Annotated in this window: 110 protein-coding genes and 1 pseudogene (2 of these 111 cut by a window edge); 70 read left to right on the top strand and 41 right to left on the bottom strand. The window is 66.7% G+C overall.

The window, feature by feature from the left end; translation table 11 throughout:
* Positions 1-166: the end of a DNA primase gene (dnaG, locus tag BLW48_RS19610; protein WP_093051854.1), read on the top strand. It extends 1,865 nt beyond the left edge of the window; only the last 166 of its 2,031 coding nucleotides appear in the window; its start codon lies beyond the left edge, outside the window; its stop codon occupies positions 164-166.
* Positions 167-289: 123 nt separating this feature from the next.
* Here the strand turns inward: dnaG and BLW48_RS35840 are convergent, their stop codons facing one another.
* Positions 290-622, bottom strand: coding sequence for a hypothetical protein (locus BLW48_RS35840; protein WP_256216812.1), 333 nt, complete (start codon positions 620-622; stop codon positions 290-292).
* Here BLW48_RS35840 and rpoD point away from each other — a divergent pair.
* The 3 genes from rpoD (at position 615) to BLW48_RS19595 (ending at position 5,276) form a co-directional block, all read left to right on the top strand.
* Positions 615-2,801: an RNA polymerase sigma factor RpoD gene (gene rpoD / locus BLW48_RS19605; protein WP_256216814.1), complete on the top strand. Its 2,187-nt coding sequence runs from the start codon at positions 615-617 to the stop codon at positions 2,799-2,801. The genes BLW48_RS35840 and rpoD overlap by 8 nt on opposite strands.
* 89 nt (positions 2,802-2,890) lie before the next feature.
* Complete coding sequence (locus tag BLW48_RS19600) at positions 2,891-4,126, top strand: multidrug effflux MFS transporter (RefSeq protein WP_093051261.1); 1,236 nt, start codon at positions 2,891-2,893, stop codon at positions 4,124-4,126.
* Positions 4,127-4,145: 19 nt separating this feature from the next.
* Positions 4,146-5,276, top strand: coding sequence for an HPP family protein (locus BLW48_RS19595; protein ID WP_093177031.1), 1,131 nt, complete (start codon positions 4,146-4,148; stop codon positions 5,274-5,276).
* Positions 5,277-5,286: 10 nt separating this feature from the next.
* Here the strand turns inward: BLW48_RS19595 and BLW48_RS19590 are convergent, their stop codons facing one another.
* From BLW48_RS19590 to BLW48_RS19580, 3 genes are read right to left on the bottom strand one after another with little or no spacing between them, the layout of a single operon-like run.
* On the bottom strand, positions 5,287-6,273 hold the full coding sequence (locus BLW48_RS19590) for a tripartite tricarboxylate transporter substrate binding protein (protein ID WP_093077731.1): 987 nt from the start codon (positions 6,271-6,273) through the stop codon (positions 5,287-5,289).
* 39 nt (positions 6,274-6,312) lie between these two features.
* Complete coding sequence (locus BLW48_RS19585) at positions 6,313-7,521, bottom strand: CaiB/BaiF CoA transferase family protein (RefSeq protein WP_093077733.1); 1,209 nt, start codon at positions 7,519-7,521, stop codon at positions 6,313-6,315.
* Positions 7,518-8,465, bottom strand: coding sequence for a hydroxymethylglutaryl-CoA lyase (locus tag BLW48_RS19580; RefSeq protein ID WP_093077735.1), 948 nt, complete (start codon positions 8,463-8,465; stop codon positions 7,518-7,520). The genes BLW48_RS19585 and BLW48_RS19580 overlap by 4 nt, the downstream gene beginning before the upstream one ends.
* 100 nt (positions 8,466-8,565) lie before the next feature.
* On the opposite strand from BLW48_RS19580, the gene BLW48_RS19575 reads away from it, so the two are divergent.
* From BLW48_RS19575 to BLW48_RS19565, 3 genes and pseudogenes are all read left to right on the top strand, one after another.
* The gene (locus BLW48_RS19575) at positions 8,566-9,468 is read left to right on the top strand and encodes a LysR family transcriptional regulator (RefSeq protein ID WP_093177029.1); all 903 of its coding nucleotides are present in this window, start codon (positions 8,566-8,568) and stop codon (positions 9,466-9,468) included.
* 135 nt (positions 9,469-9,603) lie between these two features.
* A pseudogene (locus tag BLW48_RS19570) lies at positions 9,604-10,497 on the top strand (MBL fold metallo-hydrolase); the annotation flags it as partial.
* Positions 10,498-10,499: 2 nt separating this feature from the next.
* On the top strand, positions 10,500-11,159 hold the full coding sequence (locus BLW48_RS19565; protein ID WP_177142366.1) for a DsbA family protein: 660 nt from the start codon (positions 10,500-10,502) through the stop codon (positions 11,157-11,159).
* Here the strand turns inward: BLW48_RS19565 and BLW48_RS19560 are convergent.
* From BLW48_RS19560 to BLW48_RS19525, 8 genes are all read right to left on the bottom strand, one after another.
* Complete coding sequence (locus tag BLW48_RS19560; RefSeq protein ID WP_093177025.1) at positions 11,156-11,860, bottom strand: ABC transporter ATP-binding protein; 705 nt, start codon at positions 11,858-11,860, stop codon at positions 11,156-11,158. The genes BLW48_RS19565 and BLW48_RS19560 overlap by 4 nt on opposite strands.
* A complete protein-coding gene (locus BLW48_RS19555; protein ID WP_093051289.1) occupies positions 11,853-12,614 on the bottom strand; it encodes an ABC transporter ATP-binding protein in 762 nt (253 codons plus the stop codon). The genes BLW48_RS19560 and BLW48_RS19555 overlap by 8 nt, the downstream gene beginning before the upstream one ends.
* Positions 12,611-13,609 carry a branched-chain amino acid ABC transporter permease gene (locus BLW48_RS19550; RefSeq protein ID WP_093177023.1) on the bottom strand — a complete coding sequence of 333 codons (999 nt, stop codon included), beginning with the start codon at positions 13,607-13,609 and terminating at the stop codon, positions 12,611-12,613. Before BLW48_RS19550 ends, BLW48_RS19555 begins: the two co-directional genes overlap by 4 nt.
* Positions 13,609-14,481, bottom strand: coding sequence for a branched-chain amino acid ABC transporter permease (locus BLW48_RS19545; RefSeq protein ID WP_093051297.1), 873 nt, complete (start codon positions 14,479-14,481; stop codon positions 13,609-13,611). Before BLW48_RS19545 ends, BLW48_RS19550 begins: the two co-directional genes overlap by 1 nt.
* A 216-nt stretch (positions 14,482-14,697) precedes the next feature.
* Positions 14,698-15,873, bottom strand: coding sequence for an ABC transporter substrate-binding protein (locus BLW48_RS19540; protein WP_093051300.1), 1,176 nt, complete (start codon positions 15,871-15,873; stop codon positions 14,698-14,700).
* Positions 15,874-16,039: 166 nt separating this feature from the next.
* Positions 16,040-17,026 (bottom strand): PDR/VanB family oxidoreductase, encoded by a 987-nt coding sequence (locus BLW48_RS19535; protein WP_093077745.1) that lies wholly within the window; start codon positions 17,024-17,026, stop codon positions 16,040-16,042.
* Positions 17,027-17,067: 41 nt separating this feature from the next.
* On the bottom strand, positions 17,068-17,844 hold the full coding sequence (locus tag BLW48_RS19530; protein ID WP_093051306.1) for a GntR family transcriptional regulator: 777 nt from the start codon (positions 17,842-17,844) through the stop codon (positions 17,068-17,070).
* Positions 17,841-18,947 carry an aromatic ring-hydroxylating dioxygenase subunit alpha gene (locus BLW48_RS19525; protein ID WP_093177022.1) on the bottom strand — a complete coding sequence of 369 codons (1,107 nt, stop codon included), beginning with the start codon at positions 18,945-18,947 and terminating at the stop codon, positions 17,841-17,843. Before BLW48_RS19525 ends, BLW48_RS19530 begins: the two co-directional genes overlap by 4 nt.
* Before the next feature lie 146 nt (positions 18,948-19,093).
* Between BLW48_RS19525 and BLW48_RS19520 the strand changes: the two genes are divergently transcribed.
* The 3 genes from BLW48_RS19520 to BLW48_RS19510 are packed head-to-tail and all read left to right on the top strand — an operon-like array spanning position 19,094 to position 22,333.
* On the top strand, positions 19,094-20,215 hold the full coding sequence (locus BLW48_RS19520; RefSeq protein ID WP_093177020.1) for a 5-methyltetrahydropteroyltriglutamate--homocysteine S-methyltransferase: 1,122 nt from the start codon (positions 19,094-19,096) through the stop codon (positions 20,213-20,215).
* 26 nt (positions 20,216-20,241) lie between these two features.
* A complete protein-coding gene (locus BLW48_RS19515; protein WP_093177019.1) occupies positions 20,242-20,907 on the top strand; it encodes a glutathione S-transferase family protein in 666 nt (221 codons plus the stop codon).
* 46 nt (positions 20,908-20,953) lie between these two features.
* Complete coding sequence (locus BLW48_RS19510) at positions 20,954-22,333, top strand: phospholipase D-like domain-containing protein (RefSeq protein ID WP_093177017.1); 1,380 nt, start codon at positions 20,954-20,956, stop codon at positions 22,331-22,333.
* Here the strand turns inward: BLW48_RS19510 and BLW48_RS19505 are convergent.
* On the bottom strand, positions 22,311-23,000 hold the full coding sequence (locus BLW48_RS19505) for a TetR/AcrR family transcriptional regulator (protein WP_093177015.1): 690 nt from the start codon (positions 22,998-23,000) through the stop codon (positions 22,311-22,313). The two genes, BLW48_RS19510 and BLW48_RS19505, sit on opposite strands and share 23 nt — an antisense overlap.
* A 102-nt stretch (positions 23,001-23,102) precedes the next feature.
* Between BLW48_RS19505 and BLW48_RS19500 the strand changes: the two genes are divergently transcribed.
* The 6 genes from BLW48_RS19500 to BLW48_RS19475 all read left to right on the top strand — a co-directional run bounded on the left by BLW48_RS19500 (position 23,103) and on the right by BLW48_RS19475 (position 31,671).
* A complete protein-coding gene (locus BLW48_RS19500; protein WP_093177014.1) occupies positions 23,103-24,116 on the top strand; it encodes an HlyD family secretion protein in 1,014 nt (337 codons plus the stop codon).
* Complete coding sequence (locus BLW48_RS19495; RefSeq protein ID WP_093177012.1) at positions 24,116-25,906, top strand: ATP-binding cassette domain-containing protein; 1,791 nt, start codon at positions 24,116-24,118, stop codon at positions 25,904-25,906. Before BLW48_RS19500 ends, BLW48_RS19495 begins: the two co-directional genes overlap by 1 nt.
* Positions 25,903-27,039, top strand: coding sequence for an ABC transporter permease (locus tag BLW48_RS19490; protein ID WP_093177011.1), 1,137 nt, complete (start codon positions 25,903-25,905; stop codon positions 27,037-27,039). Before BLW48_RS19495 ends, BLW48_RS19490 begins: the two co-directional genes overlap by 4 nt.
* Before the next feature lie 11 nt (positions 27,040-27,050).
* Positions 27,051-28,178: an ABC transporter permease gene (locus BLW48_RS19485; RefSeq protein ID WP_093051333.1), complete on the top strand. Its 1,128-nt coding sequence runs from the start codon at positions 27,051-27,053 to the stop codon at positions 28,176-28,178.
* 15 nt (positions 28,179-28,193) lie between these two features.
* Positions 28,194-29,723 (top strand): efflux transporter outer membrane subunit, encoded by a 1,530-nt coding sequence (locus BLW48_RS19480; protein ID WP_093177009.1) that lies wholly within the window; start codon positions 28,194-28,196, stop codon positions 29,721-29,723.
* A 301-nt stretch (positions 29,724-30,024) separates the two neighbouring features.
* Complete coding sequence (locus BLW48_RS19475) at positions 30,025-31,671, top strand: Ig-like domain-containing protein (RefSeq protein WP_256330832.1); 1,647 nt, start codon at positions 30,025-30,027, stop codon at positions 31,669-31,671.
* 12 nt (positions 31,672-31,683) lie between these two features.
* Here the strand turns inward: BLW48_RS19475 and BLW48_RS19470 are convergent, their stop codons facing one another.
* Complete coding sequence (locus tag BLW48_RS19470) at positions 31,684-32,754, bottom strand: ROK family protein (protein ID WP_371127557.1); 1,071 nt, start codon at positions 32,752-32,754, stop codon at positions 31,684-31,686.
* A gap of 105 nt (positions 32,755-32,859) precedes the next feature.
* Here BLW48_RS19470 and BLW48_RS19465 point away from each other — a divergent pair, with 105 nt between their 5' ends.
* Positions 32,860-34,413 (top strand): ABC transporter permease/substrate-binding protein, encoded by a 1,554-nt coding sequence (locus BLW48_RS19465; RefSeq protein ID WP_093177005.1) that lies wholly within the window; start codon positions 32,860-32,862, stop codon positions 34,411-34,413.
* Positions 34,414-34,420: 7 nt separating this feature from the next.
* On the opposite strand, the gene BLW48_RS19460 is transcribed toward BLW48_RS19465, so the two are convergent.
* The 7 genes from BLW48_RS19460 to BLW48_RS19430 form a co-directional block, all read right to left on the bottom strand.
* Complete coding sequence (locus tag BLW48_RS19460; RefSeq protein WP_093177004.1) at positions 34,421-35,857, bottom strand: aldehyde dehydrogenase family protein; 1,437 nt, start codon at positions 35,855-35,857, stop codon at positions 34,421-34,423.
* 13 nt (positions 35,858-35,870) lie between these two features.
* Positions 35,871-37,232: a glucarate dehydratase gene (gene gudD, locus BLW48_RS19455; protein ID WP_093051348.1), complete on the bottom strand. Its 1,362-nt coding sequence runs from the start codon at positions 37,230-37,232 to the stop codon at positions 35,871-35,873.
* A 16-nt stretch (positions 37,233-37,248) separates the two neighbouring features.
* Positions 37,249-38,235 carry a Bug family tripartite tricarboxylate transporter substrate binding protein gene (locus BLW48_RS19450; protein WP_093177003.1) on the bottom strand — a complete coding sequence of 329 codons (987 nt, stop codon included), beginning with the start codon at positions 38,233-38,235 and terminating at the stop codon, positions 37,249-37,251.
* A 5-nt stretch (positions 38,236-38,240) separates the two neighbouring features.
* The gene (locus BLW48_RS19445) at positions 38,241-38,690 is read right to left on the bottom strand and encodes a nuclear transport factor 2 family protein (RefSeq protein ID WP_093051355.1); all 450 of its coding nucleotides are present in this window, start codon (positions 38,688-38,690) and stop codon (positions 38,241-38,243) included.
* A gap of 45 nt (positions 38,691-38,735) precedes the next feature.
* Entirely contained in the window at positions 38,736-39,647 is a 912-nt protein-coding gene (gene kdgD / locus BLW48_RS19440; protein WP_093051358.1) for a 5-dehydro-4-deoxyglucarate dehydratase, read from the bottom strand.
* Positions 39,648-39,699: 52 nt separating this feature from the next.
* Entirely contained in the window at positions 39,700-40,698 is a 999-nt protein-coding gene (locus BLW48_RS19435; protein WP_093051361.1) for a Bug family tripartite tricarboxylate transporter substrate binding protein, read from the bottom strand.
* Between the two features lie 112 nt (positions 40,699-40,810).
* Positions 40,811-41,677, bottom strand: a complete 867-nt coding sequence (locus tag BLW48_RS19430) for a FadR/GntR family transcriptional regulator (protein WP_093177002.1) — start codon at positions 41,675-41,677, stop codon at positions 40,811-40,813.
* Positions 41,678-41,901: 224 nt separating this feature from the next.
* Here BLW48_RS19430 and BLW48_RS19425 point away from each other — a divergent pair, with 224 nt between their 5' ends.
* The 19 genes from BLW48_RS19425 (at position 41,902) to BLW48_RS19335 (ending at position 63,587) form a co-directional block, all read left to right on the top strand.
* Entirely contained in the window at positions 41,902-42,717 is an 816-nt protein-coding gene (locus tag BLW48_RS19425) for an NAD-dependent epimerase/dehydratase family protein (RefSeq protein WP_093177001.1), read from the top strand.
* Entirely contained in the window at positions 42,707-43,603 is an 897-nt protein-coding gene (locus BLW48_RS19420) for an SMP-30/gluconolactonase/LRE family protein (protein WP_093177000.1), read from the top strand. The genes BLW48_RS19425 and BLW48_RS19420 overlap by 11 nt, the downstream gene beginning before the upstream one ends.
* A gap of 40 nt (positions 43,604-43,643) precedes the next feature.
* Positions 43,644-44,621, top strand: a complete 978-nt coding sequence (locus BLW48_RS19415) for a TRAP transporter substrate-binding protein (RefSeq protein ID WP_093051373.1) — start codon at positions 43,644-43,646, stop codon at positions 44,619-44,621.
* 64 nt (positions 44,622-44,685) lie between these two features.
* Entirely contained in the window at positions 44,686-45,174 is a 489-nt protein-coding gene (locus tag BLW48_RS19410) for a TRAP transporter small permease (RefSeq protein WP_093051376.1), read from the top strand.
* Between the two features lie 6 nt (positions 45,175-45,180).
* Positions 45,181-46,476, top strand: coding sequence for a TRAP transporter large permease (locus BLW48_RS19405; protein ID WP_093176999.1), 1,296 nt, complete (start codon positions 45,181-45,183; stop codon positions 46,474-46,476).
* A 14-nt stretch (positions 46,477-46,490) separates the two neighbouring features.
* Positions 46,491-48,074 carry a galactarate dehydratase gene (gene garD, locus BLW48_RS19400; RefSeq protein ID WP_093176998.1) on the top strand — a complete coding sequence of 528 codons (1,584 nt, stop codon included), beginning with the start codon at positions 46,491-46,493 and terminating at the stop codon, positions 48,072-48,074.
* Between the two features lie 34 nt (positions 48,075-48,108).
* Entirely contained in the window at positions 48,109-48,870 is a 762-nt protein-coding gene (locus tag BLW48_RS19395; RefSeq protein WP_093077767.1) for an SDR family NAD(P)-dependent oxidoreductase, read from the top strand.
* 81 nt (positions 48,871-48,951) lie between these two features.
* Positions 48,952-49,929 (top strand): tripartite tricarboxylate transporter substrate binding protein, encoded by a 978-nt coding sequence (locus BLW48_RS19390; RefSeq protein ID WP_093077768.1) that lies wholly within the window; start codon positions 48,952-48,954, stop codon positions 49,927-49,929.
* An 11-nt stretch (positions 49,930-49,940) separates the two neighbouring features.
* The gene (locus BLW48_RS19385; RefSeq protein WP_093176997.1) at positions 49,941-51,008 is read left to right on the top strand and encodes a lactonase family protein; all 1,068 of its coding nucleotides are present in this window, start codon (positions 49,941-49,943) and stop codon (positions 51,006-51,008) included.
* A 36-nt stretch (positions 51,009-51,044) separates the two neighbouring features.
* On the top strand, positions 51,045-52,040 hold the full coding sequence (locus BLW48_RS19380; protein WP_093077771.1) for a Bug family tripartite tricarboxylate transporter substrate binding protein: 996 nt from the start codon (positions 51,045-51,047) through the stop codon (positions 52,038-52,040).
* 104 nt (positions 52,041-52,144) lie between these two features.
* Complete coding sequence (gene asd, locus BLW48_RS19375) at positions 52,145-52,996, top strand: archaetidylserine decarboxylase (protein WP_093051397.1); 852 nt, start codon at positions 52,145-52,147, stop codon at positions 52,994-52,996.
* Positions 52,997-53,132: 136 nt separating this feature from the next.
* The gene (locus BLW48_RS19370; protein WP_093077949.1) at positions 53,133-53,564 is read left to right on the top strand and encodes a winged helix-turn-helix transcriptional regulator; all 432 of its coding nucleotides are present in this window, start codon (positions 53,133-53,135) and stop codon (positions 53,562-53,564) included.
* An 84-nt stretch (positions 53,565-53,648) separates the two neighbouring features.
* Positions 53,649-53,999: an FKBP-type peptidyl-prolyl cis-trans isomerase gene (locus BLW48_RS19365; protein WP_093176996.1), complete on the top strand. Its 351-nt coding sequence runs from the start codon at positions 53,649-53,651 to the stop codon at positions 53,997-53,999.
* Between the two features lie 151 nt (positions 54,000-54,150).
* The gene (grpE, locus tag BLW48_RS19360; RefSeq protein WP_093051400.1) at positions 54,151-54,723 is read left to right on the top strand and encodes a nucleotide exchange factor GrpE; all 573 of its coding nucleotides are present in this window, start codon (positions 54,151-54,153) and stop codon (positions 54,721-54,723) included.
* A gap of 120 nt (positions 54,724-54,843) precedes the next feature.
* Positions 54,844-56,781, top strand: a complete 1,938-nt coding sequence (gene dnaK / locus BLW48_RS19355; RefSeq protein WP_093051403.1) for a molecular chaperone DnaK — start codon at positions 54,844-54,846, stop codon at positions 56,779-56,781.
* Between the two features lie 108 nt (positions 56,782-56,889).
* Positions 56,890-58,029, top strand: a complete 1,140-nt coding sequence (gene dnaJ, locus BLW48_RS19350) for a molecular chaperone DnaJ (protein WP_093051406.1) — start codon at positions 56,890-56,892, stop codon at positions 58,027-58,029.
* A gap of 763 nt (positions 58,030-58,792) precedes the next feature.
* Positions 58,793-60,715: a PrkA family serine protein kinase gene (locus BLW48_RS19345; protein WP_093051862.1), complete on the top strand. Its 1,923-nt coding sequence runs from the start codon at positions 58,793-58,795 to the stop codon at positions 60,713-60,715.
* A 50-nt stretch (positions 60,716-60,765) separates the two neighbouring features.
* Positions 60,766-62,058 carry a YeaH/YhbH family protein gene (locus tag BLW48_RS19340; RefSeq protein ID WP_093051409.1) on the top strand — a complete coding sequence of 431 codons (1,293 nt, stop codon included), beginning with the start codon at positions 60,766-60,768 and terminating at the stop codon, positions 62,056-62,058.
* Positions 62,055-63,587 (top strand): SpoVR family protein, encoded by a 1,533-nt coding sequence (locus tag BLW48_RS19335; protein ID WP_093051412.1) that lies wholly within the window; start codon positions 62,055-62,057, stop codon positions 63,585-63,587. The genes BLW48_RS19340 and BLW48_RS19335 overlap by 4 nt, the downstream gene beginning before the upstream one ends.
* Positions 63,588-63,598: 11 nt before the next feature.
* On the opposite strand, the gene aroQ is transcribed toward BLW48_RS19335, so the two are convergent.
* Both aroQ and BLW48_RS19325 read right to left on the bottom strand, forming a co-directional pair.
* Positions 63,599-64,039 carry a type II 3-dehydroquinate dehydratase gene (gene aroQ / locus BLW48_RS19330; RefSeq protein ID WP_093176994.1) on the bottom strand — a complete coding sequence of 147 codons (441 nt, stop codon included), beginning with the start codon at positions 64,037-64,039 and terminating at the stop codon, positions 63,599-63,601.
* 27 nt (positions 64,040-64,066) lie between these two features.
* Positions 64,067-65,035: a LysR family transcriptional regulator gene (locus BLW48_RS19325; protein ID WP_093176993.1), complete on the bottom strand. Its 969-nt coding sequence runs from the start codon at positions 65,033-65,035 to the stop codon at positions 64,067-64,069.
* A 108-nt stretch (positions 65,036-65,143) separates the two neighbouring features.
* Here BLW48_RS19325 and BLW48_RS19320 point away from each other — a divergent pair, with 108 nt between their 5' ends.
* Genes BLW48_RS19320 through BLW48_RS19275 form a run of 10 tightly spaced genes read left to right on the top strand, consistent with a single transcriptional unit; the run spans position 65,144 to position 72,260 of the window.
* Positions 65,144-65,821 carry a Rieske (2Fe-2S) protein gene (locus BLW48_RS19320; RefSeq protein WP_093176991.1) on the top strand — a complete coding sequence of 226 codons (678 nt, stop codon included), beginning with the start codon at positions 65,144-65,146 and terminating at the stop codon, positions 65,819-65,821.
* Positions 65,822-65,829: 8 nt separating this feature from the next.
* Complete coding sequence (locus BLW48_RS19315) at positions 65,830-66,672, top strand: aromatic ring-hydroxylating oxygenase subunit alpha (protein ID WP_093176990.1); 843 nt, start codon at positions 65,830-65,832, stop codon at positions 66,670-66,672.
* Complete coding sequence (locus BLW48_RS19310; RefSeq protein WP_093176988.1) at positions 66,669-67,313, top strand: glutathione S-transferase family protein; 645 nt, start codon at positions 66,669-66,671, stop codon at positions 67,311-67,313. The genes BLW48_RS19315 and BLW48_RS19310 overlap by 4 nt, the downstream gene beginning before the upstream one ends.
* Positions 67,314-67,365: 52 nt before the next feature.
* Positions 67,366-68,472, top strand: coding sequence for an S-(hydroxymethyl)glutathione dehydrogenase/class III alcohol dehydrogenase (locus BLW48_RS19305; RefSeq protein WP_093051428.1), 1,107 nt, complete (start codon positions 67,366-67,368; stop codon positions 68,470-68,472).
* 19 nt (positions 68,473-68,491) lie between these two features.
* Entirely contained in the window at positions 68,492-69,415 is a 924-nt protein-coding gene (locus BLW48_RS19300; protein ID WP_093176987.1) for an alpha/beta fold hydrolase, read from the top strand.
* On the top strand, positions 69,412-70,290 hold the full coding sequence (gene fghA / locus BLW48_RS19295; RefSeq protein WP_093176985.1) for an S-formylglutathione hydrolase: 879 nt from the start codon (positions 69,412-69,414) through the stop codon (positions 70,288-70,290). Before BLW48_RS19300 ends, fghA begins: the two co-directional genes overlap by 4 nt.
* Before the next feature lie 48 nt (positions 70,291-70,338).
* Positions 70,339-70,833 carry a GNAT family N-acetyltransferase gene (locus BLW48_RS19290; RefSeq protein WP_256216816.1) on the top strand — a complete coding sequence of 165 codons (495 nt, stop codon included), beginning with the start codon at positions 70,339-70,341 and terminating at the stop codon, positions 70,831-70,833.
* Positions 70,834-70,855: 22 nt separating this feature from the next.
* Positions 70,856-71,245, top strand: a complete 390-nt coding sequence (locus BLW48_RS19285) for a VOC family protein (protein WP_093051439.1) — start codon at positions 70,856-70,858, stop codon at positions 71,243-71,245.
* Entirely contained in the window at positions 71,242-71,652 is a 411-nt protein-coding gene (locus tag BLW48_RS19280; protein WP_093176984.1) for a TfoX/Sxy family protein, read from the top strand. Before BLW48_RS19285 ends, BLW48_RS19280 begins: the two co-directional genes overlap by 4 nt.
* Positions 71,649-72,260, top strand: a complete 612-nt coding sequence (locus BLW48_RS19275; protein WP_093077783.1) for a 3'-5' exonuclease — start codon at positions 71,649-71,651, stop codon at positions 72,258-72,260. Before BLW48_RS19280 ends, BLW48_RS19275 begins: the two co-directional genes overlap by 4 nt.
* Positions 72,261-72,275: 15 nt before the next feature.
* Here the strand turns inward: BLW48_RS19275 and BLW48_RS19270 are convergent, their stop codons facing one another.
* Positions 72,276-73,004: an alpha/beta fold hydrolase gene (locus BLW48_RS19270; protein WP_093051448.1), complete on the bottom strand. Its 729-nt coding sequence runs from the start codon at positions 73,002-73,004 to the stop codon at positions 72,276-72,278.
* A 143-nt stretch (positions 73,005-73,147) separates the two neighbouring features.
* Between BLW48_RS19270 and BLW48_RS19265 the strand changes: the two genes are divergently transcribed.
* From BLW48_RS19265 to arsH, 4 genes are read left to right on the top strand one after another with little or no spacing between them, the layout of a single operon-like run.
* On the top strand, positions 73,148-73,465 hold the full coding sequence (locus BLW48_RS19265; protein ID WP_093176982.1) for an ArsR/SmtB family transcription factor: 318 nt from the start codon (positions 73,148-73,150) through the stop codon (positions 73,463-73,465).
* A complete protein-coding gene (locus tag BLW48_RS19260) occupies positions 73,459-74,742 on the top strand; it encodes an arsenic transporter (protein ID WP_093177203.1) in 1,284 nt (427 codons plus the stop codon). Before BLW48_RS19265 ends, BLW48_RS19260 begins: the two co-directional genes overlap by 7 nt.
* A 19-nt stretch (positions 74,743-74,761) precedes the next feature.
* On the top strand, positions 74,762-75,193 hold the full coding sequence (arsC, locus tag BLW48_RS19255) for an arsenate reductase (glutaredoxin) (protein WP_093176981.1): 432 nt from the start codon (positions 74,762-74,764) through the stop codon (positions 75,191-75,193).
* Positions 75,177-75,896, top strand: a complete 720-nt coding sequence (gene arsH, locus BLW48_RS19250; protein WP_093176979.1) for an arsenical resistance protein ArsH — start codon at positions 75,177-75,179, stop codon at positions 75,894-75,896. Before arsC ends, arsH begins: the two co-directional genes overlap by 17 nt.
* Positions 75,897-75,904: 8 nt before the next feature.
* Here arsH and BLW48_RS19245 read toward each other — a convergent pair whose 3' ends face one another.
* The gene (locus BLW48_RS19245) at positions 75,905-76,864 is read right to left on the bottom strand and encodes an AraC-like ligand-binding domain-containing protein (protein WP_093176978.1); all 960 of its coding nucleotides are present in this window, start codon (positions 76,862-76,864) and stop codon (positions 75,905-75,907) included.
* Between the two features lie 219 nt (positions 76,865-77,083).
* Between BLW48_RS19245 and gnd the strand changes: the two genes are divergently transcribed.
* A complete protein-coding gene (gene gnd, locus BLW48_RS19240; RefSeq protein WP_093176976.1) occupies positions 77,084-78,511 on the top strand; it encodes a decarboxylating NADP(+)-dependent phosphogluconate dehydrogenase in 1,428 nt (475 codons plus the stop codon).
* Positions 78,512-78,528: 17 nt separating this feature from the next.
* Entirely contained in the window at positions 78,529-79,086 is a 558-nt protein-coding gene (locus BLW48_RS19235; RefSeq protein ID WP_093176974.1) for a GNAT family N-acetyltransferase, read from the top strand.
* A gap of 3 nt (positions 79,087-79,089) precedes the next feature.
* On the opposite strand, the gene BLW48_RS19230 is transcribed toward BLW48_RS19235, so the two are convergent.
* Positions 79,090-79,617, bottom strand: coding sequence for a thioesterase family protein (locus BLW48_RS19230; RefSeq protein WP_093176973.1), 528 nt, complete (start codon positions 79,615-79,617; stop codon positions 79,090-79,092).
* 57 nt (positions 79,618-79,674) lie between these two features.
* On the opposite strand from BLW48_RS19230, the gene BLW48_RS19225 reads away from it, so the two are divergent.
* Positions 79,675-80,169 (top strand): MarR family winged helix-turn-helix transcriptional regulator, encoded by a 495-nt coding sequence (locus tag BLW48_RS19225; RefSeq protein WP_093176972.1) that lies wholly within the window; start codon positions 79,675-79,677, stop codon positions 80,167-80,169.
* On the opposite strand, the gene BLW48_RS19220 is transcribed toward BLW48_RS19225, so the two are convergent.
* Positions 80,159-80,665: a gluconokinase gene (locus tag BLW48_RS19220; RefSeq protein WP_256330831.1), complete on the bottom strand. Its 507-nt coding sequence runs from the start codon at positions 80,663-80,665 to the stop codon at positions 80,159-80,161. The genes BLW48_RS19225 and BLW48_RS19220 overlap by 11 nt on opposite strands.
* Before the next feature lie 109 nt (positions 80,666-80,774).
* Between BLW48_RS19220 and BLW48_RS19215 the strand changes: the two genes are divergently transcribed.
* The 3 genes from BLW48_RS19215 to BLW48_RS19205 all read left to right on the top strand — a co-directional run bounded on the left by BLW48_RS19215 (position 80,775) and on the right by BLW48_RS19205 (position 86,845).
* Entirely contained in the window at positions 80,775-83,999 is a 3,225-nt protein-coding gene (locus BLW48_RS19215) for an efflux RND transporter permease subunit (RefSeq protein WP_093176970.1), read from the top strand.
* 93 nt (positions 84,000-84,092) lie between these two features.
* Positions 84,093-85,358 carry an efflux RND transporter periplasmic adaptor subunit gene (locus tag BLW48_RS19210; RefSeq protein ID WP_093176969.1) on the top strand — a complete coding sequence of 422 codons (1,266 nt, stop codon included), beginning with the start codon at positions 84,093-84,095 and terminating at the stop codon, positions 85,356-85,358.
* The gene (locus BLW48_RS19205) at positions 85,355-86,845 is read left to right on the top strand and encodes an efflux transporter outer membrane subunit (protein ID WP_256330830.1); all 1,491 of its coding nucleotides are present in this window, start codon (positions 85,355-85,357) and stop codon (positions 86,843-86,845) included. The genes BLW48_RS19210 and BLW48_RS19205 overlap by 4 nt, the downstream gene beginning before the upstream one ends.
* A gap of 24 nt (positions 86,846-86,869) precedes the next feature.
* Here BLW48_RS19205 and BLW48_RS19200 read toward each other — a convergent pair whose 3' ends face one another.
* The 6 genes from BLW48_RS19200 to BLW48_RS19175 all read right to left on the bottom strand — a co-directional run bounded on the left by BLW48_RS19200 (position 86,870) and on the right by BLW48_RS19175 (position 91,197).
* Positions 86,870-87,793 (bottom strand): LysR family transcriptional regulator, encoded by a 924-nt coding sequence (locus BLW48_RS19200; RefSeq protein WP_093176966.1) that lies wholly within the window; start codon positions 87,791-87,793, stop codon positions 86,870-86,872.
* A 28-nt stretch (positions 87,794-87,821) separates the two neighbouring features.
* On the bottom strand, positions 87,822-88,181 hold the full coding sequence (locus tag BLW48_RS19195; RefSeq protein ID WP_093051487.1) for a hypothetical protein: 360 nt from the start codon (positions 88,179-88,181) through the stop codon (positions 87,822-87,824).
* A gap of 48 nt (positions 88,182-88,229) precedes the next feature.
* The gene (locus tag BLW48_RS19190; RefSeq protein ID WP_093051489.1) at positions 88,230-88,625 is read right to left on the bottom strand and encodes a roadblock/LC7 domain-containing protein; all 396 of its coding nucleotides are present in this window, start codon (positions 88,623-88,625) and stop codon (positions 88,230-88,232) included.
* Complete coding sequence (locus BLW48_RS19185) at positions 88,622-89,164, bottom strand: GTP-binding protein (RefSeq protein ID WP_093077800.1); 543 nt, start codon at positions 89,162-89,164, stop codon at positions 88,622-88,624. The genes BLW48_RS19190 and BLW48_RS19185 overlap by 4 nt, the downstream gene beginning before the upstream one ends.
* The gene (locus BLW48_RS19180) at positions 89,161-89,835 is read right to left on the bottom strand and encodes a hypothetical protein (protein ID WP_093177200.1); all 675 of its coding nucleotides are present in this window, start codon (positions 89,833-89,835) and stop codon (positions 89,161-89,163) included. Before BLW48_RS19180 ends, BLW48_RS19185 begins: the two co-directional genes overlap by 4 nt.
* 429 nt (positions 89,836-90,264) lie before the next feature.
* Complete coding sequence (locus BLW48_RS19175; protein ID WP_093176964.1) at positions 90,265-91,197, bottom strand: LysR family transcriptional regulator; 933 nt, start codon at positions 91,195-91,197, stop codon at positions 90,265-90,267.
* A gap of 311 nt (positions 91,198-91,508) precedes the next feature.
* Between BLW48_RS19175 and BLW48_RS19170 the strand changes: the two genes are divergently transcribed.
* On the top strand, positions 91,509-92,063 hold the full coding sequence (locus BLW48_RS19170) for a MarR family winged helix-turn-helix transcriptional regulator (RefSeq protein WP_093051513.1): 555 nt from the start codon (positions 91,509-91,511) through the stop codon (positions 92,061-92,063).
* On the opposite strand, the gene BLW48_RS19165 is transcribed toward BLW48_RS19170, so the two are convergent.
* Positions 92,060-93,154 (bottom strand): PA0069 family radical SAM protein, encoded by a 1,095-nt coding sequence (locus BLW48_RS19165; RefSeq protein ID WP_093051516.1) that lies wholly within the window; start codon positions 93,152-93,154, stop codon positions 92,060-92,062. The two genes, BLW48_RS19170 and BLW48_RS19165, sit on opposite strands and share 4 nt — an antisense overlap.
* Before the next feature lie 120 nt (positions 93,155-93,274).
* Here BLW48_RS19165 and BLW48_RS19160 point away from each other — a divergent pair, with 120 nt between their 5' ends.
* Genes BLW48_RS19160 through BLW48_RS19135 form a run of 6 tightly spaced genes read left to right on the top strand, consistent with a single transcriptional unit; the run spans position 93,275 to position 97,402 of the window.
* Positions 93,275-93,868 (top strand): GbsR/MarR family transcriptional regulator, encoded by a 594-nt coding sequence (locus tag BLW48_RS19160; protein WP_093176963.1) that lies wholly within the window; start codon positions 93,275-93,277, stop codon positions 93,866-93,868.
* Between the two features lie 60 nt (positions 93,869-93,928).
* Entirely contained in the window at positions 93,929-94,351 is a 423-nt protein-coding gene (locus tag BLW48_RS19155; protein ID WP_093176961.1) for a thiol-disulfide oxidoreductase DCC family protein, read from the top strand.
* Between the two features lie 35 nt (positions 94,352-94,386).
* Positions 94,387-95,343 (top strand): SAM-dependent methyltransferase, encoded by a 957-nt coding sequence (locus BLW48_RS19150; protein ID WP_093176960.1) that lies wholly within the window; start codon positions 94,387-94,389, stop codon positions 95,341-95,343.
* A 43-nt stretch (positions 95,344-95,386) separates the two neighbouring features.
* Positions 95,387-96,421, top strand: a complete 1,035-nt coding sequence (locus tag BLW48_RS19145; RefSeq protein WP_093176958.1) for an SRPBCC family protein — start codon at positions 95,387-95,389, stop codon at positions 96,419-96,421.
* Positions 96,418-97,047, top strand: coding sequence for a DUF4166 domain-containing protein (locus BLW48_RS19140; protein WP_093176957.1), 630 nt, complete (start codon positions 96,418-96,420; stop codon positions 97,045-97,047). The genes BLW48_RS19145 and BLW48_RS19140 overlap by 4 nt, the downstream gene beginning before the upstream one ends.
* 7 nt (positions 97,048-97,054) lie before the next feature.
* The gene (locus tag BLW48_RS19135) at positions 97,055-97,402 is read left to right on the top strand and encodes a DOPA 4,5-dioxygenase family protein (RefSeq protein ID WP_093176955.1); all 348 of its coding nucleotides are present in this window, start codon (positions 97,055-97,057) and stop codon (positions 97,400-97,402) included.
* Here BLW48_RS19135 and BLW48_RS19130 read toward each other — a convergent pair.
* Together BLW48_RS19130 and BLW48_RS19125 are read right to left on the bottom strand one after the other, a co-directional pair.
* Positions 97,399-98,715, bottom strand: a complete 1,317-nt coding sequence (locus BLW48_RS19130) for an aromatic ring-hydroxylating oxygenase subunit alpha (protein WP_093176954.1) — start codon at positions 98,713-98,715, stop codon at positions 97,399-97,401. The two genes, BLW48_RS19135 and BLW48_RS19130, sit on opposite strands and share 4 nt — an antisense overlap.
* An 18-nt stretch (positions 98,716-98,733) precedes the next feature.
* Positions 98,734-99,720 (bottom strand): tripartite tricarboxylate transporter substrate binding protein, encoded by a 987-nt coding sequence (locus tag BLW48_RS19125; protein ID WP_093176952.1) that lies wholly within the window; start codon positions 99,718-99,720, stop codon positions 98,734-98,736.
* 110 nt (positions 99,721-99,830) lie between these two features.
* On the opposite strand from BLW48_RS19125, the gene BLW48_RS19120 reads away from it, so the two are divergent.
* The gene (locus tag BLW48_RS19120) at positions 99,831-100,658 is read left to right on the top strand and encodes a helix-turn-helix domain-containing protein (protein WP_093176951.1); all 828 of its coding nucleotides are present in this window, start codon (positions 99,831-99,833) and stop codon (positions 100,656-100,658) included.
* A 10-nt stretch (positions 100,659-100,668) separates the two neighbouring features.
* Here BLW48_RS19120 and BLW48_RS19115 read toward each other — a convergent pair whose 3' ends face one another.
* Positions 100,669-101,325, bottom strand: a complete 657-nt coding sequence (locus BLW48_RS19115; RefSeq protein ID WP_093051545.1) for a glutathione S-transferase — start codon at positions 101,323-101,325, stop codon at positions 100,669-100,671.
* 81 nt (positions 101,326-101,406) lie between these two features.
* Here BLW48_RS19115 and BLW48_RS19110 point away from each other — a divergent pair, with 81 nt between their 5' ends.
* Positions 101,407-102,627, top strand: a complete 1,221-nt coding sequence (locus BLW48_RS19110) for a polyhydroxyalkanoate depolymerase (RefSeq protein WP_093051548.1) — start codon at positions 101,407-101,409, stop codon at positions 102,625-102,627.
* Here BLW48_RS19110 and BLW48_RS19105 read toward each other — a convergent pair.
* Positions 102,624-103,586, bottom strand: coding sequence for a LysR family transcriptional regulator (locus BLW48_RS19105; protein WP_093176949.1), 963 nt, complete (start codon positions 103,584-103,586; stop codon positions 102,624-102,626). The two genes, BLW48_RS19110 and BLW48_RS19105, sit on opposite strands and share 4 nt — an antisense overlap.
* An 88-nt stretch (positions 103,587-103,674) precedes the next feature.
* Between BLW48_RS19105 and BLW48_RS19100 the strand changes: the two genes are divergently transcribed.
* From BLW48_RS19100 to BLW48_RS19090, 3 genes are read left to right on the top strand one after another with little or no spacing between them, the layout of a single operon-like run.
* Positions 103,675-104,775 carry an adenosine deaminase family protein gene (locus tag BLW48_RS19100; protein ID WP_177142361.1) on the top strand — a complete coding sequence of 367 codons (1,101 nt, stop codon included), beginning with the start codon at positions 103,675-103,677 and terminating at the stop codon, positions 104,773-104,775.
* 8 nt (positions 104,776-104,783) lie between these two features.
* Positions 104,784-105,761: a Bug family tripartite tricarboxylate transporter substrate binding protein gene (locus BLW48_RS19095; protein ID WP_256330829.1), complete on the top strand. Its 978-nt coding sequence runs from the start codon at positions 104,784-104,786 to the stop codon at positions 105,759-105,761.
* 19 nt (positions 105,762-105,780) lie between these two features.
* Positions 105,781-106,857 (top strand): nucleoside hydrolase, encoded by a 1,077-nt coding sequence (locus tag BLW48_RS19090; RefSeq protein WP_177142364.1) that lies wholly within the window; start codon positions 105,781-105,783, stop codon positions 106,855-106,857.
* Between the two features lie 15 nt (positions 106,858-106,872).
* Here BLW48_RS19090 and BLW48_RS19085 read toward each other — a convergent pair whose 3' ends face one another.
* The gene (locus tag BLW48_RS19085; RefSeq protein WP_093051560.1) at positions 106,873-107,325 is read right to left on the bottom strand and encodes a CBS domain-containing protein; all 453 of its coding nucleotides are present in this window, start codon (positions 107,323-107,325) and stop codon (positions 106,873-106,875) included.
* A gap of 164 nt (positions 107,326-107,489) precedes the next feature.
* On the opposite strand from BLW48_RS19085, the gene BLW48_RS19080 reads away from it, so the two are divergent.
* Both BLW48_RS19080 and BLW48_RS19075 read left to right on the top strand, forming a co-directional pair.
* Positions 107,490-108,800: an O-acetylhomoserine aminocarboxypropyltransferase gene (locus BLW48_RS19080; RefSeq protein ID WP_093051563.1), complete on the top strand. Its 1,311-nt coding sequence runs from the start codon at positions 107,490-107,492 to the stop codon at positions 108,798-108,800.
* Between the two features lies 1 nt (position 108,801).
* Complete coding sequence (locus BLW48_RS19075) at positions 108,802-109,608, top strand: alpha/beta fold hydrolase (protein WP_093176945.1); 807 nt, start codon at positions 108,802-108,804, stop codon at positions 109,606-109,608.
* 12 nt (positions 109,609-109,620) lie between these two features.
* On the opposite strand, the gene BLW48_RS19070 is transcribed toward BLW48_RS19075, so the two are convergent.
* Positions 109,621-110,610 carry a Bug family tripartite tricarboxylate transporter substrate binding protein gene (locus tag BLW48_RS19070; RefSeq protein ID WP_093176943.1) on the bottom strand — a complete coding sequence of 330 codons (990 nt, stop codon included), beginning with the start codon at positions 110,608-110,610 and terminating at the stop codon, positions 109,621-109,623.
* 8 nt (positions 110,611-110,618) lie between these two features.
* Positions 110,619-111,657, bottom strand: partial view of a M20 family metallopeptidase gene (locus BLW48_RS19065; protein ID WP_093176942.1) — the 3' portion only. Its footprint extends 389 nt past the window's final position; only the last 1,039 of its 1,428 coding nucleotides appear in the window; the start codon falls outside the window, past its right edge — the gene reads right to left on this strand; its stop codon occupies positions 110,619-110,621.

Genomic DNA, 111,657 nt, shown 5'->3' with positions numbered 1-111,657 from the left:
CAGCGTGCTCGATTTCATGCTCGACGACCTTCTCAAGGCCCAGCAGAGCGAGGCCATCGCCGCGGTGGGAAAAGACCCGAAGGCCCTGGAACGCTACAAGGCGCTGGAAACCCGCCGGCTCGAATTGCGCGCCCGTCTGCGCGCCTCGGGTTCAGAAACTGCTTGAAATTTGCGCAACACGCTATAATGTAGGGCTTCGCAACTGGCGAAATTAGGCAAGAGCGACAGCAGCACCTCCGGGCCGACCCCTAGCGCAACGCACTCCAACGGTAAATTCCGGCGGAAAGGGTCAATAACCGCAAGGACTGCATACCAAATGTTCGCCCGACATCTTGCCTGTTGAGGAATTAATTCCTCTTTCCCATTTGTTTTTAGTCCGTGCCTGTGCACGGGCTGTGGTGGCGCTGTCCGCGTGACGGTGCGCCTGTGATCCCGCTTGTTCTTTCTTGCCGTAACGAGGTCGTATGCCCAGTTCAAAGAAGCCTGCTCCTTCACTTGCCAAAAGCGTCGCCACCAAGCCCGCAGCAGAAAAACCGTTGAAAGCCGGCGCGAAGCCGGCAACCAAGACGGCCGCCGCCGCATCCAAATCGGCAGCCGCAACGAAAGTGAAAACCGTGCCCACGAAATCGACCTCTCTCGACGATCCCAAAAAAGCAGCCGCCCCCGCAGCCAAGAAAGTCGGCCGCCCGCCCAAGGCCGCCGGCGCCGCCACGCCCGCCACCGGCGCCAAGCGCGGCCGCAAGCCCAAGGCTGACAAGGAAGCCCCCGAGAGCGACGTCGACCTGTCGGACATCGAGGACGACCTGGCCGGCGACGAGCCCGCGGTTGCGACGACCACCGAAGAGAAGGTCAAGCCGCTGCGCATGAAGATCAGCAAGGCGAAGGAACGCGCCTTGATGAAGGAGTTCGGCCTCGACGAGACCGTGCTCTCCGAAGAAGACCTGGCCAAGCGCCGCTCGCGCCTGAAGACCCTGATCACGCTGGGCAAGACCCGCGGCTACCTCACGCACGGCGAAATCTCCGACCACTTGCCCGACAAGCTGGTCGACGCCGAGACCATGGAAGTCGTGGTCACCATGCTCAACGACATGGGCGTGGCGGTGTACGAGCAGACGCCCGACGCCGAAACCCTGCTGCTGAACAACACCGCGCCCACCGCCACCACGGTGGAAGAAGCCGAGGAAGAAGCCGAAGCCGCGCTCTCCACGGTGGACAGCGAATTCGGCCGCACCACCGACCCGGTCCGCATGTACATGCGCGAAATGGGCACGGTCGAGCTGCTGACGCGCGAAGGCGAAATCGAAATCGCCAAGCGCATCGAAGGCGGCCTGATGGCCATGATGGAAGCCATTTCGGCCTCCCCCGCCACCATCGCCGCGATCCTCGAAATGGCCGCAACGATCCGTGAAGGCAAGGTCGTCATCTCGACCATCGTCGACGGCTTCTCGAACCCCAACGAGGCCGACGACTACGTGGCCGAAGAAGACTTCGACGAATTCGACGAGGAAGACGACGACGACGGCAAGGGCGGCTCCAAGGCCCTGACCAAGAAGCTCGAAGAACTCAAGCGTGAAGCGCTCGATCGCTTCGACCGCATCGCCAGCATGTTCGAGAAGATCCACAAGATCTACGAGAAGGAAGGCTACGGCACGCCGGCGTACGTCAAGGCCCAGCAGGCCGTGTCGGACGAGCTGATGACCATCCGCTTCACCGCCAAGACCATCGAGAAGCTGTGCGACCTGGTGCGCACGCAGGTGGACGACGTTCGCAAGAAGGAACGCGAACTGCGCCGCATCATCGTGGACAAGTGCGGCTTCCCGCAGGACGAGTTCATCCGCGACTTCAGCGGCTACGACAAGAACGGCAACCGCATCGCCTCCAACCTGCTCAACCTCAAGTGGGTCGAGAAGCAGGCCGCCGCCGGCAAGCCTTGGAGCACGGTGCTCGCGCGCAACATCCCGCCAGTGCAGGAGTTGCAGCAGAAGCTCGCCGACATCCAGTCGCGCGTGGTGGTGCCGCTGTCCGAGCTGAAGGACATCAACAAGCGCATGAACGAAGGCGAATCGTCTTCGCGCGATGCCAAGAAGGAAATGATCGAGGCCAACCTGCGCCTCGTGATCTCCATCGCCAAGAAGTACACCAACCGCGGCCTGCAGTTCCTCGATTTGATCCAGGAAGGCAACATCGGCCTGATGAAGGCGGTCGACAAGTTCGAATACCGTCGCGGCTACAAATTCTCGACGTACGCCACGTGGTGGATCCGCCAGGCCATCACCCGCTCGATTGCCGACCAGGCGCGCACCATCCGCATCCCGGTGCACATGATCGAGACGATCAACAAGATGAACCGCATTTCGCGCCAGCACTTGCAGGAGTTCGGCTTCGAGCCCGACGCCGGCATCCTGGCCGCGAAGATGGAGATTCCGGAAGACAAGATCCGCAAGATCATGAAGATCGCGAAGGAGCCGATCTCGATGGAAACCCCCATCGGCGACGACGACGATTCGCACCTGGGCGACTTCATCGAGGACAGCAGCAACACGGCTCCTATCGAAGCCGCGATGCAGGCCGGCCTGCGCGACGTGGTCAAGGACATCCTCGACAGCCTCACGCCGCGCGAAGCCAAGGTGCTGCGCATGCGCTTCGGCATCGAAATGAGCACGGACCACACGCTGGAAGAAGTCGGCAAGCAGTTCGACGTGACCCGCGAGCGCATCCGCCAGATCGAGGCGAAGGCACTGCGCAAGCTCAAGCATCCGTCGCGTTCGGACAAGCTGCGCAGCTTTATTGATACGCTCTAAGCCGGTCTCCCGGTATTTCCCGACGAGGAGGCGCCCGCAAGGGCGCTTTCTTTTTTGGCCTTCGCGATAAAAAGAACGGAGCAAACCTCATGAATCCCGATGCAGACAAACTCTGGCAGGCCCCGCGCTGGGCGCTTGCCGTGCTGCTCGCGGTGCTCGGCATGCTCGGGCCCTTTTCCATCGACACCTACATCCCGGCCTTCTCGGGCATTGCGCAATCCATCGGCGCGACGCCGGCCGAGATGCAGCAGACGCTCTCGGCCTACCTGTTCGGCTTCGCGTTCATGAACCTGTTCCACGGCGCGCTGTCGGACAGCTTCGGCCGCCGCCCCGTGGTGCTGTGGGGCCTGGCTGTGTTCACGCTGGCCTCGCTGGGCTGTGCGCTCTCGCAGAACATCACGCAGCTGGTGCTGTTCCGCGGGCTGCAGGGCCTGTCGACCGGCGCCGGCATCGTGGTCTCGCGCGCGGTGATCCGCGACATGTTCCCGCCTGCCGAGGCGCAGCGGGTCATGAGCCAGGTCACGATCTACTTCGGCGTGGCACCGGCCATCGCGCCCATCGTGGGCGGCTTCCTGTTCGTGCACGCGGGCTGGCATGCGGTGTTCTGGTTTCTGGTGGCGGTGGGCGTGGTGCTGTTCACTGCCAACTACAAGCTGCTGCCCGAGACGCTGCACAAGGACCACCGCCAGCCCTTCCAGGTGCGGCACCTGATGCGCGGCTACTGGGACCTGTGCTCCGACCCGCGCTTCCTGCTGCTGGCCTTTGCGAGCGGCGTGCCCTTCAACGGCATGTTCCTCTACGTGCTGGCCGCGCCCGCATTCCTCGGCGACCACCTCGCGCTGCAGCCGCAGCAGTTCTTCTGGTTCTTCCTGCTGACCATCGGCGGCATCATGCTCGGCGCGCGCGCCAGCGGCCGCATGGCCGGCAAGGTCGCACCCAAGCGGCAGATCCGCGACGGCTTCGTCATCATGCTGGCCACCTCGGTGGTCAACGTGGTGGCCAACACTTTCTTCCAGGCGCACGTGGCCTGGGCACTGTGGCCGCTGGCGGTGTTCGCCTTCGGCTGGGCGCTGATGGTGCCGGTGGTCACGCTGCTGGTGCTCGACCTGCACCCCGAGCGCCGCGGCATGGCCTCTTCGCTGCAGGCCGTGATCGGCTCCACTGCCAACGGCATCGTGGCCGGCGCGGTGGCGCCGCTGGTGATGCATTCGACACTCGCGCTGGCACTGACCTCCATGGGCATGCTCGCCATCGGCCTTGTCGCCTGGGTGTGGCTGCATGACCGCTGGCCAGAGATCGGGCGCATGGTGGCGCACGAAGGCTGAGAGCGCGGGCGAGTTTCCGATGCGCTTCGAAGCATTCCTGACTCATGCGCGCGCCTGGCTGCCAGGCCGCACCACCGTCGATGCCCGCGAGCGCCTGCGCGCGGTGGCGGGTGCGGGCCTCGGCCTGCTGGTCACGGCACTGCTGTGCCGATGGATGGCCGGCCCGCTCGCCGCCTCCGTCTGGCTGATCGCGCCGCTGGGCGCCAGCGCCGTGCTGGTGTTTGCTGTGCCGGCCAGTCCGCTCGCGCAGCCGTGGTCGGTCATCGGCGGCAACACGCTGTCGGCGGTGGTCGGCATTGCGGCCGCCAACTGGATTCCCGACCCGGCGCTGGGCGCCGCCGTTGCAGCGGCTGCTGCCATCGGCCTGATGTTCAGCGCACGCTGCCTGCACCCACCGGGTGGTGCCGCCGCCTTGCTCGCGGTGCTGACGCACACCACGCATTTCTCGTCCGCCCTCTTCCCCTTCTTCACCAACTCGCTGCTGCTGGTGCTGGCCGGCGTGGCCTACAACTCGCTGACCGGGCGGCGCTATCCGCACGTGCAGGTGGTGGCGCGCCCGCCTGCGTCCGATGCGCGCTTCAGCCAGGCCGACATCGACGCCGTGCTGGCCCGCTACAACCAGGTGCTGGACATCAGCCGCGACGACCTCCAATCGCTGATCCAGCAGACCGAGCTCGAGTCATACAAGCGGCGCCTGGGCACGCTGCACTGCGCCGACATCATGTCGCGCACGCCGGTCTCGGTGGAGTTCGGCACGCCGCTGCAGGAAGCGTGGGCGCTGATGCACGAGCGCCGCATCAAGGCCCTGCCCATCACCGACCGCACGCGCCGCGTGGTCGGCATCGTCACGCAGGCCGACTTCTTCCGCCAGCTCGACCTGCAGCATCACGAGGGCATCGCCGGCAAGCTGCGCGACCTGATCCGCGCCACGCGCACCGTGATGTCGAACAAGCCCGAGGTGGTCGGCCAGATCATGACGCGGCAGGTGCGCGTAGCCAGCGCCGACCGGCCCGTGGTCGACCTGGTGCCGCTGTTCTCCGAGGGCGGGCACCACCACATCCCGATCATCGATGGCGAGAAGCGCCTCGCGGGGATGATCACGCAGTCGGACTTCGTGCGCGCCCTCTATCGCGCTGTGGGGCCGGCGTAAGAGCCGCTCCTCACTCAAGCACCACGTTCGCCTTCTTCACCAGCGCCGCATAGCGCGCGGCCTCGCTGCGAAAGTAGCTCGCGGCCTGCTCCGGTGTCGTGGGCTTGATGACGTTGCCCTGCTTGTCCATCGCATCGCGCACTTCGGCGCTGGTGAATGCAGCGGCGACCGCGTCGTGCACACGCTGGACATCGGCCGCCTGCATCTTCGGCGGCCCGATCACCGCGAACCAGCCTTCGACCGCGTAGTTCGGCAGCCCCTGCTCCGCGATGGTCGGGATGTCCGGCGCAGCCGGCGAACGCGTCGCGCCGCACAGGCCGATGGCGCGCAGCGCACCGCTCTTGATGTGCTGCTGCACGGCCGGCAGCGCGACCACGCCCATCTCGACCTGCCCCGCGATCATGTCGGTCACCATCGGCCCGGTGCCCTTGTAGGGAATGTGCCGCGCCTTCACGCCCGCCTCGTCCATGAACATCTCGCCGGCCAGGTGAATGATGGTGCCGTTGCCCGACGAGGCGTAGTTGTAGCCCTCGGGCTTCGCGCGCAGCAGCGCGACCAGTTCCTTCACGTTCTTCGCGGGCAGCTTCGGGTTCACCACCAGCACCAGCGGCGTCGCGCCCACCACGCTGATCGGCGTGACATCGTTGATCGCGTCGAAGGGCATCTTCTTGAACACCGCCGGGTTGATGACATGGTTGTTCGACACCATGCCCAGCGTGAGCCCGTCGGGCGCGGCCTTGACGATGGCCGCGGCGCCGGTGATGCCGCCCGCGCCCGGCAGGTTCTCGATCACCACCGGCTGGCCGAAGGCCTTGCCGAGCGCGACCGATGCAGCGCGCGCGATGGTGTCGACGCCCGAACCCGCGCTGATCGGCAGGATGAAGCGGATGGGTTTGTCGGAGCCCTGCGCAAGCGCGGGGCATGCGGCCACGGCGGCGGCGCACGCACCGAGGCCGAGCACCGCGCGGCGGTTCATCGAGGAAAGCGTCTGGGTCATGGTTTTGTCTCTCTTTATGTTCTTGAAAAGTCACTCTGCTCAGGCTACGGCCGATTCGGCGTGCAGCGCATCGACCTGCTCGCGCGCGTAGCCCAGTTCGGCCAGCAGCTCGCGCGTGTGCTCGCCCAGCGTCGGCGGATGCAGCCGCACACCGAGGCGCTCGCCACCGAGCGTGATCGGGAACAGCGTCGTCTGCGCCATTTCTCCGGCACGCTCACCGTCCGGCAGGCGAATGTCGGCCAGGCCGCCGGTGGCTTTCAGGTGCGGGTCGTCGTAGAGGTCTTCGGGCCGCGTGATCGGCGCGAAAGGCAGCCCGCTGGCCTCGAAGATCGCCGACAGCTCCGCCGCCGAGCGGCCTGCCAGGCGCTCGCGCAAGTCGGCCAGCAGCGTGGGCCGCAGGCGCACGCGGTCGTTGTTGGTGCGCAGGGCCGGGTCGGCCTTCAGGTCGTCGAAACCCAGCGCGTCGCAGAAGGTCTTCCACTGCGCGTCGCTCACGGCGGCCAGGAATATCTGCTCGCCGTTCTTCACGGTGAACACGTCGTACAGCGCCCAGGCCGAGATGCGATCGGGCATCGGCGCAGCGGCCTGCCCGGTGATCGCGTACTGCAGCATGTGCTGCCCGACCAGGAACACGTTGTTCTCGAACAATGCCGACTGCACCTCCTGCCCCTTGCCAGTCTCGGCGCGCTGCATCAGCGCGGCGATCGCGCCAATGGCGCCGAACATGCCGCCCATGATGTCGTTGACGCTGGTGCCCGCGCGCAGCGGATCACCGGGGCGGCCGGTCATGTAGGCCAGCCCGCCCATCATCTGCACCACCTCGTCGAGCGCAGTGCGGTGCTCATAAGGGCCGGGCAAGAAGCCCGTGTGGTTGACGTACACGAGGCGCGGGTTGAGCTTGCCGAGCGCGGCGTAGCCCAGGCCGTACTTGTCCATGGTGCCGGGCTTGAAGTTCTGCGCCACCACGTCGGCCGTGGCGCACAGGCGCAGCGCGGCTTCCAGCCCCTGCGGGTGCCGCAGGTCGAGCGCGATGCTCTTCTTGTTGCGGTTGAACATGGGGAAGAAGCCCGCGCCCGCGCCCAGCAGGTGTCGCGTGCGGTCGCCATCGATGGGCTCGACCTTGATGACCTCCGCGCCCAGGTCCGCGAGCACCATGCCGCAGGTGGGGCCCATGACCATGTGGGTGAACTCGACCACACGGATGCCGGTGAGCGGCAGTCGCTTTTCTCCGGTCTTTGCCGCGCTCACGCCGTGACTCCCGCCGTCGCGGCAAAGGTCTTCGGAAAGCCCGCGCGCCACACCGTGCCCTGCAAGGTTTCGCCTTCGAGCCAGCTCGCCACGCGTCGGCGCAGGTCGAGCAGCTTCGGCAGATCGACGCCGGTCGCGACGCCCATGCTCTCGAGCATGAAGACAAGGTCTTCGGTGTCGACATTGCCGCTGGCGCCGGGCGCATGCGGGCAGCCGCCGATGCCGGCCAGGCAGGCGTCGAAACGTGTGATGCCGACCTCCAGCGCGGCATACGCATTCGCGAGCCCCATGCCGCGCGTGTCGTGGAAATGCCCGCACCACAGCCTGTCGCCCGCGATGCGCAAGGCGCGCTCGAACAGGCTGCGCACCATCGCCGGATCGGCATAGCCGACTGTGTCGGCGAGGCTGACGCGGTCAGCGCCCGCATCGAGCAGCGCCTGCATCAGCCGCAGCACTTCGTCGGGCTCGACATGGCCTTGCAGCGTGCAGCCGAAGGCCGTGCCCACGCCGCCGTCGATCAGCGTCTTGGAGCCCGCCGCATCGCGCGCCGCGCGCATGCGCCCGACCTCGGCCACCACCTCATCGGGCGTCTTGCGCAGGTTGGCAAGACTGTGCGCGTGGCTGGCCGAGAGTGGCACGACCATCAGGTCGGCCTCGCCCGCAATGGCGCGTTCGGCGCCCTTGAGGTTGGGCACGAGCACCGAGGCGAAGAGCCCCGGCAGCGTCTTCGCGTATGCCAGCAGCTCGGCCGTGTCGGCCAATTGCGGCAGCAGGTGCGCCGGCACGAACGAGCCGACTTCGATCTCGCGCTGGCCGGCGGCGTGCGCGTCGCGGATCCATTCGAGCTTGCGTTCGGTGGGCAGTACGCGGGCAATGCTCTGGAGGCCATCGCGCAGGCCCACTTCGCGGACGACCGCGCGCGGCGGCAGGAAGGCGTGAATCAAGACTTTGTCTCCGTCGTGAGGGTACGGAATCGATGTTAGAAGTTCCGATTTGATCCAGAAGGTATATTTTGGAAGCCATCCGATTCCAGAACGGAACATCATGAGAGATCTCGACCTGACCACCCTGCGCCTGTTCGTCGCCGTCTGCGAAACGCGCAGCATCGCGCGCGCCGGCGAACAGGCCAGCATCGTCGGCTCGGCCATCAGCAAGCGGCTGGCCCAGCTCGAAGAAGCCGTCGGCACACCGCTGCTGCTGCGCAAGCGCCGCGGCGTGCTGCCCACGCCGGCCGGCGAAACCCTGCTGGAGCACGCCCGCGCCATGCTCGGCAGCGTGAACCGCATCGAGCGCGACATGGCCGCCTATGCCGGCGGCGCGCGCGGGCACGTGCGCATCCTGGCCTCGGCCTCGGTCATGGCCGAGTCGCTGGCCGAGGACGTGGCCGACTTTCTGCAAGACCCGGCGCATCGCAACATCCGCGTCGACATGGAAGAGCGCGTGAGCCCCGAGATCGTGCGCGGCATTCGCGAGGGCAGCGCCTCCATCGGCCTGTGCTGGGACGCGGCCGACCTCGAAGGCCTGGAGCGGCGCGACTACCGCACCGACCACCTCGCCATCGTCGCGCATCCCTCGCACCCGGTGGCGAAGCACGAGCACGTGCGCTTCGAGCAGGTGCTCGACCATGAATTCGTCGGCATGCCCGCGCTCAGCGCGGTGCAACTGATGCTTGCGCGCGAGGCTGCAGTGGCAGGCAAGCCGCTGGTCTACCGCGTGCTGGTGTCCAACTTCGACGCGGCGCTGCGCGTGGTGCGCGCCGGGCTGGCAATCAGCGTGGTGCCTGCGGAGGTCGCGCGGCCCTTCACCGATGCCTTCGGCCTTCGCCTGATGCCGCTTACCGATGTGTGGGCGCGGCGGCGTTTTGCGATCTGCTTCCGCAGTGAGGCGGCGCTGTCGCCGTCCGCGCAATTGCTGGTCGCGCACCTGGAGCGGCGCGCCACGGATTGACGGCCAAGCACCCAATTCGACCGGAATCCGAAACTATTCATTGCCCTGGAGCAGGTTTTTATTTCGATTCGCGCAACCTACATTCGAAAGGTCAGAGCTGTCACTCCTTCACACCGCACACAGAAAGACCACCGCATGTTCCGCAGAGCCCTCCTCTCCGCCGCCGCCCTCGCCACCACCCTGAGCCTTGTTCCGCTCGCCGCGCAGGCCGCCCAGCCGCTCAAGCTCGACGTCTACAACCCCGGCACGAAGTCGATGTTTCCGGTCTCCTCGGAAATCGTCACCGGCCAGACCGACGCCGTGCTGATCGACGCGCAGTTCCAGCGCAACGACGCCGAGGCGCTGGTGCAGAAGATCAAGGCCACGGGCAAGAAGCTCACCACGGTCTACATCAGCCACAGCGACCCCGACTACTACTTCGGCCTCGACGTGATCCAGGCCGCCTTCCCCGACGCGAAGATCGTCGCCACGCCCCAGACCGTGGCTGCCATCCAGGCCTCGAAGGACGGCAAGCTCGCGCACTGGGGACCGATCCTGAAGGACAACGCGCCCAAGGCGCTGGTCGTGCCCGAAGCACTGGCCGGCGACAGCCTCACGCTCGAAGGCCGCAAGATCCAGGTCGTCGGCCTCGACAGCCCGACGCCCGAGCGCAGCTTCGCGTGGATTCCCTCGCTGAAGGCGGTGGTCGGCGGCATTCCGGTGTCGGCCAACATCCACGTGTGGGTGGCGGACACGCAAACGCCCGAATCGCGCCGCGACTGGATCAAGACGCTGGGCCGCATCGAAGCGCTGCACCCGAAGACCGTGGTGCCCGGCCACTACCTGCCGAATGCCGACGGCAGCACGCCCTACTCGCTCGCCTCGGTGAAATTCACGCGAAGCTATCTGCAGGCCTTCGAAACCGAAGCCGCCAAGGCCAAGGACTCGGCAGCGCTGATCGCCGCGATGAAGAAGCGCTACCCGAAGCTGGAAGACGCCTCGTCGCTGGAACTCGGCGCCAAGGTCATCAAGGGAGAAATGAAGTGGCCGCAATGAGCGAGGCAGTGAGCGAAGGCGCCACGCTCCACTACATCTTCGACCCGCTGTGCGGCTGGTGCTATGCCGCCGCGCCGCTGGTCGACGCGGCGCGCAGCGTGCCGGGCCTGAAGGTCGAGTTCCACGGCGGCGGCATGATGACCGGCGCCAACCGCCGCTCGATCACGCCGCAGTGGCGCGAGTACGTGATGCCGCACGACCGGCGCATCGCGGAACTCACGGGCCAGCCCTTCGGCGAAGGCTACTTCGAGGGACTGCTGCGCGACACCGGCGCGACGATGGACTCCGAGCCGCCGACCACCGCCATCCTCGCGGCCGAGTCGCTGCGGGCAGGCGGTGGGCTGGACATGATCCATCGCCTGCAGCGGGCGCACTACGTCGAAGGCCAGCGCATCGCCGATGAGCAGGTGCTGAAGGCGATCGCCGCCGAACTCGGCTTCAACGCCGAAGCCTTCGCGTCGGCCTTCGAACGCCTGTCAGGCGAATCGACCGCACGGCACTTCGCCGAAAGCCGCCAGTTCCTGCAGCGCGCTGGCGGCCAGGGCTTTCCGACCTTCGTGCTGACGCGGCCCGATGGCAGCGCCAGCCGCATCGACATCGGCCCATGGCTCGGCCGCGCGGAAGACTGGAAGGCGCGCCTGGCGGAACTCGTCTAGCGCGCGACGCCCAACAGGCGGTCGAGCACTTCAGGCTGCGTGCGCAATGTCGCGGCCTTGTCGGTATGCACGATGGTCCCGTGGTCCAGCACCACCGCTTCGTCGGAAATCGCGAGGATGGCCTGCGGATGCTGCTCCACGATGATCGCGGCCAGCCCCTCGTCCTGCGTGATGCGGCGGATGGCACGCAGCAGCTCTTCCACGATGATCGGCGCGAGGCCTTCGAGCGGCTCGTCGAGCAGCAGCAGCTTGGGGTTCAGCACCAGCGCACGGCCCACGGCCAGCATCTGCTGTTCGCCGCCCGAGAGCTGCGTGCCCAGGTTCGTCTTGCGCTCGGCAAGGCGCGGGAACATGTCGTAGACACGCTGCGGGCTCCACTTGCCGGGCCGCTCCACCGCCGTGAGGTTCTCGTGCACCGTCAGAGACTTGAAGATGTTGCGCTCTTGCGGCACCCAGCCGATGCCGGCTGCCGCGCGCTGATGCGGCGCAAGCTTGTGCAGCGCCTGGCCGCCCAGCGTGATGCTGCCGCCGTGCTGGCGCGTTGCGCCCGCGAGCGTGTTGATCAGCGTGGTCTTGCCCGTGCCGTTGCGGCCCAGCAGCGCCAGCGTCTGGCCTTCGCCGAGCGCGAACGCCACGTCGTGCAGCACCACGGCCTCGCCGTAGCCGGCGCTCAGGTTTTCTATTCGCAGCAGCTCAGACATGGGCGCTCTCCCCGTGGCCCAGATAGACCTCCTTCACCTTCGGATCGTTGGCGATGGTTTCGGGGTCGCCCTCGGTCAGCAACGTGCCGTTGACCAGCACCGTCATGCGGTCGGCAAAGCTGAACACCAGGTCCATGTCGTGCTCGATCAGCAGCACCGACACGTCGGCGGGCAGCGCGGCCACGGTCTGCAGCAGTTCTTCGCGCTCGCCGGCGGGCACACCCGCCACAGGCTCGTCGAGCAGCAGCACGCGCGGCTCGCAGGCCAGCGCAATCGCAATCTCCAGCAGGCGGCGCTTGCCATAGGCCAGGTGCTTCACCTGCTGCTGCGCCACATCACCCAGGTGGAACTGTTCGAGCAGTTGCCCCGCGCGCTCGGCAATCGCCTTGCTGGCGCCGAGCGGCCGCCACCATTGCGCGCCGATGCCCTGATGCTGCGACACGACCAGCGCCAGCGTTTCGAGCGGCGTCATCGAGTCGAAGAGCTGGTTGATCTGGAAGGTGCGCACCAGTCCGCGCGCCACGCGCTTGTGCGGCGCGAGCGTGGTGATGTCTTCGCCCAGCAGCGTGATGCGGCCTTCAGTGGGCGTGAGCACGCCCGTCAGCTGGTTGATCAGCGTGGTCTTGCCCGCTCCGTTGGGGCCGATCAGCGCGTGGCGTGCACCGCGCTTGAGTTCCATCGTCACGTTGTTGGTGGCCGTGATGCCGCCGAAGCGCATCACGAGGCCGTGGGTCGAAAGCACGGTGTCGGTCATGCGGCACCGCCCTTCTTCTTGCCGCCCAAGCCGAACCATGTCCACGGCTTCAGCAGGCGGTCGCGCCCCACCAGCACCAGCAGCACCAGGATCAGGCCGATCCAGAACATCCAGTACTGCGGCGTCACGGCCGACAGCCAGGTCTGCAGCAGCTTGAACACGATGGCACCCGCCACGCCGCCATAGAGCCAGCCCACGCCGCCGATGACCAGCATCAGCAGCACGTCGGCCGAACGGTCGAAGGCCAGCACGTCGAGCGAGGCGAAGCCGGTGGTCTGCGCCAGCAGCGCGCCCGCGGCGCCGGCGATGCCCGCCGCCACGGTGTAGATCACCACGAGCCGCGACACGACCGGAACGCCTATCGCCATGGCACGCAGCCGGTTGTCGCGGATGGCCTTGAGCGTGGCGCCGAACGGCGAATGCACGAGCCGGCGCATCACGAGGAACAGCACCAGCATCACGGCCAGCGAATACCAGGCGGCCGTGCGGCCGTACAGGTCGAACTCGAACAGGCCGAGCACCGGCCCCATCACCACGCCCTGCAGGCCGTCAGCGCCGCCGGTGAGCCAGTCGAGCTTGTTGGCGAGTTCGAGCAGCAGCAGCGCAGTGCCGAGCGTGACCATCAGCCGCGTGAGGTCGCTGCCGCGCAAGATCGTCACGCTCGCCACGAGGCCCAGCAATGCCGAGAGCACGGTCGCGATCACCAGCCCCACGGTCGGGTCCGGCATCACGAGCTTGGCGAACAACGCCGCGGCATACGCGCCGAAGCCGAAGAAGGCGGCATGGCCCAGCGACACGATGCCGGTGTAGCCAAGAATCAGGTCGAGCGACATCGCGAACAGCGCGACGATGGCGATCTCGTTGACCAGCAGCGAGTGCGAGGGCATGACGAGCGGCAGCGCGAAGGCCACGGCCCAGGCCACGAATTCGAGCGGGTGCCATCGCGCCTTGCGCAGCAGGGCCGACTGAAACTCGGTGGTGGAAGGCGCACTCATCAACGGCCTCCCTTGCGAGTGAACAGGCCCTGGGGCCGCCACATCAGGATCATGATCATCAGCAGGTAGACGGTGAATGCACCCATCTTCGGAATGAAATACTTGCCCGCCACGTCGGCAATGCCAAGCAGCAGCGCCGCCGCGAGCGGCCCGGTGATCGACGAGGTGCCGCCGACCGACACCACGATCAGGAAATAGATCATGTACTTCAGCGGGAAGGTCGGGTCGAGGCCGAGGATCTCCGCACCCAGCGCACCGCCCAGCCCCGCGAGCCCGGAGCCCACGGCGAAGGTCAGCAGGAACACGATGTTCACGTTGATGCCCAGGCCCGACGCCACGCGCGGGTCGTCGACCGCGGCGCGCAGCCGGCTGCCGAAACGCGTCTTCGAGAGAATGAGCTGCAGCACCACGGTGAGCACAGCGCACACGCCGATGATGAAGAGCCGGTAGTGCCCCATGCCCAGCAGCAGCGCGCCGTCGCCGATCTCGGTGCGCCCGCGCAGCCATTCAGGCAATTGCACGTTCTGCTGCGAAGAGCCCACGAAGTAGTCGATGGCCGCCACCGCCATGAAGGCGAGGCCGATGGAAAAAAGCACCTGGTCGAGATGCGGCTTGCCGTACATCGGCCGGTAGAGCGTGCGTTCGAGCAAGGCCCCGGCCAGCGCGACGACGATGAATGCGAGCGGCAGGCAGGCCAGGAAGGGCACGCCCAACTTCTGCATCGCGAACACCGTGAGGTAGCCGCCTGCCATGGCGAAAGCGCCGTGGGCGAGGTTGATGAAGTTCATCAGGCCGAGCGTCACTGCGAGGCCTACCGCCAGCACGAAGAGCAGCATGCCGTAGGCGATGCCGTCGAAAAGAATGGTCAGCATGTCGTGTTTTTTACGAAGCTATTTCTGGGGCTGTTCGTTTCGTTCGGGGTGCGTGCTTATGCCGGCCGATCAACGACCGCTCTGAAAGATCACGCCGATGGGGTGCCTTGCGCAGCGAAATAAAGGAGGAGGCCGAAGGCCGGGGGACATTCGCGGAGCAAGGTACCCCGTCGGCGTGAACGCGCCCCGAACAACAACGTCCCCCAGAGACAAGCCTCACTTTGCCTTGCCCGGATCCTTCACACCCTTGATCACGTCGAACTCGACGTTGTAGAGCTGCCCGTCCTTCTTCTCGACCTTGCGCAGGTACACGTCCTGCACGATGTCGCGCGTCTGCGCATCGATCAGCACCGGGCCGCGCGGGCTCTCGAAGACTTGGCCCTTCATGGCAGCCAGCAGCGCTTCGCCGCCGCCCTGCCCCTTGGTGGTCTTGAGCGCTTCGTAGATCACGCGCATGCCGTCATAGCCGCCCACGGCCATGAAGTTGGGACGCATCTTGGGGTTGGCCTTCTCGAAGGCTTCGACGAACTTCTTGTTCATGGCCGAGGGGTGCGCGGCCGAGTAGTGGTGCGAGGTGACCACGCCCAGCGCGCCGTCGCCCATGTCGTTGAGCTGGTCGTCATCCGTCACGTCGCCGGTGGCGATCATCTTGATGCCCGCCTTGTCCATGCCGCGTTCGAGGAACTGCTTCATCACCGCCGCGCCCGCGCCCGAGGGCACGAAGACGAACAGCGCGTCGGGCTTCACGTCGCGCACCTTCTGCAGGAACGGCGCGAAGTCGGGGTTGCGCAGCGGCACGCGCAGCTTGTCGAGCACCTTGCCGCCGTTGAGCTGGAAGCGCTCGCTGAAGAACTTCTCGGCATCGTTGCCCGGGCCGTAGTCGGCCACCAGCGTGACGACCGTCTTCACGCCGTTCTTCGGCGCCCAGTCGCCCATGGCCACCGACACCTGCGGCAGCGTGAAGCTCGAACGGATGATGTAGGGCGAAGCCTCGGTGATGCTCGAAGTGGCCGCGGCCATCACCACTTCGGGCGTCTTCGACTGCGTGGCAATCGGCGCCACGGCCAGCGCCAGCGGTGTGAGGCCGAAGCCGGCCAGCACGTTGACCTTGTCGTTCACCACCAGTTCCTGCGCGAGGCGCTTGGTCACGTCGGGCAGGCCGGTGTCGTCCTTGACGATCAGCTCTACCTTCTTGCCGGCCACGGTATCGCCGTTCTGGGCCATGTACAGGCGCGCCGCGGCTTCGATCTGGCGGCCGGTGGAGGCCGACTGGCCGGTCATCGGAAGGATCAGGCCGATCTTGAACTTGTTGGCGTCCTGGGCACTGGCCAGCGACATTGAAAGCGCAAGTGCCGAGAGGGCGGCGGTCTGGATGAGATGGCGTCTTTGCATGTTTTTTCCTTTGAGGGGCGGAACGCGAACCGGGGCTATTTTCAACACTTTGCAACATCCGGCGGAGCAGGCAATCACCTAGCCGGCCATTCCCGTTGACCTTTGTTGCGCGATTGCCAAATGAACTGCGCGATCATCGCGCAAGGCGGCCTGCGGAGCGCGCGGGTCAGCTGTCGGCGCGGTAGGCGGAGTCGAGCGTGAGAGTGCCCACGGCGCGTGACACGCAGGCGCAGATGCGCGTGGTCGACTTCTTCTCGTGCTCGCTGAGGAACACGTCGCGGTGATCGATCTCGCCGTCGACGGCGATCACGTCCATGGCGCACAGGCCGCATTCGCCGCGCTTGCAGTCCGAGAGCGTCTGCACGCCGGCTGCGTCGAGGGCTTCGAGCAGCGTGCAGTCGGCCGGCACGGTGATGGCCAGGTCGTGCCGGGGAATTCGCACCTGGAATGACTGCGTGGCCAGGCGGCCGCTGCTGCCGAAGGTTTCGAAGCGCAGGTCTTCGATGGCACGGCCGGCTGCGTGCCACGCGCGCTTGACGGCTTCGAGCATCGGCACCGGGCCGCAGGTGTAGAGCTGGCCGCCGGGCGGCAGTGCCGCGATGGCGGCGGCGAAGTCGATGGGGGCCGAGCCTTCATGCGCTTCGACGCCCTCGCCCAATGCTTCCTGCAGATGCGACAGATAGCCGAGCTCGCCCGCATGCCGCGCGCCGTACAGCATCTTCACCGGCACGCCGGTGCGCCTTGCATGTGCGCCCAGCCGCTGCGCCATCAGTACCAGCGGCGTGATGCCGATGCCGCCCGCCACCAGCAGGTAGCCGGGAGCCGAGAGGTCGAGCGGAAAGTGATTCTGCGGCGCGCTCACTTGCAGGCGGTCGCCCACGGCCAGTCGCCACATCGCGAGCGAACCGCCACGGCCGTCGTCGAGCCGCTTGACGGCAATGCGCCAGCACTGGCCGTCGCCCTCGCCCACCAGCGAGTACGAGCGGGTCTGCACCTTGCCCTGCGCCGTCAGCACCTGCACCTGCAGGTGAGCGCCGGGTTCATGGGATTCGGCAAAGCCGCCGTCGGGGCGCAGTTCGAATTCGCGCACGGTGGGCGTGACGTCGCGCAGCGCAACGACTTGCGCCTGCATCCATTGAAGATCGCTTTTCATCGGGGAGCAACACGAAAGAGGAGGGAAAAAGAAGAAACCGATCAGCCGCGCCGGCGGATCAGCTGCACACCCGGCAGCGGGCGCTGTTCGGCGGTCGGCGTGCCGTGCAGCGCATCGCGCAGGTTCCGCCGCGCAATGCGGCTGTGCTCGCGCATCAGCGCCTCGGCGCGCGAGCCTTCGCCGGACTCGATGGCGTCGAGCACCTGCACATGCTGGTCTTGCGCAATCACGAGCATGTCGCGTGCGGCCGGCGAGTTGGCCTGCACGATGACGAAGCCCGAGGGCGACGCGAACGGCAGGTTGATCACGCGTTCGAGCTGCTGCGCGATGACGGGGCTGCCCGCCATTTCGCAGAGCAGTGCGTGGAAGCGCTCGTTGTGCGTCACGTAGCGCGAGAAGGCCGCGTCGTCGAGCGCGGGCTCGCGCAGCAGCTCGTCGATGCGCTGCAGGCAGGCACGTGCTTCGCGCAGCACCACGGGCGCCGCGCCGCGCTCGGCCGCAAGCCGGGCGACCAGCCCTTCGAGCGTGCCGCGCAGCTCGATGGCATCGGCCACGTCGCGCTCCGAAAAAGTACGCACCGCATAGCCACCGTTGGGCAGCGCCTCGAGCAGGCCCTCTTGTTCGAGCCGCATCAGCGCGGTGCGCACCGGCGTGCGCGACACGCCGAGCTGCTCGGAGATGGCAACCTCGGCAATGCGCGCGCCACCGGGCAGCTCGCCCGCAAGGATCATCTCGCGCAGCCGCAGCTGCGCCTTCACGGCCTGCGAACTGCCGCTGTCGCCGGGCTCGGCGGCGGTGGAAACGGCAGCGACCTTCACGCGGCTTCCTTCTGGGCGGGCCGGATCGGGATCGCGGCGCGCGCGGGCTTTTCCTTTTCGATCATGCGATCGATCAGACGCCGCGCCCACATCGAGCCGGCGTCGATGTTGAGGTTGTAGAACTTGTGATCGGGGTGGTCGTCCATCGCCTTCTGCTGCGCTTCGAGCACCAGCTCGTCTTCGCGGAAGATGCCGGCGACGCCCTCGCGCAGTTCGTGCGTAAGGCGCTGCTCGCCGAGGCAGTAGTTGCGCGAGAAGGCCCAGAAGTAGAGGCAGGTCTTGTCGGTCTCGGGCGTGATGGTGTTGAGCACGTAGCCGTTCACACCCTTGCTGCGGTCGCCGGGGTTGCTGCCCTGGGGCACCGCGCCGCTGCCCGCCTCGGCCACGCCGACGTCAATGTTCACGGTGCACGGGCCTTCGAAACGGATGATCTGCCAGCGGTCGACCTTGCCGGTGTAGCCGCGTGCGTGGCGGATCTGGTTGCCCCAGAACGGCGGCGGGTCGATGTCTTCCATCCATCGCGTGACGGTGGCCGAGCGGTCGCCGTGCGTGGCCACGAAGGGCGCCTCGGCCACTTCGCGGTTGCCGATGGACGAGCCGTGCACGAAGGTCTCGTGCGTCAAGTCCATGAGGTTATCGACCACGAGACGGTAGTCGCAGTTGACGCGGATCATCTTGCCGTCGCCGGCCCAGGCCGGGTCGTCGTTCCAGTGCATGTCGGGCACCAGCGCCGGGTCGGCCTTGGCCGGATCGCCTGGCCAGATCCACACGAAGCGATGCTTCTCGACCACCGGAAAGCTGCGCACGCATGCCGAGGGGTTCAGCGTTTCCTGGCTCGGCATGTGAGTGCAGCGGCCCTGGCTGTTGTAGACGAGGCCGTGGTAGCCGCAGACCAGTTCGTCACCCTCGAGGCGGCCCAGCGACAGCGGCATCAACCGGTGCCAGCAGGCGTCTTCGAGCACGGCGACTTGTCCGTCGGTGCGGCGGAACAGCACCACTTTCTGGTTGCAGATCGTGCGTGGCAGCAGCGCGTGACGCACTTCGACGTCGTAGGCGGCGGCATACCAGGCGTTCAGTGGAAAGGCGGTCGTGGGCGTTTTCATGAATACTCAATGTATACAGAAAACCTGAAATTTCCAGTCTTTTGAAGCATTTCGAGGGTAAACACTGAGATATCTGTATACAGACATCGGCATTTCGAAGGCGATACGATGTTCCGCTCGTTCCCCAAATCACGACGGAGTCATCCATGTCACAGCACGCCGCCCTGCCTGCCCGCTACGACCACGTGGGCAGTTTCCTGCGCCCCAAATACCTGCTCGATGCCCGCGAACAGAAAGCCAAGGGCGAGATCACGCCCGAACAGCTTCGCCTCGTCGAAGACAAGGCCATCACCGAGATCGTCCGCTTCCAGGAAGACATCGGCCTGAAGAGCATCACCGACGGCGAGTTCCGCCGCACCTACTTCCACATCGACTTCCTTGACCAGCTCGGCGGCGTGAAAACCGACATCCCGGTCACCATCCGCAAGCCCGACGGCACTGAAGAACTCGCTCCGCCCGCGATGCGCGTGCTCGACAAGGTGCGCCACATCAAGGACATCCAGCTCGCCGACTTCCAGTACCTCAAGAGCCAGGTCTCGGCGGGCCGCACGCCCAAGGTGACGATCCCCTCGCCGACCATGCTGCACTTCCGCGGCGGCCGCGCCGGCATCAGCAAGGAGGCGTACCCCGAGCTCGACCCGGCGTTCTACGACGACGTGGCCAAGGCCTACGGCGACGAGCTGCGCTCGCTGGCCGCCGCCGGCTGCACCTACGTGCAGATGGACGACACCAACCTCGCCTACCTTTGCGACGAGCACATGCGCGAAGCCGCCCGCAAGCGCGGCGACGACCCGAACGAACTGCCGCACCGCTATGCCGCCTTCATCAACAAGGTGGTGGCGCAGAAACCGCCGGGCATGCTGCTGGCCATGCACCTGTGCCGCGGCAACTTCAAGAGCACGCACGCCGCGGCCGGCAACTACGAGCCGGTGGCCGAGGCGCTACTCAAGGAGATGGACCTCGACGCCTACTTCATGGAATACGACGACGCCCGCTCGGGCGACTTCAAGCCGCTGCGCTACCTGCCCAAGGGCAAGACCGTGGTGCTCGGCCTCGTGACCACGAAGTTCGGCGAGATGGAAGACAAGGACGAGCTCAAGCGCCGCATCGAGGACGCCGCCAAGTACGCCTCGCTCGACCAGCTCGCGCTGTCGCCGCAGTGCGGCTTCTCCAGCACCGTGCACGGCAACAACATCGCGGTGGAAGCGCAGCGCAACAAGCTGCGCCTGGTGGTCGAGACCGCGCAGGAGGTCTGGGGCTCGACCTGACGCGCCGTTTCTGGTGAAGTCGGGGCATGACGACTCACATCTACTCAGGCCCCCTCAGCATGTTCGGCGCCAAGGTCGAGATCGCGGCACGCGAAAAAGGCGTGCCCTTCGAACTGGTCATGGTGCCCTTCACCAAGGACGATGCCTACGAGCCCAAGCACCCCGAGGTGGTTCGGGTCAACCCCGTCAAGCAGCAGGTGCCCGTGCTGGTCGACGACGAGGTCTCGCTGTTCGACTCGACGCAGATCTTCGAGTACCTCGAAGACCGCTATCCCAGCCTTGCGCTGTGGCCTGAAGGCATTGCCGAACGGGCCCGCGCGCGGCAGCTGGAGCAGAAGTCCGACGAGGTCTTCTTCCCGAATGTCATCAAGCTCTTCGGCCTGCAGCACGACATGCAGAGCGCCGCGGCAGTCGCGGCCTGCGCCGGCTGCGCGCGCTTCTACGAAGAGATGGAAGGCCTGCTGGCCACACGCGAGTACCTGGCCGGCCCCTACTCCTTCGCCGACATCGCCTTCTACATGGCCTATGTGTTCGCCGACCGCAAGGGCGCCGGCATGACCGACGCCACGCCGCGCCTGCTGGCCTGGCGCACGCGCGTAGGCGACCGGCCCGCTGTGCGTGCGGTGGTCGATCCGATGATGCGGTTCCTGGCCTCGGAAGGGCGCGGCGTGCCGGCCTTCCTGCAACGCTGAAGGGGCACTGAAGGCACAGCCCGCAACGCTGAGGCATCATCGGTCCATGCCGACCAAAGAGTTCGACTGGCTGCCCTCTCCTTCGCAGCATTTCCTCGTCGTCACTTTCGCGCTGCTGGTCTACGTGCTGACCACGCGTGCGCGCCGCGAGCAGCGCGCCCCCACCACGGCCATCGCCTGGGTCATGGGGCTGGTGCTAATGCCCTACTTCATCCTCCCGATGTACCTGCTGTTCGGCCAGCGCAAGCTGCGCCCGGCGGGGTCGCCCAGGCCGCCGCGCTCGGTGCCGCCGGGCCACTGGGCTGCCGACCTGATCGAGAGCTTCGGCCTCGCGCCGCCGGGGCGCTGCGCGATCCGCATGCATGCCGACGGCGAGGCCGCGCGCGATGCGCTGTGGCAGGTGATCGACGGCGCGCGCGAGCGCATCGACGTGTGCACCTTCATCATCGGCGACGACCCGCTCGGCCACGCGGTGATCGACCGGCTCGCGAAGCGGGCGCGCGAGGGCATCAAGGTGCGGGTGCTGCTCGACGGCTTCGGCGCGCTGTCGCTGCCGCGCCATCACTTCGACCGGCTGCGTGTGGCGGGCGGCGAGGTGGCCGTGTTCCGCCCCTTCTTCAGCCTGCGCCGCATCGGCCCGCGCAACCTGCGCAACCACCGCAAGTTCACCATTGCCGACGACGGCTGGCTCTGGTCGGGCGGGCGCAACCTCGCGGGCGAATACTTCACCGGCAACGACAAGCACCCCGAGGCCTGGCGCGACCTGTCGTTCGACCTGCATGGCAGCGTGGCCGCTGCGGCGGCGCGCCAGTTCGACCACGACTGGGCCTCGGTGCGCAGCCGCAAGGCCCGCGCCATCACCGCCGACGACGTGCCCCCGGGCCCGGGCACTGCCATGGCCCAGTTCCTGCCGAGCGGCCCCGACCAGACCGAAGACACAGCACACGCACTGCTGATCGATGCATGCTTTCGCGCCGAGCACCGCGTGCTCGCGATCACGCCCTACTTCGTGCCCGGCGACGGCCTGCGCGATGCACTGCGGCTGGCCGCGCGGCGCGGCGTGCAGGTGACCATCGCGATGCCCGCGCAGTCGAACCATCGCCTTGCCGACTTCGTGCGTGCACGCGCCATGCGCGACCTGGCGCGCGCGAGTGTGAGCTTCAGCATGCTGCCGTTCATGGCGCATGCCAAGGCCGTGGTGGTGGACGACGAACTCGCCATGTGCGGCTCGATCAACCTCGACCTGCGCAGCCTGCTGCTGAACCACGAGGCGGCCGTCGTGTTCTACGGCCATGAAGACATCGAATGGTTGGCCGAGTGGATCGAGACCACCGCCTCGGCCGGCGAGCCCTATCGTGCGCGACGCCCGGGGCTGATGCGCGACGTGGCCGAGGGGCTGCTGCTCACCGTCGCTTTCCAGCTTTAGGCGTTGTGGACGCCGGGGACGGCTCGGCCGCCTTGGCTTCCTTCGCCACGGCATCGAGCCCCGCGAGCACATAGCGCACAACTTCTTCGGCCAGGGCCTGCGTGTCCTTCAGGGCCGGAAGCACCTTGCTGCTCAGGTCCTTGGGCGCCACCGTCATCACCAGGCACGGCAGCACTGTCAGCAGCAGGCTGCGCTGTACCGATGGATGGTCGTCGGGCAAGCCCATGATCTCGCCGACGATGCCGCGCATCAGCCTGGCCTTGGGCAACACAGCCCGCTGGATCAGCGCCGGCATGGCAGGTGAAGGCGACAGCGCCTCGCGCAGCACCACGCGGAACCCCCACGGCGCCTTCGGCTGGGCGCTCATCTCGACCATGTGCGTGAGAAAGGCGCGCAGCTTCAGGCGCGGATCGGTCGACTCCAATGACAGCGCCATCAGCTCGTCGAGGCTCACCAGCTGCTTGTGCGCTTCGACCAGCACCGCCTCGTAGAGCCCGTCGCGGCCGCCGAAGTGGTAGTTGATGGCGGCCATGTTGGTGCCGGCGCGGGTGCAGATTTCCTTGCTGGTGCTTTCTGCGAAGCCTTGCGCCGCGAACAGCCGGCCGGCGGTTTCGAGGATGTGCAGGCGCGTGGTGTTGCCGTCGGTACGCGGAGTGCGGGTTGCCATGCCCCGAGGCTAACCCAAACAAAAGAATACTTCAAATTCAAATTTCAATTTGATAACATCGCACCGACTTCCGGGCAGCAGCCTCGTCAGGACACACACGCCATGAACAAGAAGCCCCTCATTGCCATCGCCGCCGCGGCCATCGTCGCGGCGGTGGGCGGCTGGTGGTACACGCACCGATCCGCCACGCCCTCCGACCAGCTCGTGCTGTACGGCAACGTCGACCTGCGCCAGGTCTCGCTGGCCTTCAACGCCAACGATCGCGTGGCCGAACTGACGGTGCGCGAGGGCGACCGCGTGCGCGCCGGGCAGGTGCTCGGCCGGCTCGACACCCGCTCGCTGGTGCTGCGCGTCGCGCAGTCGCAGGCGCGCATCGGCGTGCAGGAACAGGCCCTGCTGCGCCTGAAGACCGGCAGCCGCCCCGAAGAAGTGGCACAGGCCAGGGCCCAGGTGGCCGGCGCGCAGGCCGATGCCGACCTGGCACAGCAGCAGCTCACGCGCCTGCAGGCCATCGGCGCCAGCACGGCCGGCCGCGCCGTGAGCCAGCAGGACCTCGACAGCGCACAGGCCAGGCGCAAGGTGGCGCTGGCGCAGCTCGACAACGCCCGCAAGGCACAGCAGCTGGTCATCACCGGCCCGCGCAAGGAAGACATCGGCCAGGCGATTGCCCAGCTCGAATCGGCCCGCGCCGAGCTCGCCCTCATGAACCACCAGCTCACCGAGGCCGAGCTCAAGGCGCCCATCGACGCCGTCGTGCGCGCCCGCCTGCTGGAGCCCGGCGACATGGCCTCGCCGCAGCGCCCGGCCTTCACGCTCGCTATCACTGATCCCAAGTGGGTGCGCGCCTATGTGGCCGAGCCCGACCTCGGTCGCGTGCGCGCCGGGCAGGACGCCCGCGTGAGCACCGACAGCCAGCCCGGCGAAGCGATCGCCGGCAAGGTTGGCTACATCTCGTCGGTGGCCGAGTTCACGCCCAAGACCGTGCAGACGGAGGAGCTGCGCAGCAGCCTCGTCTACGAGATCCGCGTGATGGTCGATGACCCGCAAGACCGGCTGCGGCTCGGCATGCCGGCCACTGTGCGTCTGCAACTGTCGCCCGCCACCGGCAAACCCTGATGCCGATCACCGGGCCGGCCGTGGCCGGACGCTCGCTGCACAAGCGCTTCCTGCTGAAAGCGTCGAAAGAACCCGTGCTCGCGCTCGACGACGTATCGCTCGAAGTGCCCGCCGGCACGCTCACCGCGCTGGTCGGTCCCGACGGCGCCGGCAAGACCACGCTGCTGCGCCTGATGGCCGGCCTGATGCGCGCCGACGCGGGCGAGCTGCGCGTGCTCGGCATCGATGTATCGGCCGATCCGCAGGCCGTGCAGGACCGCATCAGCTACATGCCGCAGCGCTTCGGCCTCTACGACGACCTGAGCGTGCAGGAAAACCTCGACCTCTACGCCGACCTGCACGGCGTGCCCCGCGACAAGCGGCGCGAACGCTATGCGCGGCTGATGGAAATGACCGACCTGGGCCGCTTCACCGATCGCCCGGCCGGCAAGCTCTCGGGCGGCATGAAGCAGAAGCTAGGGCTGGCCTGCACGCTGGTGCGCTCGCCCGACCTGCTCCTGCTCGACGAGCCGACCGTGGGCGTGGACCCGCTCTCGCGCCGCGAGCTGTGGCAGATCGTGCAGCAGCTGGTAGACGACGAAAAGCTCTCGGTCATCGTCAGCACCGCCTACCTCGACGAGGCCGAGCGCTGCAGCCATGTGTTCGTGCTGCACGGCGGCAAGCTGCTGGCGCAAGGCGCGCCCGCCGAGCTGCGCGACCGGGCACACGGCCTCTGCTTCATCGCGACACCGCCCGACGGCGAGCCGCCGCGGTTGCTGCAGGCCCGCCTGCTCGACGCGCGGCTGGAGATCATCGATGCGGTGCCGCAAGGTGGCGAGGTGCGCTTCATTCGCCGCAGCGAGACAGACGATGCGCGGCTCGATGCATTGCTCGAAGGCGTGCGCACCGAGCCGGTCGCGCCGCGCCTCGAAGACGGCTTCATGACGCTGCTGCGTGCGCAGCCATCGCCCAACGCCGACGCCACCCCGGCCACCAGCATGGCCACTTCGCAACCGAACACAGGCCAGCCCGGCGAAGTGGTCATCGAAGTCAAGGACCTCGTACGCCGCTTCGGCGACTTCGTGGCGGTGGCCAGCACCAGCTTCTCGGTGCGGCGCGGCGAGATCTTCGGCCTGCTCGGCCCCAACGGTGCGGGCAAGACCACCACCTTCCGCATGCTCTGCGGCCTCCTGCCCGCCAGCGGCGGCCAGCTGCGCGTGGCCGGCGTCGACCTGCGGCATGCCCGCGCGCAGGCGCGCCAGCGCATCGGCTATGTCTCGCAGAAATTCGCGCTCTACGGCAACCTCACAGTGCGCGAGAACCTCTCGTTCTTCGGCGGCGCCTACGGCCTGCGCGGCGCGAAGCTGCGCGAGCGCATGGACACGGTGCTGCGCCAGTTCGATCTGGCCCACTCGCTCGACGTACCCAGCGGCCAGTTGCCCGGCGGCTACAAGCAGCGCCTGGCCATGGCCACGGGCCTGCTGCACGAACCCGAGATCCTGTTCCTCGACGAGCCCACCAGCGGTGCCGACCCGCTCGCGCGCCGCGAGTTCTGGCGGCGCATCACAGCGCTGGCCGAAGGCGGCACCACGGTCGTCATCACCACGCACTTCATGGAAGAGGCGGAGTACTGCGACCGCATCGTGATCCAGGACGCGGGCAGGGTGCTGGCCATCGGCACGCCGCAGGAAGTGCGCGCGCAGGCGCTGGGCGACGAGCAAGACAGCGACAGACGCATCGACATGGAACAGGCCTTCATCGGCATCGTCGAGAAGGCACGGCAAGAAACAAAGACAGAGGTGACGGCATGAGCGGCTTCTGGTCCCGCCTGATCTCCCTCACGCGCAAGGAATTCCGCCAGTTGCTGCGCGACCGCAGCAACCTGGCCATCGGCATCCTGCTGCCGATGGTGCTGATCCTGATCTTCGGCTACGGCATGTCGCTCGACGTGAAGAACGCACCCGTGGCGGTGGTCATGGAAGACGCCTCGCCAACCGCGCACGAGGCCATCGCCGGCCTGCAGCTCTCGCCCACCATCGCGCCGGTGCTGCTGGGCTCGATGCACGACGCCGAAGAGCTGATGCGCGAACGCAAGGTCGACGGCATCGTGCGCGTGCCTTCCGATTTCTCGCGCTCGCTCGCCGCCGGGAATGCGCGCGTGCAGCTCATCGTGCACGGCTCCGACGCGGGGCGCGCGAGCATCATCCAGGCGTACGTGACAGGCGCCCTCGCGCAATCGGCAATTCGGCAGATGGACAGGAGCGGCAACGCCTCCGGCGCCGATGCCCCACCCGTCGGCAGCGTCACCGTCGAGCAGCGCATGTGGTTCAACGCCGCGAACACCAGCACCTGGTACCTCGTTCCGGGGCTCATCGTGCTCATCATGACGCTGGTCGGCGCCTTTCTCACCGCGCTGGTGATGGCGCGCGAGTGGGAACGCGGCACGCTGGAGGCGCTGTTCGTCACGCCGGTGCGGCCGGTCGAGATTCTGCTGGCCAAGATCATTCCGTACTTCGCGGTCGGCATGCTGGGCCTTGCACTGTGCCTGCTTTCCGCGCGCTACCTGTTCGCGGTGCCCATGTACGGCTCACTGCTGGTGGTGGTGTTCAGCTCGATGCTGTACCTGATCGTGGCGGTGAGCCTGGGCCTGGTGATCTCGTCGGTCACGCGCAACCAGTTTCTCGCGAGCCAGGTGGCGCTGATCGCGACCTTCATGCCCTCGATGATGCTGTCGGGCTTCCTGTTCGACCTGCGCAACGTGCCCACCGCCGTGTGGGTGATCGGCCACCTGCTGCCGGCCACCTACTTCATGGACCTCATCAAGACGCTGTTTCTCGCGGGCGACGTCTGGCCGCTGATCTGGCGCAACTGCGCGATCCTGATGGCGTATGCGGTAGGCCTGTTGCTGGTGGCGCGTGCGGTAACGCGCAAGAGCCTCGACTGAAAGCCCCGGCCATGAACGCCCTCATCGATTTCTTCCTGCGCGTCGCCAACCTCTGCCGCAAGGAACTGCTGACCATCCTCAAGGACCCGGCCACGCGCGCCATCCTGATCGCACCGGCGATCATGCAGAGCCTGGTCTTCGGCTACGGCGCGACCTACGACCTCACCAACGTGCCCTATGCGCTGCTCGACCAGAGCCGCAACGGCGCGTCGACGGAGTTGATTGCGCACCTGGACAGCACCGGCGTGTTCCACCGCGTGGCCACGCTGCGCTCGCAGGCCGACATCCGCGAAGTGATCGACACCGAGAAGGCACTGCTGGTCATACAGATACCCGCCAACTTCGAGCAGCAGCTCAGCGCGGGGCAGACGGCGGCCATCCAGCTGATCCTCGATGCGCGCAACTCCAACACCGCGGGCTCGGCGGCCGGCTACGTGAGTGCGGTGGTCGAGCGCTACAACGCCGAGCTGCGCACGCGCGTGGGCGCACCGCCGTCGCCACTGGTCGTGGAATCGCGCGCCTGGTTCAACCCGAATCTCGAAACGCGCTGGAACCTGCTGCCCGGCATGATCGCCGCGCTCAGCATGCTGCAGACGCTGCTGCTCACCGCACTGTCGGTGGCGCGCGAACGCGAGCAAGGCACCTTCGACCAGCTGCTGGTAACGCCGATGTCGCCGCTCGAAATCATGATCGGCAAGGCGCTGCCGCCTGTGCTGGTGGGGCTGGTGCAGTCGTCGCTGATCCTGCTGGTAGCGCTCTTCTGGTTCGGCATTCCGATGGCGGGCTCGCTCGTCACGCTATACACCGGGCTGCTGTTCTTCACGGTGGCGAGCGTGGGCATCGGCCTGTCGATCTCGGCCGTGTCGGCCAACATGCAGCAGGCCATGCTCTATGCCTTCGTGCTGCTGATGCCACTGATGCTGCTGTCGGGCCTGACCACGCCGGTGCGCAACATGCCGCACGCGCTGCAGGTGGCAACGCTGGCCAACCCGCTGCGCTTTGCCATCGACCTGGTGCAGCGCGTGTACCTCGAAGGCGTGGGGCTGGGCACGGTCTGGCACAACCTGATTCCGCTTGCCGTCATCGCCGCCGTCACGCTGCCGCTGGCGGCGTGGCTGTTCCGCAATCGTCTTGTCTGAAAACGGGAGCACGTCATGCCCCTTCCATTTGCTCTTTCTTCTGTCACGGCCACGCTCTCTCTTGCTTTCATTCTTGCCGGCTGCGCGGTGGGGCCCGACCACAAGCCGGTCGAAGCCCGCGCTCCCGCCGACTGGTCTGCATGGCATAGCGGTTCGCCCGCGCTGCTCGGCGCGGAGCGGCAAGGTTCCTTTGGCGGCGTCGCATCTGGCGACTGGAAGGCCTTCGGCGATCCGGTGCTGGACCGCCTCGAAGCCATGGTGCTCGCGAGCAACCCCGACCTGCAGACCGCCGCCCTGCGCTTCGCGCAAAGCCGCGTGCAGCGCACCACCACCGCGGCCCAGCAGGGCCCACAGCTGAATGCGAGCGCCGGCGTCACGCGGCAGCGCCAGAGCGAGAGCGGCTCCGCCACGCGGATGATCGACGCGCTGGGCTCGTCGGTCTCCAACCGCGACCAGCTCATCCGCACGCTCAGCGAGCCCTACAACCTCTATCAGGCCGGCTTCGACGCCTCGTGGGAAATCGACCTGTGGGGTCGCGTGCGCCGCGCCATCGAGGCGGCCGATGCCGATGCGAGCGCATCGTCCGCATTGCTCCAGCAGGCCCGGCTCAGCGTGCAGGCCGAACTGGCGCGCAATTATTTTGAGCTGCGCGGCACGCAGCGCGAACTGCGCATTGCGCGCGCCGACATCGCGGCGGCCGCCGAGTCGCTCGAACTGGTGCAGGCACGCGCCGACGGTGGCCTCGTCACCGACATGGACCCGGTGCGCCAGCGCGCGCTAGTGGCCGAACTGCGCGCGCGCATTCCCGCGCTGCTACAGCAGGAGGCCGATGCAATGAACCGCATCACGCTACTGGCCGGTGCCGCGCCTGGCGCGCTGAACACCGAGCTGGCAGACACCGCCACCGGCGATACGCTCGACGCCCCCGCGCTGCCCGCACTCACGCTGGGCCTGCCCGCCGAGCTCGCACGCCGCCGCCCCGACATCGCAGCCGCCGAGGCGCAGCTGCACGCCGCCACAGCCCGCATCGGCGTGGCCGTGGCCGACCTCTACCCACGCGTGACGCTGGGCGCCGGCTTCGGTTACGAATCGGTGGGCAGCGAGCGCTTCGGCGACTGGGGCAGCCGGCAGTGGCACGTGGGCCCGTCGATCAGCCTGCCGATCTTCGACAACGGCCGCCGCCGCGCCACCATCGAACTGCGCGAGCTGCAGCAGCAGGAAGCGGCCGTGGCGTTCCAGCAGACCGTGCTCAAGGCCTGGCACGAGATCGATTCAGCCCTCAACGCCTACGCCGCCGAGGGCCAACGCCAGGTCGAGCTGGCCGAGCGCGAACGCCGCAGCCGTGATGCGCTGGTGCTGGCGGCGGCTCGCTACAAGGGCGGGCTCACCGACTTTGGCGTTGAACTCGATGCGCGCCGCACCTTGCTGCAGGCGCAGCGCGACCAGGCACAGAGCACCAGTCGTCTCTCGGTGGGCCTGGTGGCGGTCTACAAGGCGCTGGGTGGTGACACTGTGGCGTCAGAAGCACAAATGCAACACAATTGAAACAAGTTGAACATGCAGACTAAAATACCCACCGGTTTCCGGGATTGACAAGCCTGCCTGCCCACTGATTCGTCATCGGGCAGACGTGAACGGATCTTCCGGCACCCCCTGCATTGCGGGGCAGCCCGCCTGGGCCCGGCCCCTGAAAAGGCCGACCGAGGCGTCATCCGTTTGAGTCCTGCGCCCCTGCCCCGGGGGAAAACCGATGCGAGCTTTCTTCTCGCTGCGTGCATTCGCGAGTCTGGCGTTCGTGCTACCAGCTCTGTTCGCGCTTTCTGGAATGGTGCCCGCCTTCGCCGCAATGGACGAAGTCGGCCGGGCCGCCCCCAGCACCCATCGCCTGAAGTTCATCGTCGACCCCGAGCTGGCCACCGACATCGGCGCCGCCGAAGCCGCCCGCCGGCTCGCGCAGTACGTGGCCGACGTCAACACGGTGTTCACGCGCGAGACCGTGCGCAGCTTTGCCTTCGACCCCGCCGCCGACCTGCAGCTCGCAGCCCCCGCCACCGCGCCGCAGTGCAGCTACAACGGCCTGGTCAACGGCGAGGTGGTGGTGTGCATATCGAAGTCCACCCGCGGCTACAGCCACGGCGGGTTGTCTACCAGCTGGACCTTTCCGCAGAAAGGCGTGACCTGGAACCTGAACTGGATCGCCATCCACGACCCGCTGCGCCTGTCGCGCGCGCCCAGCCCCGGCGCGCCCGAGTCCACCGAGAAGGACTACCTCGCCCGCCAACTCAAGACCCTGCTGCACGAGCTGGAACATGTGTTCGGCGCCGGCGCGGGCGAGTACTACAACGGCGTTGCGGTGGCCGACACCACCGGCGTCGCGCCCATCGTCGACCTCGCCCTGGCCAACGACAACGACCGCTACTGGTGGACGCGCCAGCACTGGCGGCTCGACCCGCTGCTGGGCACCGTCTTCGAGCAGCGCCGCGACCCTGCGGCCAACCGCATCGCCACGCTGGAGATGATCCGCTTCACGGCCGGCACCAAGGCCAACATCGACACCGACTGGACCGACTGGCCCAAGCTCGGCAGCTCGAAGTTCATGGCGGCCACCACCGGCACCCAGGTGCGCGTGACCGACCGCGACACCGGCGCCGCGCTGCCCGGCGCGCAGGTGTCGGTGTGGCGCGACCCCGGGGCCGGCAAGCCGCTGGTCATGCTGGTGACGGGCGTGGCCGATGCGTCGGGCCGCTTCGTGTTCGACTGGAACTGCGGCTTCAGCTGCTTTGCCGTCGGCAAGACGACGCTGCTGGTCAAGGCGCGCGCCGCCAACCGCGCGCCCGGCGCGAGCTGGTTCACCATCTTCGATGCGTTCGAGCAGAAGGCCGTGCAGGGCCAGCCGATGTTCACCATCGACCTGGCGCTCGGCGGCACCGACGCGACGCCGCCGACCGTTTCGCTGGCCGCGCCTTCCATGGCCGTGGTGGGCCAACCCACCACCATCGCGTCGGCCGTGGTGGACAACGCGGGCGTGTGGGGCGTCAAGGTGCTGGGCCGGGACAGCATCCCGATCTGCACCTTCACTGCCCCGCCCTACACCTGCAGCTGGACGCCGACCGCGCCCGGCGTGCAGACGATCCGGGTGGTCGCGCTCGACGCGGCTGGCAACGCCGCCGTGGCCTCTGCCAACGTGATCGTCAATCCGCCTTCCGACACGGTAGCGCCGACAGTTGCGCTGGCCCCGCCGCCAACCGCCGCGACAGGCATGGCGACAAGGCTTTCCGCCACGGCATCCGACAACGTGGCCGTGGCCGAGCTGAAGTTCGTCATCGACGGCAAGACCGCGTGCACGCTGCACGCCGCGCCGTACGTCTGCACGTGGACGCCGAAGAGGCCCGGCGCCGCGAACATCGAAGTGCGCGCCATCGATGCGGCAGGCAACGTCGCCACCGCTTCCGCAAGCATGCGCATCGAAGGCCTGCGGCCCGAAGACCTGTAATGCAGCCCGGCCTCAGGGCCGGTTGGTGAAGCTCGCGTTGCCCAGCCCCGTGCCGATGGTCAGCACGCCCCAGTGCCGCACGTCGCGCATGAAGGGAAGCTCGCTCAGGCCCTGCACCACCGCGTCGTTGTGCATCAGCACCAGCGTCGGGCCGGAGCCCATCATCGGCATGCGGCGCCACAGCTGGCTCGGCAAGTGGAAGGCGTGGCCTTCCCAGTCGCCCGGCAGATTCTGCGCACCGCGCGCAATCGAGCCGTCCTGCCGGATCAGGCCCGGGCAGCCGATGCCGATGAAGGGCGCCAGCCGGATCTTCTTGCGCTCGCTGTAAAGCACCATGTCCTCGAGCATGCCGGCGATGTGATCGACCATGCCGCCGCGGTTGGGGTCCTCGTCCGCATGGCGCCACTTCTCGCGCCGCACCACCTTCGCGAGCGAGAAATCGGGCGCCTTGCGGTGGCGCGTTTTCACGATGCCGCAGCGCACGTTAGTGCCGCCGATGTCCACCGCGAGGATCGCGTCGTGCCCCTTCAGCATATGGGGCGGCACGAGGTGCGCCCAGCCGATCAGGCCGCCGTCGTCCACGTCGTGCGAGAGGCGGCCGATCTGCACGTGCAGGCCCATCTCTTCGAGGATGGCGCCGGCCTGCAGGATGGCGCGCTCGCCCGCGTCGCTCTCGGGAAAGCCGCCGCCGATCACGATTCGCTGCACCTTCTGCCACGAGGGCTGGCGCATGAAGCGCTGGATCACGAAGGCCAGCTCCTGCGCGAACTCCTCGATGGCTGCATGCATCACGTCGGTGGCTTCGGACGCCTTCTTTTCCTGCAGCGCCTGGTCGAGCTCCCTCTTGCTCAGGTCGCGCGAATGCGAGAGGCCCAGCGGGTCTTTTCCCTTCCTGCGGCGGCGCTTGCGCCAGCGTTCGAGCAGTTCGCGGAAGGCCGTCTGGCTGGCCTGGTCGCCGACGAAGCCGTCCTTGTCGCGCAGCTGCAGGCTGTAGCCGTCGACCTGCACCCCCGGCAGTTCGCGCAGGCCGTGGACGTCGGGGCCGGGGGGCTTGTCTTTCCTGGGTTGGGTCTTCATGGCCATCGACTGTGGGGCCGATCGGCGGCCCGCCGCATCGGCACCGCGCACCACGGCGTGTAGGAGATTGACGGGTACGCCGAACGGGGCGTTGTCTATACACTGGCCCGGATGCATCTGCCCCGCAGCCTCTGGCGCGCCGCCCTGTTGTTCGCCCTTGCCTGGCTTGCCGCGTCCGGCGCCGCTCGGGCCGCGGACGAGACGCTGCGCGTCGGCTCCAAGCGCTTCACCGAGTCGTACATCCTGGCCGAGCTGCTGGCGCAGACGGCGGCGCCGCACACTGCATCGCCCCCCGTCGTGCGGCAGGGGCTGGGCAACACGGCCATCGTCTACGAGGCGCTGCGCTCGGGCGCCATCGACATGTACGCCGAATACACCGGCACCATAGCGCTCGAAATCCTCAAGGGCTCGCCGGCCAACACGCGCGAGGCCATGAACGCGGCACTCGCGCCGATGGGCCTGGGCGTGGCGATTCCGCTGGGCTTCAACGACGGCTACGCACTCGCGGTGCGCGCGCCCGATGCCGAACGGCTGGGCCTGCGCACGCTGAGCGACCTGGCGAAGCACCCCGAACTCAAGCTCGGCCTGTCGAACGAATTCATCGGCCGCGCCGACGGATGGAAGGGCCTGGCCGACCGCTACGGCTTCACGCAGGTGCCCACCGGTCTCGACCACGGGCTGGCCTACGACGCCGTGGCCGCCAAGCAGATCGACGTGATCGACATCTACACCACCGACGCCAAGATCGACCACCTCGGCCTGCGCGTGCTGGAAGACGACAAGAAATACTTTCCGCGCTACGACGCCGTGGTGCTCTACAAGCTCGACCTGCCCACGCGGCTACCCAAGGCCTGGGCCGCGCTGCAGACGCTCGAAGGCAAGGTCGACGAGCACGCGATGATCGCGATGAACGCGCGCGCCGAGCTGCAGAGCGTGCCCTTCGACGTGATCGCGCGCGACTTCCTGGCGAATACGGGCAAGGATGCGAAGGCGCAGCCGCAGGAAGCGCGCCGCGGCTTCATGGCCAAGCTGTTCGGGCCCGACCTGTGGAAGCTTGCGCGGCAGCACCTGGTGCTGGTGGCGCTGTCGGTCGGCATCGCCATCCTGATCGGCGTGCCGATCGCGATCCTTGTGTTCCCGCATGTGCGGTTGCGCGCTGTGGTGCTGGGCTTGGCGAGCCTGCTGCAGACCGTGCCCTCGCTCGCGCTGCTGGCCGTGCTGATCTCGATGCTGGGCGCCATCGGCGCGCTGCCCGCGCTGATTGCGCTCACGCTTTATTCGCTGTTGCCGATCATGCGCAACACGGTGACGGGCCTGGCCGAAGTGCCCAACGGCCTGCGGCTCGCCGGCACCGCGCTCGGCATGACACCGCCGCAGAGCCTTCAGCTGGTGCTGCTGCCGCTGGCGCTGCCCACGCTGCTGGCGGGCGTGCGCACCGCCACTGCGATTGCCATCGGCACGGCGACCATCGCGGCCTTCATTGGTGCGGGCGGCTTCGGCGAGCGCATCGTGACGGGGCTGGCGCTCAACGACCGCGAGCTGCTCGTGGCGGGCGCACTGCCGGCAGCCGCATTGGCGCTGCTGAGCGAAGGGATCTTCGAGCTCGTGGAATACCTGATGCGGCGGCGCCGTCGCGCGCCGCCGTCTTCGCTGCCGCCCGCCTGAAGATCGATCAGGCCAGCGTGTAGGCCGTCTTCACAGTCGTGAAGAACTCCTGCGCATAGCGGCCCTGCTCGCGCGGACCGTAGCTGCTGCCCTTGCGGCCGCCGAACGGCACGTGATAGTCCACGCCGGCCGTCGGCAGGTTGACCATCACCATGCCGGCCTGGCTGTGGCGCTTGAAGTGCGTGGCGTACTTCAGCGAGGTGGTGGCGATGCCGGCCGACAGGCCGAACTCGGTGTCGTTCGCCGTGGCTAGCGCCTCTTCGTAGTTCTTCACGCGGATCACGCTCGCCACCGGGCCGAAGATCTCTTCCTTGTTGATGCGCATGGCCGCGGCCGATTCGCTGAAGAGGGCCGGCGACATGTAGTAGCCGTCGGTCTCCAGCTTCAGGCGTTCACCGCCGGCGGCCAGCGTGGCGCCTTCGCTCTGGCCGATCTCGATGTAGTTCAGGTCTTGCTCGAGCTGCGACTTCGACGAGACCGGGCCCACGTCGGTGCCTTGCGCGAGCGCGTCACCCACCTTGATCTTCGCCATGCGTTCCTTCATGGCGGCGATGAACTTCGGATAGATGCCTTCGGTGACGATGAGGCGGCTCGACGCCGTGCAGCGCTGGCCGGTCGAGTAGAACGCGCTCTGCACGCTGAGCTCCACGGCCTGCGCGAGGTCGGCGTCGTCAAGAATCACCTGCGGGTTCTTGCCGCCCATTTCGAGCTGCACCTTCTTATGGTTGGTGACGCACTGGATCGCGATGTTGCGGCCCACGCCCACCGAGCCGGTGAAGCTGATCGCATGAATGCCCGGGTGGTTGACCAGCGCCTCGCCGATCACGCTGCCGCGCCCCATCACGAGGTTGAACACGCCGGCCGGAATGCCCGAGCGGCTGATGATTTCGGAGAGAGCCCAGGCGCTGCCCGGCACGAGGTCGGCAGGCTTGAGCACCACGCTGTTGCCGAAGGCCAGTGCAGGCGCGATCTTCCACGCGGGAATGGCAATAGGGAAGTTCCACGGCGTGATGAGGCCGACCACGCCAACCGGCTCGCGCGTGATTTCCACACCGATGTTGGGGCGCACCGAAGGCAGTAACTCGCCCGACAGGCGCAGGCATTCGCCCGCGAAGAACTTGAAGATCTGGCCCGCGCGCGTGGCCTCGCCAATGCCTTCGGCCTTGGTCTTGCCTTCTTCGCGCGCCAGCAGCGTGCCCAGCTCTTCCTTGCGCGCCAGGATCTCGTTGCCGATCTTGTCGAGCGCGTCGGAGCGCGCCTGCACGCTGCCCGTGGCCCAGGCCGGGAACGCTGCGGTGGCGGCTGCCACTGCGGCGTCGACATGGGCAGCATCGCCCTGCGTGTACTGGCCGAGCACGTCGGACAGGTTGCTCGGGTTGACGTTGGGGCTGTAGCTTGCGCCAGCACGCCATTCGCCGGCGATGAGGTTGTCGAAGTTCTGCATTGCGTCGTTTCCTTCAGCGCACCATGCACGGGCGCTTGTTGTCGAAAGTCCAGTTGGGAATGAGATATTGCATCGCCTGTGCGTCATTGCGCGCGCCGAGGCCATGTTTCAGGTACAGCTGGTGCGCCTTCTCGACTTCGTCCATGTCGAGTTCGATGCCCAGGCCACCACGCGTCGGCACCTTCACGAAGCCGCCTTCGATTTGCAATGGCGCTTTCGTCAGGCGCTGGCCATCCTGCCAGATCCAGTGCGTATCGATGGCCGTGACCTTGCCCGGCGCAGCCGCCGCCACGTGCGTGAACATCGCCAGCGACACGTCGAAGTGGTTGTTCGAATGCGAGCCCCAGGTCAGGCCCCAGGCCTGGCACAGCTGCGCCACGCGCACCGAGCCTTGCATGGTCCAGAAATGCGGATCAGCCAGTGGAATGTCGACCGACTGCAGCGAGAGGCTATGCACCATCTCGCGCCAGTCGGTGGCGACCATGTTGGTGGCGGTGGGCAGGCCCGTGGCGCGGCGGAACTCGGCCATGACCTCGCGGCCGGAGAACACGCCTTCGGCGCCGCACGGGTCTTCTGCATAGGCCATCACGCCGTGCAGGTCGCGGCACAGGCGGATCGCGTCCTGCAGGAGCCAGCCGCCGTTCGGATCGAGCGTGACGCGCGCCTTCGGAAAGCGCTCGTGCAGCGCGCGGATCGCCTCGACCTCTTCCTCGCCGCGCAACACGCCGCCCTTGAGCTTGAAGTCGGTAAAGCCGTAGCGCGCATGCGTGGCCTCGGCCAGGCGCACGATGGCTTCGGGCGTCATGGCTTCTTCGTGGCGCAGGCGGAACCAGTCGTTGTCGGCGTTGGGGTCGGTCTCGTACGGCAGATCGGTCTTCTTGCGGTCGCCCACGTAGAAAAGGTAGCCGAGCATCTGCACCGCGTCGCGCTGCTGGCCTTCGCCGAGCAGGGCCGCCACGGGCACTTCGAGGAACTGGCCGAGCAGGTCGAGCAGCGCGGCCTCGACGGCCGTCACCGCATGGATGGTCACGCGCAGGTCGAAGGTCTGCTGGCCGCGGCCGCCGCTGTCGCGTCCGGCAAAGGCGCTGCGCAGGCTGTTGAGCACCGCGTTGTGGCGGCCGATGGGCTGGCCGACGATGAGGTCGCGCGCGTCTTCGAGCGTCTGGCGGATCTTCTCGCCGCCGGGCACTTCGCCCACGCCGGTGTGGCCGGCGCTGTCGGTCAGGATCAGCAGGTTGCGCGTGAAGAACGGGCCGTGCGCGCCGCTGAGGTTCATCAGCATGCTGTCGTGGCCCGCGACGGGAACCACGCGCATGCCGGTGACGACGGGGGCGCCCGACACGACTTTGGAAACAACGGATTCAGGACTTGTCATCTTCGGGCTCGGTGCCTCAGTCTGCGGTGATGTGGCGGGTGTCGATCAATGTCTTCCATCGCGCCCATTCGCGCAACTGGAAGGCGGTGAATTCTTCGGGTGTGCTGGCGACGATCTCCAGGCCTTGGTCGAGCATGCGCTTCTTCGTCTCGGGGTCTTGCATGGCGGCAATCGCGGCGTCGCTCAGCTTTTTCTTGACGGCAGGCGGCAGTCCCTTGGGTGCGGCCATGCCCTGCCACGAATAGACCTCCGCGCCCTTCACGCCGGCTTCGGCCAGCGTGGGCACGTCGGGCAGCACGGGTGAGCGCTTGTCGCCGGTAACGGCAATGGCGCGCAGCTTGCCCGCGCGGATGTGTGGCAGCACGGCATTCACGTTCTGGAACGAAAAGTCGACCTGGTTGCCCAGCAGGTCGTTGACCGCCGGCGCACCGCCCTTGTAGGGCACGTGCACGCCTTCGGTTTTTGTCTGCTGCCAGAACAGTTCCGCCGAGAGATGGTCGGACGAGCCGTTGCCCGAGCTCGCGAACGAGACCTTGCCCGGCGTCTTGCGCAGCAGCGTCAGCACGTCGGCCACCGTGTGCTCGGGCCGCGCGACGTTGGCGACGAGCACGTTGGGCGCCTGTACGGGCACGCTGATGTAGTCGAAGTCCTTGGTCGCGTCGTAGGGCACGCTCTTTTGCAGGTGCGGCGTGACGACGAAGGCGCCGAGCGAGGACACCAGCAGCGTGTAGCCATCAGGCGCCGCGCGCTTGACGAAGCCGGTGCCGATGGTGCCTGTGGCGCCAGGCCGGTTGTCGACGACGAAGCTGCCGCCGAGCTTGGTCTGCATCTGCAGTGCGAGTGCGCGCGCCACCATGTCGGTGGAGCCGCCGGCCGGGAACGGCACGATGATGGTCACCGGCTTCTGCTGCGGCCATGCATCGGCTTGCGCCGAGGCATGCAGGGGCAGCAGCGCGGTCGAGGTAGCCGCGAGGGCCGCGGCAAGAAGGAGTCTCTTCTTCATGCGGACTAGATCCTCACGGCCTGGCGGGCGAGCAGCTTCCAGCTTCCGCCCTGCTTCTGCCAGACGCCGAGGATCTTCAGCGCCACCTTGCCGGGCTTGCCCGAGTCGTTGGTATCGGCCGTGAGCGTGTGGCGCACGATGGCGGTGTTGGCATCGACCACCTTGACGGTCTGCTCGGTGATGGCGATGGACACGAAGTCCGACTTGCCGTCGAGCAGGTCGCTGATGAAGCTGGCCTTGGTGTCGACCTTGCCGCCCGAGTGGCCGTAGCTCAGGTCGTCGGACACCAGCGCGCCGAGTGCGGCAGGGGTTGGGTCGACCATCGCGATGCGCAGGCGTTCGGCGGCGGCAGCCACTTCGGGTGCGGCCGGTGCCGCACTGCCCGCGGGCATCATCGAGCAGGCCGAGAACAGGGCTGCCGAAGCGGCGATCAGGAAAAACTTCTTGAGGAACATGGCGTCTTGTCTCCGTTGTTGTTTGTGGTGTTCGACGCTGCAGGCTTACTGCGGGCCGAGCGCGTCGATCAGCGCCTTGAGCTGTTCCATCTCCGCGGGCTTCAGGTCGGTGAGCGGTGCGCGCACGGGGCCTGCGTCGTGGCCGACGATCTTTGCGCCGGCCTTGACGATGCTCACCGCATAACCCGGCACGCGGTTGCGCAGCTCGAGGTAGGGCATGAAGAAGTTCTTCAGCAGGTGATGCTGCGTCGGCAGGTCGTCGGCGGCAACGGCCTTGTAGAAATCCATGGCGGTCTTCGGAATGAAGTTGAAGACGGCCGACGAATACACCGGCGTGCCCATTGCCTTGTAGGCCGCGGCATAGACCTCGGCCGTGGGCAGGCCGCCCAGGTAGGCGAAGCGGTCGCCCATCTTCTGATAGATGGCGACCATGGCTTCGATGTCGCCCACGCCGTCCTTGAAGCCGACGAGGTTGGGGTTGCGCTCGGCCAGGCCGGCCAGCGTGTCGGGCTTCAGGCGGCTGGTGGCGCGGTTGTAGACGATCACGCCGAACTTCACGCTCTTGCACACGGCTTCGACGTGCGCGGCCAGGCCTTCCTGGCCGGCTTCGGTGAGGTAGTGCGGCAGCAGCAGGATGCCGTGCGCGCCGGCCTTCTCTGCGGCCTGCGCGCACTGGATGGCAAAGCGCGTGGGACCACCGGCGCCGGCAATGATCGGCACCACGCCGCGGCAGGTGTCCACTGCGGTCTTGATGATGCCGGGGTACTCCTCGCCGGTGAGCGAGAAGAACTCGCCCGTGCCGCCGGCCGCGAACAGCGCGCTCGCGCCGTAGGGGGCGAGCCATTCGAGGCGCTTGGCATAGCCCGCCGGGTTGAAGTCGCCGTTGCTGTCGAAGTCGGTCAGCGGAAACGAGAGCAGGCCGGAGCCCATGATGGTCTTGAGTTCTTGCGGGTTCATCGGGAATCGTCCAGTGAAGATTTGAAAAAAGAAAAAGGGGTGAAGCAGGCGCTCAGTCGAGCCTGACGTTGGCCTCTTTGATGACTTGCGCCCAGCGCGCGCGCTCCTTGGCGAAGAACTGGTCTTGCTCGGGCGCGGTCATGGTTACGACCTCGGCGCCCTGCCCCGCGAGGCGGGCCCGGATGTCGGGCGTGCGGATGATGCGAACCAGTTCCTTGTTGAGCCGGGCGATCACCGCGTCAGGCACGCCGCGCGCCGCGACCACGCCCTGCCACGTGCCCGACTCGTAGCCGGGCGCGCCCTGCTCCGCGATGGTGGGCACGCTGCCGATCAGCGGCATGCGCGTGGCCTTGGACACGGCAATCAGCTTGAGCTTGCCGGCCTGCACCTGCGGGTAGGTGGCGAGCATGCCGTTCATGAGCACCTGCGTCTGGCCAGACACGGTGTCGAGCACTGCCTGCACGCCGCCCTTGTAGGGCACGTATTCCCACTTGGCGCCGACCTTGCGTTGCAGCTCGATGCCCGCGAGATGTGCGGTGCTGCCGCTGGCGGTAACGGCAAAGTTGAGATCGCTTTTCTTCGAGAGCTCGACCAGTTCCTTCAGCGTGCTGGCCTGCACCGAGGGGTGCACCACCAGCAGGTGCGGCGAGTAGGCCAGCATGGAAACGCTGCGCAGGTCCTTCGACGGATCGAAAGGCAGCTTGGGGTACAGCGACGGGCTGATGGCCAGCGCGCCCAGGTCGCACAGCATCAGCGTGTAGCCGTCGGCCGGCGCCTTGGCCAGCAGGTCGGCGCCGAGGTTGCCGTTGGCGCCCGCGCGGTTGTCGATGATTACCGACTGGCCCAGCGCCTCCGACAGCGGCTGGCTGATGGCCCGCGCAATGATGTCGGACGAGCCGCCCGGCGGGTACGGAACGATGATCCTGATTGGCTTCGAGGGCCAGTTGCCGGTGCCGCCCTGCGTGCCCTGCGCAATGGCGCGCAGGGGCAGGCTGGCGGCCAGCGTCGTGGCCAGTGCGGCGCCAAGTGCGCCGCGTCGGTTGATGGACATGCTGCCTCCTGTTGTTCGATGGTCGTCATGGCTGCGCACGGCTGGCCGTGCGAGTTATCAGTCATCGTACAACTAGAAAAACAACTTGTCCAGCGGGCAAGACAAGAAAAACTCAGCGGGAGGGAGCGTCGTCAGGCGACGGTGCGGCCGCACCCGCGCCGGCAGCCGCATCGGCTTTCGCCTTCTGCTGCGCGGCTTCTTGCGCCATGCGCAGCCGCTCGCGGCTGTTGGTCAGGTGGATGCGCATGGCAGCGCGCGCCGACTCGGGATCGCGGCGCGCGATGGCCGCGTAGATTTCTTCGTGCTCGCGATTGACGCGGCTCAGGTAAGGCGCGCCACCACCCTCGTGCGTGCGGATGGCGCTGATGCGCGTGCGCGGAATGAGCGTGGTGCCCAGGTGCCGCATGATGTCGGCGAAATACGGGTTGCCGGTCGACTGCGCGATCTGCAGGTGAAAGCGGAAGTCGGGCGCCACCGTGTCCCCCGCCACTGCCACGTTGTGCTCGAAGTCGTCGAGCGCCTGGCGCATGGCGACCAGTTGCTCGTCGGTGCGGCGGGTGGCGGCGAGGCCGGCCGATTCGGTCTCCAGGCTGATGCGCAGCTCCAGCACGGCCAGCACGTCGACCGAGGCGGCGATCTCGCCGGGATCGAGGCGGAACACCCCGCCGGCCCGCGGCTGCAGCACGAAGGTGCCCACGCCGTGCAGCGTCTCGACCAGCCCGCCGGCCTGCAGCTTCGACAGCGCCTCGCGCACCACGGTGCGGCTCACGCCATAGGCCTGCATGATGGCCGACTCGGTCGGCAGCTTGTCGCCGGGCCGCAGCGACTGGTTGCGGATCTTCTCGCCCAGGTCTTCCACCAGCCCATGCGCCAGGCCGCGTGCGCGCTGGCGCGGACGGCCCACGAAAGCAGCAGACGCCGTTTCCGCCGGCGCCTCCGCTTCCGATATCAAGGGATTACCCGCAGTCGTCTGAACCATGGCCACGATGATAATCCTCAAACTAGTTGTACGACAACAGATAACTTATCACTCAACTCCCGGCGCCGCCGGCCATTCCGCCAGCGGCTTTCCGGTCTCCACGGCACCGACATGCAGCGCCCTTTCGACCTTGCTCCGTCGGCATCGTACCGGCCGCTTTCAGCAAAGCACCGTGACGGCGGGCCCTCGGAAACCATGACTCTTCCGTGTATGGACAGGCAACGATGAACGACAACAAGATGAACCGCCTCCTCCTGACCGGCGCGGCCGGCGGCCTGGGCAAGGTGCTGCGCGAGCGGCTCAAGCCCTATGCGAACGTGCTGCGCCTGTCGGATATCGCGTCGCTGGCCCCGGCCGCCGATGCGCACGAGGAAGTCGTGCCCTGCGATCTTTCCGACAAGGCCGCGGTGCATGCGCTGCTCGAGGGCTGCGACGCCATCGTCCACCTGGGCGGCGTCTCGGTCGAGCGGCCTTTCGAGGAAATCCTCGAAGCCAACATCAAGGGCATCTTCAACGTGTACGAGGCCGCGCGCCGCCACGGCGTGAAGCGCGTGGTGTTCGCCAGCTCCAACCACGTGATCGGCTTCTACAAGCAGAGCGAGCACATCGACGCGCATGCCGTGCGCCGGCCCGACGGCTACTACGGCCTGTCGAAGTCCTTCGGCGAGGACATGGCGCAGTTCTACTTCGACCGCTGGGGCATCGAGACCGTGAGCATCCGCATCGGCTCCTCGTTTCCCGAGCCGGCCAACCGCCGGATGATGAGCACCTGGCTCAGCTACCGTGACCTGACCTCGCTGATCGAGAAGTCGCTGTTCACGCCTGACGTGAAGCACACCGTGGTTTACGGCATGTCGAACAACCGCGACGTGTGGTGGGACAACAGCGCGGCCGCGCACCTGGGCTTCGTGCCGCAGGACAGCTCGGAGGTGTTCCGCGACAAGGTCGAGGCACAGCCGCCCGTCGCGCCGACCGATCCGAATGCGATCTACCAGGGTGGCGCCTTCACCGCACAGGGCCCCTTCGGCGATGCAAGCTGAGCTCGTTCTCGACGCACGCAACGGCACCGGCGAGAGCCCGGTGTGGCACGCGGTCGAACAGGCGCTCTACTGGGTCGATATTCCCGCGCGCACGCTGAACCGCTGGCACGCGAGCGAAGGCCACGCGCAGTGGACAGCGAACGAAATGGTCGCCTGTATCGCGCCGCGCGCCGATTCGCCGGGCGAATGGATCGCCGGCATGGAAAGCGGCCTGTTCTCGCTGAAGCCGCAGGCCGACGGCACGCTGGCCGCCACCTCGCTCGCCCCGGTCGAACACGCAGCCCCGGCCATGCGCTTCAACGATGGCCGCTGCGACCGCCAGGGCCGCTTCTGGGCCGGCACGATGCTGCTGGACATGGCGGCGGGCGCACGCGTCGGCCGCCTCTACAGCTACGGCAAGAACGACGACAAGGCAACTCTGCGCCTGGACGACTTCATCGTGCCCAACGGCCTGGCCTTCAGCCCTGACAGCCGCACGATGTATCTCTCGGATTCGCACCCCACGGTGCAGGTCGTCTGGGCCTTCGACTACGACACGGAAACCGGCACGCCAAGCAACCGCCGCCTCTTCATCGACATGAGGCCCCTGCCCGGCCGCCCCGACGGCGCCGCCATGGACACCGACGGCTGCTACTGGATCTGCGGCAACGACGCGGGCCTGGTGCACCGCTTCACGCCCGACGGCCGGCTCGACCGCTCGCTCGAAGTGCCGGTGAAGAAGCCCGCGATGTGCGCCTTCGGCGGCGCCGGGCTCGACACCCTGTTCGTCACCTCCATACGACCCGGCGGCATCGACCTGTCCGACCAGCCGCTGGCCGGCGGCGTGTTCGCGCTGCGGCCCGGCACCGGCATCGCGGGTGTTCCCGAACCAGCCTTCGGCACCTGAAGAACCTTTTTCGACAACCACCAAGCAGAGGATGAGACAAATGAAATTCACCAAGACCCTGATCGCACTTTCCGCGTGCGCCGCAGCCGCGCTGACCACACTGGCTGCACACGCCACCGAGTTCCGTTCGGCCGACATCCACCCCGACGACTACCCCACCGTGACCGCGGTGAAGTTCATGAGCGAGCGCCTGAAGGCGCTGTCGGGCGGCAAGCACAGCATCAAGGTGTTCAACAACAGTTCGCTCGGCAGCGAGAAAGACACGATCGAGCAGACCAAGATCGGCGCGCTGCAGATGGTGCGCGTGAACATCGCGCCCATGAACAACATCTGCGCCGAGACGCAGGTGCCGACCATGCCCTTCCTGTTCCGTTCGGTCGACCATCTGCACAAGGTGCTCGACGGCCCGATCGGCGAAGAGATCCTGAAGTCGTGCGAGAAGCAGGGCTTCATCGGCCTGGCCTACTACGACAGCGGTGCTCGCTCGATGTTCACGGCCAAGAAGCCGGTGCGCACCTTCGCCGACATGAAGGGCCTGAAGGTCCGCGTGCAGCAGTCCGACCTGTGGGTGTCGATGCTCGAAGCCATGGGCGCCAACGCCACGCCGATGCCGATGGGCGAGGTCTACACGGGCCTGAAGACCGGCCTGATCGACGCCGCCGAGAACAACTACCCCACGTATGAAAGCGCGCGCGCCTTCGAAGTGGCCAAGTACTACAGCAAGACCGAGCACTCCATGGCGCCCGAGATGCTGCTGTTCTCCAAGCGCGTGTGGGACAAGCTTTCGACCGAAGAGCAGGGCTGGATCCGCCAGGCCGCCAAGGAATCGGTGCCCTACATGCGCAAGCAGTGGGAAGAGCGTGAAGTGAAGTCGCTGGCCACGGTGAAGGCCGGCGGTGCCGAGATCATCGAAGTCGACAAGGCCCCGTTCCAGGCAGCAATGAAGCCGGTGTACGACAAGTTCATCACCGACGCGAAGCTGAAAGACCTCGTCAAGCGCGTGCAGGACACGAAGTAAGCCCGCCCTCGTCGACTCGACCCGCTCCCCTCCTTCCCCCTCGGGGGAAGGGCAAAGAAAATCTATGTACACCAAACTTTGCCGCACCCTCGCACGTGCCTGCATGTGGTTGGGCATCTTCGGCCTCGTCGCGGTGATCTGCGCCGTGAGCTGGCAGGTGTTCGGCCGCTACGTGCTCAACAACACCCCCACCTGGGCCGAAAGCCTCGCGCTGCTGCTGGTGCTCTACGTCACCATGCTCGGCGTGGCCGTGGGCGTGCGCGACGCGGGCCACATCGGACTCGAATCCTTCCTCGTGCTCGCGCCCGACTGGCTGCGGCTGAAGATGGAATACCTCATCCACGCACTGATCCTGCTGTTCGGCATTGCCATGGCCTGGAACTGTGCCTCGCTCGCCGAATCGGTGTGGGACTACAGATTGCCCACGCTCTGGATCTCCGAGGGCTGGAAGTACGTGCCCGCCGCCGTGTCGGGCGTCCTCATCGTGATGTTCTCCATCGAACACATCATCGCGCTCGCCCAAGGCCGCGAAGTCGAACCTGCCTGGGCCTGAGCCACCATGACCATTCCTCTGCTCATTCTCTGCATCTCGTTCACGCTCTTCCTGCTGCTGGGCGTGCCGGTCGCTTTTTCCATCGGCCTGTCGGCCCTGGCCACGCTGCTCTATGAAGGCCTGCCGCTGGCGGTCGGCTTCCAGCAGATGACCTCCGGCATGGGCATCTTCTCGTTCCTGGCCATTCCGTTCTTCATCTTCGCCGGCGAGCTGATGCTCTACGGCGGCATTGCGGACCGCATCGTCAACCTGGCTCGCGACCTCGTGGGCCACGTGCGCGGCGGCCTCGGCATGTCGAACGTGGTGGCCTGCACGCTGTTCGGCGGCGTCTCGGGCTCGCCCGTGGCCGACGTCTCGGCCATGGGCGCCGTGATGATCCCGATGATGAAGAAGGAGGGCTATCACGCCGACTACGCAGTCAACGTGACGACCCATGCGGCACTGGTCGGCGCGCTGATGCCGACCAGCCACAACCTGATCATCTATTCGCTCGCAGCCGGCGGCAAGGTGTCGATCGCGGCGCTGATCCTGGCGGCGCTGCTGCCGGCGGCCGTGCTCACCATCAGCAATCTCGCGGCCGCCTACCTGGTGGCGGTGAAGCGCGGCTATCCGGCCGGCAGCTTCCCGGGTTGGTCCATCGTGGCGCGCTCGTTCGCGGCGGCGCTGCCTGGCCTGTTCATCGTGGTGCTGATCCTCGGCGGCATCCTGTCGGGCGTGTTCACGGCAACCGAGTCTGCGGCGGTGGCGGTGCTGTATGCGCTGGGCCTCACGATCTTCGTGTACCGCACGCTGAAGTGGGAACACTTCATCAAGGCGGCCTCGAAGGCGGTGCGCACCACGGGCGTGATCCTGCTGCTGATCGGCATCTCCAGCACCTTCGGCTACCTCATCAGCCTGTACGGCGTGGCCGAGCTCACGGGCGAGATGCTGTCGCAGGTAACCAGCACGCCGTGGGTGATCTTCCTGCTGATCAACATCATCCTGTTCGTGCTCGGCACTTTCCTGGACATGGCGGCCACCATCCTGCTGTGCACGCCGATCTTCCTGCCCATCGCCCAGCACTACGGCATGACCTCGGTGCAGTTCGGCATCGTGATGCTGATCAACTGCGCGCTGGGCCTGAACACGCCGCCGGTGGGCACGACGCAGTTCGTCGGCTGCGCGATCGGCGGGGTGTCTGTGGGCACGGTGATGAAGACCATCTGGCCGTTCTACGGGGCATTGATCTTTGCGCTGGGAGTGGTCACATTCGTTCCCGCGTTCTCGACCTGGCTGCCCGGCATGTTCATGGTCGTGAAGTAAGCAAGGAGCCCACGATGTCCGAACCCACCCGCCCACCGCTCTACATCCGCATCCACGCGGCAGACAACGTGGCCATCGTCGCGAACGACGGCGGGCTTAAGGCCGGCGCGGAGTTCGCCGACGGCCTTCGGCTGGTGGACAACGTGCCGCAAGGCCACAAGGTCGCGCTGGTCGACCTGGCCGAAGGCGACGCCATCCGCCGCTACGACGTGGTGATCGGCTACGCGCTGAAGGCGCTGCCGCGCGGCAGCTGGGTGCACGAGCGCGTGATGCGCATGCCGACCGCGCCCGAGCTCGACGGCCTGCCCATCGCCACGGTCAAGCCCCCTGCCCTGCCGCCGCTGGAGGGCTACACCTTCGAGGGCTATCGCAACGCCGACGGCTCGGTGGGCTCGCGCAACATCCTGGCCATCACGCAGACGGTGCAGTGCGTGGCCGGCGTGACCGACTTCGCGGTGCAGCGCATCAAGGCCGAGTTGCTGCCCAAATACCCGAACGTCGACGACGTGGTGGCGCTGGCGCACACCTACGGCTGCGGCGTGGCCATCGATGCGCCCGATGCCATCGTGCCGATTCGCACGCTGCGCAACATCAGCCTCAATCCGAACTTCGGCGGCGAGGTGATGGTGGTGAGCCTGGGCTGCGAGAAGCTGCAGCCCGAGCGCCTGCTGCCGCCGGGGAGCATTCCCATCGTCGACAAGCGCGGCGAAGCCGAAGGCAAGCAAGGTGACGCGGAGCTCGACGTGGTCTGCCTGCAGGACGACGAGCACGTCGGCTTCATGTCGATGATCGATTCGGTCATGCGGCAGGCCGAGGAACACCTCGCGCGGCTCAACAAGCGCAAGCGCGAAACCGTGCCCGCCAGCGAGCTGGTGGTGGGCGTGCAATGCGGCGGCAGCGATGCCTTCTCGGGCGTCACCGCCAACCCCGCCGTGGGCTTCTGCACCGACCTGCTGGTGCGCGCCGGCGCTACCGTGATGTTCTCGGAAGTGACCGAGGTGCGCGACGGCATCGACCAGCTCACCTCGCGCGCATCCACGCCCGAGGTGGCCGAGGCCATGATCCGCGAGATGGCCTGGTACGACGCCTACCTGGAGAAGGGCCGCGTCGACCGCAGCGCCAACACCACGCCGGGCAACAAGAAGGGTGGGCTGTCGAACATCGTCGAGAAAGCGATGGGCTCCATCGTCAAGTCGGGCTCGGCCCCTATCACCGGCGTGCTCGCGCCCGGCGAGAAGGCAACGCAGAAGGGCCTGATCTACGCCGCCACGCCAGCCAGCGACTTCATCTGCGGCACGCTGCAGCTGGCGGCCGGCATCAACCTGCACGTGTTCACCACCGGCCGCGGCACGCCCTACGGCCTGGCCGAAGTGCCGGTGATCAAGGTCGCCACGCGCAGCGACCTCGCGCGCCGCTGGCACGACCTGATGGACGTGAACGCGGGCCGCATCGCCGACGGCGACGCCACCATCGAGGACATCGGCTGGGAGATGTTCCACCTGATGCTCGACGTGGCCAGCGGCCGCAAGAAAACCTGGGCCGAGCACTGGAAGCTGCACAACGCGCTGGTGCTGTTCAACCCGGCCCCGGTCACCTGACTCTTTTCATTCCCTTCAGACACGGAGCGACGACATGGAAGACCTCAAGGACAAGACCGCGCTCGTCACCGGTGCCAGCACCGGCATCGGCGCCGCCGTGGCCATCGCATTCGCCGCACGCGGCATGCGTGTGGCGGTGCACTACAACAGCTCGGCCGATGCAGCGAACCGCGTGGTCGACACCATCCGCGCGGCCGGCGGCACGGCCTTCGCGCTGAAGGCCGACGTGCGCGACACGGCCGCAATCCGCGACTGCGTGAAGCAGGCCGCGGCGCAGTTCGGCCGCATCGACGTGCTGGTGAACAACGCCGGCAGCCTGGTCAAGCGCGTGCCCATCGCCGAGTTCGACGATGCGCTGTTCGACGAGGTGATGCACATCAACGCGCGCTCGGTGCTCGCGTTCTGCCGCGAGGTGGTTCCGCTGATGCGCACCCAGGGCGGCGGCAACATCATCAACGTGACCTCTGTCGCGGCGCGCACCGGCGGCGGGCCGGCCGCATACCTCTATGCGGGCTCGAAGGGCTTCGTGAGCACGGCGACGCACGGCCTGGCGAAGGAACTGGTGGGCGACCGCATCCGCGTGAACGCAGTGGCACCGGGCGTCATCCAGACGCCGTTCCAGGACCGCTTCTCGACGCCCGCGATGCTGGAGAACTTCCGCGCCAGCATTCCGATGGGCCGCATCGGCGAGCCCGAGGAATGCGTGGGTGCTTTCCTCTATCTCGCCTCCGAACAGCTCTCGGGCTATGTCACCGGGCAGGTGATCGAGGTGAACGGAGGCCAGTACATGCCCTGACGCGCGAGGACAGTGAGGAAGCCCACAGAGGAAATACCCCCGGGGCTGAAGGATCAGATCAACAACGGAGACAAAGACATCATGAAGAGAAGCCAACTTCTTCGCGGCATCGCCGCCCTCTCGGCCACGGCCGCGCTCTCGCTCGGGCTGGCCGCGCCGGCCGCGGCGCAGGCCGATTTTCCGAACCGCACGATCGAGCTGCTGGTGCCCTACCAGCCCGGCGGCGGCACCGACGGCCTGGCGCGTGCGTTCGCCGAAGCGAGCCGCAAGCACATCTCGCAGAGCATCGTGATCGTCAACCGCCCCGGCGCGGGCGGCGCCATCGGCTGGACGGAAGTGATCAACGCCAAGCCCGACGGCTACAAGCTCGCGGTGCTCACGGTCGAGCTGCTGACGCTGCCGCACCTGGGCCTGGCCAAGTTCAACTACGACGACTTCCAGCCCATCGCACAGCTCAACGCCGACCCGGCCGCGATCACGGTGAAGGCCGATGCGCCATGGAACACCATCGAGGAATTCCTCGCCGCCGCGAAGAAATCACCGGAAAGCGTGCGCGTGGGCAATTCGGGCAACGGCTCGATCTGGCACCTTGCTGCCGCAGCACTGGAAGACAAGACCGGCGCCAAGTTCGGCCACATTCCGTTCCAGGGCGCAGCACCCGCCGTGCTGGCGCTGCTCGGCGGCCACATCGAAGCCGTGGCGGTGAGCCCGGCCGAAGTGACGACGCACGTGCAGGGCGGCAAGCTCAAGGTGCTGATGGTGATGGCCGACAAGCGCGTGAAGGGCTTCGAGAAGGTGCCTACCGCCAAGGAGCGCGGCATCGACCTGTCGATCGGCACCTGGCGCGGCCTCGGCGCGCCGAAGAACACGCCGCCCGAAGTGATGGCGAAGCTGCGCGAGATCACAGCGAAGACCGCCGCCGAGCCGCTGATGCACGAGGTAATGGACAAGCAGAACCTGGGCTATGTCTACACCGACGGTGCCGTGTTCAAGGAAACGCTGGCGAAGGACAACGTGTACTTCAAGCAGCTCATCACCAAGCTCAACATCAAGCCCTGAGCCGCACAGCCATGAAGAAAACAACCATCGCATCGCTGCTGTGGCTGGCCGCCATCGGCCAGGCTTCGGCCGCGACCTGGGTCTATGTGTCGAACGCCGACAGCCAGGAAATCTCGGTGCTCGAACTCGACCGGGCCCAGGGCGCGCTCAAGCCCGTTCAGACGCTGAACGTCGGCGGCACCGTGATGCCGATGGTGGTGAGCCATGACAAGCGCATGCTGTATGCCGCACTGCGCTCGCAGCCGTTTCGCGTGACCGCGCTGTCGATCGACGGCGCCACCGGAAAACTGCAGAAGCTCGGCGAAGCGCCGCTGGCCGACAGCATGGCCAACATCGACCTGGACGCGAGCGGCAAATGGCTCTTCGCGGCCTCGTACCAGGGCGGCAAGATCACGGTCAACGCCGTCGGAAAAGACGGCGCGGTGGGCCCTATTCACCAGCTGATCCAGACCGGGCCCAACGCGCACGCGATCCATGCGGACGCGAGCAATCGTTTCGTACTCGCAACCAGCCTCGGCGGCGACAACGTGTCGAGCTGGCGCTTCGATGCGGAGAAAGGATTGCTGTCGCCCAACGATCCGCCGCTGACCACCACCGCCGCGAAGGCGGGCCCGCGCCACTTCGTCTGGGACAAGGCGCAGCGGCACGTCTATCTGCTGGATGAACTCGACGCGGCGCTGCACGTGTTCGCGTGGGATGCCGCGCGCGGCACGCTCAAGCTCGAACAGAGCACGACCACGCTGCCCGCCGGCTTCACCGGCAAGCCCTGGGCCGCCGACCTGCACCTGACACCCGACGGGCGCTACCTGTACGCGTCGGAGCGCACGTCGAGCACTCTCTCGACATTCAAGGTCGATGCCGCCACGGGGCAGCTTCAGCCGCTCGGACAGACCCCGACCGAGAAAACACCGCGCGGCTTCGCCATCGATGCCACCGGCCGCTACCTGATTGCCGCAGGGCAGGAGTCGAACGGCATCTCGCTCTACGCCATCGACGCCGCCACCGGTGCGCTGGGCAAGCCCCAGCACCTGGACGTGGGCAAGAACCCGAACTGGATCGAGATCGTCGACATGCCCTGACGGGCACCGCACCACACTTCAACAGGAGACCTTCGCATGCAACGCCGCACACTCATTCGCACCGCCCTCGCCTCTTCGCTCGCCGCCGGTCTTCCGGTGGCCTTCGCGCAGAGCAGCAACAACTGGCCGACGGGCAAGGCCATCACTTACCTCGTGCCCTTTCCGGCGGGCGGCACCACCGACGTGCTGGGCCGGCTGATCGGGCAGAAGCTCGGCACCGTGCTGGGCACCAGCGTGATCATCGACAACAAGGGCGGCGCTGGCGGCAGCGTGGGCTCGGAAGTCGGCGCGCGTGCGGCGCCGGATGGCTTCACGCTGATCGGCGGCACCATCAGCTCGCACGCAATCAACGTGAGCCTGTATCCGAAGATCGGCTACGACCCGCAGAAGTCGTTCGCGCCGGTGACGCTGATCGGCACCAACCCGGTGGTGCTGGTGGTGAACCAGGCGAGCCCGTACAAGACGCTGAAGGACGTGATCGCGGCCAGCAAGGCCAAGACGGGCGGGCTCTCGTCGGCCTCGGCCGGCACGGGCACTTCGCAGCACCTGGCGCTGGAACTGCTGGCCTTCAAGTCGGGCGTGAAGTTCACTCACATTCCTTACAAGGGCAGCGGCCCGGCGATCCAGGACGTGATCGGCGGACAGGTCGACATGATGTTCGACACCACGGTGGTCGCGGGTCCGCACATCCAGAGCGGCAAGCTGCGCGCGATTGCCGTCACATCGTCGAAGCGCCTGGCCTCGATGCCCGACGTGCCGACGGTGGCCGAGTCGGGCGTGCCGGGCCTGCAAGACTTCGAGGTGGTGTCGTGGCAGGCGATCTTCGTGCCTGCGGGCACGCCTGCACCGGTCGTCGACAGGCTGCACACCGAGATCCGCAAGATCCTCGCAACGCCCGAGATGCAGGACAAGCTCAAGGGCTTCGGCATGGAGCCGACCGACCTGAGCACCACGCAGATCGCGGCGTTCCAGAAGGCCGAGGTGGAGAAGTGGGCGCAGGTGATCAAGGCGGCAGGCATCAAGGCCGATTGACCGGCTGACTGCGGGCCGGGCGAACCAAGGGAAGCTTCCTACGCCCCGAGGAAGAAGCGCTTTATAGAATGCCCCTCCGATTCCGCATTCCAGGCCTTCCCCACGTGTCCGACCGCTCTGCCGTACTGCCCCAATACCTGTTCCCCAAGCAGGCCCTGACCAATTTCGCCGGCTGGGTTGCGGGCAAGGAACGGGGCGCCGTGACGACGTGGATCATCCGGCGCTTCGTGGCCAAGTACGGCGTGGACATGGGCGAGGCGCTCGAGTCGGACATCCAGCACTACAAGAGCTTCAACCAGTTCTTCACGCGCGCACTCAAGCCTGGTGCGCGGCCGCTCGCGCAGGCCGACCTGGTCTGCCCGGTAGACGGCGCGATCAGCCAGTTCGGCGCGATCCAGGGCGACCAGATTTTCCAGGCCAAGGGCCACAACTACACGACCACCGCACTGGTCGGCGGCGACGCTACGCTGGCCGCGAAGTTCGCGCACGGCAGCTTCGCCACGCTGTACCTGAGCCCCAAGGACTACCACCGCATCCACATGCCTTGCGACGGGCGGCTTGTGCGCATGATCCATGTGCCGGGCGACCTGTTCTCGGTGAACCCCACCACGGCGCGCGGCGTGCCCGGCCTGTTCGCGCGCAACGAGCGCGTGGTGTGCGTCTTCGAATCGGCGCATGGGCCCTTCGTGCTGGTGCTGGTGGGCGCCACCATCGTCGGCAGCATGGCCACCGTATGGCACGGCGTGGTCAATCCGCCGCGCGTGGGCGAGCTGCGCGAGTGGCACTACACCGACCAGCAGATCGACATCCGCAAGGGCGACGAGATGGGCCGTTTCTTGCTCGGGTCGACGGTCGTCATGCTGTTCCCGGCGCCCGCGCTGGCCTTCAACCAGGACTGGTCGCCCACCCGCGCGATCCGCCTGGGCGAAGCCATGGCCAACTACACCAATTTGTGAGTGTTTGTCTCACAACCCGCATGCAGCATGCCCTGACAGCTATAAAACTAGTAGCATCCTCATCGATTGCGCTATAGTCGCCGGCCAACGAGACGGTTCATACCAACCACAAGAACGCTTCGAGGAGATGATGTCGATGAGTACCAAGGAAAACGCAGCCGTCAGCCAGTTGCTCGCCCTGCTCGAAGCCCGCTACGCGCTGCGCGTGCTCTGGGCCCTGCGCGACGGCCATGCGCAGACCTTCCGTTTGCTTCAGGACAGCGTGGGCAGCATCACTCCCAACACGCTCAACACCCGCATCAAGGAACTGCGCGAAGCCGGCATCGTCGGCCACGGCAGCGATGGCTACAGCCTCACGCTCAGCGGCCAGGACCTGCTCAAGCGCCTTTCCGACCTGCAGGCCTTTGCCGGCAAATGGCAACTGGGACAACTCAAGAAAGCAGCAGCACCCGCAGCGGTCGCATCGCCCGCCGCGCCGGTTTCCCCAGCGGCCGCACCCGCTCCGGCCCCGGTGGCGGCACCTGCGTCCACACCCGCGCCCCCTTCCGACGACACCAGCCAGAGCTGACGGACCACAGGCCTGCCTGTCCGGCATCGGTAAACTCCGCGCCTTCGATCCACTGATCTCACATCGACGCAAGGAGCGTTTCTCATGCCCACCACTTCCTCCGGCCTGCAATACGAAGACACCGAAGTCGGCACCGGCGCCGAAGCCAAGGCCGGCCAGCACGTGCACGTGCACTACACCGGCTGGCTCTACAACGACGGCGTGCAAGGCGCCAAGTTCGATTCGAGCCGCGACCGCAACGACCCGTTCGCGTTCTCGCTGGGCGCGGGCCAGGTCATCAAGGGCTGGGACGAAGGCGTGGCCGGCATGAAGATCGGCGGCAAGCGCACGCTGATCATTCCCGCATCGCTGGGCTATGGCGCCCGCGGCGCCGGCGGCGTGATCCCCCCGAACGCCACCCTGAAGTTCGACGTCGAGCTCCTGGACGCACACTGAGCATTCGAGCCGACGGCTCCAAGGCCCGATTCCGGGCCTTTTTCATGCCTCCGCGGCCCTTTTGGCCGCGTTTTTTCGCTTGAAATGCTTTGGGCCAGCCCCATGTGGCTGGCTAACGTTTGTTTTCCGGCACACGCCGGTTCTTTGAAAAATGTCTGACCCGCAACAATCCGCACAGAATTCTCAAATGCTGCAAGGCGAGCCAAGCCCCGAAGAACTGGAGGCTGCGCACGCCGCCAATGAAGCCGAGGCGCTCGACGCCCTGGCCGTGGCACAAGGCGAGCTCGCCGCCCTGCAGACCAAGAATGCCGAACTGGCCGACCAGTACCTGCGCGCCCAGGCCGATGTGCAGAACGCTCGTCGCCGCGCCGACGACGAGATCACCAAGGCCCGCAAGTTCGCCGTCGAGGCCTTTGCCGAGAGCCTGCTGCCGGTGACCGACAGCCTCGAAGCCGGCCTGGCCATCAAGGACGCCACCCCCGAGCAGATCCGCGAAGGCGCCGAAGCCACGCTGCGCCAGCTCAAGAGCGCGCTCGAACGCAACAAGGTGATCGAAGTGGCCCCCGCACCCGGCACCAAGTTCGACCCGCACCAGCACCAGGCCATCTCGGTGGTGCCCGCCGACCAGGAGCCGAACACCGTGGTGAGCGTGCTGCAGAAGGGCTACACCATCAACGAGCGCGTGCTGCGCCCGGCGCTGGTCACGGTCAGCGCGCCGAAGTAATCCGCGGCATTCGCCAGCACACAAGATTCCCACAGGAAATCCCCGCTTCATACCTTGAATCGCGACGGGTTATCCACAAGTTCATAACAACATATTTTTCAGGCTTCAGGAGTAAAGAACATGGCAAAGATCATCGGCATCGACCTCGGCACCACCAACTCGTGCGTGTCGATCATGGAAGGCAACACCACGCGTGTGATCGAGAACTCGGAAGGTGCGCGCACCACGCCGTCGATCGTCGCGTACCAGGAAGACGGTGAAGTGCTGGTCGGTGCCTCGGCCAAGCGCCAGGCCGTTACCAACCCCAAGAACACGCTGTACGCGATCAAGCGACTGATCGGCCGCAAGTTCGAGGAAAAGGAAGTCCAGAAGGACATCGACCTGATGCCCTACACCATCGCCAAGGCCGACAACGGCGACGCATGGGTGGAAGTGCGCGGCAAGAAGATGGCCCCGCAACAGGTCAGCGCCGACATCCTGCGCAAGATGAAGAAGACCGCCGAAGACTACCTCGGCGAAACCGTGACCGAAGCCGTGATCACGGTGCCGGCCTACTTCAACGACGCCCAGCGCCAGGCCACCAAGGACGCCGGCCGCATCGCGGGCCTCGACGTCAAGCGCATCATCAACGAGCCCACCGCTGCCGCCCTGGCCTTCGGCCTCGACAAGCAGGACAAGGCCGACCGCAAGATCGCCGTGTATGACCTCGGCGGCGGTACCTTCGACGTGTCGATCATCGAAATTGCCGACGTCGACGGCGAGAAGCAGTTCGAAGTGCTGTCGACCAACGGCGACACCTTCCTGGGCGGCGAAGACTTCGACCAGCGCATCATCGACTACATCATCGGCGAGTTCAAAAAGGACCAGGGCGTCGACCTGAGCAAGGACGTGCTGGCCCTGCAGCGCCTGAAGGAAGCCGCTGAAAAGGCCAAGATCGAACTGTCGAACAGCGCGCAGACCGACATCAACCTGCCCTACATCACGGCCGATGCCTCGGGTCCGAAGCACCTGAACATCAAGCTCACCCGCGCCAAGCTCGAAAGCCTGGTCGACGAGCTGATCGAGCGCACCATCGCTCCCTGCCGCGTGGCCATCAAGGACGCCGGCATCAGCGTGGGCGACATCAACGACGTGATCCTAGTCGGCGGCATGACCCGCATGCCCAAGGTGCAGGACAAGGTGAAGGCCTTCTTCGGCAAGGAGCCGCGCAAGGACGTGAACCCCGACGAAGCCGTGGCTGTCGGCGCCGCCATCCAGGGCCAGGTGCTCTCGGGCGACCGCAAGGACGTGCTGCTGCTCGACGTGACCCCGCTGTCGCTGGGCATCGAAACGATGGGCGGCGTGATGACGAAGATGATCGCCAAGAACACGACGATCCCGACGAAGTTCGCGCAGACCTTCTCGACCGCCGAAGACAACCAGCCGGCCGTGACCATCAAGGTGTTCCAGGGCGAGCGCGACATCGCCGCGGGCAACAAGGCGCTCGGCGAATTCAATCTCGAAGGCATTCCGCCGGCATCGCGCGGCACGCCGCAGATCGAGGTGAGCTTCGACATCGACGCCAACGGCATCCTGCACGTCGGCGCGAAGGACAAGGGCACCGGCAAGGAAAACAAGATCACCATCAAGGCGAGCTCGGGCCTGTCCGAGGACGAGATCCAGAAGATGGTGAAGGACGCCGAACTCAACGCCGAAGACGACAAGAAGAAGCTCGAAATCGTGCAGGCGCGCAACCAGGGCGAGGCAATGGTGCACAGCGTGAAGAAGTCGCTGGGCGAACATGGTGCAAGCCTCGAAGCCGCCGAGAAGGACGCGATCGAAGCAGCGATCAAGGACCTGGAAGAAGCCCTCAAGGGTGAAGACAAGACCGCGATCGAGGAAAAGACCAACACGCTGATGACCGCAAGCCAGAAGCTGGGCGAGAAGATGTACGCCGAATCGCAGGCCGCGGCCGGCGCCTCGGCCGCCTCCGGCCCGGGTGGCGCGGAAGCTGCTGCAAGCGCGCAGGCCGACGACAACGTGGTCGACGCCGAAGTGAAGGAAGTCAAGAAGGGCTGATCTTCAGTCCCTTGAGCAAGGCTGGAACACCTGAAAAGGTGCTCCAGCCTTTCTCGCTTCAAGTTACCCGAGTTCCCGCTGCTTCCCTGATCTGCTGATCGACCTGCCATGGCCACCAAACGCGACTACTACGAAACCCTCGGCGTCCCCAAGAACGCGAGCGAGGAAGAAATCAAGAAGGCTTATCGCAAGCTTGCGATGAAGCACCACCCCGACCGCAACCACGGCGACACCTCGAAGGAGGCCGAGGCCAAGTTCAAGGAGGTGAAGGAAGCCTACGAAATGCTGTCCGACGGACAGAAGCGCGCGGCCTACGACCAGTACGGCCATGCCGGCGTCGACCCCAACATGCGCGGCGGCCCGGGCGCCGAAGGCTTCGGTGGCTTCGCGGAAGCCTTCGGCGACATCTTCGGCGACGTATTCGGCGGCGGCGGCCGAGGCCGCACCAGCAGCGGCCGCCAGGTGTTCCGCGGCAGCGACCTGAGCTACGCGATGGAGATCTCGCTCGAAGAGGCTGCAGAAGGCAAGACCACCGAGATCCGCATCCCCACCTGGGACGAGTGCGACACCTGCCATGGCTCGGGCGCGAAGCCCGGCACCAAGCCCATCACCTGCACGACCTGCCACGGCGCGGGCGCGGTGCAGATGCGCCAGGGCTTCTTCAGCGTGCAGCAGACCTGCCCTACCTGCCACGGCAGCGGCAAGATCGTTCCCGAGCCCTGCACCGTGTGCCACGGCCAGGGCAAGATCAAGCGCAACAAGACGCTCGAAGTGAAGATCCGCGCAGGCATCGACGACGGCCAGCGCATGCGCGTGACCGGCAGCGGCGAGCCCGGCGTCAACGGCGGCCCGCCGGGCGACCTGTACATCGAGATCCGGCTCAGGAAGCACGACATCTTCGAGCGCGACGGCGACAACCTGCACTGCGTGGTGCCCGTGAGCATGACCACGGCGGCGCTGGGCGGCGAGATCAACGTGCCCACGCTCAAGGGCGCGGCGGCCATCGACATTCCCGAAGGCACGCAAAGCGGCAAGCAGTTCCGCCTGCGCGGCAAGGGCATCAAGGGCGTGAACTCGAGCTACCCCGGCGACCTCTACTGCCACGTGCGCGTCGAGACGCCGGTGAAGCTCACCGAGTTCCAGCGCAAGCTGCTGAAGGACCTCGACGAGTCGCTCAAGAAGGGCGGCGAAAAGCACAGCCCGACCGACAAGGGCTGGTTCGACAAGGCGAAGGAATTCTTCAGCTGAGCTGCCTTGTGAGCACCAAAGGCGTGCAGGGACTGGCCAGCTGCCTGAATCCCTGCCTCATCCGGCGCCAGCGTTACACGTCGGACCTGTTCTCCATCTGAGATATGTAACGCCGGGGGCTTCCACTTCAGTGGATGCCACCACCTCCAACCAGGGCCGCTTAGCGGCCCTTTGTCATGCTGGAGTCGCCGGACTGGTGCATCCAGGCCTCCCAGGCCCGTAGCAGGCACATTGGCAGTGCGTCCCGCACCTCTGCGGTACATGCCGACCCGCGCCCAAGCTTCCTTCCCACGCCAACACGCGCAAGCGGCCCATCAAAAAGTGGCGCGAGGATTGCTTTTATATTTTTTTTGGCTGTGCAATAAACCAAACGACAGACCGCGCGTTATTGCAGGAGACGCCCGTTTTTTTGAGCCCCGAGGCTCAATAGGCGATGCTTTCCCGGAGAAAAGGCAAAAACGGACGATAGCCATTTGGCATAGGTGTTTTCACCCGGGGAGAATTGGGAAAGCGAGCCTTTGAATTTAACTGAAATCCGGAAATTTGTTCCTTGTTTTTCGTTGAACTTTACTCGTCCGTGTGGTTCTGAATTAACAAATGATTTGCCGGGTTCAATCTTTGCTTTATGCTGATTGTTAGCAGATTGTTGTAAGGGAGTTTTCCGCGGCATGCAGCCATGGGCAGGCACACCTTTAAATGTTGCGCAAGGCCTTTGCTGCACGCCATCGGGCTAAAAGCCCACTGACTTGATGGAGGCGTGACCATGGATGTGATCAGCAACTTTGCCGCCCGCTACGAGCGCACCCGCGAGGAAGTCATCTCGCTGCAGGACTACCTGGATATCTGCAAGCGTGACCCCACGGCCTACGCCACTGCCTCCGAGCGCATGCTCAAGGCCATCGGCGACCCGGAGCTGGTCGACACGCGCAACGACCCCCGTCTTTCGCGCATCTTCGCCAACAAGGTCATCAAGATCTATCCGGCGTTCAAGGAGTTCTATGGCATGGAAGACGCCATAGAACAGGTGGTGTCCTATTTCCGACACGCAGCCCAGGGGCTGGAAGAAAAGAAGCAAATCCTTTACCTGCTGGGCCCGGTCGGTGGCGGCAAGAGCTCGATCGCCGAACGCCTGAAGCAGTTGATGGAGCACGTGCCCTTCTACGCCATCCAAGGCTCACCGGTGAACGAATCCCCGCTCGGCCTCTTCGACACGCTCGAAGACGGCGAGATCCTTGAAAAAGAATACGGCATCCCCCGCCGGTACCTGAATCGAATTCTCTCGCCCTGGGCCGTCAAGCGGCTCGAGGAGTACGGCGGCGACATCCGCCAGTTCAAGATCGTCAAGCGCTTCCCGTCGGTGCTGCGGCAGATCGCCGTCGCCAAGACCGAGCCCGGCGACGAGAACAACCAGGACATTTCCTCGCTGGTCGGCAAGGTCGACATCCGCAAGCTCGAAACCTATGCCCAGGACGATCCGGACGCCTACGCCTACTCCGGCGGCCTTTGCCTGGCCAACCAGGGCCTGCTGGAGTTCGTGGAAATGTTCAAGGCGCCCATCAAGGTGCTGCACCCTCTGCTCACGGCAACGCAGGAAAGCAACTTCAAGGGCACCGAAGGCTTCGGCGCCATCCCGTTCGACGGCATCGTGCTCGCGCACAGCAACGAGAGCGAGTGGAAGGCCTTCCGCAACAACAAGAACAACGAGGCTTTCCTCGACCGGATCTACATCGTCAAGGTGCCCTACTGCCTGCGCGCCTCGGAAGAAATCAAGATCTACGAGAAGCTGGTGCGCAACTCGTCGCTGGCCCAGGCACCCTGCGCGCCCGGCACCCTGCGCATGATGGCCCAGCTCTCGGTGCTCACTCGCCTGAAGGAGCCCGAGAACTCCAGCACCTTCAGCAAGATGCAGGTGTACGACGGCGAGAACCTCAAGGACACCGACCCCAAGGCCAAGTCGATCCAGGAGTACCGCGACTACGCGGGCGTCGACGAAGGCATGAGCGGTGTGTCCACGCGCTTCGCCTTCAAGATCATCTCGAAGGTCTTCAACTTCGACAGCTCGGAAGTGGCCGCGAACCCGGTGCACCTGATGTATGTGCTCGAACAGCAGATCGAGCGCGAGCAGTTCGCGCCCGAGATCGAGCAGAAGTACATCAGCTACATCAAGGAGCTGCTGGCGCCTCGCTATGCCGAGTTCATCGGCAAGGAGATCCAGACCGCCTACCTCGAGAGCTACAGCGAGTACGGCCAGAACATCTTCGACCGCTACGTCACCTACGCCGACTACTGGATCCAGGATCAGGAGTTCCGCGACGTCGACACCGGCGAAGTGTTCGATCGCGCCTCGCTCAATGGCGAACTCGAAAAAATCGAGCGGCCCGCCGGCATCGGCAACCCGAAGGACTTCCGCAACGAGATCGTCAACTTCGTGCTGCGCGCACGGGCCGGCAACGCGGGGCGCAACCCGGCGTGGACCAGCTACGAAAAGCTGCGCGCGGTGATCGAGAAGAAGATGTTCTCCAACACCGAAGAGTTGCTGCCGGTGATCAGCTTCAACACCAAGAGCAGCGCCGACGAGCAGAAGAAGCACGAAGACTTCGTGACCCGCATGGTCGAGAAGGGCTACACGGCCAAGCAGGTTCGCCTGCTCTGCGAGTGGTATCTGCGGGTGCGCAAGAGTTCATAAAAAGACGACCCTTCGTTCGTTCTCTCTTTGCAAGGAGCTTTGACAACATCGTGGCCATCCTGCAGCAGATCATCGACCGCCGGCTATCGGGCAAGAACAAGTCCATTGGCAACCGCGAGCGCTTCCTTCGGCGCTACAAGGGGCAGATCCAGGAAGCGGTGAGGCGCGCCGTCAGCGGCCGCAACATCCGCGAACTGGAGCAAGGCGAAGACGTGACCCTGCCGCGCCACGACGTGTCCGAGCCGGTGTTCGGGCATGCACGCGGCGGCGACCGCGAGTACGTGCATCCGGGCAACCAGGAGTACCTGAAAGGCGACCGCATCAAGCGCCCCGAAGGCGGGGGCAGCGGTGGCTCCGGCAGCGGCGAGGCCAGCGACAGCGGCGAAGGCGAGGACGACTTCGTCTTCCGCCTCACGCGCGAAGAGTTCATGCGCGTGTTCTTCGACGACCTCGCGCTGCCGCACCTCATTCGCACGCAGATCGCCGACGTGCCGGAGTGGAAGAGCCACCGCGCCGGCTTCACCAGCGATGGCTCTCCCAACAACCTGCACGTGGTGCGCTCGATGCGCGGTGCGCTCGCCCGCCGCATCGCGCTGGGCGGCGAACCGCGCAAGGAGCTCAAGCGCCTGGAAGCGCACCTCGAACACCTGAAGCTGCATCCGCAGGTCACTTCAGCGCTCATCCAGAAGGAAATTCGCGAAACCGAAGAGCGCATCGCCGAGTTGCGCCGCACCATGCGGCACGTGCCCTACATCGACCCCATCGACCTGCGCTACCGCAACCGCGTGAAGACACCGGTGCCCAGCGCCAAGGCCGTGATGTTCTGCCTCATGGACGTGTCGGGCTCGATGGACGAGGCGCGCAAGGACATGGCCAAGCGCTTCTTCATGCTGCTGTACATGTTCCTCACGCGGCACTACGAGACCATCGACCTCGTGTTCCTGCGCCACCACACGCAGGCGCAGGAGGTGACTGAAGAAGAGTTCTTCCACGCCACCGAAACCGGCGGCACCGTGGTGTCGAGCGCGCTGGTACTGATGGACGAGATCATCAAGGCGCGCTACCCCAGCGGCGAATGGAACGTGTACGGCGCACAGGCCAGCGACGGCGACAACTGGCACCAGGACAGCGGCCGCTGCCGCGAGCTGCTGGTCGAGAACATCCTGCCGGTGGTGCGCTACTACGCCTACGTGCAGGTGGCCGAGACCGAGCAGAACCTGTGGCAGGAGTACCAGCAGCTCGAGGGCGTCGCGCCCAACTTCGCCATGCGCAAGGTGTCCGACGCGCAAGACATCTATCCGGTTTTCCGCGACCTGTTCAAGAAGGAAGGGGTCACGTCATGAGCGCCATCATCGTCCCCCCCCGGCTCGAACGCCTGCCCAGCCCTTCCGACTGGACATTCGACCTCATCGAGACGTATCACACCGAGATCGCCAAGACCGCCAAGGGCTATGGCCTCGACGTGTACGCGAACCAGCTCGAGGTCATCACGGCCGAACAGATGATGGACGCCTACGCGAGCGTGGGCATGCCGATGATCTATCGCCACTGGTCGTACGGCAAACAATTCATCGCCACCGAGAAAAACTATCGCCGGGGCCACATGGGGCTGGCCTACGAGATCGTCATCAACTCCGATCCGTGCATCGCCTACCTGATGGAAGAAAACACCATGGCCATGCAGGCCCTGGTGATCGCGCATGCGGCCTACGGCCACAACAGCTTCTTCAAGGGCAACTACCTGTTCCGCATGTGGACCGATGCGTCGTCCATCATCGACTACCTCGTCTACGCGCGGCACTACATCGCCGAATGCGAGGAGCGCCACGGCCTCGATGCGGTCGAGGAACTGCTCGACTCCTGCCATGCGCTGATGAACTACGGCGTCGACCGCTATCGCCGCCCGCAGAAGCGCTCGCTGGCGCAAGAAAGCGCCCAGCGCACCGAGCGCGAACGCCACATGCAGCAGCAGGTGAACGACCTGTGGCGCACGCTGCCGCGCAAGAGCGAGCAGGCAGCCGAGTCCGATTCGTCAAAACGCTTTCCGTCGGAGCCGCAGGAGAACCTGCTCTACTTCATCGAGAAGAACGCCGCGCTGCTCGAACCCTGGCAGCGCGAGGTGGTGCGCATCGTGCGCAAGATCGCGCAGTACTTCTACCCGCAGCGCCAGACCCAGGTGATGAACGAAGGCTGGGCCACCTTCTGGCACTACACGCTGCTCAACACCATGTACGACCGCGGCCAGCTGGCCGACGGCTTCATGATGGAATGGCTCAGTTCGCACACGGGCGTGATCTTCCAGCCGCCAGTGGGACACCGCGCTTACAGCGGCATCAACCCGTATGCGCTGGGTTTCGCGATGTACACCGACCTGCGGCGCGTCTGCGAGAAGCCGACCGAGGAAGACCGCCGCTGGTTCCCCGACTTCGCGGGCAGCGACTGGCTCAAGACGCTCGACTACGCGATGCGCAACTTCAAGGACGAGAGCTTCATCGGCCAGTTCCTGAGCCCGAAGACGATGCGCGACTTCCGCCTGTTCTCGATCCGCGACTTCCAGAGCGAGGCCGAGCTGGAGGTATCCGCCATCCACGACGACAGCGGCTACCAGGCGCTGCGCGAATCGCTGTCACGCCAGTACGACATCAGCAGCCGCGAGCCCGACATCCAGGTGTGGAGCGTGGCCACGCGCGGCGACCGTTCGCTGACGCTGCGTCACACGCAGCGCAACAACCTGCCACTGCACGACGGGGCTGAAGAAGTGCTGAAGCACGTCGCGCGGCTCTGGGGCTTCGACGTGCACCTCGAAAGCATCGACAGCGCCGGGCGCATCAGCCGCAGCTGGAAGGCCACGGCGCCGAAGCAGCTCTACTAGAAGTACGAGGGTCAGGGCACCAGGGCCGCGATGGCCAAGGTGTAGCCCTTCACGCCCAGCCCCACGATGATTCCCTTCGCCGCGGGCGAGATGTACGAGTGGTGGCGAAACTCCTCGCGCGCGTGCACGTTCGAGATGTGCAGCTCGATCAACGGCACGCTCGTACCCTTGATCGCATCGTGCAGCGCAATCGACGTGTGGGTGTAGGCGCCGGGGTTCATCACCACGCCGAGCATGTTGCCCGCCGCCACTTCGCGGCCGGCTTCCTGGATCCAGTCGATCAGCACGCCTTCGTGGTTCGACTGGCGGCATTCGATCTCCACGCCCAGCTTCGCGCCCGTGTCCTTGCACAGGCGCTCGACGTCGGCCAGCGTGTCGCGTCCGTACTGTTCGGGCTCGCGCGTGCCGAGCAGGTTGAGGTTGGGGCCGTTGAGGACGAGGATTTTCTTCATGATGGATGAGGGTCTGGCGGACTGCAATTATGGTCTCGCGGCCGTCCTGCGGCGCCGCGCCGTGGACGATCCGACGTAGTAGTTGTACGAATCGATGTCGACCACGCAGCGCGCCATCAGGTCGACGAACGAGCGCAGCTTCTGCCCCATGTAGCGCTGCCGTTGGTAGGCACAGTAGATGCGCCGCGGCTCGGGCTGCCACTGCGGCAGCACCGGCACCAGCACGCCCTGCTCCAACTCCGGGCGCACGAAGAAGGCCGGCAGCAGCGCGATGCCCAGGCCGTCGATGCAGAAAGTCTTCATGACCCAGTGGTCGTTGGTCTCGAAGGCGGGCTCGGGCTGGAAGGCAAAGCTCGACGCGCCCGACACCAGCAGCGCCTGCGAACGCACCGAAGGCTCCTTCATCACGATGGACTGGTGCGTGGCCAGCTCTTCAGGCGACGACGGCGTGCCGCGGCGTGCCAGGTACTGCGGGCTCGCATACAGCCCGTAGTTCAGCCGCCCGAGCAGCTTGGCCACGAGGTTCGGCGCATCGGGCGGCTCGGAGCACACGTAGCAGTCGACATCGCCGATCTGCGGCGCATGAAAGCCGTTCGCCACGTCGAGCTGGCAGCGCACGTCCGGGTGCGTTTCCAGGAACAGCTTGACGACATGGCAGACGAAGGAGGTGCTGAACTGCGTGTCCGACAGCAGCGAGAGGCCGCCCGAGACGCCCGTCGTCAGCGCGTGGATCTCGGTGCTGGCCGCTTCGAGCCGGCCCGTCACTTCGTCGAGCAGCCCTTCTCCGCGTGCGAAGAAGGCGCGGCCGGCCTCGGTGAGCGCAATGCGGCGGGGGCTGCGCATCAGCAACTGCGCGCCAAGCAACTTCTCCAGCCGCGTGAGCTGCCGGCTCAAAGTGGCCTTGGAGACACCCGAGAGGCTTTCGGCCTTGGTGAGACTGCCGCTCCTGGCGATCAGTACGAAGGCCTCGACCAGGGCGAGATCGATCCGGCTCATGAGGCCCGGCGTTGCAGGAATGAAAAGTAGCGTCTCTTCATGTGGCTTTCATCGGTGCGGCGGAAGCGGTACGGTATCACCGGCGCCCAGTCTTGCGCCCCACGACTCATGAACACACAGAACACCGCCACCTGGCACCCCGTTACGCGCTCGGCCGACCTGCGCGCCGGCGCCAACATCGTCGCCGGCTTTGCCGAGGGCCAGGAGCTCGCGCTCTGGCGCGCCGCCGACGGCACCGCCCAGGCCTGGGAGAACCGCTGCCCGCACCGCAGCGTGCGCTTCACGCTGGGCCAGGTCGTCGACAACCGCCTGGCCTGCGCGTACCACGGCTGGCAGTACGCGGCGGGCAGCGGGCAGTGCACCAGCATTCCGGCGCATCCGGCCATGCAGGCTCCGCGCAACGTCTGCGCGAAGACCTTCGGCACGATGGAGGCCGCAGGGATGCTGTGGGTTCACCTGTCGCCCGAAGTGCCGCCCGCGCCCGCCGAACTGGAAGGCGCCATCCCCACCGGCTGGCACTTCTGCCGCACGCTGACCGTGCGTGCGCCCGCCGGCACGGTGCGAGAAACGCTGGCACAGCGCGGCCTGACAGCCGATGCGGTCTCAGCCGCCTGGCGCGGCCTGCTCGACGACGTGAACACCGTCGCCCTCGTCCTCGACGCCCAGCCCCGGCTTGCCTTCGTCCACCTGTGGACCGATGCAGCGCCCGGCTCGCCCGCCATGAAGGCCCTGCACACCGCCGCCCGCGAACTGCGCGCCGGCATCGAAGCCCTGCCCCAAGGCTGAAAGCACCCATGCCCTTCGTTACCGACGACCCCAACATGCTCGACGACTGGCTGGTCGTCGGGCCCGCGACGACCACGCCCCGCACGACCCGCCTGCTCGGCGAAACCGTGCAGCTCTGGACCGACGCCGACGGCACACCCCGATGCCGCCTCGGCGACCAGCCGCTTACTGTGCAGTCGCGCTACGGCTACTTCTGGGTCTGCCCCAGCGGCCGACCCGCGCGCGCTCTGTTCGACTTTCCCGAGCACAGCGAGCCCGGCCGCCGCATCATCGACTGCGGCGGCATCGGCGTCGCGGTGTCGGGCCTGCGCGTGATCGAGAACTTCCTCGACATGGCGCACTTTCCCTTCGTGCATGCCGACTACCTCGGCAAGGTGCCGCACACCGAGGTGGCGCAGTATCAGGTGCAGGTCGAGTCCGCCACCGGCGAAATCTGGGCCACCGACTGCCGCTTCTGGCAGCCGCGCGCCTCTGCCGCCCACGATTCGGGCAGCGAGGTGCTCTACAAGTACCGCGTGATGCAGCCCTTCTCGGCCATGCTCTACAAATCGAGCTTCCGCGCGGGCGAGCTCGACGCGATCGGCCTCTTTCTTCAGCCCATCGACGACGAACACGTTGTCGCCCACACCCTGCTCGCCTGCTACGACGACGACTCCACCGATGCCGAGCTCATCGCCTTCCAGCACACCATCTTCGGCCAGGACAAGCCCATCCTGGAGAACCATGCCTTCAAGCGCATGCCGCTCGAAGGCCGCGCCGAAACGCCGACGCGCGGCGACACATCCTCCGTCACCTACCGGCGATGGCTGCGCGAGCGCGGCATGCGCTTCGGCGTGAGGGCGGCGGCATGACGATCAGGCTGTACGACTACCCGCTCTCAGGCAACTGCTTCAAGGTGCGGCAGATGCTGGCCTGGCTGGGTGTCGCGTACGAAACGGTGCCGGTCGATTTCTTTCCCGGCCGCGAGCACAAATCCGCCGTATTCCTGGCGAACATCAACCCGCTCGGCCAGCTCCCAGTGATCGACGACGACGGCTTCCTGCTGCGCGATGCACAGGCCATCCTGGTCTACCTGGCAAGCCGCTACGACGCGCAAGGCCGCTGGTACCCCGACGACCCGAAGCTGCGCGGCCAGGTCGCGATGTGGCTCGCCACTGCCGACGACATCACCCGCACCGCCTCGGCCGCGCGGCTGCACGACGCACTGGGCTACCACCACCTCGACATCGAGGCCTGTCGCAGCGGCGCGCGCGCCGTGTTCCGCGTGCTCGACGACCATCTCGCCGAGCAGGCCAGCGCGGGCCTGCGCTGGCTTGCGTCCGCACCCGAGCCGACCATTGCCGACCTCGCCTGCTTCCCCTACGTCGCGCTCGCCGGCGAAGGCGGCATTTCTCTCGATGAATTTCCCGCACTGCGAAACTGGGTCTGGGACTTTCGCCACCTGCCCGGCTTTGTGGGAATGTCGGGAATCTTTCCCGCCGGCCCTGTTTGAACGTCGTCTGGGTATCCTTACCGCTTCGCCTTTCTGAAGAATCACACTCGCCATGAAAACCAAAGCTGCCGTCGCCTGGAAATCCGGAGCCCCGCTCACCATCGAAACCGTGGACCTCGAAGGCCCGAAATTCGGCGAAGTGCTGGTCGAGATCAAGGCCACCGGCATCTGCCACACCGACTACTACACCCTCTCGGGCGCCGACCCCGAAGGCATCTTTCCCGCGATCCTCGGCCATGAAGGCGCGGGCATCGTGGTCGACGTCGGCCCCGGTGTCACCACGCTGAAAAAGGGCGACCACGTCATTCCTCTGTACACGCCCGAATGCCGCCAGTGCAAGTTCTGCCTGAGCCGCAAGACGAATCTGTGCCAGCTGATCCGCGGCACGCAGGGCAAGGGCCTGATGCCCGACGCCACCTCGCGCTTCAGCCTCGACGGCAAGCCGATCTTTCACTACATGGGCACGTCGACCTTCAGCAACTACACGGTCGCCCCTGAAATCTCGCTCGCCAAGATCCGCGAAGACGCCCCCTTCGACAAGGTCTGCTACATCGGCTGCGGCGTCACCACCGGCATCGGCGCGGTGATCTTCACGGCCAAGGTGGAAGCCGGCGCCAACGTGGTGGTGTTCGGCCTCGGCGGCATCGGGTTGAACGTGATCCAGGGCGCCAGGATGGTAGGTGCCGACAAGATCATCGGCGTGGACCTGAACCCCGAGCGCGAGGCCATGGCCCGCAAGTTCGGCATGACGCACTTCATCAACCCCAAGGACACCGAGAACGTCGTCGATGCCATCGTGCAGCTGACCGATGGCGGCGCCGACTACAGCTTCGAGTGCATCGGCAACACCAAGGTGATGCGCCAGGCGCTCGAATGCACGCACAAGGGCTGGGGCCGCAGCATCATCATCGGCGTGGCCGAAGCGGGTGCGGAAATCAGCACGCGCCCGTTCCAGCTGGTTACCGGCCGCAAGTGGGAAGGCTCAGCCTTCGGCGGCGCACGCGGGCGCACCGACGTGCCGAAGATCGTCGACTGGTACATGGAAGGCAAGATCAACATCGACGACCTGATCACGCACACCATGCCGCTGGAGGACATCAACAAGGGCTTCGACCTGATGAAGCGCGGCGAATCCATTCGCGGCGTGGTTCTCTACTAAACCCCGGGAGGCGCTGGCCATGAATCGCATGGAGCCCCTGCACAAGATCGAAGCGGGCGTTCTCGAAATCGCCTACTTCGAAGCAGGCCCCGCCGACGGGCCTCCCGTGCTGCTGATGCACGGCTTTCCGTACGACATCCACACTTACGCCGAAGTCGCGCCAATGCTGGCCGACCAGGGCTGCCGCGTGATCGTGCCGTACCTGCGCGGCTACGGCGCCACGCGCTTCCTGAGCGAAGCCACACCACGCTCGGGCGAGCAGGCCGCACTGGGCGCCGACCTGCTCGCGCTGCTCGACGCGCTGAAGATCGACCGTGCCGTGCTGGCCGGTTACGACTGGGGCGGCCGCGCCGCCTGCGTGGTCGCGGCGCTGTGGCCCGAACGCTGCGCGGGGCTGGTGTCCCTCAACAGCTACAACATCCAGAACATCGCGAAGGCGATGGAGCCGGACACGCCGGCCAACGAGCACAGCCTCTGGTACCAGTACTACTTCCACAGCGAGCGCGGCCGCGCCGGCCTCGAAAAAGACCGCAAGGCGCTCACAAAGCTGCTGTGGAAGCTCTGGTCGCCAACCTGGAAGTTCGACGACGCCACCTTCGAGCGCAGCGCCGCCGCCTTCGACCACCCTGATTTCGTGGACGTGGTGATCCAGTCGTACCGCCACCGCTTCGGCCTCGTGCCGGGCGACCCGGCCTACGCCGACATCGAACACCGCCTTGCAGTCCAGCCCACGATCACCGTGCCCGCCATCACCTTCGACGGCATCGACGACGGCGTGCGCCCGCCTGCCGATGCATCGGCCCACGCACACCGTTTCAGCGGCCCGCGTTCGCACCGGCTCGTGCCCGGCGCGGGCCACAACATGCCGCAGGAAGCGCCGCGCACCTTTGCCGACGCCGTGCTCGAACTCGTGCCCGCCCTGCGCGGCAAGAACCCGCAATGACCGACAACACTCCGAAGACTCTTTCCGAGCACCACGCCTTTGGCGGCGTGCAGCGCTTTCTCGAACACCGCTCGCATGAAATCGGCCTGCCGATGCGCTTCTCGGTCTACCTGCCGCCGCAGGTCGCGCACGAGCGGGTGCCCGCCCTGCTCTACCTCGCGGGCCTGACCTGCAACGAGGAGACCTTCGCGATGAAGGCCGGCGCGCAGCGCATGGCCGCGAGCCTGGGCCTTGCGCTGATCGCGCCCGACACCAGCCCGCGCGGCCGCGAAGCGGAAAGCATTCCGGGTGCGAAGGACGACTGGGATTTCGGCATCGGCGCCGGCTTCTACCTCGACGCGCTCGTCGAGCCATGGGCCACGCACTGGCGCATGGAAAGCTGGGTCGTGCACGAACTGCTGCCGCTGGTCGCGAAGCACTTCGCCATCGACGGCGAGCGCATCGGCATCTTCGGCCACTCGATGGGCGGCCACGGTGCGCTCACCCTGGCGCTGCGGCATCCGGGGCGCTTCAAGTCGCTCTCGGCCTTTGCGCCGATCTGCGCGCCCACGCAGTGCCCATGGGGCGAGAAGGCACTCGGCGGCTATCTGGGCCAGCCCGGCGCCGACCGTGCGCAGTGGCTGGCGCACGACGCCAGCGCGCTCATGAAGTCGCAGGTGGTGGCGCCCTACCCGCAAGGCATCCTCATCGACCAGGGTCTGGCCGACAAATTCCTCGCCGAGCAGCTGCACCCCGAGGCCTTCGAGGCCGCCTGCTTCGCGGCGGGCCAGCCGCTCACGCTGCGCCGCCACGCGGGCTACGACCACGGCTACTACTTCATCCAGAGCTTCATGGCCGACCACATCGCGCACCACGCGCAAACCCTGCGCTCCTAGGGCCGCGCCTCATCGACCACAGCGGCCCCGCGCCGTATCATGGTTCGCATGTCTGCCGCCCAAATTCCCGCCTTCCACCTGCGGTTGCGCGAAGGCAGCGCCGAAGAGAACATGGTGCTGGCCGGCATCTGGCGCCGCGCCTGGATCGCGGCCAACCGGGGCGTTCCCCATTTCGAGCCGATCGGCTACTGGCTGCACCGCGTGCAGACCGAGTTCGGCCCGCCCGCCGAAGTGGTGCTGGCGGAGCGCGACGGGCAGGTGCTGGCGTTCATGGTGCTGCTGGAGCGGCGCGAATACGTGGCCCAGCTCTTCGTCGAGCCCCATCTGCGCAACCAGGGTTTGGGCAAGGCCTTGCTCGACGAAGCCTGCGTGCGCATTCCCACAGGCTGGTGGCTGCACGTTGCCTCCACCAACACGTCGGCGCAGCGCTTCTACGAGCGCTATGGCCTCGAGCGCGGTGCGGTCGATCGGCACCCCTCGAGCGGCCGCGAACGCATCGCCTACCATTGGTCGCCCTCGCGCCCGCCGTGGCGCATCGGCTGAACCCCATCTTCTTTTCGTGCCCATGCGCATCGACCACATCGCACTCTGGACCACCGATCTCGAACGCTGCAAGCGCTTCTATGTCGACTACTTCGGCGCCACCGCCGGCGCGGGTTATGTCAACCCGGCCAAGGGCTTCGCCTCGTGCTTCCTGAGCCTGGGCGACGGCGCGCGCATCGAGGCCATGACCACGAGCACGCTCTCGCCCGTGACGGCCGAAGCCGGCGCGCAGCGCATGGGCTGGACGCACCTGGCGATCAGCGTGGGCTCCGATGCGGCGGTCGACGAACTCACGCAACGTCTGAAGGCCGACGGCTACCCGCTGCTCGACGGCCCGCGCCGCACCGGCGATGGCTACTACGAGAGCGTGGTGCTCGACCCGGACGGCAACCGCATCGAGATCACCGCATGAGCGAATTCGTCGAGAGCCTGCACGAAACCTTCGAACGCCTGGGTCGCATCGAAACGCGCCGCATGTTCGGCGGCCACGGCATCTGGCACGAAGGCCGCATGATCGCGCTGGTCGCCAAGGACACGCTCTACCTCAAGGCCGATGCCGAGAGCGCCGCGCATTTCGACAAGCTGAACCTGCCGCCCTTCACCTACGTGCGCCAGGGCAAGTCGATGCCGATGTCGTACCGGCAAGCCCCGGCGGATCTTTTCGAAGACCGCGAGGAAGCCGCCCTGTGGGGCCGCCTTGCATATGAAGCAGCGCTGCGCTCGGGCCAGCCACCGAAGCCGAAGAAAACACCCGCAAAGAAAACAGCAGTGAAGAAAACCTCAGTGAAGAAAAAGACAGCGAAAGCAGCCTCCCGGTGAGCGAGAACCCCAAGCTCCCTCCCCTGCCCGAGCGCGAACAGATCGCGCTGCTCGAACCCTTCGAAGGCCTCGGCCTGAAAGACATCGTGGTCGTGCAGACGCTGCAAGATGCAGAACACGCCGCCGCCACGCTGCTCGCCGCAGGCATCGCCGGCTTTGACACCGAATCGAAGCCCACCTTCGCGAAGAACGAGGTGTCGGGTGGCCCGCACGTGGTGCAGTTCTCCACGCGCGACACGGCGTGGCTGTTCCAGCTGCATCGCACCGAGTGCAACCCGGTGGTGGCCGCGCTGATCGCCTCCACCGAGCTGCGCAAGGTCGGCTTCGGCCTGTCGGGCGACCTCACGCTGATCCGCAACCGGCTCAACATCGAGCCGAAGGCGGTGTTCGACATCGACAACGAATTCCGCCATCGCGGCTACCGCAAGTCGGTCGGTGTGAAGGCGGCGGTGGCTCTGGTGTTCAACCGCCGCTTCATCAAGTCGCGCAAGGCGACCACTTCCAACTGGGCCAACAAGCAGCTCACCGAGGCGCAGATCCGCTACGCCGCGAACGACGCTTATGCGTCGATCCGCGTGTACGACGCGCTCTTCAGCAGCAGCAACTGACCGATCGAAACGGGGTCAGTCGCGCCCCGCCTCCAGGATCGCCTGCGCGAGCCTCTGGGGGTTCGAGAAGAACATCTCGTGGCTGCCGGGGCACTCCACCAGCCGGAACAGGCCCAGCCGCTCCGACAGGCGCGGATGCCACGGCATGCCGTGCGGCAGCGCGGTGTCCTGCAGGCAGTTGACATACGACTTGCCCAGTGCCAGCGCGGCCAGCGGCTGCTGCAGCCTGATCTTGTCGGTAAAGGTGCGGTACGGATGCGGGTTGAGCTTGCCGTAGGCGGCCGTCGCGGTCGCCAGGTCCGCGTCGTTGATGAAAGCTTCGCGCCAGATCTCGAAGGGCAATGTCACGGCATTGCCGTTGGCCTCCGCGACGGCGTCGAACATCGTCACGTAATGCGGCGGCACCATGTCGTTGAGCGATTCGCCATCGAGCGGCACGAAGGCGTTGATGTACACCAGCCGCTTCAGCCGCGGCGCAATGCGGTCCGCCACGCCCGAAATCACCATACCGCCGTAGCTGTGACCCACGAGGCGGACCTGCGTGAGATTCTTTTCCTCGATGTAGCGCACGGCGGAAGCAATGGCGTCTTCCAGGCCAATGCTGGAGCGGTCGTCGCCGGGGTTGTTGCCAGCGAGCGTCGGGCAATACACGGTGTGCCCTGCTGCGCGCAGGCCGTCGGCCACGGCTTCGATTTCTGCGCCGGTGTGCCAGGCGCCGTGGACAAGAACATAGGTGTCGGACATGGTGGGTGTGTCTCCTTTTGTTTGTGACGGAGCACGACTGTAAGGAACATCGGTGACTTGCGCATGGCCGATGCGTGCCAGCGCGATGGCCGATTCGCGCCAGTCGTGTTGCTTCGATTCAATTATTCAACGATACTTGAATTATGGAAGAAAATGACGTCGTCCGATCCCTTGCCGCACTGGCGCAGCCCGTTCGCCTGCGAGTGTTTCGCGCGCTGGTGGTGGCAGGCCCCGCCGGACTCACGCCCGGCGCGCTGACCGAAGCGCTCGAGGTGCCGGCCACGGGCCTGTCGTTCCATCTCAAGGAGCTCGTGCATTCGGGGCTGGTCTCGCAGGAGCGGCAGGGCCGCAACCTCATCTACCGCGCGGCGTTCGAGCAGATGAATGGACTGCTGGCCTACCTCACCGAGAACTGCTGCCAGGGAGAAACCTGCGCTGTCGGATGCCCGCCGACATGCTGAGCGCCGTTGCGATCTTCGTCTTCACGCTCGTGCTGGTGATCTGGCAGCCGCGCGGGCTGGGCATCGGCTGGAGTGCCTCGCTCGGCGCCGTCATCGCGCTATTGCTCGGCGTGGTCCAGCTGTCCGACATCCCCGTCGTCTGGAGCATCGTGTGGAACGCAACCGCCACCTTCATCGCCGTGATCGTCATCAGCCTGCTGCTCGACGAAGCGGGCTTCTTCGAATGGGCCGCGCTGCACGTGGCGCGCTGGGGCGGCGGGGGCGGGCGGTTGCTGTTCGCGTTCATCGTGCTGCTGGGCGCTGCCGTGTCGGCGCTGTTCGCCAACGACGGCGCGGCGCTGATCCTTACGCCCATCGTGATGGCGATGCTCGTAGCGCTGGGCTTCTCGCCGGCCGCCACGCTCGCCTTCGTGATGGCGGCTGGCTTCATCGCCGACACGGCCAGCCTGCCGCTGATCGTCTCGAACCTGGTGAACATCGTGTCGGCCGACTTCTTCCGCATCGGCTTCGGCGAGTACGCCTCGGTCATGTTCCCCGTGAACATCGCGGCAGTGCTCGCGAGCCTGCTGGCGCTGATGCTCTTCTTTCGTCGCGACATCCCGGCAAGCTACGACGCGACCCAACTCAAGGCGCCAGCGGATGCGATCCGCGACCCCGCGACCTTCCGCGCGGGCTGGGTCGTGTTGATACTGCTGCTCGTCGGCTTCTTCGGCCTGGAGCCGCTGGGTGTGCCGGTCAGCGCGGTGGCCGCCTTCGGCGCGGTCGTGCTGCTGGCTGTTGCAGGGCGCGGCCCGGTGATCGGCATTCGCAGGGTGCTGCGCGGCGCGCCCTGGCAGATCGTGATCTTCTCATTGGGCATGTACCTCGTGGTCTACGGGCTGCGCAACGCCGGCCTGACCGGCTACATCGCCTCGCTGCTGAATGTGTTCGCGCAAGGCGGCGTCTGGGGTGCGGCGATGGGCACGGGCTTTCTCTCGGCGCTGCTCTCGTCGGTCATGAACAACATGCCCACCGTGCTGGTGGGCGCGTTGTCCATCGACGCGTCGAGCGCGAGCGGCGCGGTGAAGGAAGCGATGGTCTACGCCAACGTGATCGGCTGCGACCTCGGCCCGAAGATCACGCCCATCGGCAGCCTCGCCACCCTGCTCTGGTTGCACGTGCTCGCGAAGAAGGGCATGGCAATCGGCTGGGGCTACTACTTCAAGGTCGGCATCGTGCTGACCCTGCCCGTGCTGCTGGTCACCCTGGCGGCACTGGCGCTTCGACTGAGTCTTTGAAACCCGACACCACACTTCCATGAACGACATCACGATCTATCACAACCCCGCCTGCGGCACGTCGAGGAACGTGCTCGCGCTGATCCGCAACACAGGCGACGAGCCCACCGTCATCGAGTACCTGAAGACCCCGCCCGATCGCGCGACGCTGAAGCAACTGATCGCGGCAATGGACATGCCGGTGCGCGAGGTCATGCGCCGCAAAGGCACGCCCTACGACGAACTCGGCCTCGACGATGCGAAGTGGAGCGACGATGAGCTGATCGGCTTCATGCTGCAGCACCCGATCCTCATCAACCGGCCGATCGTGGTGACGCCGCTCGGCACGCGGCTGTGCCGGCCTTCGGAAGCGGTGCTCGACATCCTGCCGCGGCCGCAGCAAGGCGCCTTCTCCAAGGAAGACGGCGAGGCCGTCATCGACGCAAAGGGCCAGCGTGTCGTCAAGCCCTGAACTGCCGAACATCGACGCCGGGCATTTCCACCGGCCGGACCTGCGGCAACTGCTGCCCACGGAGCGCGCCACGCACGCGCCGCGCATCCTGCTGCTCTACGGCTCGGTGCGCGAGCGCTCCTACAGCCGGCTGCTCACCGAAGAAGCCGCGCGGCTGCTCCAGGCCCTGGGCGCGGAGCCGCGCATCTACGACCCGCGCGGCCTGCCCCTGCCCGACGGCGCACCGGAAGACCATCCGAAAGTGCAGGAGCTCCGCGACCTCGCCCAATGGTCCGAGGGCATGGTGTGGACTTCACCCGAACGCCACGGTGCCATGACCGGCATCATGAAGGCGCAGATCGACTGGATCCCGCTGTCCGTCGGCTCGGTACGGCCCACGCAGGGCAAGACGCTTGCCGTGATGGAAGTGTCGGGCGGCTCGCAGTCCTTCAACGCCGTGAACCAGCTGCGCGTGCTCGGCCGCTGGATGCGCATGCTCACCATCCCCAACCAGTCGTCGGTGGCCAAGGCCTTCCTCGAGTTCGAGGAGAACGGCCGCATGAAGCCCTCGCCGTATTACGAGCGAGTGGTCGACGTGATGGAAGAGCTGGTCAAGTTCACGCTGCTCACGCGCGACTGCGCGGGCTACCTTGTGGACCGCTACAGCGAGCGGCGCGAGAGTGCGGAGGCGCTGTCGAAGCGGGTCAACCTGCGCAGCATCTGAGCGACGGCTCAGTGCCGCGAGCGGCGCAGCTCACCCGGCGTGGCGCCCAGATGCCTGCGGCACTGGCGAACGAAGTGCGAGGCATCGGTCAGCCCCACGCGGAAGCCGATCTCCGCGATGCCCAGGCGATCGAAGCGTGCATCGGCCAGCATGCGCCGCGCCGCCTGCATGCGAAAGCCCGCCAGCGCGGTGGCGAAGGTGGTACCGCCTTCGCCCAGGCAGCGGTGCAGGCTGCGCTCCGAAATGCCCAGCTCGCGCGCCACGCCCGCGGCCGTGAGGCCCGGCTCTGCATGGCGCTCGCGCGTGGTGTCGAGCACGCGGCGGCACAGCGCGGCGCGCCCTTCGCTTTCTGACTCTGAAAGGCCGTGCCCCGTGGCCAGTGCCAGCAGGCTACCGAGCTGGTCGCCCAGCAACGCCGCCGGCAGTGGCGGCTTTGCTGCCATCTGCGGTGTCAGCTGCCGCACGAAGCTGCACAGCACGCCGCCCCACCCTGTTTGCCCGTCGATGCGCCGCGCCACCTGGTCGCCCGCGTCGGGAATCCATGCATCGACCCAGGCGGTCGGCAGTTCGAGCGAAATGGTGTCGGCCGATTGCAGCAGGTGAAATTCGTAGCGCCGGCGCGAGTCGACCAGCACCGCATCGCCCGGCAGCAGCCGCGTGGAACGGCCGTCCTGCACGGCCACCCAGGCCGAGTCGGTCTTGCACAGCAGGTAGAAGTAGTTGTTGCGGCTGTGGACGATGGCGCGGCGCGTGCGGTAGACGTCCTGTGCGCTGCCGCGCACCTGGTTGACGACGATGGGGCCGAGCGGCGCGGATTCGAGCGTGGCGCCGAAGCTGCCGGCCATCGGGCTGGTCACGTCCATCTCAAGGAAGCCCTCGCAGACCGCGCCCACCCAGTAGTCCAGCCGCTGCGCGGGCGGCACGGCGTCAGTGGACCAGCGGTGGATGGTGTCGATGGCTTCGCTCATTGAAATACCTTCGTGCTTCGCACTGCGGTGCGAGCTTGCTTGGGGCGGCCCGGCGCGGCGCTCATGCGCGCCAAACATACCCAAGCCATGCCCGCTTGCCAAGCGGGTATAGACCGCCTCCGACGCCACCCTGCGCCCGGCACCGGCAAAATGACCCGCGAACCAACCCGTGCGCGGGACATTCCGGCGCACGCACATGAAAGAAGGGCAAGACGGGTCATGAGCAGCAACAAGCAAAGCGATTTCGGACTGATCGGCCTGGCCGTGATGGGCCAGAACCTCGTGCTGAATGTGGAAAGCCGCGGCTTCCAGGTCAGCGTGTACAACCGCACCGAGGCCACCACCGAAGCCTTCATTGCCGCCAACCCCGGCAAGAAGCTGGTCGGCGCGAAGACGCTGGAAGAGTTTGTGCAGAGCCTGGCCAAGCCTCGCAAGATCCAGATCATGGTCAAGGCCGGTGCGCCGGTCGACCAGGTGATCGAGCAGCTCATTCCGCTGCTGGACAAGGACGACATCGTCATCGACGGCGGCAACAGCCTCTACACCGACACCGAGCGCCGCGACGCATATCTGAGCAGCAAGGGCCTGCGCTTCATCGGCGCGGGCGTGTCGGGCGGGGAAGAAGGCGCGCGCAAGGGGCCGTCGATCATGCCGGGCGGGCCGCTTTCCACCTGGGAGGTGATGAAGCCGATCTTCGAGAGCATCGCCGCCAAGGTGGACGGCGAGCCCTGCGTCATTCACATCGGCCCGGGCGGCGCCGGCCACTACGTGAAGATGGTGCACAACGGCATCGAGTACGGCGACATGCAGCTCATCTGCGAGGCCTACAGCCTGTTCAAGGCGGCCGGCTTCAGCACCGACGAGATGGCTGCCATCTTCAACGAGTGGAACGACGGCGAGCTGCAGAGCTACCTGATCCAGATCACCGCCAAGGCGCTCGAACAGAAAGATCCGGAGACGGGCAAGCCCATCGTCGACGTGATCCTCGACAAGGCTGGCCAGAAGGGAACGGGCCAGTGGACGCTGATCAACGCGGCCGAGAACGCGGTGGTCATCAGCACCATCAACGCGGCCGTGGAGGCGCGCGTGCTGTCTTCGCAGAAGAAGCAGCGCGTGGCGGCCAGCAAGCTGCTGCAGGGGCCGAAGATCGAGCTGTCGGTCGAAAAGAAGGCGCTGGTGGCCAAGGTGCACGACGCGCTCTATGCGTCGAAGGTCATCAGCTACACGCAAGGCTTCGACCTGATCAAGACCATGGGCGACAAGAAGAACTGGGGCCTCGACCTGGGCCGCATCGCGTCGATCTGGCGCGGCGGTTGCATCATTCGCGCGCGCTTCCTGAACCGCATCACCGACGCCTTCCGCACCGACCCTGCCCTGGGCAACCTGATGCTCGACCCGTTCTTCAAGGACCTGCTGAACCGCACGCAGCAGAACTGGCGCGAAGTGGTGGCGCTGGCGGTGAGCAACGGCATTCCGGTGCCGGCCTTCAGCGCCTCGCTGGCCTACTACGACAGCTACCGCACCGAGCGCCTGCCGGCGAACCTGCTGCAGGCGCAGCGCGATTTCTTCGGCGCGCACACCTACGAGCGCACCGACAAGCCCGAAGGCCAGTTCTTCCACACGGACTGGCCCGAAGTGATCGGCTGAGTCGACTGAGCGATGCCATGCCGGCCCTCGACTACCCCAGCCACCTGGTCGAGGACTGGCAACTGCGCGACGGTACGCCGGTGCGGATCCGCCCGATCCGCGCCGACGATCTGGCGATGCACACGGCCTTCGTGGACGGACTCTCGAAAGAGACGGGCTACCACCGCCTGCTGTCGCCTCGAAAGCCCCAGCCCGACGAGCTGTGGCGCATGACGCACATCGACTACGACCACGAACTCGCGCTCATCGCGACGACCGAGGTCGATGGCGTGGAGCAGCAGATGGGCGTGGTGCGCTACGTGCGCGGCGAGACGCCCGAGACCGCGCACGTCGCCGAATTCGCCGTCGTCATTGCAGATGCCTGGCAGCACCACGGCGTAGCCCACAAGCTCATGCGCAAGCTGATCGACGCGGCCGCGACAGCCGGCGTGAAGCAGCTGGCGGACATCACGCTCTACGACAACACCGGCATGCTGGCGCTGGCGCGCAAGCTGGGCTTCAAGCTGCAGCGCGATCCGGGCAACCCGAACGTCACGCGGCTGCGCCTGGCGCTCGATGCGCCGCCAACGCGCTGAGCCTTACCAGGCCGCATTCATCACGCCCTGCTCGGCCGCTATCCAGTCGCGCACCGGCAACGGCAGTGCATGCGCCGGCGGCACGAGCCCCATGGCCGCATACGACTCCTGGTTCGGCACCAGCCCGCCGCGCCCCACGGCTGCGCCCTTCATGTAGCCGGCCGCGCACACCCTGTCGCCACGCACGAACTCGAAGCGCATGTAGTTCCAGTGCTGGTCGGTGGCGTCGAGCCGAAAGCGCAGCGTGTACACCTGAAAGGGGTTGAGCTCGCGCCGGTAGCTGATGAGCGAGCCGCCGGACATCGGCCTCCAGCCCTGGCGCAGCATGGCGGTTGCGAAGCCGGTGCGCACGAAGTACTCGACCAGCATCAGGTCGACCACCGTCAGGTAGCGGCCGTTGTTCATGTGGCCGTTGATGTCGAGGTCGTTCGGCAGCACGCGCAGTTGCCGCTCCAGCGTGTCGCCCGGCGCAAGGCGCGGTGCACGCCAGGCGCGCAACAGGGTCATCAGCAAGCGCAGGTAGAGATTCATGGACAGCCTAGAATTGGTTCAATTCAGAACATTCTAGTTCAAGATTGAACTATCTTGATGCCCGCAGCAAAGTCCTCCAAGCCCGGCAAGACCGGCAAGGCCCCCTCCTCGCCCCACGGCACGGCCGCATGGCTGGCGGTGGTGCGGGCCTACAACCTCTGCGATGCAGTGATGACGGCACGGCTCGCCGCCATAGGCCTGCGCGTGGGCGAGCACGAGGTGCTGGCCACCATCGCGACCACGCCGGGCATCACGCAGCAGGCGCTGGCCGCGCGCTGCTTCGTGGCGAAGAGCGGCGTCAGCATGCTGCTCACGCAGATGGAGGCCAGGGGCTGGGTGAGGCGCGACAGCGATGGCGCCGACGCGCGCGTGCGGCGCCTCACGCTCACCGACGACGGCATGGCAATGGCGCAGAAGTGCCTGGCGGTTCAGGCGGAGATGGTGACCGCGATGGTCGCGCCGGCCACGCGCGACGAACTGGACGCAGTGGCCGACGTGATGGGCCGCGTGGCCACCACGCTCGAAGGAATGCGCGCCGAACTCAAGGGCTGACCAGCCACGCCTTCACCGCCCCCACCGACTGCGCCGGCGGCGCCGTCGCATCCACCGCGAGCACACCCGCCTCTCCCACAGGCGACTCCAGCGTGGCGAACTGGTTGGCTACCAGGCTGGCGGGAAACATGTGCTCCCCCGCCCCGGCCCGCGCGGCCACGCGGCGCTCGGCCTCGGCCCGCTCGATCGACATGAACACGAAGCGCAGCCCCGGCGCGGCCGCGCGCAGCTGCTCGCGGTAGATGCGCTTGAGCGCCGAGCAGGTCAGCACCGCGCCCTGCGGCGCATCGGCCAGCGCGCGGCCCAGCGTTGCAAGCCAGCCCGCGCGATCAGCGTCGGTCAGCGCGATGCCGTGGCTCATCTTCTCGACGTTGGCCGGCGGATGGTGGTCGTCGCCTTCTATGAGCGGCAGGTCGAGGGCGGTGGCCAGCGCCGCGCCCAGGCTCGATTTGCCGCATCCCGAAACCCCCATCACTACCAGCCAGACCCTGTCCATATGCACCCTTTTGGTAAAGCGCCACACCCTATTTAACGGAGTCGGCAAACTTAAATCTACTTCCTTATGATGCAAAACCTTTTTCCGTCGGAAGCAGAGAGCCCCCTCCATGGTCCAGCTTGCGTTGCGTCGTCCGTACACCTTCATCGTCATGGCGATGCTGATCGTGCTGGCCACGCCCTTTGTCCTCGCACGCATGGCGACCGACATCTTCCCGGAAATCAACATACCGGTGGTCAGCGTCATCTGGAACTACACCGGCCTGCCGGCGCAGGAAATGGGGCAGCGCATCTCGGGGCAGGTGGAGCGCGGGCTGACCACCACGGTGAGCGACATCGAGCACATCGAATCGCAATCGCTGGCGGGCGTGTCGATCATCAAGGTGTTCTTCCAGCCCACGGCCAATATCGAGATGGCCATCTCGCAGGTGGTGGCTTCGATGCAGGCGCAGGTACGGCAGCTGCCGCCGGGCATCACGCCGCCGCTGGTCATCAAGTATTCGGCCTCCAGTGTGCCGGTGATCCAGCTGGCGCTGTCGAGCCCCACCCGCTCTGAAAACTCGCTGTTCGACTCCACCGTCAACCAGCTGCGCCCGCAACTCATCACGGTGCCGGGCGCGGCCATTCCCTTTCCCTACGGTGGCAAGAACCGGCTGATTTCGGTCGACCTCGACACCCAGGCGATGCAGGCGCGCGGCCTCTCGCCGGCCGACGTGGTGAACGCGGTGAACACGCAGAACCTGATTCTTCCGTCGGGCACGGCCAAGTTCGGTGCCACCGAATACAACGTGAAGATGAACGGCTCGCCCGACGCCATCGCAGGCCTGAACGACCTGCCGATCCGCACGGTGAACGGCGCCACCACCTACCTGCGCGACGTGGCCTACGTGCGCGACGGCTTCTCGCCGCAGACCAACGTGGTGCGCCAGGACGGCGTGCGCGGCGTGCTGCTGTCGGTGCTGAAGAACGGCGGCGCCTCCACGCTGGACATCGTCTCCAACATCCGCGCCATGCTGCCCATCGCCGCGCAGACGATGCCGGAAGACATCAAGATCACGCCGCTTTTCGACCAGTCGGTGTTCGTCAAGGCGGCCGTCAAGGGCGTAGTGTTCGAAGCCATCCTGGCCGCCGCGCTCACCGCCGCGATGGTGCTGCTGTTCCTGGGCAACTGGCGCAGCACGCTGATCATCGGGCTGACCATTCCGCTGTCGATCCTGGCGTCCATCCTGGTGCTGTACTCGCTGGGCGAAACGCTCAACCTCATGACGCTGGGCGGGCTGGCGCTCTCGGTGGGCATCCTGGTCGACCAGGCGATCGTGACCATCGAGAACATCGAGCGGCACCTGCACATGGGCACGCCGCTGAAAGAGGCCATCGAGGTCGGCGCGGGCGAAATCGGCTCGGCTGCCTTCGTCTCCACGCTGTGCATCTGCATCGTGTTCGTGCCGATGTTCTTCCTCTCGGGCGTGGCGCGCTTCCTGTTCGTGCCGCTGGCCGAAGCTGTGGTGTTCGCCATGCTGGCCTCCTACCTGCTCTCGCGCACGCTGGTGCCGACGCTGGTGATGCTGCTGATGGGCGGCTCGCACGGCGGCGGCCATGCCCCGGCGGAAGGCGCGAAGCAGAGTGCCCTGCAGCGCCTGTACCGCGCCTTCGACCGCCGCTTCGAACGCGTACGCCGCGCCTACACGCTGGTGCTGTCGGCGGTGCTGTCGAAGCGCGCCGGGTTCATCGGCCTGTTCCTCGGCTTCTGCCTGCTGTCTTGCCTGCTCTACCCCGCGCTGGGCCGCGACTTCTTCCCGACCGTCGATGCCGGCCAGATCCGCCTGCACCTGCGTGCGCCCACCGGCACGCGCATCGAGGAGACCGCTCGCCTCACCGACCAGGTGGAGGCCGCCATTCGCGAGCTGGTGCCGCAGGACCAGCTCGAAACCATCCTCGACAACCTGGGCGTGCCCAACAGCGGCATCAACCTGTCTTACAGCAATGCCGGCACCATCGGCACCTTCGACGGCGAGCTGCTGCTGTCGCTGAAAGAGGGCCACAAGCCGACCGAGCAGTTCGTGTCGCTCCTGCGGGCCGAACTGCCAAAGCGCTTTCCGGGCATCGAATTTTTCTTCCAGCCGGCGGACATCGTCACGCAGATCCTGAACTTCGGCCTGCCCGCGGCCATTGATGTGCAGTTCAGCGGCAACGACATGGCCGGCAATGCCCTGCGCGCGGCCGAACTGACCAAGGCGATCCGCCAGATTCCGGGCGCGGTCGACGCCCACGTGCACCAGCGGCTCGACGGCCCGGCGCTGAGCCTGCAGATGGACCGCACGCGGCTGCAGCAGTACGGGCTGACAGCCTCCAACGTGGGGCAGAACGTGCTCATCGCGCTGTCGGGCAGCTCGCAGACGGCACCGGCCTTCTGGCTGAACCCGGTGAACGGCGTGGTCTACAGCATCGCGGTGCAGACGCCGCAATACACCGTCGACTCGCTCGACTCGCTGCTGAACATTCCGGTTGGTGCGGGTGCAGGCGCAGCAACGGGGGGAACCGGCGCGCAGCAGCTGCTGGGCAACCTCGTGAGCACGCAGGCCGACCGCCAGCCGGCAGTGATGTCGCGCTACAACATCGCGCCGGTGATCGACGTGTACGTGAGCGTGCAGGGCACCGACCTGGCCAGCGCGGCGTCGAAGGTGCAGAAGCTGGTCGACGAGATGCGGCCCAAACTCTCGCGCGGCAGCCGGGTCGAGATCCGCGGGCAGGTGCAGACCATGCAGTCGTCGTTCATCGGCTTGGGCGTCGGCCTCGCGATGGCGATCGTGCTGGTGTACCTGCTTATCGTGGTCACCTTCCAGTCATGGCTGGACGCGGCCATCATCATCACCGCCCTGCCGGCCGCGCTGGCGGGCATTGCGTGGATGCTGTTCATCACCGGCACCACGCTGAGCGTGCCGGCGCTGACCGGCGCGATCATGACCATGGGCGTGGCCACGGCCAACTCCATTCTTCTGGTGTCGTTCGCGCGCGAGCGGCTGCAGGCGGGCATTCCGCCGCTGTCGACCGCGCTGGAAGCCGGCGCCACCCGTATCCGGCCAGTGCTGATGACGGCGCTGGCAATGATCATCGGCATGATCCCGATGGCGCTGGGCCTGGGCGAAGGCGCAGAGCAGAACGCGCCGCTGGGCCGCGCGGTGATCGGTGGCCTGATCTTTGCCACGGTGTCGACATTGTTTTTCGTACCCGCCGTGTTCGCGGGGGTGCACAGTCGGCTTGCGCACCGCCGGGCGGCACGTGAAGCCTCGCAGCCGCATCAACCGCCAGCGGGCGCAACGCCCCAGGAGAACTGAAACTTTGACCCCCACGCTCATTCACTTCGTGCATTCGCTGCCCCCCGAGGGGGCCGCAGCTCGCCTTGGGAGCGGCCCGGCGCCGAGCTGGTCATGACGGAGCAACGCCATTCGGCATTGGCCATCCACCCCATCGCCGTTGAAGAGGGCGAGGGTGAACTGCTGCGCCGCCGGCAGATCGTGCGGCGCACGCGCTGGCTGGTGCTGATCGTGCTGGTGCTGCTGGCGCTCGGTGCGGCGCGCACCGTGTTCGTGCGCATCGCCAATGCCCGAGCGCTCGAAGCGGGTACCAGCGAACGCGCCAGGCAGTACGTGCAGACCGCCCTGCCCCGCGTGCCCACCGCCGGCCAGACGCTGGCGCTGCCAGGCACGCTGCAGGGCTTCGTGCAGTCGCCCATTTCGGCGCGCGCCAGCGGCTACCTCAAGCGCTGGACCAAGGATATCGGTAGCCGCGTCGAAAAGGGCGAGCTGCTCGCCGAAATCGAGACGCCCGAAATCGACCAGCAGCTCTCACAGGCCGTGGCCGCGCGCGCGCAGGCCGCCTCGGGGCTGGAGCTGGCACGCAGCACCGCCGACCGCTGGGAAGCGCTGCGCAAGAAAGACGTGGTTTCGCAGCAAGACCTGGACGAGCGCCGCAGCGCCGTGGCGCAGGCCACCTCGAACGTGGCGGCGGCCGATGCCAACGTGCAGCGGCTCAAGCAGACCGAAGGCTTCAAGCGCGTGGTGGCGCCGTTCGCGGGCGTGATCACGCGGCGCAACGTCGACGTGGGCGACCTGATCGACGCGGGTGCGGGCGGCGGTGCCGGGCGCGCCCTTTTCCTGCTCGCGCAGACCGACCCGCTGCGCGTGTACATCAACGTGCCGCAAGCCTATGCGCAGCTCGTGAAGGCGGGCCAGCCGGTGGTCGTCACGCAGGCCGAACTGCGCGGCCAGAGCTTCAAGGGCCAGGTGGCGCGCACCGCAGGCTCCATCGACACGACCACGCGGATGATGCAGGTCGAGGTGTCGCTGCCCAACAAGGACGGCGCGCTGCTGCCGGGTGCCTACGTGCAGGTGTCGCTGCCGCTGGCCGCGAGCCGCACGCTCACCGTGCCGTCGAACGCGCTGCTGTTCCGCGCCGAGGGCACGCGCATCGCGGTGGTCGATGCGAAGGGCCGCGTCGGCCTGCGCGCCGTGACGCTGGGGCGCAACTACGGCGAGAACGTCGAAGTGATCGATGGGCTCGAAGGCACAGACCGCATGGTGCTGAACCCTTCGGACTCGCTGGCCGAAGGCGACATCGTGGCCGTCGCGCCCGAAGCGCCGCCGGCCGCCGCAAAGGCTGCCCCGCCCGTCATGCCGAAGAAGGAACCGGCGTGACATTGCGATCGCCAGCCGTTGCAGTGGCTGCTGCGGTGCTCGCGCTCGTCGCGGGCTGCGCGGTCGGCCCTGACTACAAGACACCCGACACGCCCCTGCCCGTCAGCTGGAAGCTCGAAGAGCCCTGGCGCTTGAGCACGCCCAGTGACAGCGCCGACAAGGGCCCTTGGTGGAAGCGCTTCGACGACGCCACGCTCGACACATTGCAGGCGCAGGCCCTGGCCGGCAGCCCGACGTTGGTCATCGCCAACGCGCGGCTGGCGCAGGCGCGCGCCGCGCTGGCGTCCAACGCGGCCAGCCAGTACCCGCAGCTGGGCCTCGGCACGCGCGCCTCGCGCCTGAAGATTTCCGCCAACCGGCCGCTGACGAACTACGCGACCGCCAACGCGTCGACGGTGCAGAACGACTTCACGGTTTCGCTGAACGCCAGCTATGAGCTCGACCTCGCAGGCCGCGTACAGCGCACCGTCGAGGGCGCCTCGGCCTCCGCCGAGCAATCGGCTGCCGACCTGGCCAACACGCGACTGCTGCTGAGCGCCGACGTGGCCAACAACTACTTCAACCTGCGCTCGACCGACATCGAGCTCGACGTGCTCTCGCGCTCCATTGGGCTGCAACGCCGGGCGCTGGAGCTGGTCACGGCGCGGCATGACCTGGGCGCGGTGTCGGGCCTCGACGTGGCGCAGCAGCAGGCGCTGCTCGAAACCACGCTGACGCAGGTCGACGTGCTGAAGAAGCAGCGCTCGCAGTACGAGCACGCGCTGGCCACGCTCACCGGCACGCCTGCGCCGAACTTCGCACTGCCGGTGGACCTGCGCGAGATCAAGCCGCCCGCGGTACCGCTGGGCGTGCCTTCGGAAATCCTGCAGCGTCGGCCCGACGTGGCCTCGGCCGAGCGCGCGATGGCCGCGGCCAATGCGCAGATCGGCGTGGCCACCGCGGCCTTCTATCCGAGCTTCATCATCTCGCCGACGGTGGGCGTGGACAGCCGCCTGATCGAGTCGCTGTTCAACGGGCCCAGCCTGCTGTGGTCGGTGGGCGTGTCGGCCACGCAGATGCTGTTCGACGGCGGGCGCGTGCGTGCCAACGTCGACTTCGCCAAGGCCGGCTACGACGCTACCGTGGGCAACTACCGCCGCACCGTGCTGACGGCGATGCAGGAAGTGGAAGACGGCATCACCGGCTTGTCGGCACTCGACAGCGCGACCACGCAGGCGCAGTCGGCCGTGACGGCGGCGCGGCGCGTGCTCGACATGGCGACCAGCCGTTATGAAGGCGGCGCCTCGACGTATCTCGACGTGATCACCGCGCAGCAGTCGCTGCTGACGGTCGAGCGCCAGGCCGCGCAATTGCAGGGGCAGCGGCTGCTGACCTCGGTGTTCCTGGTGAAGGCGCTGGGCGGCGACTGGTGCGGTGCCGACGCGACCGGTGCAACGCCCTCGTCCTGCCCCACCGCCGTCGCAGATCGTTCCGCCAAGGCGGGTTGAACGCGACAGGCGCAGGCGGCGACGCTAGGCAGCCAGCCTGGCTGCGGGCGCCCAATCCTGCTGGCTGAGCTTCTCCATCGCCATGTCGACGAACGTGGACACCGCCTGCGGAACGTACTGCCGGCTGGCGTAGATGACGCTCAGGCCGCGCCCTGCCCGCATGTACTGCGGCAGCACCGGCACCAGCCGGCCGGCCGCCACGTCGGACGCCGTCAGGATCGACGGCAGCGCGGCAATGCCCAGCCCTGCACACGCAGCCTTGAGCAGCACGCCCTGCACGTTGCTGATGAAGCGCCCCCTCACCCGCACGTCTTCTTCCACACCGTCGGGGCCTTGCAAGCGCCAGGTCGAGAGATTGCCGCTGTCCGGTGGCTGCGTCACGCAGTCGTGCTCGAGCAGCTCCTGCAGGCTGCCGGGTGTGCCCCGCGCCGCCAGGTAGGCGGGACTGGCAAGAAGGCCTCCGTAGCTTGCGAAGATCTTGCGGGCCACGAAGCTCGAGTCCTGCAGGGGCCCGCCGCGAAAGGCGACGTCGATGCGATCGCCGATGAGGTCGGCCACGACATCGTCGAGAACGAAGTCCAGCCGCACCCGTGGATGCGCGGCCAGGAAATCGGCAACCCATTCCATCTCGAAAAAATCGAAAAAACTGGCCGGCGCGGCCACGCGTACCAGGCCGCTCGGTTCCTGGCCGCCCTCGACCTGCAGCCGCCCGGCGCCTATCAACGCTTCGACCGCCGGGCCGCATCGTTCCTGGAAAGATTGGCCGGCATTGGTCAGCGCCAGTTTGCGGGTGGAGCGCTGCAACAGCCGGGTGCCCAGGTGCGCCTCGAGTTGCCGGATGCGCCGGCTCACCGTCGCCGACGGCACGCGCAGCTGCCGCGCGGCTTCCGCGAAGCTGCCGAGACGCGCCACTTGCACAAACATTGCGACTTCGTTCAGGTCGAGCACGGAGATTCTTTCTGCCTTTCTGCTGATCTCAGAAGTCCATCAGCTTGTCCACGTCCTGCGTCTTGCGGCGGGCCAGCGCGAGGTTGGCGCGCTGCTTGTCGAGCACGACGTAGAGAAAGACACCCTCCTTCGATGCCGAGGGGCGGATGATGTGGTACTGCTTGCCCAGGGTGATCAGGATGTCCTCGATCACGTCGCTCAGGCCCAGAGCCTGCATGGTCTTGAGCTTGGCGCGCACGACTTCCGTGTTGCCGGCGGCGGCAATCTCCATGTCCACGCCCGAACCCACGGCGCCGAGGATCATGCCGCTGCCCGAGTCGACAACGGCGGCGCACATGGCGCCGTCGATGGTGAGGATATCGTCGAGCGTTTGCTTAATGGATGCCAAGTTGTTCTCCTGTCGGATGGTTGAAAAGGTTGTTGTGGAAATCTGCTGTCATGCCTCGGCCAGGGTCTTGGCGAGTTGGGCGGCCTTGTAGGCCACCAGTGCCGGAACCGCGCTGTCGCGGGCGAGCACGCTGATGACGAGTTCGCCGTCGCGCCGGTGCACGCTGTGGAAAACCGCAAAGCCCGAATCCGTCAGGACCATCACGCTCTGGTGGCGGCCGAGGCGTGCCTCTTCGGCGACAACGCCGCTGATCGCCACGATGGAGCTGGCCATGGCAGCCATGCGGGCAGGATCGGCATCGCCGATGGTTGTGGACGCCACGTCGAAACCGTCCACGGTAGCCACTACGGCAGCCGTCACGCCGTTCAGTTCGTCGACCAGTTTCTGCACCTCGCGTTGCGCGTGCGCGGTTGCCGTCCTGGACAAGCCATGTCGAACACTCACTCTGTCTCTCCCTGCATGTCGGCTTCAAGTTGCATCAGCAGCGTGTCGATCAGCAGGATCACGTCGGCCCTGCTTCGCACGTCCACATCGAGAATCGGAAACACCCGGCCCGTGGACTCGAGTCGTTGCGCGTAGTCGTCGAGGGTCGGCACAGGGTGGCGGTGCATCCGCCCCACGCCGATCACGCAAGGCAAGGTCCGTAGGGCTTCGGCGAAGCCTTGCATGTACATGGACAGGTCGCCCAGCGGGTCGGGCCGGGAGTTGTCCATCAGGACGATCACGCCCAGCGCGTTCCTGACGAGGATCTTCCAGAGAAATTCGAAGCGGGCCTGCCCGGGCGTGCCGAACAGGCGAACGCGGTCCCCGTTGTCCAGCGTGAGCTGACCGAAGTCGAGGCCCACGGTGGTGCGCTCCTTGTCGATGGCCGCATCGGAGTTCGGCACCTCGGTCATGACCGGCGAGGTTTCGCTCACGCATCCGATCGCGGTCGTCTTGCCCGCGCCCACAGTGCCCGTGAGAAGGATCTTGTATTCCTTCATGACGCTCGCAGGCCCAGCCGGCGGCGAATGCCATCGAGGAGACTTCGCGCGAAGTCGCTGCGGATCGGCCTATCGGATTGCGGTGTGAACGACGGCGGCAGGGCCTGCTCGACATGCAGCTCCAGCACGCCGGCCGTTCGCAGCGCCTGCAGGAACGCGGCGCACTGGGTGAATGGAAGCTGGCTGATCTCGGCCAGCTCACTCGCATTCAGCGCGCGCCGCGCCAGCAGGCTCGCCATGCGGATGTTGTCGAGGTCGTTGCGCAACAGCGTGGCCGGTGGCCAGCGACGCAGCATGAAGCGGACCGCATCGGAAACCTCGACCTCCAGGGCGGTCTGCTCGTCCAGGGTCGGCCCCGCGGGTCGCGACTCGCGCAGTGCCTGCTCGGTGCTCTTGAGCCAGCGCTGCAGCTTGTCGGCACGTATCGGCCGCTCCAGCGCGTTGGGCTGTCCACCCGAATTCATGCGCGTGAGCCTGAGCACAGCCGCGGCCATGCCGACCACCGTGGGATATTCATGCTCCACGGCGGCGGCATCGACAAGCAGTGCGTCGTACGGCGGCGCGTTGACCAGTTGCCACGGAAAGGCAGCGTCGCTCGCGTACAGCCGGACGATCGTCTGGATCACCACGACTTCGGCGACCGGCAACTTGTAGACGCCGAGCCTCAGCATGGCCACGTGACGCGATGCCCGAGTCGTTCGAATCCCGGTTGTTTCGCTGCGCTCAAAGACCGTGTGTGCATCCGCTGTCCATCCTTGCAACAAAGAAAATCCGTTCACCTCCAGATCGGAGGAACGACGAAGACGAATGAATTGGGCTGCACCGAAAGACTCGTCCAATTCGAGGCGATCCCGAGATACGCTCCCAACGGAGCGGAAATGGATCAGCAATACGCCGCTCTATCGAGAGATGGCGTGTGACAATTGTTTACGAACTTTGGTACTCTCCGCTAGCACCCGGAATGAAATTCAGCCGCTCAGTTTTCGAGGCAATCCTGATGGCAGTCAATGCAATGCGCACCGAATTGGTGCATCCACACCCAATATGGCTCACCCGGCGCCCGCAATTGGGCGAATCGCGAAATGCGATTCACCAATGAATTACGAGATGTCAATTAATGCGGGGGACGACGGTGTCCACTCCTGCAGGCTGAGCTTTTCCACGGCCATGTCGACGAACGCCGAGACTGCCAGCGGCCGCTGCTGGCGGCTGGGGTAGACGACGCTCAAGCCGCGGCCCGCCCGCATGTATTGCGGCAGCACTGGCACCAGCCGGCCGGCGGCCACCTCCGCCGCCGTCAGGATCGACGGCAGTGCGACGATGCCAAGCCCGGCGCAAGCGGCCTCGCGCAGCGCCACTTGCATGTTGCTGGTGAAGGCCCCTCTCACCCGCACTTCTTCCTCCACGTCGTCAGGACCCTGGAGGCGCCAGATGGCGAGATTTCCGGTCTCTGGCGGCTGTGTCACGCACGCGTGCCTGCTCAATTCCTCCAGATCGGCGGGCGCACCATGCGCCGCCAGATAGGCAGGACTGGCAAGAAGCCCCCCGTAGCTTGCAAAGATCCTGCGGGCAATGTAGCTGGAGTCCGGCAGGGATCCGATGCGAAACGCGACGTCGATGCGGTCGGCAATGAGGTCGGCCGTGATATCGCTGAGAACAAAGTCGATTTGCACCAGGGGGTGCGCAGCGAGAAAGGCCGACACCCATTCCATTTCGAAGTATTCGAAGAAGCTGGCCGAGGCGGCCACCCGGATCACGCCGCTCGGCTCCTGGCTATCCGCGACGTGCGATTGACCGGCTTCGATCAGTTCCTCGACCGCCGGGCCGCATCGCTCATGGAAGGTCTGGCCCGCGCTCGTCAGCGTCAGCTTGCGGGTGGAGCGCTGCATCAGCCGGGTGCCCAGGCGCGCCTCGAGCTGCTGGATGCGCCGGCTCACCGTTGCCGATGGCATGCGCAGCTGTCGCGCGGCCTCGGCAAAGCTGCCGAGGCGCGCAACTTGCACGAACATTGCGACTTCGTTCAGGTCGAGCACGGATATTCTTTCTGTGAATGGCGGAAATACAATTCGCTCGCGGCGTTCGGATTTTTCAATTTCTCAATTGCTATCGATCGATAACTGAATTGCAATCACACGGTGCCATTCGGCACAGGCACGATTACATCGACACTGAGCAGAAGCTGACCAATTGACCTTGACGAGTGTTCAAAAAAACCTGCATATCAATACTTACTCCGGCACTATTTATCCTTTGTTGCTTTGTTATAAACAGGCAGTCAATAGTTAATCTAATCAATCACTTGCCGCCAAAGCGGCTTGGCCACAGTTCTTCATTTCCGACTCGCATGCAAGCTTTTCCCAATGCAGATGCCTTGCGCGATCCGCGCTCCCTGGACGACCTGCTCCTGTACCGGCTGTCGCGCGCGGTGCGTGCCTGCAGCGGCATGGCAACCCGCCTGGTCGAGGGCGGCTTCGGCATCACGCATCGCGAGTGGGGAATGATCGGCATGCTCGCGCAGATCGGCGAGATCACCTCCTCCGCATTTGCCGAGCGCCTGCAACTGGACCGTGTGCGCACCTCGCGCGGCCTGCGCAGCCTCAGCGAGAAGAAACTGGTGGAGCGGCGCCAGGATGCGCAGGACGGCCGCGAAGTACATGTGCGCCTGAGCTCCACCGGCCGCGAGCTCTGCGACGCGCTGTTTCCGCGGGTCGCCCGCCTCAACATGGATCTTCTCGACGGCATCGACGCGGAGCACCTCGACATCTTTCTCGAGTGCCTGCACCGGCTCGAATTGCGCGGCAGGGAACTGAGCGCGCTGGGCGTGGTCCCGGAAAAAGCCGACCGCCGCTCGGGCGGCACGCGCCATCGGTGGCCTGAGTGCGCGCCTGAGTACGGCTAGAACAAGTTGCCCTGCCCCGCAGCCCCAGGCGGCCGGAACGCGGTGACATCCAGCGGAATGCGCTCGCGGTTGTAGCCGAGGCGGTTCGTGGCCTTCTCGAAGCGCTGGTGGATCAGGTCGGCCCACAGGCCCGAGCCCTTCATGCGCGTGGCGAAGTCGGCGTCGTAGTCTTTGCCGCCGCGCATCTCGTGGATGCGCGCCATGATGCGGTCGGCGCGCTGCGGGTAGTGCAGCATCAGCCATTCCTTGAAGAGCGGCGCCACCTCCCACGGCAGCCGCACCACCGTGTAGAAGGCGCTGCGCGCGCCGGCCTCCCACGCGGCTTCGAGCACCTGCTCCATGTCTTCGGTGACGAAGGGAATCTGCGGCGCCACGCTCACGCCGACCGGCACGCCGGCATCGGTCAGCGTGCGGATGGTGCGCAGCCGGCGATGCGGCGCGGCGGCGCGCGGCTCCAGCTTGCGGGCGAGTTCGCCGTCGAGCGTGGTCACGGTCACGTACACGGCCACCAGGTGGTCGGCCGCCATGGGCGCGATCAAGTCGAGGTCGCGCTCGATGGCGCTCGACTTGGTGACCAGCGCGAACGGATGCCGCGTTTCCTGCAGCAACTCGATGATCGAACGCGTGAGCCGCAGATCGCGCTCGATGGGCTGGTAGCAGTCGGTGGCAGTGCCGATGGCGATGTAGCTGGGTTTGTAACTCTTACGCCCGAGCTCGGTGCGCAGCACCTCGACGATGTTGCGCTTGGCGATGAGCTTGGTCTCGAAGTCGAGGCCGGGAGAGAGATTCAGGTAGCTGTGCGTGGGCCGGGCGAAGCAGTAGATGCAGCCATGTTCGCAACCGCGGTACGGATTGAGCGATCGGTCGAAGTAGATGTCGGGCGAGTCGTTCCCGTTGAGCACCGACTTCACGTCCTCGAAGCGCACCTCGGTGGCAATGGGCTGGAGCTCATCGGCCTCGGCCACGCCTTCTTCGAGCGTGCCCCAGCCGTCGTCGAAGGCGTTGCGCTCGTCCTTCGAGAAGCGATGCGCGATATGCGTGGCCGCGCCGCGGCCCTTGATGGCGTGAATGGGGATCCGGGCAGCTGGCATGGCAACTCCTTCGAGGCTGGATTTACTGTTTATTCATACAGTATTCCACCGATTCACCGTTGTCGCCAGTTTTTCAATTTCTCTATTGACAGAAATTTCATAAATCCTAAACTCGACGCCATGGAACTCACCGACATTCAACGCAAGTTCGTCCTGCACTGGGGCGAAATGGGCTCCATGTGGGGCGTCAACCGCACCGTCTCGCAGATCCACGCCCTGCTCTTCGCGCATGGCAAGCCGATGAACGCCGAGGAGCTGAGCGACACGCTCGGCGTCGCCCGCTCCAACATCAGCAACAGCCTGAAGGAGCTGCAGGCCTGGAATCTCGTGCGCGTAACCCACACGCTGGGCGACCGGCGCGACTATTTCGAGACCAGCGTCGACGTGTGGGAGCTGTTCCGCACCGTCGTGCGCGAACGCAAGGAACGCGAATTCGACCCCACCGTGCGCGTGCTGCGCGAGCTGGTCTCCAGCCCCGACTTCCAGAAGGAACCGGCCGATGCACAGGACCGCATCCGCTCCACCATGGAACTCATGGACAAGCTCGCCACCTGGGCCGACGAAATGCTGCGGCTGTCGCCCGGCACGCTTGACAAGGTGATGACGCTGGGCGCGAGCGTGCAGAGGTTCGTGCGTGGCGATATCGCTGCGTCCAGCAAGGGCGGCAAGGACGAAGACCCGGACGCGCACCATGCCAGCCTGCCGATGATCTGAGGCCCCTTTTTTTGCCTTTCAGTTTCTGTTTTGACAGAAATATCGAGAACCAAAAGCAACATGAGCCACACCGCCCTTCCTGCCTACCCGCTCACGATCTACTTCGACGCAAGCTGCGCGATCTGCTCGGCCGAAATGGGCAGCCTCAAGGCGCGCGATGCGGGGGGCCGGCTGCAACTGGTCGACTGCTCGCCGCTGGCGTTCAGCAGCGGCCCGGCTCCGCGCGACGCGCTGATGGCGGCCATCCATGTGTCGGACGCCGAAGGCCGGGTGTTCGTCGGCGTGCCCGCGATCCGCATCTGCCGCACAGCTGTCGGCTTGTCGAGCGGCAGCTTCCTGCTCGACCTGCCGATCGTCGCGCCGCTGGCCGACCGCGCCTATGCACTGCTGGCCCGCAACCGCTACCGCATTCCGCGCTGGCTGGCCGCAAGGCTGGCCGGGCGTGTCGCGCCTTCCTGCGACGACGGCAACTGCCGCCTCTGAGAACCAACGAACAAGCAACCACCGAGGGAATCGCCATGCCCACCGTCTTCCAGCCCGACTTCCGCGTGCCGCACGAAACGCCCCTGCGCACCCCGGCAAGCCACGCCAGCGCGCCCATCACGACCGAGGACACGCAGGACTACTTCACCGAAGTAGCGACCGACTACAGCGCCTGGAGCCCCAGCTACAACATGCACTTCGGCTTCTGGCGCGCGGGCCTGAACCCGCTGCGGCGCGAAGGCATGCTGGTGGAGATGAACCGCGCGGTCGGCCGTGCGCTGCAGCTCGGCGACGCACAGCCCGGCACCGCGCACCGCCGCTGCGTGATCGACATGGGTTGCGGCGCCGGTGCCACCGCGCGCACGCTGGTCGGCGACGATCCGTCGCTCTACGCCATCACCGTGACCAACGTCGCCGTGCAGAACCGCATCGCCGCGAAGCTCGACGCCGCTGCTGGCGTGGCCGACCGCATGGCGCACCTCGAAGCCGACTACACGCGCACCGGCCTGCCCGCCGCGCAAGCCGATGGCGCGTGGGCCGTCGAGAGCGCCTGCTATGCCGACGGCACCGCCAAGGCCGACTTCATCCGCGAAGCCGCCCGGCTGCTGAAGCCCGGTGCGCGGCTGGCTGTCGTTGACGGCTTTCTGCTGCGGCCCCGGCCCGGCCGCCTGGCAAGCTGGCTGCACCGCCTGTGGGCCGACAGCTGGGCCGTGCCCACGCTGGCCGTGCGCGAAGACTTCGTCGCCGCGCTGCGCGAGCACGGCTTTGACGACATCGAGGTGAAGTCGCTGCGCTGGCGCGTGGCGCCCAGCGCGCTGCACATCCCGGTGCTGGCCACCCGCTTCACGCTGGCCGAGCTCTGGAAGGCGCGCGGCAAGCTCAGCCCGTGGCGGCGCAAGCACATCGTGGCCAGCTACTGCGCGCTCGCGCTGGGCATGTTCTGGCGCGACTTCGACTACTGCATGGTCACGGCGAAGCGCCGCGCCGACTGACAGAACGAACAACACAAGCACAACGAGGAGAAGAGGTTTCCACATGAGCAACGACAACGAAGAAAGCAGGCTCTCCGAGCTCGCCCCCGCCGAGCAGGCCGAGCCCCGGCGCCGCATGCCCTTCGCATGGTTCTGGCCGATCCTGGCGGGCGCGCTCGTCGCGCTGGTGCTGCGTGTCGTCTTCAGCGGCGGGCCTGGCCAGCGCTTCTCCCCGATGCTCGGGTCGTTCGTGTACTTCGTGCCCGCCGTGTGCGGCGCGGTCACGGTGTACCTGGCCGAGCGCATCGAGCGGCGCAGCTGGGGCTACTACCTCTGGGCGCCCTGGGTGGCGACAGCGCTGTTCGTCACCGGCACGCTGGCGGTGTTCATCGAAGGCATCATCTGCGCCATCGTCATCATTCCGCTGTTCGCGGTGATGGGCAGCGTCGGCGGCCTGGCAATGGGCATCGTGTGCCGCATCACCAACTGGCCCAAGCCCGCGCTGTACAGCTTCGCCCTGATGCCGCTGCTGCTCGGCGGCATCGAGCCGCAACTGCCCAACCCGGACCAGTTCTCGAACACCTCGCGCACGCTCTTCATCGCCGCGCCGGCCGAGCGCGTGTGGCACGAGCTCAATGCCGCGCGCGACATCCGCCCCGCCGAAGTCGGCGACGCATGGGCCTACCGCATCGGCGTGCCGATGCCGGTGTCTGGGGTGACCGTCGACACGCCCGAGGGCCGCGTGCGCCAAGTGCAATGGCAGAAGAACGTGCACTTCGAAGAAATCGTCACCGAGTGGCAGCCCAACCGCCTGCTGAAGTGGCGCTTTCGCTTCTCGCCCGACTCCTTCCCCGCCGGGGCGCTCGACGACCACGTGATGATCGGCGGCCAGTATTTCGACCTGCGCGACGCCACCTACACGCTGACCCCGCGTGAGGGCGGCACCGAGCTGCGCGTAGAAGTGTCGTGGCGCCTGAGCACGCGCTTCAACTGGTATGCGGACCGGGTCATGCAACTGCTGCTCAATGACGCCTCGGAGAACATCCTGCGCTTCTACAAGGCGCGCAGCGAAGCCACGGCAACGGCGGCAGCAGGATGACGATGCAACCCGTCTTCCAGCAGGCACTCGGCCCCGCGTGGGACCGGCTCGGCGACGTCATCCGCCGCCACTACACGATGACGCCGTTCTCCGGCGACTACGTGTGCGTGCGCGGAACGATGAACGAGGTCTGGCACGCCCCCTGGGCCGCGCTGCTGATGCCCTTCGGCCGGCTGTTCGGCGCGCTCGTTCCGCACCAGGGCACGAATGTGCCGATCGAGGTGCATTACCGCTGCCGCCCCGACGACGCCAATCTCTACTGGGACCGTATCTTCCACTTTCCGGGAAAGCCGCCCTTCCATTTCCGCTCGCACATGGAACGCGATGCGAAGCAAGGCAGCGAGGTGATCGAATACGTGCGCTTCGGCATCGGCATGCGCCTGGCGGTGAGCGCAGAAGACGGCGCGGTGGTGTTCCGCGACATGGGCTACATCTGGCGCATCGCGGGGCTGCGCATTCCGCTGCCGCTGGGCCTCTTTCTCGGCACCGCCTATGTCGAGGAGCGGCCCGACCCCGCCGATGCCGACCACTTCACCATGAAGATGCTGCTGCGCCACCGCTGGTTCGGCGACGTGTTCCGCTACAGCGGGCGTTTTCACCTGGGCCCGCGGTTAGGGCCACAATGAGCGCACCATGCCACGCCGCCCCGAAAACCTCTACGCCCAGTACCACGCCCACGTCTATTTCGCGCCCGACACGGTGGTGCAGGCCCGCGCCCTCTGCGAGCGCGCGGGCCACGAGCTGATGGTGGTGGTCGGCCGCGTGCACGAGCGGCTGGTGGGGCCGCATCCGCACTGGAGCTGCCAGCTCGCCTTCGACGCCGCCGAGTTCGACCAGGTCATCGGCTGGCTCGACGCCAACCGCAACGGCCTCGACGTGTTCGTGCACGGCGTGACGGGCGACGACTTTGCCGACCACACAGCCCATGCCATGTGGCTCGGCGAAGAAAGCGCGCTCGACCTGCGGATGTTCCGCCACTAGGCCTTTTCTTCGACCCCGGCGCCGTGCACCTTGAAGAAGGTCGCGCCCTCGACCTTCTGGCCAATGGCCTTCTCATAGGCCGCGCGCACCTCCTCAGGCTGCCCGGCCTGGCCGAAGAAATCCTTCAGATACGGCCCCAGCAGCGGATGCGCGGCCAATTCGGCACGCGGCAAGCCGTTCAGCATCTCGTCGCGGCACGCTGACGGCAGGAACACATCGCGGTTCTTCTCGGGATCGCGGATCAGCCCCTTGGGCTCGTGCGCCGGGTCGGCCTGCATTGCCTCGAGTTCCTCGAAGAAGCGGCGGCGCATCATCACGATGCCCTTGTCGCTCTGGCCCAGCTTCTCGCGCGTGCGGTCGGTGATGGCGCCCTGCCCGACCCACACCACGAAGTCCTGGTTGGCCACATGACTGGTAATCCACCGCCCGGTGACCGGGTCCTTGATGGGCCCGTACCACGAAGGAATGCGCTCCTGCACATAGGGCTCCTGCTCGCTCGGCACGCGGCTCAGCACCCACAGCACGCTGAGCGTGTGGTGGTCGTCGATGGGCACGCGCCATTCGAAGTGATGGCCGAGAAAGAAGCCGTTCGGCCACAGCGTGACGCGCCCGGTGGTCCACATCACGTTGTCTTCGCGCTCGCCGCCGCGCAGGCGCTTGTAGACGAAGCCGTGCTCGAATTCCTCGAAGGCCAGCTTCAGATGCGTGGGCACGTACGGCCCTTCTTCGCCCTGCAGGCGCGTGGTCCAGTTGTTGTGGGTCCACTCGAAGTGCACCGGGTCGATGGAGTTTTCCTGGCACTGGAACCAGTTGCACGGAATCTCCGCGAACACCGCCTGCGCAAAACCGTTCCTGCAGTTGAACAGCTCCCAGTCGGGCAAGAGCGGCGCGGGCTGCGGGCCCATGTAGGCCCATAGCAGGCCGGCCTTCTCCTGCACCGGGTAGGCCTTGATCTTCGTGTTCTTGCGCATGCGCGCGCCGGGGTCCAGCGTTTCCTCGAAGGGCTGGTGCACGCATTGGCCGCTCTGGTCGTACTGCCAGCCGTGGTAGCTGCAGCGCAGGCCGCACTGCTCGACGTAGCCGTACGACATGTCGGCGTTGCGGTGCGGACAGCGGCGGTCGACCAGGCCGTAGTTGCCGCTCAGATCCTTGTAGAGCACCAGGTCCTCGCCGAGGATGCGCAGCGGCTTCACGGCCTTGTCGCCGAACTCGCTCGCACCGGCAATCGGGTGCCAGTAGCGGCGCAGGTAGTCGCCCATCGGCTTGCCGGGGCCCACTTCGGTCAGCAGGCGGTTCTTTTCTTCGCTCAGCATGCATCGTCTCCTTCTTCTTCAATCGGCGCGGATGCCGAACTCGCGCACCAGCTTGCCGAAGCGCTGGTCGTCGTCTGCAATCTGCTGCGCCAGCACGGAGGGCGCGCCGCCCACGGGCTCGATGCCGAGCGCGGCCATCTTTGCCTGCACGTCGGGCATCTTCAGGATCTCGTTGAAGTGCTTGTTGAGCACCTGCACGACTTCGGCCGGCATCGCCTTCGGGCCGAGCAACCCCATCCAGGCACTCACGTCCACGTCCTTGAAGCCCAGCTCGATGAAGGTGGGCACGTTGGGCATCAGCTTCGTTCGCTGGCGTTCCGCGACCGCGAGCGGAATCAGCTTGCCCGCGGCGATGTGGCCCGCCACGGCGCCGGGCGTGATCCAGCCCACGCTGACATGGCCGCCCAATACATCGTTGACCACCGGCGCCACACCGCGGTACGGCGCGTGCGTGGCCGCGATGCCCGCGTCCTTGTTGAGCAGTTCGCCCGCAATGTGCATCGGCGAACCGGCACCGGGCGTTCCGTAGGTCGTGGTCTTGCCGGCCTTCGCGCCGGCAACGAGTTGCGCCACGCTCTGGATGCCGGTCGACGGCGCGGTCACCAGCAGCAGCGGGATGTTTCCGGTCTTCACGATGGGCGTGAAGTCTTTCACCACGTCGTGCGCCACGCCGGGGCCGGTCTTCAGCACGTGCTGCGCAATGGGAAAGGTGCTGGGCGTGAAAAGCAGCGTGTAGCCGTCGGCCGGCGCCTTGGCGACCCAGACGTTGCCGATCATCCCGCTCGCGCCGGGCCGGTTGTCGACCAGCACCGGCTGGCCGATGCGCTGCGACAGCTTCTCGGCATAGGTGCGCGCGATGGCGTCGGTGTCGCCGCCGGCCGGGTAGGCCACGACGATGGTGATCGGCTTGGAGGGCCAGGCCTGCGCCATGGCCGCGGTGGCGGCGCATAGCGAAAGAACGGCTGCTGCAGCGGCACGGACCGCGTTTCGCGGGTGAAACATCATGCTCTTTTCCTTCTCGGTGGGACGACGTTGGTGTCGTCCGCACTGTAGGAACGGGGCCTCGAAGCCAGAAGATATAGTTTCACTCAGTGAACTTTTTTCCGGAGACCGGCATGTCGGACACCACGGGCGCGCAGAGCGTGAAAGCCATCGACGCGCTGCGCCGCGGGCTCGACGTGATGCTGGCCATCCAGCGCTCGTCGGCCGTCACGCTGCAGGAGCTGCACCGCCAGACCGGCCTGTCGAAGGCCACGCTGCTGCGCATCCTCAAGACACTGCAGCAGGCGGGCTGGGCCGAGCGCAGCGAGCACGACAGGCGCTACGTGCCCACGTCGGCCACCGGGCAGTCGGGGCCTGCAATGACATGGCGCACGCGCCTGTCGGCGCTGGCGGCGCCCGCGCGCGCCACGCTGCAGCGGGTGGTGCCGTGGCCCATCGACCTGGGCGTGCGAGACGGCACGGCCATGCTCATCCTCGACACCGACCGGCCGCGCAACGGCCTGGCCGTCAACTACCGTGCGCTGGGCTTTCGTCCGCCGATGCTGCTGTCTTCACTGGGGCGCTGCTATCTCTCGTTCTGCCCGGAAGACGAGCGACGAGAAATCCTCGCGGCGCTGGCGCGTTCGCCCAACGACTTCGACCGCAGCGCGCGGCGGCCCGAGAACATCCGGCGCATGGTGGCGCACGCGCGCGACCTCGGCTACGTGGCGCGCGACCCGACCTCGACCAGCATGGATTCGCCCGACCGCTTCGGCGCGATCTCGGTGCCACTGCGCCAAGGCGAGCTGGTGGTGGGCTGCCTCAGCTGCGCCTGGCTGCCGGCGGTGAAGAGCGAGCGCGAGATCGTCTCGGCCCACCTGGCCGACCTGCAGCAGGCCGCGCAGAACATCGAGCGCAAGCTGGCGCAGGCCGGCTTCGAGCCGCCCCCGGCGAGTTCATGAAGCGCGCGGCTCAGAACTCCGCGTCGAGCTCGTCGATCTCCTCGGGCTCCTGCTTCGCGGCCGTCACCCATTCCTTCATGGCCGGCAGTTCCATCACGCGCTTGCAGTAAGCCGCGCACACGCTGTCTAGCGCCACGTCGTAGCTCAGGAAGCGCGTGACCACCGGCGCGTACATCGCGTCGGCCATGCCCGGCTGCTTGCCGAACAGGAAGGGGCCGCCGTACGCCTTGAGGCATTCGCGCCAGATGGCGACGATGCGGTCGATGTCGGCCTGCGCGCGAGACCACACCTTGAAGTTCTTGAAATGGGCCTTGATGTTCATCGGCAGCGCGCCGCGCATCGAGCCGAAGCCCGAGTGCATCTCGCCGCAGATGGCGCGGCAATGGGCGCGGGCCGCCACGTCGTCCGGCAGCAGGCCGGCCTTGGGCTTGATCTCGTTGAGGTATTCGCCGATGGCCAGCGTGTCCCACACCTTCACGCTGCCGTGCTGCAGCGAGGGCACGAGCATCGACGAAGACAGCAGCAGCATCTCGGCCTTCATGGCCGGATCGTCGGGCGGAATGACCTTCTCGCTGAAGTCCAGCCCGGCCAGCCTGCACATCAGCCAGCCGCGCAGCGCCCACGCGCCGTAGTTCTTGCTGCTGATGGTGAGAACGGGTTTGGCCATCGTGAAGCTCCTTGGGCGTTGTGCTGTTGCGTGCAAGCGCCATGCCATGCGGTTGGCCCGCAACTTGCCTGCGAGGTATTCATGCTGTACCGGGCCTACCAGAACCAAGCCGACCTGCTCTCTCCGGCGCGGCTCGCGGCGCAGTACATGAGCAAGGCCCTGTGGAAGGACGGCACGGAGCGCACCATATTGCGGCGCATGGCCGCCCAGTTCGAGGTGTTCTCGCGCATGCGGCTGACCCACACGCGGCCCGACTACGGCATACACAGCGTCATGGTCGACGGCGCGGAAGTGGCCGTGCACGAGGAGACGACCCTCGTTTCGCCCTTCGGCACCTTGCTGCATTTCCGCAAGGACACCGATGCGGTGCACCCGCCGGTGCTGCTGGCCGCACCACTGTCGGGCCATTTCGCCACGCTGCTGCGCGAAACCGTGCGCACCCTGCTGCGCGACCACGACGTGTACCTGACCGACTGGCACAACGCGCGCGACGTGCCGCTGTGGCACGGCGGCTTCGGCCTGGACGACTACACGCGGCAGCTCATCAGCTTCCTGGAGGCCGTGGGGCCGGGCGTGCACATGGTCGCGGTCTGCCAGCCCTGCGTGGCCGCGCTGGCCGCCACCGCGCTGATGGCCGAAGACGACAACCCCGCCACGCCGCGCAGCCTCACGCTGATGGCCGGCCCGGTCGATTGCCGCATCAACCCGACCGGCGTGAACACGCTGGCTACCAGCAAGCCCATCGAGTGGTTCAGGCGCAACCTCATCAGCCACGTGCCGTGGCCGCACGCCGGCATGATGCGGCGCGTGTACCCGGGCTTCCTGCAGCTCTCGGCCTTCATGAGCATGAACCCCGAGCGGCACAAGAAGCAGTTCGAGGACATGTACAGCCATCTGGTCGAGGGCGACATCGAGAAGGCCCGCACCATCGGCACCTTCTACGACGAGTACCTGGCCGTGAACGACCTGCCGGCCGAGTTCTACCTGGAGACCGTCGAACGAGTCTTCCAGACGTATGACCTGCCACGAGGCGTGCTCACCGTGGGCGACCGCACCGTGAACCCCGCCGCCATCCGCCGCACCGCGCTGCTGACGGTGGAAGGCGAGCGCGACGACATCTGCGCCGTGGGCCAGACGGTGGCGGCGCAAGACCTCTGCACGGGCATCCGGCCGTACCTCAAGACGCACCACCTGCAAGCCGGCGTGGGGCACTACGGAGTGTTCAGCGGCAGCAAGTGGAATGCGCAGATCTATCCGCGCGTGCGCGAGACGATCCACGCCGCGGCTGAATTGAACGGCTAGGACTGGCGCCGCGCGCGCACGCCCTTGCCGCTCACGCGCCGCACTGTCGCCTCGCCGGCCTGCGGCAGGCGCTCGCGCAGGAACGCGATCAGCTCTTGCGCCACCACGTTGCGCATCGGCCCCGGCAGGTAGGCCAGCACCACGCGGCGCTCGACGCGCGGCTTCAGCAGCGGCACCACCACCAGTTCGGGGTCGCGCAGCGACGAGGTGTACAGGCGCGGCATCAGGCCCAGCGCCTGCCCGCTGCGCACCAGCGCATAGAGCGTCTCGGAATAGCTCACACGGTACGGTTCCGGGCCCTGCGCGAACTGCGCGCGCGCCGGGTTGCCCAGCGCAGGCATGCTGCCGCGTTCGAACAGCACCAGCCGCTCCTTGCCGATGGCCTCCCACTGGGCATCGCCGGCCGCCGCCAGTGCATGGTCGCGTCGTACCACCAGCACCAGCGGGTCACGGAACAGGTCGATGCAGGTCAACCCGCCCGGCGGCTCGGTGATGGCGGCCACCGCCATGTCGATCTGCCCGCTGCGCAGTTCGGCCAGCAGCGTGTTCGAGGGGGCGTCGCGCCAGGCCAGCTCCACCTCGCGCTGCCCACTCTGCAAAAACTCGCTGGCAGCAGCCGCCACGCGCGCACTGGCCGAGGGAATCACGCCGATGCGCACGAAGGCGCGGCCGCGCTGCACCGTGCTTTCGATGTCGCGCAGCGCCACCTCGAAGGTATTGACCAGGAAGTCGGTGCGCGCCAGCACCTCGGCGCCCACGGGCGTGAGCTCCAGCCGGTGGGTGGAGCGCGTGAGCAGTTCGGCGCCGAGCAGCTTCTCCATCTGCTTGATGGCGTTGCTCAAGGCCGGCTGCGTGATGGCCAGCCGGCGCGCGGCGCGGCCGAACTGGCCTTCTTCCACCAGCACCGAGAAGAACTGCAGCTGGCGCAACGTGAGTGCACGCAGAGGCAAGGCGGCCATGGGCGAATCCCCGGTTATTGATTCAGTGAATCAAATTATAGAAATTCAAAATTTTCTTTATGAGAGCGCCGTTACTAGACTGGTCAGCATGACCAGCCCCACGCCTGCCACCACCGCGCCTCTCGCGCTGGAATCGATGCTCCGTGCCATGCCCAAGGCCGAGTTGCATTGCCACCTGTTCGGCACGGTGCGCCACGAAACCTTCAAGCAGCTCAACCTGCGCGCCGGCTCGCCGCTGGCGGCCGACGAGATCGAGGGCTTCTACACGCGCGGCGAAAAGCCGGTCGGCGTGCTGCGGGTGCTGCGCGCGCTCGACGCCCAGCTGGTGCGCAGCGCCGGCGACCTTTATCAGCTCACGCTCGAATACCTGCAGGACGCGGCCTCGCACAACGTGCGCTACGCCGAGTTCTTCTGGAACCCGACCGGTACGGTGCACGAGTCGGGCATTGCCTACCCGCTCGCGCAAGGCGCCATCGTCCGCGCGATCCAGGACGCGCAACAAGAATTCGGCATCGTCGGCCGCCTCATCGCCGCCATCGACCGCGAAGCCAGGCCCGAGGCAGCCGTGGAGATGGTCGAGTGGGTCAAGGCGCATCGCTGCGAGGAGGTGATCGGCATCGGCATCGACTACCGCGAGGTCGACCGTCCGCCCGAACTGTTCACGCAGGCCTATGCCGATGCGAAGAAGGCGGGCCTCAAGACCACCGCGCACGCGGGCGAGTTCGGCATGCCCTGGACCAACGTGCGCACTGCGCTCGACGTGCTGCAGGTCGACCGCATCGACCACGGCTACACGGTGGTCGACCAGCCAGACTTCGCGCGCGAATGTGCTGATCGCGGCGTGATCTTCACGGTAGTGCCGACCAACTCGTACTACCTGCGCACGCTGCCGCCCGAGCGATGGGCCATCGATCATCCGATCCGCCGCATGCCCGGCCTGGGCCTGCGCATCCACCCCAACACCGACGACCCGACGCTGCACAAGGTCACGCCCACGCAGGCCTGGCTGATGATGGTGCGCGACTTCGGCTTCGGCCTGGACGACCTGCGCGGCTTCATGCACAACGGCCTGGACGGTGCGTGGATCGACGACACGCAGCGCCGCGCATGGCGCACGCAGTGGAGCGATGAATTCGACACGCTGCGCGCCCGCCTCGATACCGAACCCGCCCCCACCACCCTCGAATGACCCACGCCATGAACACACCCCGCCGCCTGCTTCTCGCCGCCGCACTCTGCGCCGCGCTTCCCACCGCGGCCCTCGCGCAGGCATGGCCCGCTGCCAAGCCCATCACGCTGATCGTTCCCTACACAGCCGGCGGCAGCGTGGACGTCAACGCGCGCCTCGTCGCACAGCGCCTTGGCGAGCGGCTCAAGCAGTCGGTCGTCATCGAGAACGTGAGTGGCGCGGGCGGCGCCATCGGCGTTGCCAAGGCTGTGAATGCCACGCCCGACGGCTACACGCTGGTGGTGGGGCCCGACAGCGCCATCGCCATCGGCAAGCTGGTCAACCCCACGGCCTTCCGCTTCGATCCGCTGAAAGACCTGGCGCCGGTCGGCCTGCTCAACACCGCGCCGATGGTGCTGGTGGCGCGCCCCGGCCTCGAGGCCCAGACCTTCTCCGACTTCGTGAAGCTCGCGAAGGCCAAGCCCGGCAAATACAACTACGCGACCTCGGGCGTGGGCACGGTGCTGCAACTGGCCATGGAACTGCTGAAGGAACGCAGCGGCATCTTCGTCACGCACGTGCCCTACCGCGGCGGCGCGCAGATTGCCACCGACGTGATCGGCGACCAGGTCGACCTGGCGATGCTGGTGAGCACCAGCGCCATTCCGCACGTGAACGGAAAGCGGCTGAAGGCGCTCGGCATCACCAGCAGCAAGCGGCTGGCCGCGCTGCCCAACGTGCCTACCTTCGACGAGATGCCCGGCCTCAAGGGCTTCGACATGGTGAGCTGGACCGGCATCTTCGCGCCTGCGAAAACGCCGCCGGCCGTGGTCGCGCAGATCAACCACGAGCTCAACGCGGTGCTGCAGGAAGAAGGCGTGCGCAGCAAGCTGATGGAGCAAGGCGCGCTGCCGGGCAGCGGCACGCCGGAGAGCTTCGCGAAGTTCGTGCAGACGGAGTACGCGCGCAACCAGAAGATCGTGCAGACGGCCAACATCAAGGAGTGAGCGCGTGAAGACGACGCCCATGCTGTCCCGCCGCGCCCTGCTGGGCGTGTCCGCCGCCGGCCTTGCAGGCATGGCCTTCGCGCAGAGCCCCAGCCCCGCCGAACTGGCACAGGCGCTTGCCGGCACGCCCGCCACGCGGTTGCCGCCCGTGGCAGGCAAGCGCCAGGTCATCATCGACACCGACCCCGGCCAGGACGACGCCGTCGCGCTGCTGATGGCCATGGCCGCGACCGACCGGCTCGACATCAAGGCGCTGACGGTGAGCGTGGGCAACCTGCCGCTGACGGTGACAGAGAAGAACGCGCGCATCGTGCGCGACTGGGCAGGCCGGCCCGAGATTCCGGTCTACGCCGGCTACCCGCGCCCGCTGGTGCGCGAACCCATCTTCGCCGACGATGTACACGGCAAGACCGGCATGGAAGGCCCGACGCTGCACGAGCCGCGCGGCCCGCTGATGCCCATGCACGCGGTGCAGTACCTCATCGACACACTGCGCGCCGCAGCGCCCAAAAGCATCACGCTCGTGGGCCTGGGGCCGCTGACCAACTTCGCGGCGGCGCTCAACTCGGCACCCGACATCAAGCCCGCCATTGCCGAGATCGTGGTGATGGACGGCTCCTGGGGCGTGGGCGGCAACATCACGCCCGCCGCCACCTTCAACGTGTACGCAGACCCCGAGGCGGCATCGATCGTGTTCCGCAGCGGCGTGCCTGTCACGGCCATGTCGCACGACGCGGCGCGCCGCGTGCTGCTGACGCCCGAGCGCATCGGGCCCTTCCGCACCATGGGCAACAACGCCGGCAAGGTGGTGGCGGATATCTTCGATTCGATGATGGCGTACGGCCAGCGCCGCCGGGGCGTGGCGGTCGGGCCGATCTACGACCCGTGCGTGATCGCGTATCTGCTCAAGCCCGAACTCTTCAAGGGCGCGAAGGTGAGCGTCGATGTGGAAACCAAAGGCGAGTTCACGACCGGCGCGACGGTGGTCGACTTTCGCGGCTACAACCGCCGCACGCCCAATACGCTGTGGATCAGCGAGGCCGATACCGAAGGCTTCTACGCGCTGCTGCGCGCGCAGATCGCGCGGCTGCCCTGAACGGGCTGGCCGGGATCAGCCGGCCTTTTCGTCTTCCGCCGGCCAGTCGCGGATGTAGGCCTTGAGCATCTTGTTCTCGAAGTTCTGGCTGTCCACCACGGCCTTGGCCACGTCGTAGAAGCTGATCACGCCCATCAGCATGCGCTTGTCCATCACGGGCATGTAGCGCGCGTGGCGCTCCAGCATGATGCGGCGGATTTCGTCGAGGTCGGTTTCCAGCGTGCAGGTGACGGGGGCGTCGTCCATGGCCTTGCGGACCAGCGTGGTGCCGACCTGGCCGCCGTTGCCGACGATGGCCACGATGACTTCCCGGAAGGTGAGCATACCGACCAGGTCGCCGTGCTCCATGACCACCAGCGAACCGATGTCCTTTTCCGCCATGGTGTTGGCGGCTTCTGCCAGCAGGTCGTCTGGCGTGATGGTGAAGAGCGTATTGCCCTTGACGCGAAGGATGTCGCTGACTTTCATCGTGTGCTCCTCTCGGACTCAATCTCGGCTATCTAGGCGGGCGTGCCGTTTTTGAATATAGCCCACAATCGACGCCGACCTGAGCGCCCATGTCGCGGACGCATGAATTGCATACGTAACGGGGCATTGCCAGGAGACAACTGCTCAGACCCAGAAAGGCCCTCATGCCCGGTTATTCCGACCCCGGTTTCGACACCCTCGCGCTGCACGCCGGCGCCGCGCCCGACCCCGCCACCGGCGCACGGGCGGTGCCGATCCACCTGACCACCTCTTTCGTCTTCGAGTCGAGCGACCACGCGGCCGCCCTGTTCAACCTGGAGCGCGCGGGCCACGTGTACTCGCGTATCAGCAACCCGACCAATGCGGTGCTGGAGCAGCGCGTGTCTGCGCTCGAAGGCGGCATCGGCGCCATCGCCACCGCCAGCGGGCAGGCGGCGCTGCACCTGTCGGTGGCCACGCTGATGGGCGCTGGCTCGCACATCGTGGCCAGCACAGCCCTGTACGGCGGCTCGCAGAACCTGCTGCACTACACGATGCGGCGCTTCGGCATCGACACCACCTTCGTGAAGCCCGGCGACCTCGACGGCTGGCGCGCCGCGGTACGCCCCGAGACCAAGCTGTTCTTCGGCGAGACCGTGGGCAACCCCGGGCTCGACGTGCTCGACATTCCGGCCGTGAGCGACATCGCCCACGAGGCCGGCGTACCGCTGCTGGTCGACTCGACCCTCACCTCGCCCTACCTGATCAAGCCCTTCGACTGGGGCGCCGACCTGGTCTATCACTCGGCCACCAAGTTCCTGTCGGGCCACGGCACCGTCATCGGTGGCGTGGTGGTCGACGGCGGCAGCTTCGACTGGGAAAAGTCCGGCAAATTCGCCGAGCTGACCCAGGCCTACGACGGCTTCCACAACATGGTGTTCAGCGAGGAAAGCACCGTCGGTGCCTTCCTGCTGCGCGCCCGCCGCGAGGGCCTGCGCGACTTCGGCGCCTCGATGAGCCCGCACACGGCCTGGCTGATCCTGCAGGGCATCGAGACGCTGCCGCTGCGCATGGAGCGGCACATCGACAACACGCAGAAGGTGGTCGAGTTCCTGTCCACCCACCCGTTCGTGTCGCGCGTGGGACATCCGCTGATCGAATCGCACCCGAGCCACGTGCTCGCGCAGAAGCTGCTGCGCCATGGCGCGCGCGGCGCGGGCGCGGTGTTCAGCTTCGACATCAAGGGCAGCCGCGCGCAGGGCAAGGCTTTCATCGAAGCGCTGAAGCTCTTCAGCCACCTGGCCAACGTGGGCGACTGCCGCAGTCTGGTGATCCACCCTGCGAGCACCACGCACTTCCGCATGACCGACGAGGCGCTGGCGGGTGCGGGCATCTCGCAAGGCACGATTCGCCTGTCGATCGGGCTCGAAGACCCGGCCGACCTGATCGACGACCTGAAGCGTGCCCTGAAGGCCGCGGAAAAGGCGGGCGCCTGACATGAACTACACCGTCAACGGCCACACCACCTACTGCTACACCGGCGGCAAGCCCTTCGATGCGGCCAAACCCACCGTGGTGTTCATCCACGGCGTGCTCAACGACCACAGCGTGTGGATCCTGCAAAGCCGCTGGTTTGCCAACCACGGCTGGAACGTGCTCGCGGTCGACCTGCCCGGCCATTGCAAGAGCGAAGGCCCGCCACCCGCCAGCGTGGAAGACGCGGCGCAGTTCGTCATTGCGCTGCTCGACGCAGCCGGCGTGCAGAAGGCCGCATTGGTCGGCCACAGCTTCGGTTCGCTGATCGCACTCGAAACGGCTTCGCGCGCACCCGACCGCATCACGCACCTCGCGATGGTCGGCACGGCCTACCCGATGGTGGTTTCGCCCGCGCTGCTCGAAAGCTCGGTGAGCGACCCGCAGCGCGCCATCGCCATGGTCAACACCTTCTCGCACTCGCTGCTGGCGCCGCCGCCCTCCTCGCTCGGGCCGGGCACCTGGCTCTACGGCAGCTCGCGCGCGCTGATGCGCCGCGTGCTCGCGAGTAACCGCGATGCAAACGTGTTCCACATCGGCTTCAAGGCCTGCAACGACTACGCCAACGGCGAGGCCGCGATGGAGAAAGTGCAGTGCCCGGTGCTGTTCCTGCTCGGCGACGCCGACCAGATGACGCCGCCGCGCGCCACCAAGGCGCTGGTGGGCAAGGCGCGCAACGCCCAGGTGGTGACGGTGCATGCCGGCCACTCGCTGATGAGCGAGGCGCCCGATGCGGTGCTGTTCGCGCTGCGCGACTTCGCGGCTGCCTGAGCAGGCACGCCCTTATTCCGCCGCGATCCCCGCGCGGTGCGCCAGGGCCCGGTAGCGCGAGATCTCGCCTTCCATCTGCGTACGGAACGCCGCTGCGCCGATTGCCACCGGCTCCATGCCCTGCGCGCGCAGCTGCGCCTGCAGCGCAGGGTTGCCCATGGTCGCGGTGACCGCGCGGGCGAGCTTGTCTATCACCGGCGCCGGGGTGCGGGCTGGCGCGGCAAAGCCATACCAGGCATCGAAGGTGGCGTCAGGCAGCCCCTGCTCGGCCAGCGTGCGCACTTCGGGCAGCATGCTGGAGCGGGTCGCGCCCACGATGCCGAGCGCGCGTAGCTTGCCCGAGCGCACGTGCGGCGCCACGGCGGCCACGGTGTCGATGCCGATCTCGATCTCGCCGCCGATCACCGCCATCGAACTCTGGCTGCTGCCCTTGTACGGAATGTCCTGAAGCTGGATGCCGGCGGCCAGCGCGAGCAGTTCGCCGGCCAGGTGCGGGCCCGAACCCGAGCCGAAGGTGGCGTAGCGGATGCTCTTCGGCTTGGCCTTGGCCGCGGCGATGAGCTCGGGCATCGAGTGCCAGGGCGTGCCCTTGCCCACCACCAGCACCAGCGGCGTGCGCGCCACGATGGCGATGGGCGCCAGGTCGCGCACCGGGTCGTACGGCAGCTTGGCGCGCAGGGCCGGGTTCACGCTGTAGCTGGTAGAGCCCGAGAGCAGCAGCGTGTAGCCGTCAGGCGCGGCCTTGGCGACCGCATCGGTGCCGATGATGGTGGAGGCGCCGGGCTTGTTGTCGACCACGATGGGCTGGCCGAGGTGCTCCGACAGCGTCTGCCCCATTGCCCGCGCCACGATGTCGGTGCCGCCGCCCGGCGGAAAGGGCACGACCAGCCTGACCGGCCGATCGGGCCATGCGCTCTGCGCGAAGGCGGGTGCCTGGGCGCCCAGAACGGCGGAAGCGGAAAGCAGCAGGCCGAAGGCGCGACGGGAAATGACGAGGTTCATGGTGCGTGTCAGGAAAGGGAAGAAACGGATGGCGGCAGTTGCCCGGCGGCCCACGGCGCGAGCCCCGGCTCGCCCAGGTCCCAGTAGAGGCCGGCCATGATCTGCAGGCCCTCGCGCGCCAGCGGCGCGAGCAGGTGCTCGTTGGGCGCGTGCTGCGCACAGGCCGGGTATGAGTGCGGCACCCACAGCGTGGGCAGCCCCAGAAGGTCGGCGAACACGTCGTTGGGCAGCGAGCCTGCGAGGTTGGGCAGCAGGTCGACGCGCTGCCCGCTGCTTTGCGCGATGGAGTGGCGCGCCCAGCCCACCCACGGGTTCTCGACATCGAGCCGCGTCGCCGCGCCGGTCAGCGTGATCTGCACCTCGACCTGGCCGAAGCCGTGCGTATCCAGGTGCGCGCGCACGATCTTCTCCAGGTCTTGCCACGGCGTGCCGACCACGAAGCGCAGCTGGCAATGCGCCACGGCTTCAGACGGAATCGCGTTGACGGGACGCTGCGCCGAACCCGCGCCGAGCGCCAGCACCTCGATGGTGTTCCACGCCACCAGCCGCTCGGCCGGGCTCAGGCCGGGCTCGCCCCAGCCTTCGTCGACCGCGGGGTCGTCCGCGCCGCCGCCGATGGCGATGTCGGCCAGCGCATCGCGCACGGCCTGCGTGACCGGCGGCGGGCGCAACGCTTCGACGAGGATGCGGCCGCGCGCATCCACCAGCGAGGCCACCGCATGGCTGATCACCGTGCCCGGATTGACCAGCACACCGCCCCAGTTGCCCGAGTGGTAGCCGCGCGGCCGGGCGCGCAGCCGCAGGCTGAAGTTGACCGCGCCGCGCGAACCGAGGAACAGCGTGGGCCGCGCGGCGCTCACGCGCGGGCCGTCGCTGGCGACGAAAACGTCGGCGCGCAGCTTGTCGCGTTCCTGCGCGCACACCGCGTGCAGGCCGGGCGAGGCGGCCTCCTCGCCCATCTCGACAAGCCACGTCATGTTGTAGCCCAGGCGCCCGCCGCGCGCCTCGAGCACGGCAGCAAGCCCGCCGAGGTTGATGCTGTGCTGG

Source organism: Variovorax sp. YR266 (assembly GCF_900107295.1).
Taxonomy (GTDB): domain Bacteria; phylum Pseudomonadota; class Gammaproteobacteria; order Burkholderiales; family Burkholderiaceae_C; genus Variovorax.
This window is presented reverse-complemented; position numbering and strand designations above follow the sequence as displayed.

What these genes read in the sequence shown, in the direction of transcription:
- BLW48_RS19115 (WP_093051545.1), bottom strand. Translation starts at nt 101,325, where the DNA reads ATGGCCAAACCCGTTCTCACCATCAGCAGCAAGAACTACGGCGCGTGG.
- BLW48_RS19405 (WP_093176999.1), top strand. Translation starts at nt 45,181, where the DNA reads ATGACCATTCCTCTGCTCATTCTCTGCATCTCGTTCACGCTCTTCCTG.
- BLW48_RS19520 (WP_093177020.1), top strand. Translation starts at nt 19,094, where the DNA reads ATGTCACAGCACGCCGCCCTGCCTGCCCGCTACGACCACGTGGGCAGT.
- BLW48_RS19070 (WP_093176943.1), bottom strand. Translation starts at nt 110,610, where the DNA reads ATGAACCTCGTCATTTCCCGTCGCGCCTTCGGCCTGCTGCTTTCCGCT.
- kdgD (WP_093051358.1), bottom strand. Translation starts at nt 39,647, where the DNA reads ATGAACCCGCAAGAACTCAAGACCATCATGGGCTCCGGCCTGCTCTCG.
- BLW48_RS19270 (WP_093051448.1), bottom strand. Translation starts at nt 73,004, where the DNA reads ATGTCCGACACCTATGTTCTTGTCCACGGCGCCTGGCACACCGGCGCA.
- BLW48_RS19430 (WP_093177002.1), bottom strand. Translation starts at nt 41,677, where the DNA reads ATGGTTCAGACGACTGCGGGTAATCCCTTGATATCGGAAGCGGAGGCG.
- gnd (WP_093176976.1), top strand. Translation starts at nt 77,084, where the DNA reads ATGAGCAGCAACAAGCAAAGCGATTTCGGACTGATCGGCCTGGCCGTG.
- BLW48_RS19460 (WP_093177004.1), bottom strand. Translation starts at nt 35,857, where the DNA reads ATGCAGAACTTCGACAACCTCATCGCCGGCGAATGGCGTGCTGGCGCA.
- BLW48_RS19540 (WP_093051300.1), bottom strand. Translation starts at nt 15,873, where the DNA reads ATGCAAAGACGCCATCTCATCCAGACCGCCGCCCTCTCGGCACTTGCG.
- fghA (WP_093176985.1), top strand. Translation starts at nt 69,412, where the DNA reads ATGACCGACAACACTCCGAAGACTCTTTCCGAGCACCACGCCTTTGGC.
- BLW48_RS19300 (WP_093176987.1), top strand. Translation starts at nt 68,492, where the DNA reads ATGAATCGCATGGAGCCCCTGCACAAGATCGAAGCGGGCGTTCTCGAA.
- BLW48_RS19075 (WP_093176945.1), top strand. Translation starts at nt 108,802, where the DNA reads ATGAACTACACCGTCAACGGCCACACCACCTACTGCTACACCGGCGGC.
- BLW48_RS19575 (WP_093177029.1), top strand. Translation starts at nt 8,566, where the DNA reads ATGAGAGATCTCGACCTGACCACCCTGCGCCTGTTCGTCGCCGTCTGC.
- BLW48_RS19085 (WP_093051560.1), bottom strand. Translation starts at nt 107,325, where the DNA reads ATGAAAGTCAGCGACATCCTTCGCGTCAAGGGCAATACGCTCTTCACC.
- BLW48_RS19090 (WP_177142364.1), top strand. Translation starts at nt 105,781, where the DNA reads ATGCTGTCCCGCCGCGCCCTGCTGGGCGTGTCCGCCGCCGGCCTTGCA.
- BLW48_RS19135 (WP_093176955.1), top strand. Translation starts at nt 97,055, where the DNA reads ATGCCACGCCGCCCCGAAAACCTCTACGCCCAGTACCACGCCCACGTC.
- BLW48_RS19505 (WP_093177015.1), bottom strand. Translation starts at nt 23,000, where the DNA reads ATGGCAACCCGCACTCCGCGTACCGACGGCAACACCACGCGCCTGCAC.
- BLW48_RS19545 (WP_093051297.1), bottom strand. Translation starts at nt 14,481, where the DNA reads ATGCTGACCATTCTTTTCGACGGCATCGCCTACGGCATGCTGCTCTTC.
- aroQ (WP_093176994.1), bottom strand. Translation starts at nt 64,039, where the DNA reads ATGAAGAAAATCCTCGTCCTCAACGGCCCCAACCTCAACCTGCTCGGC.
- BLW48_RS19485 (WP_093051333.1), top strand. Translation starts at nt 27,051, where the DNA reads ATGAACGCCCTCATCGATTTCTTCCTGCGCGTCGCCAACCTCTGCCGC.
- BLW48_RS19490 (WP_093177011.1), top strand. Translation starts at nt 25,903, where the DNA reads ATGAGCGGCTTCTGGTCCCGCCTGATCTCCCTCACGCGCAAGGAATTC.
- BLW48_RS19130 (WP_093176954.1), bottom strand. Translation starts at nt 98,715, where the DNA reads ATGCTGAGCGAAGAAAAGAACCGCCTGCTGACCGAAGTGGGCCCCGGC.
- BLW48_RS19125 (WP_093176952.1), bottom strand. Translation starts at nt 99,720, where the DNA reads ATGATGTTTCACCCGCGAAACGCGGTCCGTGCCGCTGCAGCAGCCGTT.
- BLW48_RS19510 (WP_093177017.1), top strand. Translation starts at nt 20,954, where the DNA reads ATGCCGACCAAAGAGTTCGACTGGCTGCCCTCTCCTTCGCAGCATTTC.
- dnaJ (WP_093051406.1), top strand. Translation starts at nt 56,890, where the DNA reads ATGGCCACCAAACGCGACTACTACGAAACCCTCGGCGTCCCCAAGAAC.
- BLW48_RS19170 (WP_093051513.1), top strand. Translation starts at nt 91,509, where the DNA reads ATGCAAGCTTTTCCCAATGCAGATGCCTTGCGCGATCCGCGCTCCCTG.
- BLW48_RS19095 (WP_256330829.1), top strand. Translation starts at nt 104,784, where the DNA reads ATGAACACACCCCGCCGCCTGCTTCTCGCCGCCGCACTCTGCGCCGCG.
- BLW48_RS19515 (WP_093177019.1), top strand. Translation starts at nt 20,242, where the DNA reads ATGACGACTCACATCTACTCAGGCCCCCTCAGCATGTTCGGCGCCAAG.
- BLW48_RS19215 (WP_093176970.1), top strand. Translation starts at nt 80,775, where the DNA reads ATGGTCCAGCTTGCGTTGCGTCGTCCGTACACCTTCATCGTCATGGCG.
- BLW48_RS19380 (WP_093077771.1), top strand. Translation starts at nt 51,045, where the DNA reads ATGCAACGCCGCACACTCATTCGCACCGCCCTCGCCTCTTCGCTCGCC.
- BLW48_RS19225 (WP_093176972.1), top strand. Translation starts at nt 79,675, where the DNA reads ATGCCCGCAGCAAAGTCCTCCAAGCCCGGCAAGACCGGCAAGGCCCCC.
- BLW48_RS19120 (WP_093176951.1), top strand. Translation starts at nt 99,831, where the DNA reads ATGTCGGACACCACGGGCGCGCAGAGCGTGAAAGCCATCGACGCGCTG.
- BLW48_RS19555 (WP_093051289.1), bottom strand. Translation starts at nt 12,614, where the DNA reads ATGACCGACACCGTGCTTTCGACCCACGGCCTCGTGATGCGCTTCGGC.
- BLW48_RS19160 (WP_093176963.1), top strand. Translation starts at nt 93,275, where the DNA reads ATGGAACTCACCGACATTCAACGCAAGTTCGTCCTGCACTGGGGCGAA.
- BLW48_RS19290 (WP_256216816.1), top strand. Translation starts at nt 70,339, where the DNA reads ATGTCTGCCGCCCAAATTCCCGCCTTCCACCTGCGGTTGCGCGAAGGC.
- BLW48_RS19325 (WP_093176993.1), bottom strand. Translation starts at nt 65,035, where the DNA reads ATGAGCCGGATCGATCTCGCCCTGGTCGAGGCCTTCGTACTGATCGCC.
- BLW48_RS19335 (WP_093051412.1), top strand. Translation starts at nt 62,055, where the DNA reads ATGAGCGCCATCATCGTCCCCCCCCGGCTCGAACGCCTGCCCAGCCCT.
- BLW48_RS19420 (WP_093177000.1), top strand. Translation starts at nt 42,707, where the DNA reads ATGCAAGCTGAGCTCGTTCTCGACGCACGCAACGGCACCGGCGAGAGC.
- BLW48_RS19550 (WP_093177023.1), bottom strand. Translation starts at nt 13,609, where the DNA reads ATGAGTGCGCCTTCCACCACCGAGTTTCAGTCGGCCCTGCTGCGCAAG.
- BLW48_RS19365 (WP_093176996.1), top strand. Translation starts at nt 53,649, where the DNA reads ATGCCCACCACTTCCTCCGGCCTGCAATACGAAGACACCGAAGTCGGC.
- BLW48_RS19450 (WP_093177003.1), bottom strand. Translation starts at nt 38,235, where the DNA reads ATGAAGAAGAGACTCCTTCTTGCCGCGGCCCTCGCGGCTACCTCGACC.
- BLW48_RS19180 (WP_093177200.1), bottom strand. Translation starts at nt 89,835, where the DNA reads ATGCTGAGGCTCGGCGTCTACAAGTTGCCGGTCGCCGAAGTCGTGGTG.
- BLW48_RS19390 (WP_093077768.1), top strand. Translation starts at nt 48,952, where the DNA reads ATGAAGAGAAGCCAACTTCTTCGCGGCATCGCCGCCCTCTCGGCCACG.
- BLW48_RS19445 (WP_093051355.1), bottom strand. Translation starts at nt 38,690, where the DNA reads ATGTTCCTCAAGAAGTTTTTCCTGATCGCCGCTTCGGCAGCCCTGTTC.
- BLW48_RS19535 (WP_093077745.1), bottom strand. Translation starts at nt 17,026, where the DNA reads ATGAAAAGCGATCTTCAATGGATGCAGGCGCAAGTCGTTGCGCTGCGC.
- BLW48_RS19525 (WP_093177022.1), bottom strand. Translation starts at nt 18,947, where the DNA reads ATGAAAACGCCCACGACCGCCTTTCCACTGAACGCCTGGTATGCCGCC.
- BLW48_RS19230 (WP_093176973.1), bottom strand. Translation starts at nt 79,617, where the DNA reads ATGAATCTCTACCTGCGCTTGCTGATGACCCTGTTGCGCGCCTGGCGT.
- BLW48_RS19465 (WP_093177005.1), top strand. Translation starts at nt 32,860, where the DNA reads ATGCATCTGCCCCGCAGCCTCTGGCGCGCCGCCCTGTTGTTCGCCCTT.
- gudD (WP_093051348.1), bottom strand. Translation starts at nt 37,232, where the DNA reads ATGACAAGTCCTGAATCCGTTGTTTCCAAAGTCGTGTCGGGCGCCCCC.
- BLW48_RS19475 (WP_256330832.1), top strand. Translation starts at nt 30,025, where the DNA reads ATGGACGAAGTCGGCCGGGCCGCCCCCAGCACCCATCGCCTGAAGTTC.
- BLW48_RS19500 (WP_093177014.1), top strand. Translation starts at nt 23,103, where the DNA reads ATGAACAAGAAGCCCCTCATTGCCATCGCCGCCGCGGCCATCGTCGCG.
- BLW48_RS19155 (WP_093176961.1), top strand. Translation starts at nt 93,929, where the DNA reads ATGAGCCACACCGCCCTTCCTGCCTACCCGCTCACGATCTACTTCGAC.
- BLW48_RS19495 (WP_093177012.1), top strand. Translation starts at nt 24,116, where the DNA reads ATGCCGATCACCGGGCCGGCCGTGGCCGGACGCTCGCTGCACAAGCGC.
- BLW48_RS19590 (WP_093077731.1), bottom strand. Translation starts at nt 6,273, where the DNA reads ATGACCCAGACGCTTTCCTCGATGAACCGCCGCGCGGTGCTCGGCCTC.
- BLW48_RS19385 (WP_093176997.1), top strand. Translation starts at nt 49,941, where the DNA reads ATGAAGAAAACAACCATCGCATCGCTGCTGTGGCTGGCCGCCATCGGC.
- BLW48_RS19110 (WP_093051548.1), top strand. Translation starts at nt 101,407, where the DNA reads ATGCTGTACCGGGCCTACCAGAACCAAGCCGACCTGCTCTCTCCGGCG.
- BLW48_RS19210 (WP_093176969.1), top strand. Translation starts at nt 84,093, where the DNA reads ATGACGGAGCAACGCCATTCGGCATTGGCCATCCACCCCATCGCCGTT.
- BLW48_RS19245 (WP_093176978.1), bottom strand. Translation starts at nt 76,864, where the DNA reads ATGAGCGAAGCCATCGACACCATCCACCGCTGGTCCACTGACGCCGTG.
- BLW48_RS19305 (WP_093051428.1), top strand. Translation starts at nt 67,366, where the DNA reads ATGAAAACCAAAGCTGCCGTCGCCTGGAAATCCGGAGCCCCGCTCACC.
- BLW48_RS19480 (WP_093177009.1), top strand. Translation starts at nt 28,194, where the DNA reads ATGCCCCTTCCATTTGCTCTTTCTTCTGTCACGGCCACGCTCTCTCTT.
- BLW48_RS19150 (WP_093176960.1), top strand. Translation starts at nt 94,387, where the DNA reads ATGCCCACCGTCTTCCAGCCCGACTTCCGCGTGCCGCACGAAACGCCC.
- BLW48_RS19320 (WP_093176991.1), top strand. Translation starts at nt 65,144, where the DNA reads ATGAACACACAGAACACCGCCACCTGGCACCCCGTTACGCGCTCGGCC.
- BLW48_RS19310 (WP_093176988.1), top strand. Translation starts at nt 66,669, where the DNA reads ATGACGATCAGGCTGTACGACTACCCGCTCTCAGGCAACTGCTTCAAG.
- BLW48_RS19560 (WP_093177025.1), bottom strand. Translation starts at nt 11,860, where the DNA reads ATGTCTGAGCTGCTGCGAATAGAAAACCTGAGCGCCGGCTACGGCGAG.
- garD (WP_093176998.1), top strand. Translation starts at nt 46,491, where the DNA reads ATGTCCGAACCCACCCGCCCACCGCTCTACATCCGCATCCACGCGGCA.
- BLW48_RS19600 (WP_093051261.1), top strand. Translation starts at nt 2,891, where the DNA reads ATGAATCCCGATGCAGACAAACTCTGGCAGGCCCCGCGCTGGGCGCTT.
- dnaK (WP_093051403.1), top strand. Translation starts at nt 54,844, where the DNA reads ATGGCAAAGATCATCGGCATCGACCTCGGCACCACCAACTCGTGCGTG.
- BLW48_RS19315 (WP_093176990.1), top strand. Translation starts at nt 65,830, where the DNA reads ATGCCCTTCGTTACCGACGACCCCAACATGCTCGACGACTGGCTGGTC.
- BLW48_RS19265 (WP_093176982.1), top strand. Translation starts at nt 73,148, where the DNA reads ATGGAAGAAAATGACGTCGTCCGATCCCTTGCCGCACTGGCGCAGCCC.
- BLW48_RS19470 (WP_371127557.1), bottom strand. Translation starts at nt 32,754, where the DNA reads ATGGCCATGAAGACCCAACCCAGGAAAGACAAGCCCCCCGGCCCCGAC.
- BLW48_RS19280 (WP_093176984.1), top strand. Translation starts at nt 71,242, where the DNA reads ATGAGCGAATTCGTCGAGAGCCTGCACGAAACCTTCGAACGCCTGGGT.
- BLW48_RS19140 (WP_093176957.1), top strand. Translation starts at nt 96,418, where the DNA reads ATGACGATGCAACCCGTCTTCCAGCAGGCACTCGGCCCCGCGTGGGAC.
- BLW48_RS19145 (WP_093176958.1), top strand. Translation starts at nt 95,387, where the DNA reads ATGAGCAACGACAACGAAGAAAGCAGGCTCTCCGAGCTCGCCCCCGCC.
- BLW48_RS19080 (WP_093051563.1), top strand. Translation starts at nt 107,490, where the DNA reads ATGCCCGGTTATTCCGACCCCGGTTTCGACACCCTCGCGCTGCACGCC.
- BLW48_RS19100 (WP_177142361.1), top strand. Translation starts at nt 103,675, where the DNA reads ATGACCAGCCCCACGCCTGCCACCACCGCGCCTCTCGCGCTGGAATCG.
- BLW48_RS19235 (WP_093176974.1), top strand. Translation starts at nt 78,529, where the DNA reads ATGCCGGCCCTCGACTACCCCAGCCACCTGGTCGAGGACTGGCAACTG.
- BLW48_RS19370 (WP_093077949.1), top strand. Translation starts at nt 53,133, where the DNA reads ATGAGTACCAAGGAAAACGCAGCCGTCAGCCAGTTGCTCGCCCTGCTC.
- BLW48_RS19285 (WP_093051439.1), top strand. Translation starts at nt 70,856, where the DNA reads ATGCGCATCGACCACATCGCACTCTGGACCACCGATCTCGAACGCTGC.
- BLW48_RS19425 (WP_093177001.1), top strand. Translation starts at nt 41,902, where the DNA reads ATGAACGACAACAAGATGAACCGCCTCCTCCTGACCGGCGCGGCCGGC.
- BLW48_RS19435 (WP_093051361.1), bottom strand. Translation starts at nt 40,698, where the DNA reads ATGTCCATCAACCGACGCGGCGCACTTGGCGCCGCACTGGCCACGACG.
- BLW48_RS19345 (WP_093051862.1), top strand. Translation starts at nt 58,793, where the DNA reads ATGGATGTGATCAGCAACTTTGCCGCCCGCTACGAGCGCACCCGCGAG.
- arsC (WP_093176981.1), top strand. Translation starts at nt 74,762, where the DNA reads ATGAACGACATCACGATCTATCACAACCCCGCCTGCGGCACGTCGAGG.
- BLW48_RS19415 (WP_093051373.1), top strand. Translation starts at nt 43,644, where the DNA reads ATGAAATTCACCAAGACCCTGATCGCACTTTCCGCGTGCGCCGCAGCC.
- BLW48_RS19595 (WP_093177031.1), top strand. Translation starts at nt 4,146, where the DNA reads ATGCGCTTCGAAGCATTCCTGACTCATGCGCGCGCCTGGCTGCCAGGC.
- BLW48_RS19565 (WP_177142366.1), top strand. Translation starts at nt 10,500, where the DNA reads ATGAGCGAGGCAGTGAGCGAAGGCGCCACGCTCCACTACATCTTCGAC.
- BLW48_RS19395 (WP_093077767.1), top strand. Translation starts at nt 48,109, where the DNA reads ATGGAAGACCTCAAGGACAAGACCGCGCTCGTCACCGGTGCCAGCACC.
- BLW48_RS19260 (WP_093177203.1), top strand. Translation starts at nt 73,459, where the DNA reads ATGCTGAGCGCCGTTGCGATCTTCGTCTTCACGCTCGTGCTGGTGATC.
- grpE (WP_093051400.1), top strand. Translation starts at nt 54,151, where the DNA reads ATGTCTGACCCGCAACAATCCGCACAGAATTCTCAAATGCTGCAAGGC.
- BLW48_RS19165 (WP_093051516.1), bottom strand. Translation starts at nt 93,154, where the DNA reads ATGCCAGCTGCCCGGATCCCCATTCACGCCATCAAGGGCCGCGGCGCG.
- BLW48_RS19410 (WP_093051376.1), top strand. Translation starts at nt 44,686, where the DNA reads ATGTACACCAAACTTTGCCGCACCCTCGCACGTGCCTGCATGTGGTTG.
- BLW48_RS19220 (WP_256330831.1), bottom strand. Translation starts at nt 80,665, where the DNA reads ATGGACAGGGTCTGGCTGGTAGTGATGGGGGTTTCGGGATGCGGCAAA.
- BLW48_RS19185 (WP_093077800.1), bottom strand. Translation starts at nt 89,164, where the DNA reads ATGAAGGAATACAAGATCCTTCTCACGGGCACTGTGGGCGCGGGCAAG.
- BLW48_RS19105 (WP_093176949.1), bottom strand. Translation starts at nt 103,586, where the DNA reads ATGGCCGCCTTGCCTCTGCGTGCACTCACGTTGCGCCAGCTGCAGTTC.